Origin of the sequence: Vibrio lamellibrachiae, from assembly GCF_050337265.1 — a bacterium.
Taxonomy (GTDB): Bacteria; Pseudomonadota; Gammaproteobacteria; order Enterobacterales; family Vibrionaceae; genus Vibrio; species Vibrio kyushuensis.
The window spans coordinates 461,371-576,713 of the sequence record NZ_JAKJSU010000004.1 but is presented as its reverse complement, the minus strand read 5'-3'; the positions used below and the strand labels follow the sequence as shown (position 1 = coordinate 576,713).

Sequence of the window (115,343 nt, the reverse complement as noted above, 5' to 3'; positions counted from 1 at the left end):
AGCGATGATCATTACTTTATTGATCATCCAAACCATTGCGCCAACAATAGTGTTAACACCGTTGATGATTGGGTCGCGCTTTTCAGCAGCTTGCTGAGAAAGTGCTACACCAAAGAACAGGCAGAATACTAGGATTTGTAGGATGTTTTCTTCGTTCAGGGAGCTGAAAATGTTCGTTGGGATCATACCAGTTATGGTTGCCCAGAAAGTAGGAAGCTCACCTTTGTCTGCTAAGTCACCAACCGCAAACATGCCTTCAACGGCAGAAACATCGATACCTAGACCAGGCTTGAAGATTTCACCCATTACTAGAGCAAGTGCTACAGCAAGTGCTGAAGTAATACCGAAGTAACCTAATGTCGTTAGACCAACTTTACCTGCTGATTGACTGCTACCTAGACCAGCTGCACCTGAAATTAGTGCAACCGCTACTAAAGGGATCACCAGCATTTTAATCAATGCGATGAAGATTGCGCCCATCGGTGCAAACATCGTTGCACTTTCACCCATCAGGCCACCGATGACTGTACCAAGAATCATAGCGATGACTACTTGCACGCCAATGTTGCTTAGTAAATTCTTTTCTTTTAACACTTTTGTTACTCCTGTGCTGCTTAAATGTAAAATCCTAATATTACATACTAATAGTTACTAAATTATTAGATAAATATTTCGTCATGCTTTGTACACGTATCTATCGCTATTGGCAACCGAGCAGGGGGGCAATTGGAGTACTTAAATGGGTTTTTATGACTTTTGTTTGTTTTTTGTCATTTTTAGCAAACGTTTGCTATTTGTTTTGGTGATTTATTGCACGTATTTGATTGGGGTTGTGAATGAGATTTTGATGAGGCTTGAAGTAAGAGAATTGTTAAATGTTAAAAAAAAGACCTTCAAAATTTCTCTGAAGGTCTTTTAGACTAAAAGATCTAACTTTTAAACATTTAGCTACATTTGTGTAGCTTGTTTCATAGTAGAAACGAATTTATGAAGTGTTGAGAGCATCTGGGTTGGTGCTTCTAGGTTTGTTTCGATGATCTTAACGACAGCGGAACCTGAGATGGCTCCCGCAGCACCGGCGACTAAGGCTTGCTTAACTTGCTCAGGTTCGGAAATACCGAAGCCTAAAAGCGCGGGAGGAGCATCATACTGGTTAAGGCGATCTAATAGTGCATTAACGGGCATGTTTGCCTTGGTTTCTGCTCCTGTTACACCTGAACGAGAGAGTAGGTATGTATACCCGCTGCCTAGTTTAGCTACTGATGCTAATGTTTCGTCGCTCGCCGTTGGTGGAGCGATGAAGATTGGATGTACACCATGTTTTTCAGCAGCAGCGACAAACTCGGCACTTTCATTAGTAGGGACGTCTGCGATTAATACAGAATCAATGCCTGCTTCAGCGCAGCGTTGGTAGAAATTTTCAATGTCACGCGAATAGACTAAATTTGCATACATCAGTAACCCAATCGGTAGCTCTGGGTATTTAGCACGAATCTTAGCGATAAGATCAAAACAGATGTCAGGTGTTACTTTTGAATCTAAGGCACGAATGTTTGCACCTTGAATCGTTGGGCCGTCCGCGAGTGGATCAGAGAAAGGGATACCAAGCTCAAGAGCGTCAGCGCCAGCTTCAACCAATGTCTCCATTATTTTAAGTGACTGCTCAGGATTAGGATCACCAACAGTAACGAAAGGGACAAAAGCGCCTTGGTTTTTCTCACTTAGACGAGTGAATAGTGTTTGATAGCGATCCATTATAAGACTCCTTTCTCTTCTAAAATATCGTGGACAGTGAAAATGTCTTTATCACCACGCCCTGATAAGTTAACAACCAGTAGCTGCTCTTTTTCTGGTTCGTCATGTGCCATCTTAAGTGCATGCGCAAGAGCATGAGCTGATTCAAGCGCAGGAATAATACCTTCTTTACGAGCTAAGATTTGGAAAGCATCTAATGCTTCATCATCGGTCACGTTGTCGTACTCAGCTCGGCCAATAGCACTTAGGTGAGCATGTTGTGGACCGACTGATGGGAAGTCAAGACCTGCTGAAACTGAGTATGACTCTTCAACTTGTCCGTGTTCATCTTGCATTAATGGCGCTTTCATACCAAAGAAGATGCCCGTTTTACCGTGCTTAAGTGGCGCACCGTGTTGGTCAGTATCAATTCCTTTACCTGCTGGCTCTACACCAATCAGGCGTACATCTTTCTCTTCGATAAAGTCAGAGAACATACCTATTGCATTCGAACCACCACCGACACATGCGATAACCGCGTCAGGCAGGCGACCTTCACGAGCTAAGATTTGATGCTTAGTCTCTTCGCCAATCATATGTTGGAATTCACGAACAATGGTTGGGAATGGGTGAGGGCCAGCCGCTGTACCAAGTAGATAGTGAGCTTCTTCATACGTTGCAGACCAATCACGTAGTGCTTCGTTACATGCGTCTTTAAGCGTTGCTGAACCTGAATGAACTGGAATAACTTCCGCGCCCATTAGCTTCATGCGAAATACATTAGGGCTTTGGCGTTCAACGTCTTTTGCACCCATATAAACACGACATTTTAAATCAAGCAGTGCACACGCTAGAGCCGTTGCAACGCCATGCTGTCCCGCGCCAGTTTCCGCAATGATCTCTTTCTTGCCCATGCGCTTAGCAAGCAGTGCTTGGCCAAGAACTTGGTTGGTTTTATGTGCGCCACCATGAAGCAAGTCTTCACGTTTAAGGTAAAGCTTAGTTTTCGTGCCTTTGGTCAAGTTACGAGTCAAAGTTAACGCCGTAGGACGACCTGCGTATTCTTGCAGTAGCGTCATAAACTCAGCTTGAAACTCAGGGTCTTCTTGAGCGTCAATAAATGCTTGCTCAAGTTGGTCTAGTGCTGGGACTAAGATTTGTGGAACGTATTGTCCACCGTATTCACCAAAATAGGCGTCTAGTTTTGCCATGATAATAATCCTTAATAATCTCTGATTGCTGCAAACGCTCGTTGCAACTTATCGGTATCTTTTTTACCTGCTTGGTATTCAACGCCTGAGTTTAGGTCAAGGCCTAAGCAGCCAAGAAGTGACGCTTGCTGTGCGTTGTCTGCACTTAGCCCACCAGCTAGCATAATTTGTTGTGTCTGGTTAATGATGTCCCAGTCAAATACTTTCCCTGTTCCACCTGATTGTTCACCGACTTGGGTATCTAACAGATGGCGGTCAATATTGTGTTCCAATAGTGTCGGCATTGAATCTGTCACACCGTAAGCTTTCCAGATTTCAGTTGAATCGGAAAGACGTGCTTTTAGCTCATCTACGAACTCTTGATTTTCATCACCATGAAGTTGTATCGCTTTAAGTCCTAATTGAGAAGTAATTTCTACAATAGAATCAACGTGACTATTTTGAAATACGCCAACATATTTAAGCGGCGCACCACTCATGGTTAATCGGGCGGCTTCAAGATCAACATATCGTTTAGATTTTTCGACAAAGATAAGCCCGCCAAATACAGAGCCTGCTTGGTAGGCCTTGGCTGCATCATCAGGGTGGGTTAATCCACACACCTTGTTTTCGCCTAAGATGACGCTACGAGCTGCAAGCTCAATATCATCTTCTGCCATTAACGAGCTACCGATCAAAAATCCTTTAGCGTAAGGAATAAGGTCTTTTACTTGTTGATGAGTGTATATACCTGACTCTGAAATAATAATCGCATTTGGTGCTTTCGATTTTACTTGTGGAGCAAGCTCTTTAGTACGGTTAAGGTCGGTCGATAAGTCACGCAGGTTGCGATTGTTAATGCCGATAACCTTCGCGTTCAAGGCGACGGCACGGTTTAACTCCTCTTCATTACTTATCTCGGTCAGAACACCCATTCCTAATGAGTGAGCGACGTCCGCAAGCTCTTTGTACTGTTCATCGTTTAGCACTGAGAGCATAAGAAGAATGGCATCTGCGCTGTAGTGACGCGCTAGATATACTTGATACGTATCGACCATGAAGTCTTTACACAAGATAGGTTGCGTCGCGATAGAGCGAACCTTCGGCAAAAATTCAAAGTTACCTTGAAAGTACTTTTCATCGGTCAGAACAGAGATAGCGCTCGCATGGCGATTATAAACGGTAGCGATCTGCTCTAGGTTAAAGTCATCACGTATTAGCCCTTTAGAAGGAGACGCTTTCTTACACTCTAGAATAAAAGCAGTCTTTCCTGTTTCAAGTGCGTTGTAGAAATCACGATCAGATTGTGTAAGTGCTGCTTTAAACTCACCAAGAGGTTGCGATACTTTACGATCTTCGACCCACAAATATTTATCTTTGACAATTTTGGCTAACACCTCAGCCATTTCCGTTTCTTGTAGCGATACGTGTTCAGAAAGTTGCGTCATTGAATTAGCCTCTGCTCGCAAGTTGTTGAACAAGATCGAAAGCTTTTCCTGAATTCATCGCTTCGATGGCTTTTTGTGTATTTGCTTTCAAATCTTCCTGACCAAATAGACGCATTAGAAGCGCTACATTGACAGCCACTGCCCCAACTTGAGCGTCGGTACCTTTACCTGTCAAAATATTAGTAATAATGGCGCGGTTCTCTTCAGGAGCACCGCCCTTAATAGCCTCTAGAGGGTGACTGGTTATACCAAAATCTTCTGGCGACAAGATGTATTGTGTAATCTCACCATCTTTAATTTCGGCTACGGTAGTTGTGCCGTGGATCGCCACTTCGTCTAGCCCACTACCGTGAACAACGGCCGCGCGTTTCATGCCCATTTTCAACATTGTTTGGGCAATCGGTAATACTAATTCTTCGCTGTATACACCCATCAGCTCTATGTTCGGACGAGCGGGGTTGATCAGAGGGCCGAGAATATTGAAAATTGTACGCGTTTTCAGTGTTTGACGAACAGGCATCGCGTGGCGAACACCACCGTGATATTGAGGAGCGAAAAGAAAGGCTACACCCAGTTCATCAACTGCTTGTCGAGTATCTTCTGCGCTCATTGCAAGGTCGATACCAAAAGAGGCAAGCAGATCAGAAGAACCTGACTTGCTTGAAACACTACGGTTGCCATGTTTCGCGACTTTTAAACCACACGCTGCGGCAACAAAGGCGGCAGTAGTAGAGATGTTAATAGTGTCGTGTCCGTCGCCACCCGTACCAACGATATCGGCAAAATCATAATCTGGGCGAGGGAATGGACTTGCGTTGGCAAGTAATGCTTTCGCAGCTCCTGAGATTTCCTCAGGTGTTTCGCCTTTGATTTTAAGCGCAGTCAGTGCTGCGGTCATCAAAATGGGGTCTAATTCACCACGAATAATAACGTCAAACAGTTGCTGACTTTCTTCTTGGGTAAGAGAGTGCTGGTCATAAAGCTTATTAATAATATTTTCCATGATAACTTCCTTATTAAGCCGTTTTTTCGTGGTTAGATTGATTCTCAAGAGCCCACTCTATGGCATTGCTAAGAAGTGTCGCGCCATAAGTGGTCATGATTGATTCTGGGTGGAATTGGAACCCGCAAACTTTATCTTGTTCGTTGACAACGGACATAACGAGCCCATCAACTTCAGCTGTTATCGTTAGTTGCTCAGAGACATGAGTCGCGACCAAAGAGTGATAACGAGCAATGGCCAGAGGGGAAGGTAAGTTCTGATAAATCGCATGATTCTGGTGTGCCATCATCGACACTTTGCCATGAATGATTTCACCTGCGCCTGCCACGGTACCACCGTAAGCTTCAACAATCGCTTGATGCCCAAGGCAAATACCAATCATAGGCACTTTACCTTTTAAACGTTGAATCAGTTCCGGCATTGAGCCTGCTTCTGATGGTGCTCCCGGACCAGGCGATAACAGTACGACAGGATTGGTTAATTGCTCGATTGCGTTTTCAATGGCACTTGCTTCGATATTGTTACGATAAACCGTTACTGGGTAGCCAAGCGAACGAAATTGGTCAACAAGGTTATAAGTGAATGAATCGAAGTTATCGATAAATACGATGTTTGCGTTGTTTACTGATGTCGTCGTCATATCAATTATTCCTTATGCGCAGCTTGAATCGCTGAAATGACAGCTTGAGCTTTTCCGCGAGTCTCGTCCGCTTCGGCTTGCGGGTCTGAATCAAAAACGACACCAGCGCCTGCTTGAACTTGAGCGATACCATTTTCAACGTAGGCTGAACGGATAACAATACATGTATCGAGTGTACCTTCACCTGTTAGATAACCAACTGCGCCACCATAGCTTCCACGACGCGCTTTTTCGACATCACGAATCAGTTGCATGGCACGAATTTTAGGTGCTCCCGTGAGTGTTCCCATATTCATACACGCTTGGTACGCATGGAGAGCGTCTAAGTCTTCGCGCAATTGGCCTACAACACGAGAAACCAAATGCATAACATGGCTATAGCGATCAACTTTCAGTAAGTCAGCCACGTGGCGAGTGCCTGCTTGAGATATTCGAGCAACATCGTTTCGTGCTAAGTCGACGAGCATCATGTGTTCCGCGTTCTCTTTCGTGTCCGTTCGAAGTTCTAGTTCAATACGGCTATCAAGATCGAAATCAATCTCACCATTCGGGCGTTTACCTCGACGTCGAGTTCCCGCGATAGGGTAAATTTCGACTTGGTTAGTATCGGTTTCGTATTTCAGTGCACTTTCCGGTGAGGCGCCAAACAGAGTAAATAGTTCATCTTGCATGTAGAACATGTAAGGACTTGGGTTACTTTGTTTGAGTTCTTGATAAGCAGCAAGTGGAGAAGGGCATGGAAGAGTAAATCGACGAGAAGGTACAACTTGGAAAACGTCACCTTTAACCACGTATTGCTTTAAATCACGTACTGTCTGACAGAACACCTCATCAGAGATGCTAGGAACTACATCAACATTAGCGAGTTTGATTGCTTGCACGTTCGCAGGAGGTAGTTCGCACAGTGCTTTGATTTCAGCGAGTCGCTGTTCAAGTTGGTCTTTTACTTCTGAGTCTTGGCTAAAGTTACTAGCGTGCAAGTGACCTTCTTCCACTTGATGGTCAAAGCGTAATAAGGTTTCTGCAACATAAAAAACGTAATCAGGGCACTGGTTCGTGCTTTCAGCATCGCCTAGGGGCTCAAAATTTGCGACTAGGTCGTAAGCAAAAAGACCGGCCAAAAATAGCTCTAGCTTTTCATCTGGGTTGTTTTTGTAACTATGCTGGACAAGACGTAGGGCATCAAAAGAAGAAGGTTCGCGAAGGCGAGAGTCTTCATCGAGTGTGTCGCAAGCTTGAGTAAATGTGAGCACCAACTTTTCTGAGCTATACTCAGATTCGATATCAGATTTTACGTTAGCATGAATATGTTTAATGAGGCTTTGGCCGTTCGCTGTTAAAGCTTGGAATGTAACTTCGTGGCCATAACAGATAATCCGAACCGCAGAATCAATAAGCAGCAGGCTCTTTAGATTCTGTTTTGAGTCAATTTCGGCAGACTCTAGTAATAAACTGTCGCGTTTATTTTCACAAATAGTGTGAAAAAGTTGCGTCGGGTCTTGAGAGTAAGGGACGGTAGTATTGATGATCTCAATGTTACCTAGCTCTTTAATATCAATGGTCTTGTTCACAAGACTTCCTTCTAGTTTTTTGTATCTTCCTGTCGTACATACTCGCATAAAGTACATAGACTCCCAATGAACAATATTGCTTATTTGTTGAATTGTTAGTCAATTGAGTGTGAGTTAGTCGACAAAATAAAAAAGCCCGCTAATTTAGCGGGCTTAGTGAAATAATCTGGCTTGATTTGTTACACGCGTACCCACTTAGAACTTGTCCAAGTACGCCACCAACGAAGTTCGCTGCAAAGAGCAGAAACTTTATCTTTATTAGGTTGGTTTAATTCTTGTAACATAGTGAGCCTTATTGGAGATGCTTGCATTTGTGTACTAGTTAACTAGTTCAAAGAAAGAAAGTCAAACAAAATGAATAAAAAAGATGAAAATTGATCTACACAGTCACACGACAGCTTCGGATGGCAGATTAACCCCTCAAGAGTTGGTTGATAGAGCCGTAAGCTTTGATGTCAAAGTCCTAGCGATTACCGATCACGATACCCTTGATGGCCTTGATGTTGCCAGAGACCACATTGAACAGAATGAATTACCCATTCAGCTTATTAGTGGGATTGAATTTTCCACGGTATGGCAAAACAAAGACATTCATATCGTCGGCCTCAATATCGATCCAAATAATGCGTCGGTACTTGCACTCATCGAACAGCAGAAGTTACATCGTCACGAACGAGCTAAGCTTATCGCGCATCGATTACAAAAATCGACCCGAGAAGGTGTGTTTGAAGAAGTGCAGCAGATAGCGGGAGATGCGCCGATTACACGCGCTCACTTTGCAAAGTGGCTCGTTGATAATGGTTATGCCAAGACCATGCAGCAAGTATTCAAAAAATATTTAACTCGTAATAATCCAGGTTACGTGCCGCCGACTTGGTGTTCAATGAATGATGCTATTGACGCCATACACAGCGCTGGAGGGCTTGCTACGCTAGCTCATCCAGGACGCTATAATTTAACGGCGAAGTGGATTAAGCGATTAATTTTGGCCTTTAGTGAGGCGGGTGGGGACGCTATGGAAGTAGCTCTACCTCAACAAGCTCAACAAGAAAGACGCACCCTTGCTGATTATGCTATACAATACAAACTATTAGCCTCTCAAGGCAGTGACTTTCACTACCCATCTGCTTGGACTGAGCTTGGAAGAAATTTATGGTTACCTTCTGGCGTTGAACCCGTTTGGAAGGATTGGGCTATTATCTCGTCACCACCGGTGAACGAAGGTGAAGAACCAACTATATAGTTTCAATAATAATATAGAGTCGAGAGACTCGATAATGAGGAATTACAATGAGCCAGTTCTTTTACGTACACCCTGACAATCCACAGGCTCGCTTGATCACTCAAGCTGTAGCTATTATTCGAAATGGCGGTGTTGTCATTTACCCGACAGATTCAGGTTACGCACTAGGTTGTCAACTTGAAAACAAGCAAGCGTTAGAGCGAATTTGTCAAATCCGCCGATTGGATAGCAAACACAACTTTACGCTTCTATGTCGTGATCTTTCTGAGATCGCTTTATACGCGCGAGTAGATAATACCGCGTTTCGTTTACTGAAAACGAATACTCCTGGGCCTTATACCTTTATCTTTAAAGGCACTAAAGAGGTACCACGTCGTTTGATGAACGCTAAGCGTAAGACTATCGGAATTCGAATCCCTGATAATAAAATTGCTCTTGACCTACTGGAAGCATTAGGCGAGCCATTAATGTCGACGTCGTTGATATTACCGGGCAATGAAAATACAGAATCTGATCCTGAAGATATTCGCGATCAATTGGAGCATGCGGTTGATTGTATATTAAATGGTGGTTATTTAGGTGAACAGCCGACCACAGTGATCGACTTTAGCGATGACGAAGCCGTGGTAGCACGTGTTGGCTCTGGCGATCCTTCTCCGTTTGAGTAGTCAAAAAATGATGCTTTTTGATCGTTAATTTGAGATACTACGCGGCCGCGATTTTGGGTCGCAATAAATTTCATTCGACGTCTGTGAAGACGACAATTACTAGGTAAATAAATGAGCGAAAAACTACAGAAGGTTTTAGCACGCGCAGGGCATGGCTCACGTCGTGAACTGGAAACTTTAATTAAATCCGGTCGTGTTAGTGTGAACGGTGTGGTCGCTAAACTAGGCGAACGTCTAGAAGATGAAAGCGCCGTTATTCGTATTGATGGTCACAATGTAGCAGCTAAGGTTTCTGAAGAAGTTGTTTGTCGTGTACTTGCATACTACAAACCTGAAGGTGAGTTATGTACTCGTAGTGATCCTGAAGGACGTCGTACTGTTTTTGATCGCTTGCCTAAGATCCGTGGCTCACGTTGGATTTCTGTTGGTCGTCTTGATGCGAACACTTCTGGTTTACTTTTATTTACCACAGATGGTGAGCTTGCGAACCGTTTGATGCACCCAAGCCGTCAAGTTGAGCGTGAATATTTAGTTCGTGTTTTCGGTGAAGTAAACGAAGATAAAGTAAAAAACCTTGTTCGTGGCGTTAAGCTCGAAGATGGTATGGCTCGTTTTGAAGATATTGTTTACGCTGGTGGCGAAGGTATGAACCATACTTTCTATGTAGCGATAAACGAAGGTCGTAACCGTGAAGTTCGTCGTCTATGGGAATCTCAAGATACAACCGTTAGCCGATTAAAACGTGTTCGTTACGGTGATATCTACTTAGACAAGAAACTGCCACGTGGTGGTTGGAAAGAGCTCGAACTTAAAGATGTTAACTATCTTCGAGAGCTTGTTGAGCTAAGCCCAGAAAAAAGCACCATGCTTGATGAGTCTAAAGAGAATACATCACGTCAGCGTGAACGTTCTCGCAGCCAAAAAATTCGTCGCGCTGTTAAGCGTCATGAAGAACGTGTTAGCACGCCATCAAAAGGTCGTAGCAACAACCCATCACGTAGTAAAAAGCCGACTAAGAAGTCTGCAGGCGAACCGGGCGCACGTAACAAAACTCGTCGTTAAGCGAGTATTGCTTTAGGGCATATTGAATACAATAAAAAAGCTGATAGATTTCCTATCAGCTTTTTTTTCGACTAAATTTCGTCATTTAACTAATAGCAAGAGAGAAGTTTGTATCAATCACATCTGACCTTAAGTGCTTAATGGCTAAGTACTCTTGGGAACTCATACACTCCTTTAAGTGCTGCATCGAAGGAAACTGCACAAGTGACAACTTAGCATCTTGAGTTGACCAGTTACCTTCAAGAATTCCAACCTCTTGCTCAGAAGTACCTGTAATTAATACATTTGCTCCGTACGATTGAAAAATTGGCATTGCTGCTTTTGCGTAATCGACTAATGATGCATGCCCTTCTGGCAGGATTAGAGATGCGACAAGATAAGCGGGCTGTGAGTTATTCATATGAGCCACCGACCGCATTATATACTTGCCCGTTTTTCGAACCATGAATGCTGGCATCGTAATACGTGGCGACATCAGACGCCGCTACACCTGCACTACTATCAATTCCCCACGACTCCATGGTTTCTTTAACCATACTTGGGCTTACCACATTAATTCGCTTACCATCCTTTAGTTCGAGTGCTGCTGTTGCTACAAACGCGTTGATGGCAGCAACACCCATGGCAATAGCGGCAGTACCTGGCATAGGATGGTTTGATGCTTGACCGGATGTGAGCGTAATTGAGCCGTTATCATTGAGGTAATTTAAACCAATACGAACAAGGTTAACTTGTCCCATGATTTTATTGTTCATAACCATATCGAACCCTGAATCGGGCATTTCCTCGATATTACCCATCTCACCATTACCTACCATACTAACAATGGCGTCTACTTTTCCTACTTTTTCAAACAGAGAATGAATGGAAAGGCTGTCCTCTACGTCAACGGTATAATCTCCTTGGGTATGACCTACCGCTAGGACTTCGTTATCTTTTTGTAATTGATTAACGACTACTTTTCCGATGGTTCCATTTGAACCTATAGCTAAAATTCTCATGCTTACTCCTAGTTTAATATTCAGTTTTTTCTAACCAATGTATTAAGGTTGTCGCTAATTGTTCCGATTGATCTTCTTGTAAAAAGTGTGATGCGTTATTGATGGTTTTATGCGGTTGCCCGTATGCACCTGAAAAGTTATTTTGAAATTTTGTGTCATAACCACGATCGGCTAAGAATGGGTCTTGGTCGCTAAAAAGCGTCAGTACAGGTTTGTCCCACTGCTTTAATTTCTGCCAATCCTCATTGACGCTATCTAATTCAGAAGCGACAATTTGAGGCATCTTTCTTGGCCCCGCATAATATTTAGAGCTTGGAAACGGGGAGTCGTAAGCTCGTATTTCCTCTGGATTAAGATCTTTTGTTGTTAGTGTTTGAATGATCTTTCCTACTTCGAGTTGAGATGAGTGCTTAAAGTAGCCCGCCCAATTGCCGTAGTTAATTTTGTTTGAAAAGGTTTCGAGATTTGGCTTTCCTGCGAATGCAGCGAGCAATTTGAGCACTTTGGGAACCATGAACTTCTCAACACCATTCATTTCAGCAAGGGCAGTGTTAGCAACGACAAGTCGGTCTAACCATTCTGGCTCTTGAGCTAATGCGCGCAGGCCTATCATTCCTCCCCAATCTTGCATAAAGGCGACGGCGTTTTTTATCCCTATTTGTCGGACAAAACTGCTCATCCAACGAACGTGATTACCATAGGTATGAGCATCGATGCTTGTTGGTTTATCCGATTTACCAAATCCGATTAAGTCAGGGGCAATAACACGGTAGCCAGCTTTCGTTAGCACTGGGATCATATGGCGATACAGATAGCTCCATGACGGTTGCCCGTGCAGGAGAAAGATGGTTTTAGTGTTGTGACTTCCTTCGTCGAGGTAGTGAACTCGCATACCTTCTACATCTATATAGTTCGGCGAAAATGGGTAGTCCGCGAGATTATTGAAAGCACTATCTGGTGTTCTTAGGACTTGTTGGTTCATTGCTATTCCCTTACTGAGCTAATTATTTATTCATATCTGAGCTTTGCCGTGTTGAGCGTTATCAGGACAGAAGCGATTTGATAAGTTCACTTTAAGCAATAAGGTCATTCTAAAAAAGCATAGCTTTTCGACGGACATGGTCATATTATTAGTTCATGATTGCATTGGAACATTTGCACGTTATAAGCGTGATTCACCAAGAAGGTAGCTTTAGAAAGGCTAGTGAACGTCTTTTCAAGGCGCGTTCTGCCGTGTCTTATTCAGTAAAACAGGTCGAAGAGTACTATCAGGTAGAGATCTTCAATCGCGATACTTACCGGCCAGAGTTCACTCGTAATGGCAAAATCTTACTCAATAAAATTCAACATCTTCTTAATGAAGCGAATGAGTTCGATTTATTTGCTAAACAAATGAATAGTGAAGTCGAGGCTGAATTGCGTCTAAGCTTTAGCGCAATATTCCCGATGGAAAAAGTGTCGACTCTGTTGCTAGCCTTAAAACAGCAGTTTCCGAAAACGATTATTCATCTGAATATAGAGACAGCTTCCGGTGAAAGGATGTTGCTTGATGATCTCGTTGATATAGGCGTATATGCAGGGTTAGAAAAGGATGACAAAGTACAGTACCGCTGTATTGAGCATTGTAAATTACCTGTTTTTATTTCAAGCTCATTTCCATTGGCAGGCAATAGCGACATTACTCAGCTAGACCTTACTCAGTATCCTCAGATCGTCGTTAAATCTTCTTATAAAACCAATCCGGATTCAGGCATAGTCAAAGACGGTCTACAGTGGTATGTATCAGATCATAATACTAAAAGGTCGCTAATTCGCAGTGGGCTAGGTTGGGGGCGTTTGCCACTTCATGAAGCCAAACAAGATGTTTTGGACAACAAACTGATCCAATTAGATTCGTTGCAAGCGATGGAAGTGCCCGTTTTTACAGCGAAGCTCAAGACTAAAGCCTTAGGTCCTGTAGGTAAGATGGTATGGGAGTTTTTTGATGATTTTGAGTAGCGGCTAATTCTATACGAAGGTAGTTGAATTAGCATACGAAGCGCAACCAGAAAGCGATACATCGATTAGATATTCGCTTACTGGTTACACTTACTGATAGCTGGAAGTGTTACAGAGTTTGAGTTAATTGGAAGTAGCGACCTTTCTGACCCAGCAGCTCTTCATGGCTGCCCATCTCAACGATCTCTCCTTGTTCAATAAGACAAACCTTATCCATTTTATGTAGATTGACCAAACGGTGAGTAACGAATAGCACCGTCTTGTTGACGAAGTGTGACTCAAACAGTGCCATGATCTGCTGTTCTGTATGTTTATCTAATCCTTCGGTTGGCTCGTCTAGCAATAGGATAGGGGCGTCATGAAGAATGGCTCTTGCAATACCAATTCGACGTTTTTCACCACCGGACAAATGGCGTCCACCGTCTCCAAGCCATGTGTCTAGCCCTAGATCATCGAGCAGTTTACTTAAACCAACCTTGTTCAGTGACTCTGATAAAGCTTCATCATCTGCCGATGGTTTCGCCATTAGAAGGTTGTCTCTTAGCGTACCGTTAAGAATATCGACACGTTGGCTGACTACTGAAATTGAGGCACGTAATTGACTCTCGTTCCAATCAACAAGAGGGATACCACCTATCGATATTTTTCCTTGTTTAGGATCCCAATAACGATTGAGTAGTTGCAGTAAGGTTGATTTTCCTGAGCCTGTTTGACCAACAATCGCAATTTGCTCATTAGTCGTAACACTCAAGTCAATAGAGTTTAATACCGTTTGTTCGCTATCTGGATATTGAAAGGTAACATCGCTAAACTCAATCGAGTAAGAGTCAGAGCACTCTGATTTTTGTGGGTTAAAGACGACGTCCGGCTTCGCTAAGATGACTTCGTTGAGTCGTCTCGCAGACGTGAGAGTTTGACCTAAATGCTGGAATGCTCCTGCGATAGGCATGAGTAGTTCGAAGCTAGCCATTGTTGCAAAAGCTATCAAGGCAATCATCGGATCCGGAGGATTACCGCCTACACCGTCGGCAGATAGCCAGATAATTAGCACTAATGTCCAACCATTCGCAAGCATCAGGAGAGCCTGAGCTAAACCCGAATAATGGGCATTAATAAACTGATTTGAAACTAATTTGTTCTGTGCATCCAAGATAGCGTTACGGTATTTCTCTTCAGCGCCAAACAGAGTTAATTCACTATAGCCTTCCAACCAATCCAGCGTTGATATACGAAGTTGTGACTTATTCTCAGTAAGCTGCTGTCCATTTCGTTTGCCAAGTTTGTAGAAGACAATTGGCCAAGTAGCTAAAAGAATCAGCAATATGGAGCCTAGAGTAAGCCCAAGGGTTAAATCAAACCAACTCAAAAACAGAGTAAGAGTTGCGATACCAAAAAAGCTAACAATAACAGGGCTAATCAAGCGTAAATAGACGTGATCCATCGCATCAACATCGGCGACTAAGCGATTGAGTAAGTCACCATCTCGAAGCGTTGAAATTTTTCCCGGAATAAGAGGGGTTAACTTCTTGAAGAAGAAAATACGTAGGTCTGTAAGAAGCTTAAAGGTAGCATTATGACTTACAACGCGCTCACCCCATCGGCCTGCTGTTCTACCCATTGCAAATCCACGGACAAAAGCGCCGGGGAGCATATAGTTAAAGGTTTCGCGAGCTACTGTTAAACCAGCAATAGCTGCTGCTGATAAAAACCAGCCAGATAGTGTTAGCAAACCAATTGACGCGAATAGGGTGGCAAACGCTAGTAACATTCCAAGTGATAAGCCGAACCAATGCTTTTTATACAGTTTTAGATAAGGGAGTAAATCACGCATCTAAATTCCCCTTATTTGCTTGGTTAAAGGCTTGATTTGAAGAGAGCATGGTATGGAACAGTCCTTTCTTTGATGCTAACTCATCGTAGCTTCCAGATTCGGCAATTAAGCCGTCACTCATGACGAGTATTTGATCCATATTTTTGAGTGGCTCTAATTGGTGCGTCACCATTAACGTTGTTTTGTGCTTGGTTTGGCTGTTCAATCCTTGTGTTACAAGTTGTTCACTTCGTGCATCCAAACTTGCTGTTGGCTCATCTAGCAGCCAAAATTGCCCTTGTTGTAACATAGCGCGAGCAAGTGCAATACGTTGAGCTTGCCCTACGGAAAGTCCCCCAGAACGGTCTGAAACTAAATAGTCTAATCCATGTTGGTCAACAAATTCTGCTGAGTAAGAATCGCTCAGTACTTGAGTAATTGCCTGTTCGGTAACTGATTCATTACCCAAGGTGATATTGTCTCGAATGGTTCCATGAAGCAGAAGCGGATTTTGACCTACCCAACTGATGGTTTGACGCCAACTTGAATGGTCTATTTGATTTAACTCTATGCCATTAATACTCAAACTTCCCTGATAAGGCATAAAGCCTAAAATAGCGTTTACCAAGGTTGTTTTTCCCGCGCCACTAGGGCCAACAAGTGCCGTATTAGACGACGAGTTTATGTTAAATGAAACTGGGCCGACAAGTTTCGTTCCATCTGGGCTGAATATTTCCAAATTATTGGCGGAAATCGAGATGCTGTCATCATTGTTAATGGCTACATCGCCCGATTGAATCTGACTGACATCCGTTTCCAAAAATTCAACGATGCTTTCTGCTGCGCCAACAGCTTGCTGCTTAGCGTGGTAATAAGTGCCCAAATCACGAAGAGGCTGATAAAACTCAGGCGCGAGAATGAGTATAAATAAACCAGCGAATAGAGTGACTCCGATACCGTAGTGTCCGAAATTAAGCTCACCAATGAAACTGAACCCAAAGTAGACGGCGGTAATGGCGATAGAGAGAGAAGTGAAGAACTCTAAAACCGCCGATGATAAAAAGGCAACTTTAAGTACATCCATCGTGCGAACACGAAACACTTCGGATGCGCCTTTAAGTACATCAGCTTCAGCTTGAGTGCGATCAAACAGGCGAATGGTTGTCATCGCTTGCAAACGGTCATAGAAATGCCCAGAAAGTCGTTGCATGGCTTTAAAGTTTTTTCTATTCGCGTCGGCTGCTTTCATACCAACCATAGCCATAAATAAGGGTACTAGCGGTGCTGTGATCAGGAAGATAACACCGGCAGCCCAGTTGATAGGGAAAACAACGATGAGAATGATAAAAGGCACGAAAACAGACAGTGACATTTGAGGTAGGTAACGAGAGAAGAAGTCTTGCATATCTTCGACTTGCTCAAGTAATAATGTCGCCCATGCGCCTGCTGGCTTACCTTTAATATACGTTGGGCCTAGTGCGCGTAGTTTGTCTAGGATAAGTTGGCGGATGTAAATTCGTATCTGTTCACCACAGCGAAATCCTGCGATTTCTCTACCCCATGAGCAAGCAGCACGAACTGCAATGGTGGCAGCGAGTGCTATAAAGTAAGGAATGAGTTCACTTTTATCTACTTGTTCGATAATAAGCTGACTTAAAATTGAGGCGAGAAGTGCAGCTTGAGCCAATAAAAAAATACTTGAAAGCACGCCTAGGCCAACAGTTATCATAAGCCAGCGTTTGGCAAGCTTACTTTGCTGTTTGAGCCACATATTTAAGCTACGTTGTTTTTTCTTATCCATTTGAAAACTTAATGATAATTATTATGAATTTTATAGCGGCATTATACAAAAGAAAGCCCAAAGGGAATACCTTTGGGCTGTAGGGATTTGAACTAAATATTAAAACTAATATTTAATTAAAACTAAACGTTAAGCTTGATCAGCTAAAGCGTCTAAATAACGCTCAGCATCGAGTGCTGCCATACAACCAGTACCTGCGGATGTAATCGCTTGACGGTAGTTATGATCCATAACATCACCTGCTGCAAATACACCTTCAACACTCGTTTGGGTTGCGTTTCCATCTAGACCCGATTTAACGATGATGTAATCATCTTTCATTTCAAGCTGACCTTTGAAGATTGCTGTATTTGGTTGGTGACCAATCGCGATGAAAGCCCCCATAACTTCAAGATCTTCTGTCAAATCTGAACGAGTATCTTTGATGCGTACACCTGTCACCCCCATATCATCACCGAGCACTTCTTCTAACGTACGATCGGTATGAAGAACGATATTACCGTTTTCAACTTTGTCCATTAAGCGCTTCACTAATATCTTCTCAGAACGGAAAGTGTCACGGCGGTGAATAAGGTGAACCTCAGAAGCAATGTTAGACAGGTACAGAGCTTCTTCAACCGCGGTATTTCCGCCACCAACAACCGCTACTTTTTGGTTTCGATAAAAGAATCCATCACACGTTGCACATGCTGAAACACCACGGCCTTTAAACGCTTCTTCTGACTCTAGACCAAGGTATTTTGCTGATGCACCTGTTGAAATGATCAAAGCGTCACAAGTGTACTCTGCGCTATCACCTTTAAGGCGAAATGGACGTTGGCTTAAATCCACGTCGTTGATGTGATCGAAGATCATTTCGGTTTCGAATCGTTCGGCATGTTCTTTCATGCGGTCCATAAGTGCTGGGCCTGTTAATCCTTCAGGATCGCCGGGCCAGTTTTCGACTTCAGTCGTCGTTGTTAATTGGCCGCCTTGCTGCATGCCTGTAACTAAAACAGGATTTAGATTTGCACGAGCTGCATAGACTGCTGCTGTGTAGCCTGCTGGGCCTGATCCAAGAATTAGTAGATTACAATGTTTAACGTTGCTCATTCTGGCTCCAATACTGATATTTGAATGCTAATTGGGATGATTGTATGGAAGATATGGGGGCAAAGGAAGGACAAACAAGTGCTCTAGAGTGAATAAAAGGGAATAGATTAGAACCAATTATTAGTTCGTTTATAAGAGTATATTTGAATTAGTATCGCTCTGATTAGAACAATAACTTTTTGATATAGCAGATGATAAAGGGAGGTGAAGATTTGATGTTGATCTATGGTCTCTTCCATTCTCTCTGCTTGATACATTGGCTATAAAACCACTAGCACAAAAGGTGAGATATGGAAGAGTCCTAAGTCTTTGGTTACGCTTTCAACTCCACTTCATAAGAGCTGAACTTACGAATGTTAATTACGCCTGTATCCAAAATAAGGTATTGACCCTTTATCCCTTGAAGAGAGCCTGTTACTTCGGGATTCTTATCAAAATTATGTGAAACAATTTTAGTTGGGTGTTGAGTCACTGGGTAATGAATCGGAACGATATCTCCACTCAATATTTCAATCGAATCATCACCAAACTGCTGTTTAATCTCTTCAATTTTATCTTGAACTAACGGGAGCAGTTCTGCAAAACGCTCTTCTAGCGGTAGATCTTCACCATCTTGTTTCAGCAGCGTACGCCAGTTTGTTTTATCAGCAATGTGCTTAGCTAACTCAATTTCAATCAACCCTGAAATGTAGCGGGTCTTCACTTTGAAAATAGGTAAGCCTTGAGTGGCACCTTGATCAATCCATCTTGTTGGTATTTGAGTATGACGTGTAATGCCGACTTTTATGCTCGATGTGTTTGACAGGTAAACAAAATGGTCGACCATGCAGTTCTCTTCGCCCCATTGAGGCTCGCGGCAAGTTCCTTGTTCATAATGACAAGTTTCCGGCTTCATAATACACATATCGCAACTGGCGAGTTTTCTCATACACACATAACAGTGCCCCTGAGAGTAACTTTTTTTAGTTTTCTTTCCACAAGCGCTGCAAAAGATATTACCTGTATGGGTTAATGTGATTGTTTTGCCAATGAGCGGGTTAAGCTCAACCAGTTCGTTACCGACGGGTAATCGATAGCTTACTGTTCCCTCTAAAGAGGTTGACATTTTTTTTAGTGTACCTAGTACGGTTAATGACATGACTTTGCTCTATTTTTTATAATTATGACTGAGTTTAACAAACAAAATGTGTTGAAATAAAATGTGATTTATCAATAGTGCTTTATACTTGATTTACTAGTTGCATAAAACCAATACGTGAAGTGCACCGTAAATAATTACGCAATGATAGGTTGCGAGATGAAAAAGATTGAACCAAGCTCTCGCTCATCTCAAAATTGACTAGTGATAAATCAAACCGAGTGATGGATCAAATTTTTGACTGAGCGTATTAGCTTTGGAGCCAAGACAACTGCATGAAGTTTATACATAAATCTGTACTTTTCATGGTTGTTATTACCATCTTAACTGTCCAACTTTATCTTATGTACGGAGATGGACGAGTTAAAACAATCCCCCCACATTTATACACATTTTTTGCAACCACTGATACCTATAACGGTGGGCTATCTACCGCGAAAATTGATATTAATCGACAGAGTGTTGTTCTTACGTGTGAGCTAAAAGAGAGTGATTACCCTTGGCCATATTGTGGCGTCTCTATTCATCTTCATAAAGAGGCTGATAAGGGTTTTGATTTTTCCGGTTACCACACCGTTCGGCTTAATGTTGATTTAACCAACCTTGCTGATAATTCGCACCCACGAATGCGTTTCTATATGCGTAATTTTAATTCTGAATATTCTACACCTGATAATGAGTATACCCATAAGTACAACGGAATTGAGTACTCACCAGCTCAGGGACAAGGACTGCTTGAGATTCCTTTATATAGCCTTCAAGTGATGACTTGGTGGTTAGTCGACAATAATATTCCGATTAGACATTCTGCGCCTGAGTTTACCAATATCAATAAAATCGAGTTTGCGACGGGATCTAGTGCCGGGCCAGGGAACTATAAGATGGAAATTAATGAGGTATCTCTGGTGGGTAAATATATCCCCGGTGAGACATTATTCATGTCGTTACTTCTTATGTGGGTTGTGGGCGGAAGTCTACTTTTGCTCGGTGAAATTCGCCGTAATCATAAAGTGATTAATCAATCAGCAACAAGACAAGAGCACTTACGAAACATCAACCGCTCGTTGCGTGCACAGAATTTTCAATATGCTGAACTAGCACATCGTGATGCGTTAACCGGAGCGATGAATCGACATGCGATTCGTGACTGGTTGAAAGTACAAAAGGAGAAGTGTTTAGGTGGCGATAGCTCGGTAGCAATACTCTACTTGGATATTGATTACTTTAAGCAAGTTAATGATCAGTATGGGCATAAGATTGGCGATGACATACTGCGTGAGTTCGTTATGGTGGTATTCAGCGTGATTAAGCAAGATCATCGCTTAGTTCGCTGGGGCGGAGAAGAGTTTATAGTTTTTTGCTCAGGGATTGAACTTGATAGTGCGGTGGCATTGGCTGAACAGATTCGACACTGTGTAGAAAATCATATCTGGGTTCATGGCGATCCACTGACTTGTAGTATTGGTGTCTCAATGTTGACGAACGAACGTTCTACCGAAGCGATAGCAAGGGCTGATGAAGCGCTTTACGTAGCGAAGCACGAGGGTAGAAATAGAGTTCAAGTGAGTGAGGCTGGGTAGACGCTTTGTTTATTGCCCCGCTACTTAGTGAGCGTGCTCTCTTCGGGAGGGCCTTCCAAGATGCTGTTGTTAATAATGGGTTCTTTGGGACCTAAGAATTTTGGTTGAGTATTAATGATGTAGAGATCGAGGAATGCTTTTGCGCGAGCAAAAACCTCACGTAGTCGAACTTTGTAACCTGAATGATTCTTTGGCCCAGAGACGGCCAAACAATGAGCGTTGATATTGTGGTGTTTGGCAATAAATAGAGCACGTTCACAATGAAATCGCTGCGTAATTATTAAGAAGTCATCACTTTCAAAGATCTTTTGCGCTCTAATCACCGAATCTAGCGTTCGAAAACCTGCGTAGTCAAGGTAGATATTATTTTCTGGGACTCCCGCTTTAAGTAGGTCTCGCTTCATTGTCCACGGTTCATTGTACGAACGATGGGCATTATCGCCACTTAATAGGAAGTCATCCACCTTAGTTTGCTGGAAAAGATCAATTGCCGCATCTATACGATGTTGATAATACTCATTGAGTGTACGGCCTAGGTATTTGCTCGTCCCTAATACAACGGCAACATCGTAATGCTCGATCGATTGGGTGTCAGAGGTAATTGAATCGGATGTTCTCCAGCTAACCCAACGGTCAATCAACGCCAGCGTGAATATGGATAAAACCAGTAAAATGATGGCGTATCGAATCGCCTGGAAGCAGTACTTCCAAGTCCAACGTTTGTGAATTTTAATCTTATGAATCAATTGCACGATTAGATCTGTCGATTTCGTTGAGCCCATAATCCAATAATAATAAAGCTGACTAACACGATGGAAAACATCATACCAGAGTTGAGCCCGCTAAGTGTGCGAGAAAGGTAAGGTGTTGCTTTGACAATGATTAATCCGTAGCCAAATGCATTGATCAAAATAAACACTATAGTACGAATAAGAAAGTGCTGTGTGCGCAAAGTGTGTCTAACGATACGATTTATTTCGGCACCGAAAACAACAAGCATGCATGCTATTAATGCCGTTGAAATTTCAAACATGTAAGGGCTTAGATAGCTTCCAATAGGCGCTAAGAAATCAAACATAGAGACCTCAATAGAAAGGCCCTTACCTGCTGCTCAACAGTAGGCAAGGGCTCTTAATCAGAATACAGCAAGAATTGCCGCATGTTGGTTGATTAGAATGCAGTTCGTTTGTAACGGCGGTATACAGGTTGCCAGAAGTGTTGGTCAATAGCTGACTCAAGTGCTTCGTCTGTAATCTCTAACGCCACACCTTGTTCAATGGCTTTTTTCGCTACAGCAAAGGCGATTTTCTTCGATACTGAGTGGATAGACTCAAGCGGTGGAAGTAGAGCGCCTTGGCCATTAATGGCGAGCGGAGAGCATTCAGACAATGCGCGGCTTGATTCCATTAGCATCTCATCAGTCACACGATTTGCACTTACTGCTAGAACGCCTAAACCAATGCCAGGGAAAATGTAGCTGTTGTTACATTGAGCGATAGGGTATGTTTTTCCATCGTGGACAACTGGGTCAAATGGGCTACCAGTTGCGACTAAAGCTTCGCCATTAGTCCAACGGATAATATCGTTCGGTGTTGCTTCAACGCGGCTTGTCGGGTTTGAAAGAGGGAAGACAATAGGACGTTCACAGTGTTTGTGCATCTCTTGAATCACATCTTTACTGAACAAACCAGGAGCGCCAGATACACCAACAAGAACCGTTGGTTTTGCGTTGGTCATTACATCAAGTAGTGAGAACGCTCCGCCATCGTTTTTCCAATTTTTAGTGTCTGCATTTTTTTGTACAAGACGCTGTTGGAAATCTAGAAGGTTTGGCATGCCTTCTTGCAATAAGCCCCAGCGATCAACCATAAATACTTGAGCGCGCGCTTTCTTGTCACTTATTCCTTCAGAGACCATTTGCGCGATGATTGCTTCGGCGATACCACAACCAGCCGAACCTGCACCTAAGAAGGTGACACGTTGCTCTGAAAGTTTACTGCCTGCGGCTTTACATGCAGCAAGGAGTGAACCAACAGTTACAGCTGCTGTGCCTTGAATATCATCGTTAAAGCAACATAGACGATCTTTATAACGCTCAAGTAGCGGCATTGCGTTCTTTTGTGCGAAATCTTCAAACTGGATTAATGCATCAGGCCAACGGCGCTGAACGGCTTGCATAAAGTCTTCAACAAAAGCGTCGTAATCAGAGCCTGTGATTCGAGGGTGTCTCCAACCCATGTACATTGGGTCAGCCAATCTTTGAGGGTTGTTCGTCCCCACATCTAAAACAATAGGCAACGTATACGCTGGGCTGATTCCGCCACAAGCTGTGTAGAGTGCCAGCTTACCGATTGGAATTCCCATACCACCAATGCCTTGGTCACCAAGACCAAGAATACGCTCACCATCAGTCACAACGATGACTTTAACGTTGTGGTTGGTTGCGTTGTTTAGAAGGTCGTCAATGCGGTCACGGTTCGCGTAAGAGATGAATAGCCCACGTCCACGGCGATAAATATTAGAGAAGTTTTCACATGCAGCACCAACAGTTGGTGTGTAAATGATTGGCATCATCTCTGAAATGTGGTTCTGAACAAGTCGATAAAATAGGGTTTCATTAGTGTCTTGAATATTGCGCAGGTAGATATGTTTATCCATATCACTTTCAAAGCTGGTGTATTGCTGATACGCACGTTCGACTTGTTCTTGAATAGTTTCAGTACTTTCTGGAAGTAGTCCTTCTAAGTTGAAAGAACTACGTTCATTGGCAGTAAATGCGCTGCCTTTGTTTAGTAATGGAGTACTAAGGAGAGCTGGCCCAGCGTAGGTAATATAGAGGGGGCGTTTATCGTTTTTCATTTTTTGCCTATTGTAGGGTGGAGGGACCTTAAAATGATAGGGATAAGTTATCTTATTGTAAATAGAACACTTGCTGCTCAGTCGTGAATTAAATGGTGTTTATGAAGTTTATTGATTGAAATACGCTTCAGCGGGCAACATCGGTATACTAAGGCGATTAATACTTTAGTTTACGGCTTCTCATGTTATCGCTTCCCATCGACGCTATTCAAACCACTTTTCTCCATCAACTTTCTCAAAATCACCTTGTAGTAGAAGCTGAAACCGGCTCTGGGAAGTCAACTCGGTTGCCATTGTGGGCGAGTGAACAAGGGCGAGTATTGGTGATTGAGCCTCGAAGAATTGCGTGCACATCGTTAGCTCACTATTTGGCGGAGCAAAAAAATCAGCCGATTGGCGATTCGATTGGCTATGCGATCAAACTAGAGACACACTACAGCGAAGAGACGAAAGTTGTCTTTGTTACACCGGGCGTGGCACTTCGTTGGTTTGCTGAAGATAGACTCGCGACATTTGATATTATTCTGGTTGATGAGTTTCATGAGCGGCGCTGGGACACCGATTTGTTAGTATCAATGTTAAAAGAGACAAATCAGCATCGTTTGATCATTACTTCTGCAACCATTGAAGGAGAGCGTCTAGCTAATTATATTGGAGCAAAAAGGCTTGAAGCCAAAGGGCGCAGCTACTCTGTTTCAGTGTCTAATATCGCTCGTGACTCTGCGCACCTTCCTAGTGCTCAAAACCTAGAACGTGATGTTTGCTCTCAAGTGCTTACAGAGTTAGCGCAAGCAGAAGGCGATATTCTAGTTTTTCTGCCCGGGCGAAAAGAGATTGCCCAATGCCTGTCTCAACTTAAAGAGAAGACATCAGCGTTAGTTGTTCCACTGCACGCATCGGTCAGTGACGATCAACGTCGAATCGCGCTCACTCAGCAAGATCAAAAAAAGGTGGTACTTGCTACCAATGTTGCTGAAACCTCACTCACCATTCCTAATATATCAACGGTTGTGGATTCAGGGTTAGAACGGCGCACGGTGCAGCGTAATGGGCGTACAACATTAATGCTAACTCATATATCAAAGGCAAGTGCAAAGCAGCGAATGGGGCGAGCAGGGCGAGTGATGAATGGCCATTGCGTCCGTTTGTACGGGGCCCATGCTGCTTTAGAGTTAATGACGCCCCCCGAATTCCAACGGGAGTCATTAGTTGAACCTATGCTGACAGCGTCTATGTGTGGTTATCAGCTACAGAATCTCTCTTGGCTTGACGCTATTCCTAATAAATCACTCGAATTAGCACGACACGCACTATTGTCAATGGACGCTATCAATGATCATGGCGTGATTACTGACCATGGAAGAAAACTTTACCCGTTACCGATTGATGCTTTACATGCCAATCTGTTGACTCGAATCACCAAAAAATCACTTAAAGAAGCGATGATTGACCTAACTGCTGCGATATCTGTTCCCAGTTCGTTGTACTCACTAAGCCAAAGTAGTGAATTGATTGAGCAGCTTAACCAGTGTGAAACATTAGGTTGCGACGGAAATTTACTGATTAAGATTGTGAGAGGGGAGCCCATTTCCGGTATCAATCTTATTCTTGAAGCCGTCACTGAAGCTCAAGGGTTGGCGGATCAAATGCGAGATCTTTTTTCTCTCCCCATGCTAGAAGTAGCATCTCGATTTAATCAACGAGAATTGACGATAGAAATAGCTAAGTTACATCCCGAACTCGTATTTGTCAGACGTCAGAAGCGAAAAGAAGCATTAGGGAATGGGCTAATGGAAGTTCTGCCTGCGAGAAACAGTCGATTCTTTGAAAAATCAGAAGCGGCCATTGTCCTTGATTTGCATAGCCTACCTGGAAGGGGAGTAAAACAGACGTTGAATCTGGCGACCGTTATGATGCCCATCACCATTTCAGATGTGGTTGAGTGCGGTTTGGGTGAATGGAAACAAGGTAAAACCCAAGTTGAAGCAGGTATCGCCTACAGTCAAATGGCACTTCATTACGCTAATCGAGTAATTGCCCATAATCGAATAGAGGCTACGGGGGAATTGGCGAATAAAACAATTCTGGATGAAGTAACGTCCGGTAGAGTACTCCCCGGTTTTGCCATCAAGCGCACTGAAGAAATTGAGCTTTGGAAACTCTATGTGGAACTTGGCCTTGCTGACGTGACTGAGCATGGAGACATCACATTCGATTCATGGTTTTCTCAACAACTGGATGATTTGGAATTAGACTCAATTCAAGAATTGGCACTATTTGATTCAGATGATTTTGAATTTTCTGGGATCCCTTATTGGGAATACCAAGAATTTTCGACAAAATATCCATTCTCATTAGCGTTAGGAGATTTAAATCTGAGAGTGAGTTATGAGCAAAAAAAGAAGTTGGTTGTTGTGACTCATCAAAGTGGGCTACGAAAAGGTGACCCGAAACGATGGGAGCTACCACGTTGGGTTGGTTGGCGTGTCCGCTATAAAAAAGCGAGTCGTATAATCGACATTAAATAAACTCTGACTCAGAGTGCATATTAATTTTGGCTATGAAATATTAACTACTAATGCAGGAGATGATTATTTCTTGTGCTTCATTTGTTACATAACTGGTTTTTATATAGCTTTTAAACCTGCTTTTTGGCTATAAAAGACCGTTGTCTTATATCCTATTGATATATCCGTCGTATTGCATGATATTGGTTTCTTAAGACGAACAATACATCGAGAAAATGATGGATGAACAAAAAAAACAGTGCGTAGTTTTTGACTATACGTCTTTTCTTGGAGCTTCGTGTACCAAAAAATGGACCTTTCTAGAGGCTATGAGCTCGTTAGCTCCTGCGATGGCTCAATTGATGAGTAAAAGCCCTGAAAATCAGGTTCCTGTTGAAGAGCGCCTTTGGACATCTGCTCTACAATCTCTATCACCGAGCTACAGTGACGAGGTCAATTTACTTACTCTTGTTGAGCTGGCTAAGGAAGAGGGAATTGATCAGTTGAAGGTTGTCATGCCTTACTCATTAGAGCAAAAACAGATCGATGCGATTCAAAAAGAGTGCGATCTAGCGATTGAAAACAAGCAGCAGGAAGAGTTTGTAGTACATCTTTAATTCAGATGAATGCATAAGCGTTGATCTGGACTTTGTTTCATTTCTTTCATCAACGTCACATCTTTAATGATGCGACTTAGAAAATATCCAATTCTAGTTATTATTCCCCTTTGAACCAAACTATTTAGTCTATCATCAATATAGCAACTCTTTGTTTGTTATAGAGGTTAGACGATGATTGAGCGATGGATAGCTTTTACCCTTCTTTTCCCACTTGTGACTTTTAATGCTTTCGCTGAAGGTGATACTGAGCAGTACCAGCAAGGAAATATGGTCAATTATGATTATTTCTATGCTGATCTGAGCTCAGGCTCGTTTGATGAAAATATCGCAGAAAACAGTAATGTTACGGCTTTGGCTATTGGAGTGAGCTCTCAATATCGTGGTGATTGGTTGTTGGGTTTTGACTATTCAGCGCGCTTTGTTCACCACGATACTACAACTGATGAGTACTATACGATGCAACCTGCAATAGGTTATCGCTTTCCTCTAACGTCTAAGCTTGAATTAGCACCAAGAACAAAAGTCGGCTTTAAGCGTATGAATTCAGTTGTGAAAGACACGGAAGAGCGTTTTGATCGACACGATGACTTTATTTATGGATTTGATGTTAAAGCTGCTTACCAATTGAGCAAAAGACTTGAGCTTGCAGCGATAGGGGAACTTATTCGTAGTGAACATTTTGATGAGAATATTTTAACGTTGCGTGGGGACTATCGAATTTCCCAGAATTTCACTTTTGGTGGCTTCTATACGCATCGAGATATGATGGATCATACGACGAATGAGGGCGGGATTTCACTTCGTTACTACTACTAGCTGATATTCATAATACGGAAACCAAATAGTAAGTTAAAAAAGAAAGAGTCAGCATAGCGCTGACTCTTATTTTTAATTTATTCGTTTATTTTTTCTATGTGAATAAGTACTTAACAGCGATTAAAGAACCGCTGCAATCCCTTTACATAGAGGACCCATGTTAGATTTAGTCATACCAGCAACACTGATGCGACCTGAGCCTACAATATAGATTGCGAACTCATCTTTAAGGCGAGTTACCTGCTCTTTAGACAGGCCCGAGAATGAGAACATGCCGTTCTGGCGTTGAATAAAGCTAAAGTCAGCATCGACACCTTCGGATTTTAGAGTAGCGACAAACAGTTCACGCATCTCTTGAATGCGGTCTCTCATTTCAGCTACTTCCCCTTCCCACTCAGCGCGTAGAGCGGCATCGTTTAGAATGTGAGTAACAACGGCACTTCCGTGAGCGGGAGGGTTTGAGTAAATTGAGCGAATGATGGCTTTAACTTGAGAGAATGCAGTTGTAGCGATCTCTTCAGATTGTGCAACCAAAGTAAATGCACCAACACGTTCGCTGTATAGACCGAAGTTTTTAGAGAACGAGCTGGCCACTAAGATTGATTTGTTGTACTTCGCGAAGGCACGCAGCCCAGCAGCGTCTTCTTCAACGCCTTTAGCAAAACCTTGGTATGCAAAGTCAAACATTGGCAGAAGGCCTTTGTCAGCAACGAGCTTCGCTAATGTTTCCCACTCTTCAGCGGTTGGATCAATGCCTGTTGGGTTATGACAGCATCCGTGAAGAAGAACAACGTCACCTTCAGACGCTTTGCCTAAGTCAGCAATCATCGCAGTGAAATCTTTGTCTTTGCTTTCTGCGTTGTAGTAACCGTATTGAGCGGTTTCGATACCTGCCGCAGCAAATACACCATTGTGGTTAGCCCAAGTTGGGTTACTGATCCAGATTTTTACATCGCCAAGTTGGCGTTTAATGAATTCACCAGCAACACGAAGGGCACCTGTACCACCTGGTGCTTGTGCAGTTTTCGCAAGCTTTTGAGTAACAATCTCAGAATCAGCACCGAATAGTAGCTTTTGTACAGCCAAACCATACTCAGCTGTCCCCTCGATAGTTAGGTAAGATTTTGTTTTTTCACTTTCTAGCAGCGCTGCTTCTGCTTTTTTTACTGTTGCAAGAACAGGAGTTTCACCGCCCTCATTTTTGTAAATACCAACGCCTAGGTTGATTTTTTCAGCGCGAGAATCTTTTTTAAATTCTTCAGTAAGACCAAGGATAGGGTCTGCAGGTGCAGCAACAACTTTTTGAAACATAATCTTCATCCATGTTTAATTAAGAGGGAATTGTGAACTCCCTCATTTATACCTTTGTGCGCCTTTTGAAACAACCGAAACAAAACAGAAAACTGCAAAAAATTCTTACTGTCGAGTTATTCTTAATGAAATCGTTATTTATCGATACTTAAGTGATAAAAAATCACTATCTCTAAGCGAGTTTAATTATGCGTAGATGGAATAGTAATCAATCTTGATAATGAGAGGCGATCTCTAAAAATTGGTCTTCGACCGCTAAGAAGGTATCAACAATTAAAGGGTCGAAATGAATTCCTTTTCCTTCGAGAATTATAGAGCGCGCTTTCTCATGACTAAACGCCTCTTTATAGACGCGTTTTGAAATAAGCGCATCATAAACATCGGCAAGTGCCATGAGTCGACCAGACAACGGAATATCTTCTCCCGTTAGCTGGTTAGGGTAACCACTGCCATCCCACTTTTCATGATGAGACAGTGAGATCTCTTTGGCTATTTCTAAGAATGAACTACTGCCTAACTGCTGCTCTGCCATGGAGAGTGCTTTTGCCCCAATTTCTGGATGTTGTTTCATTATTTCGAACTCATCGTCGGTTAATTTGCCCGGTTTGAGTAGTACGCTATCAGGAACGCCCACTTTGCCAACATCGTGAAGCGGGGCAGATTTATGTAACAATTCAATGTAGCTAGGGGTTAAAAGGCTCTGGTAGCGTTCGCTCTTACTTAACTCAGTCGCAAGCGCACGCATATACTCTTGGGTTCGAAGAATGTGCGCACCGGTTTCGTTGTCTCGTGACTCAGCAAGGGCTGATAGACTCAATATGGCCACATCGCGAGTGGTTTTAACTTCATCTTGGGAGGATTGCAGGCTATCGAGCATTTTGTTGGTTAACGACGCCATTGATCCAAGTTCGTTATGTTCAAAAACCGGCAGACGCTTGTGGGTCTGGCCTTGAGTGACCTCCATTAAGGCAAATTCTTGGCTGAACAACACTTGTTTCATCAGTTTTGTCCAAAGCACTAAGATGGTTCCAGCATAGGCGGAAAGAACAATGGAAATAAATATGAACTCTTTAATGACGCTGACTGCACCCGTTCCGTCGATTACTCGTTCAGGGTTATGTTCTAGCCAGTAGATATCTTTGATGGCAACCATACTCAACATGATTGTTAAGGTAACGAGCAATAAGCTCATCATCATGATCATCTGTTTTACTAACGATTGGCGTTGGTTTGCTAATATCCCGTTAGTATATTCATCGCTTTGTGTATTTGAAAACTGAACGAGTTTCCCACTAAGTTGCAAAATGGTTCCGGTAAAAAATCCAAATAAGGCCATCCCAAACAGTACTTTAATATTACTTTCGAACGGAAAGGAATGAGCAACATTATAATACGCCGCAAGTGGAAGACTGAAAATAAAGAAAAGTGATGTATCAAGTATGACTAAATTTCCGTACGGCTTGAAAGTTTGATTCAGTGAAATGAAGTGGCGTGTAAGCCATAGTAGAGCGAAAGTGATTCCTACATGAAGAAATATCTCGGCGGTGGTGAGTACTTCAAGAAATGGGCATACACGCCCACCGTAAGCCGCAAAGACTAGCCCGGAGATTACATACATTTTAAGTGTTAATGACGTATTGTAATGATAATTTGTCATAGCCTAACCCTAGAACCTTTTTTAGTTATTTATTCTTAGTTTAATTCTTTACGTAAGTTTCGTATCCAAATAGACCGAGTAACCAAACAAATGATTTCAAATCTTCCTTTATCATAAGATAAACGGATTGATATGTTGTCTTAGTTATATAACAAAATCGAGGTATTACAATAAGATTGGTATATATAGTGTTGTTGGTTTGGTTAAATGCCTATATGTTGAAATAATTGTGAGTTGGTACTGCGTGCCGTACGGTTGAAAGTGTTATTATCCTCGCAACTATAGGTTCCGTCATTGATAATGAAGTAACTTATATGTGTGCGTGATCAAGAAGATTAATGCTTAAACCTAACGTAAAGAGACTGCAGCAGTGCCATCAAGAACTCATGATTTTATTGCAGAAAAACTCGTTGAAGTGGTGGAAGATAAGCATCGCCGCCAGCGCATGATGGTCAATACATTAACCATATTGGGTATAGCGTTTCTCTTTAGTTTCAGTCTTTTTAATTTCCAAAATCAATACAATACTCTCGGCAGTATCTTACTGTTTTTTACAATGGCTGCTTTGGTTAACATATATGTACTCAACCGTTGGAGAAATGCAGGACTTATAGGTTTAACCACAATTATCTATTCCTTAAGTATCATTCTCGTTATTTCGGGAGGGTATCAAAACACAGGAACATTGTGGATATACCCACTAGCTGTTATTGCTATCTTTATTAATCACTTTCGTCAGGGAGTAGTCCTGAATGCGCTATTTATGGTCGCGTTGTCTGCCATACTAGCAAATGATTGGGAACTGGCTGTTTACAGTGACGTTGTTAAAGTACGTTTTATCATCACGTTATTCGCATTAAGTGGTATGTGTCATATCTTGATATATTTTCAAAGTAAAGCAGATGACTACATCCTAAAAATGCATGAGGAAGATATTCATAAACTTGCTTATTTTGATGGCCTAACTCAGCTTGCTAATAGAGCAACGTTTCGCTCTATTTTGGAGCATACAATGCTACGGAGTGAGTCGATTCGTTCCGCTCTGATTTATATTGATTTGGATAATTTTAAGCAGATTAATGACGACTATGGGCATGATTATGGCGATCGCGTGTTGTCTGATTTTAGTTATCATCTTAAACAAAAAGCGAAATATCACATTGGGAGTAGGCTAGGGCAGTATGATGTTGCTCGTCTTGGTGGCGATGAATTTGCCGTTTTTATTGAGAGCGTACCGTGTGGCGATAGTCGAGCTCATGATCTGGCCAATGATGTGATCTCATTGTTTACTAATCATCATTTAGAAACGTTAGCCGATAAGGCTCATTCGATGTCGGCGAGTATTGGTATTGCCTTTACTTCCGAAAATACGACTAACCTATATGATAGTTTAAAGCTTGCCGATCAGGCTATGTATCAAGCGAAGCACGCCAATAAAGGGCAGGTTAGAGTTGTTGAATAAATAGTGCTTGAAGTAGCGCTCTTGAAAACAGAGAGATAAAAAAACGGGAACCCACTGAGTGAGTTCCCGTTTTCGTCTGTAAATTATCTAATCAAATGAACTAGATAATTAGCAATTAGAAATTAGCTGAACGCGGTGTACGTGGGAATGGAATCACGTCACGGACGTTACCCATACCTGTTACGTAAGAAACAAGGCGCTCGAAACCTAGACCGAAACCAGCGTGAGGCACAGTGCCGTACTTACGTAAGTCGCGGTACCAGCTCATGTGTTCAGGGTCGATACCCATTGCAATCATGCGCTCGTCAAGAACGTCTAAACGCTCTTCACGTTGTGCACCACCGATGATTTCACCGATGCCTGGTGCAAGTACGTCCATTGCAGCCACTGTCTTGCCGTCGTCGTTTAAGCGCATGTAGAAAGCTTTGATGTCTTTCGGGTAGTTCTTAACGATAACAGGTGCTTTGAAGTGTTCTTCAGCTAGGTAACGCTCATGCTCAGAAGACATGTCGATGCCCCACTCAACGTCAAATTCAAATTTCTTACCAGAGTCGATAAGAATTTGGATTGCGTCAGTGTAGTCAACTTGTGCAAAGTCAGCGTCAACAAACTGCTCTAGACGAGTGATTGCTTGCTTATCGATACGTTGCGCGAAGAACTCAAGATCATCACGGCGCTCTTCAAGAACAGCTGCGAAAACATACTTAAGCATATCTTCAGCAAGTTTTGCGGCGTCATCTAAATCAGCAAAAGCGATTTCAGGTTCAACCATCCAGAATTCAGCTAAGTGACGGCTGGTGTTTGAGTTTTCAGCACGGAACGTTGGGCCGAATGTGTAAACTTTGCTTAATGCACACGCATAAGCTTCAGCATTTAGCTGACCAGATACCGTTAGGAACGTCTCTTTACCGAAGAAATCTTCGTTGTAATCAACATTGCCTTTGTCATCTAGGGGAAGGTTGTTGTGATCCAGTGTTGATACACGGAACATTTCACCAGCACCTTCAGCATCAGAAGCTGTAATTAACGGCGCTGAAGTCCAGAAGAAACCTTGCTCATGATAGAAGCGGTGGATAGCTTGAGACAGACAGTTACGCACACGAGCTACTGCGCCAATCACGTTAGTACGTGGACGAAGGTGAGCAACTTCACGAAGGTACTCAATAGAGTGACGAGTTTTCGCCATTGGGTACGTATCAGCATCTTCAACCCAACCAACAACTTTTACATCAGTTGCAGCGAGTTCGAAATCTTGACCTTTAGCAGGAGATTCAACAATCTTACCTGTTACTTCAACAGAGCAGCCAGTGGTTAGCTTTAATACTTCGTCGTTATAATTATTAAGATTATTAGGAACCACGGCCTGAATCGGGTCGAAACAAGAACCATCGTAAATGGCAAGGAAAGAGATTCCAGCTTTGGAATCACGACGTGAACGGATCCAGCCGCGAACAGTTACTTCACTGTCTACCGCTAGCTTGCCGCCAAGTACGTCTGTTACAGGCGCGTAAGTCATGTTGGTTATATTCTCCATTGAGGGACAAAACACCTAGTGCATATTTTTGCATATCCCTAGATTAAGTAACAACTTAATGAGATAAGCCTCTGCACTAGGCTAGTTAAAATTTTCAATCAATAGGACATATTACCTGTCATATCGTTAGCTTCAACCTTTATTGCCCTCTATTTGGCGAATATTCATCCAATCATGAGGATTTCTTTACCGAAAGGGTAAACTGATTTAACAACGCCTCTAAGCGCTCTGATAATTGCTCAAGATTTACACTGATTTCTCTAGTTTGAGTCGCTGAGCTTGACGTGTCATCTGAGTGTCGAGTGATGACCTCAATTTTACTTTGTATCTCTTGGTTTATCTGAGTCGTAACTTGGCTCTGTTGTTGAATATTGTTCGCGTGATTAAGTGCCTGCTCCATTTCCGAGACAACATCTGTCATTGCTGCGGAAAGGGCTTCAATAACAGTTGAGCGTTGATGGGCCTGACTGCAAACATTATCAACGGAGTGTAATGAGCTTTCACTGTTTGTTTGTAGCTGAGCAATGATACTTTCTATGCTCCCTGTCGCGTCGGATGTACGACTTGCTAGTTGTCTCACTTCATCGGCAACGACGGCAAAACCACGACCTTGTTCGCCTGCTCGAGCGGCTTCAATAGCGGCATTTAACGCGAGAAGGTTAGTTTGATCGGCAATACCTTTAATCACTGCTAAAATACTCGAAACCTCATTAGTTTGATTATTAAGTTGCAAGATATTGTCTTTCACACTCTCGATATCCCCGACAAGGTCTTTCACGCCTTGACTGGCTTGATGTGCTTGCGCAGCACTCTCTTGGGCAATGGTTGTTGTGTGTTTTATTAAGCCAGACGCATCAATAGTGGCCTGTTCGACCTGATTTTGCTGTACTTGCATCTGTTCAATATTGGCTTGTACATCTGATGTTTCTTGCTGCTGATTATTAGCGGCATGATCAGTGATTTTAGCGACACCAATTAGCGTAGAAGCAGAGTCCGCTAGATGATGAGAGGTGTCTTGTACCTTGCTAAGGCTATCACTTACGGTACACATGAAAGAGTCGATAGCGTTAGATAGGTGACCTATCTCATCTTGGCTAGTGGTGTTCATTCGCTGTGAGAGATCTTTCGTTTGGCTGACCGATTGCATGAACTGTGAAGTACGCTGAATAGGGCGAACTATGATTTTTCTGATGACAACGAGCGTGAGAATAAACCCTACAAAGGAAATGAGAGCGGTAATGCCGAGTGCAAAGATAGTTTGGTTATTAATCATCTTATTGACACTGCTGAGGTTGTACTCTAAACGAATTGCACCCAGCACTTCGCCTTCAGCGGCTAGGTGGCAAGAGACACAATTGGTTCCTCTATAGTTTTCACTCGATTTCATCGGAAGTGCAACCACAATTCCTTTGCCCCAACTGCCTTCAAAAGGTTCTATGACGGTTTCGCCGGCGAGGGCTCTTCGATCAATATCATCGCTTGGTTTCTGATTGGCGTGCCCTTCACCATAGATCTTGCTTACAGCGTCTGCACGTAGGACTTTGACGTTCTCAATACCATCTTGAGCCAATGCTTTGTCGCGCAGTGTCTCTTTTTGAGCCATGGTACCAGTGATCATCATCATGTTGAGGCTATCGAAGTAATTACTGGCTTTATCGTGTAATTGTTCGCTTAGGACTGAATTAATGAGGTTCCGTTGCTGTACGTATTGGTAGCCAGTTGACACTGATAATACTAGAGCTGAAACGGAAATTAGGGTGACAAGTAGTTTGAAGCTGACGGTTAATTTCATGATTTTTTTATTGTTTTGGGACGGACGCCGCCAATATACCTTGTTTATAATAAGGGTAATATACGATATACCTCGTTAGTGTGATGTCTGGCAGGTTGTTGCTTTGTATCTGTGATGTGAATACTTTATTGCTGGCTTGTTGATGTTTGGCGTTGTCCTGACTTTTTACTTTCGTTTAGTACTTCGTATTTGCATCACCCTTTGAATAAATGCTTTCTGGATTAGTTGAGAAGATATTATTTCTATCAACTAAACTTGTCACAATGCAGGATATTCCTTACTATTGCGCGTCCTTAAAAACCTTGAGATTGAAAATGAAAGCCGAATTGTATAAAGAGTTTATGTTTGAAGCCGCACACCACCTTCCACATGTCCCAGAAGGGCATAAGTGTGGTCGCCTTCATGGACACTCTTTTTTAGTTCGTCTGTTTGTTGAAGGTGAAGTGGATCCACATACTGGTTGGGTCATCGATTTTTCGGAAATTAAAGCAGCCTTTAAGCCAATCTATGATCGCCTTGATCACTATTACTTAAATGACATTAAAGGGTTAGAGAATCCGACAAGTGAAGTACTTGCTAAATGGATCTGGCAAGAACTGAAGCCAAGTTTGCCTTTATTAAGTAAAGTCGAGATTAAAGAAACCTGTACGGCAGGTTGTATCTATGTCGGCGAATAATAGCCATATAGAGAGTTGATTGTGAGAAGCGAAGTTGAACTTCGCTTTTTTTATGCCTAAAAAACAGGTTAGTATGAGTTAGGTCATTTGATCGAACAAGGAGAGTGGATTTTATGATGGCACGCATTTCAGTAGTCGTTCAGTGCATCTTAGCGATTTCTATTTTTTATTTGGGGTACAGCATCTATGCCTTTACGGCGAAAGTAGGGGAGGTCGTAGATAAATATCCGCAAATGATCTCAGATATTAGCGATATGACAGAGCAACTGGAAATAAAAGAGTGGCTCCTGTTCGCTGATCATGTAGAAGCTATGGTCCCACAAGTATTGGCCACAGTGAATGATGTGAATCAGACGATGGTCGAGGTCAACAGCACCGTTGATTCTATTGATAAAAAAATCCCAACTATCGTGTCTGAAATTGCAGCGTATCGTGAAAACACCATTCCATCAGCGCTTGCTGAAATGAAGCAGTATCGAGTTGGTGTTATTCCAACGACGGTGAAAGAGCTAGAGAATTACCGTGTTGATGTCATTCCGCCGGTACTCGTTGAAAGTAAAGCGTATAGAACTTCGGTTATACCCAGTGTAATCACGGAATCGACAAATTTGCGTAACGATATTCCTCCAATGCTGGTGAAAGCGGATGTGATTATTGATAAGACGCAGCAAATTGCAGCAGAAGCAACACAAGGTGCAGTGAAGGGCGTGGTTCTTTCTCCAATAAACCTGCTTCGCGATGCAGGGACCGAGTTGAAGTCGAAAGTCCAAGAGTAGTCACGCTAGGACATTGTCGTTAAAGACGAGTTAGGGATTGCAATACTAATATTAATCGATAAGATAAATCCATCTCTATACAGAGGTGGATTAGCGTAAGGATTGCTAGTCATAAAAAACAACGGATGTCACTTATTGGTTAAATAAATGAAATTCAAGATTACTACCCCGATCATTGAACCAACTGAAGGTTCACCACACGCTTTAAATACGCATCTAACTCAGCTTCACTCTTCTATTCAAAATACTCTATTCGCTCGCCTTTATCGCTATACCTCGCCTCTGCGTTTTCTCTTTATTCAAGTTCGTTATTGTTATTGATTCCTACAGTCAAATCTTTCGCCTATTAGGCAAACTAAAAATTACGAATTAAATATAAGTGCTTGAAAATATGAATACTAAATTATTAGGTAGCTCCCTAATTATCTCTGGTACCGCTCTTGGTGCTGGAATGCTTGCAATCCCAATGGTGTTGGCTCAGTTTGGACTGCTATACGGATCTCTGCTGATGTTGTTTATCTGTGCGGGTACTACTTACGCAGCATTATTGTTACTTGAAGCGACCATTAAAACAGGCGATGGCCTTGGTTTAAACTCTATCGCTCGTATGGTCTTAGGTAAAAGTGGTCAGATAGTCTCCAATGGGCTTTTATACGCACTGCTCATCTGCCTTCTTATGGCTTATATATTAGGTGGGGCTGACTTTGTCGGTCAGATGTTATCTAGTGTTGGAATAACATTGAGCCCGACACAAAGCCAAATCGCTTTTACTGTTATAGCAGGCGCAGTCGTTGCCGGTGGGACACAGTTGATTGACAGGCTTAATCGAGGCTTTTTCCTCGTGATGCTCGGAAGCCTGGCTTTGTCATTAATATTGTTAGCTCCGAATCTGTCGTTTGATAACTTATTTCAGGTAAGTAATAACGATCACGTAGAACTGATAAAAACAAGTGCGATACTGTTTACAAGTTTTGGCTTTATGGTGGTCATTCCAAGCCTCGTAGCTTATAACCATGAAGCAACAGATAACCAGCTGAGAAACATGGTGATTTTGGGTTCTGTTATCCCATTGGTCTGCTACTTGTGCTGGCTATTTGCCGTAGTTGGTAATCTTCAACTTGATCAATTAGATCGTTTTCATCATGTCTCTGATTTAATGCGAGCTTTCGAGTCTCATTCACCTTGGATTAGTGGTATTTTATCAGTCTTTACAGGGCTTGCTTTGCTGACGTCTTTCTTTGGTGTAGCGATGGCATTATTTCATCAAAATACGGACACGTTTCAAAAGAATAGATTCGTGACGTACTTGATCACCTTTATTGCTCCCTTGATTGGAGCGTTATTGGCTGCTGAGCAGTTCTTATCCATACTTAGCTATGCTGGGATTATCTTGGTATTTCTTGCCGTATTTGTACCGTTGTTACTGGTATACAAGCTGAGAAAGAATGGAACGAACGCTGAACGCTATACCGCTGAAGGTGGGCGTAATATGTTGGTTATTACGTTACTGTTTGGTGTGTTCTTACTGAGCTCTCAAATGATCTAAAATAGCCCGTCAATTGAGCGGTTATTATGTGGCTAATAATCGCTCAATTTTATGTTAACGCTAAAGCCTTAAAAAGCGGCCTGAAGTTGTTCTTACTTATCTCTATTCAATAACCTATTATGGACGTATGTTGGTAAGCCAGTAACGATGTAGCCCTTCAATATCGCCAGAGCACAGTAGTTTCATCGCCCCTTTCAGTTCACTGTCAGTCCATTGCCACCACTCCATTTCTATTAGCATTGTAATTTGCTCAGTTGAGAAACGGTATTTGATGTGCTTTGCAGGGTTTGAACCCACGACTTCATAAGGTGCCACGTCTTTCGTTACAACAGCTCGACTAGCGATGATTGCTCCATCGCCAATAGTGATACCAGACATAATCATGGCTTCTGAACCAATCCAAACATCATTTCCTATAACGGTATTTCCAGCCCGTGCAAAACCATCTTCTGCACCGATAAAGTTCTCGTTGTCTTGATAGAAAAATGGAAAGGTACTCGCCCAATCATTCCTATGACCTTGATTGCCCGCCATCATAAAGACTGCCCCCGAACCGATTGAGCAGAAACTGCCGATGATCAGCTTATCGACATCAGTTCGGTCCGGCATTAAATAACGAGCGCAATCATCAAAACTATGCCCATGATAGTAGCCGGAGTAGTAGCTATGACGGCCAGCAATAATATTGGGATTTGTAATCTGCTCTTGTAGAGAGATTCCAGAAAACGGGGATTCAAAATAGTTCATGAGTTCATCTACTCTAGGTCTTTTCTACAATGAGATAAGTGTGTACTTCTGGGTATTGATCAAATTCTAGGTGTTTAATTATACATCCTAGATCCATAAATAACTTTAGAAAACCATGTGTACCAAGCGATGAGTAGTAGACTTCCGGGCCCATAAAGTCATCGGTGTGAGAGCCTTGTTCGTTAACGCCACCAAATGAAAATATAAATATGCCACCACTATTTAGGTTCGCAATGATCTTTGAAATAACGTGATGTTGCTGCTCTAAAGGGATATGCCAAATACTGTCCCATGCGGTGATAAAATCGTATTTTTCTTGAAGAGGGAACTCGCATATATCAGCTTGGATAAAATTGATGTTAGGGTGACTTTTCCTAGCTATTTTCAACATCTCTGATGAGATATCCATACCTGATGGCGTAAACCCTTTGCTTAGCAATAAATTGATGAAGCGACCTGTGCAACCACAGCCAATATCGAGAGCATTTCCACGATTTTTTGTATAATCAATCGCTTTGTTGTGTTGTTCAATACCATTATTCATATTGAACTCATTGCGTTCCCAAAGATGGGTGATTTGGTTATACGCTTTTCCTATATCGACGGGTTTCATTTGGATGCCTTTTAATCTTATCTCTAGATTAAATTGCCCGTGGACATTACGCCACGGGCTTAGTTAGAGTTGGTGATTTTTACTGTAGCAACTACTTATTACTCGTAGATAGGTGCGTCGAAATCCTGACCTTCGTCTGTATATGCAGTAACGACAGCATCTTCGACAAAACCAGTTTCCGCTTTTACTTGAGTTTCAAAAAAGTGTTGTATTTGCTTTCGGCGACCGTGTGCAGACCAAGACTCGGCATCTTCCCAAACTTCATTGAATACGATCGGATATTCGTTTCTAGAGGCACTTGGATGATCAATTTGGCGGGTAAGCATGTATTGAATACAGCCCTGCTCACGATAAGCGTCAGGCTCTAGAGCTTTCAGTACTTCAAACAGCTCAGCTTCTTTCCCTTCTTTTGGCTTAAACTGAGCTAAAACATATACGCGACTAGTCATTGGATTTCCTTTAATTTCTGAGGTTTACAAAGGTAGTAGCTGAGTATAGAAGAAAATGGAGTGTGAAACTAGAAACTAACGGTATGACTAAATACGACTAATGGTTAACTTAGAAAAAGTGCCCTAGATAAGGGCACTATATGTTAACTATTAACCATTAGCGATTGATTCGACCGTGAAGCCCAAACATAGAGAAGTTCCAGTGCAATAGTGGCTCCCGCAAGTGCCGTGACCTCGCTTTGATCGTAAGCCGGAGAGACCTCAACCACATCCATGCCAACAACGTTGATACCAGCAAGTGCACGAAGAATTCTTAACGCCTTGTCCGTTGTTATCCCGCCGCATACGGGTGTTCCTGTTCCCGGAGCAAACGCAGGGTCAAGGCAGTCAATATCAAAAGTGATGTAGACTGGTTTATTCCCGATAATGTTTCGAATGTCAGCCGCTATCTCTTCTGCACTCATATCGTTGGCTTGCATTGCGTTTATCACATTAAAGGCATGCTCATCATCGTTATACTCGGTGCGAATTCCTACCTGTACAGAATGCTCTGGCGAAATTAAACCTTCTTTTGGTGCATGATAGAACATTGTTCCATGATCATATCGACTGCCACTTGCGTAGGTATCGGTATGTGCGTCAAAATGAATCAGTGCCATTTCACCATAATGTTTAGCGTGTGCCCTTAGTATCGGTAGAGTGACGAAGTGATCGCCACCCAATGCCAACATTGTTTTCCCACTGCTTAGTATCTCGCTTGCTGCAGACTCTAGCCGGCGACTCAAGTCTTCCGCATCACCACAATCAAAGACAATATCACCGGAGTCGATAACATTATGATTATCAAAAATGTTAAAGGCCCATGGGAATTTTTTTCCTTCCCAAGCAAGATTCACTGATGCTCGACGAATGGCATCGGGCCCCATTCTAGCTCCAGGTCTACCAGACGTTGCCAAATCTAGTGGAACACCGAGAACCACGACGTCGGCTTCACTGTTAGCTGGGTTATTAACCAACGGACGACGCAGAAACGTCATGGCATTTGAATACAGTGAGTAGTCTGTTTTCGTAAACAGATCATTCATTTAAAAATCCTCCAAATAGGTGTACCCCGTCAAGCCTTGCTCTAACTCTTGTAAGACAAGTCCTTGCTCATTCTTCGTCACATAACGCTCGACGAGTTGACGATAGTTGCTTCGAATGTCGTCAACATCAATATGAACATAGCGCATCATATCTTCGACAGAATCGCCTTCATCGATTGACTCAAAGGTGGTTTCGCCGTGCTCATCTATTGTGACGACTGCGCTGTGTGTATCGCCAAACAAATTGTGCATATCGCCTAAGATCTCTTGGTAGGCACCCACTAAGAAAAACCCCATCAAGTAGGGCTGCTCTTTATCCCAAGCGGGTACTGCAAGTGTCTTTTCAATGCCTTGGCCTTCAACATAGTGATCAATTACGCCATCGGAATCACAGGTGATGTCGAGAATTACCGCTCGCTTATCATCAACTTCCTGTAATCCAGAAAGAGGTAACACTGGGAAGACTTGATCAATTCCCCATGCGTCTGGCAATGATTGAAACAATGAGAAATTGACAAAGAACTTATCGGCTAAACGACTGTTTAATTCGTCTAAAATCGGTCTGTGAAAGCGATTTTTATTACTCATCAGTTTCCGTAATTCAGCGTAAATACGCAGTGATAACTGCTCTGCCCATGCGCGTTGCTCTAGGTTAATAACACCGGTTGAGAATGACGCATGCGCTTCGCCTAAGTCACTTTGTGTATCGTTGTAAATTTCTATCAGTGCACGGTCATCGCTGCCTTTAGTTAAGTTTTGCCAGTTACACCAAAGGTTCTGTAGAAGAACTGGCGCGTCAACTTCTGGTGCTTCTATATGCTCAACCGCGTAGCTCTCTGTTCCGATAACATTGGTTATGAGTACTGCGTGATGCGCGGTTAATGAACGCCCTGATTCTGAAATAATAACTGGGTTTGGCTGCCAATACTCATTACATACATCTCCAACGGTATTTACCACATTTCGCGCGTATTCAGCTAAGCCATAGTTCATTGAGTTAGATGACTGACTTCTCGTGCCGTCATAATCCACCGCCAAGCCGCCGCCAATATCGAAGTATTCTAATGGCGTGCCCAGCTTGCGCAGTTCACAATAAAAACGCGCTGCTTCATTCACTCCACTGCGAACATCACGAATGTTGGCCATCTGCGAGCCTAAGTGAAAGTGCACCAGCTGCATTGCTTCTAATTGGTCTTCATTCTTCAAGCGGTCGATGACACTAAGTACTTGTGATGCAGACAAACCGAATTTTGATTTTTCTCCACCACTAGCTTGCCATTTCCCAGCGCCTTGAGAAGCAAGACGAATACGTAAGCCCATACGAGGTTTTACGCCTAGTGCCTTAGCTTCACGAAGAACAATATCGAGCTCAGACAGTTTTTCTAAAACAATAAAGACCTTATGACCTAGCTTTTCCCCAATAAGCGCAAGACGAATATATTCGCGATCTTTATAGCCGTTGCAGACAATCACAGAACTAGCTTGTTGGGCTAGTGCGAGTACGGCTAGTAATTCCGGCTTGCTTCCCGCTTCAAGTCCCAATTGTTTTGTCTCTAATTGAGCTTGGCTAGCAAGTATTTGATCAACGACCTCTTTTTGCTGATTCACTTTAATTGGGTAAACCAATAAGTACTGATTGTCGTATTGGTACTCTTCTATTGCTTGATTAAAGGCATTACAAATATTGTGCACGCGCTGATGAATAATCTGCGGAAAACGCAGCAAAGCGGGCAGGGTTAACCCTTTTTTCTCTAGTTTTTTTGCGATTGTAGTCAGCGGTGTTGCATGTTGCTTATCACTTCTCGGCGAGACAACGATCTCTCCATCATCATTAATGCCAAAGAAGTCTTGGCTCCAATACTGCACGTTGTAGTCAGCGCGGATGTTGTCTAGTTTAGATTTACCGGTCACGGCTTTTGTCTCATATTCTGATGCACAAGCATCGTTATTAACCTATTAATTCGTGATTCTCTTCCTTGAAAATTACGCCAAATTTCTCGCAGATTTCAATTATTATTTTGGGTGCGAATTGGAGCGTATTAACGGATAAATTTGGGGCTCTGTCTAACAAAAGGATTTTGTCGTCATGATTAAAAATACAAGGAAAGGTGTCGGATATAGTCGAAAGGGGGGGGCTTTTGTATTACTTAACATATGCAGAAAACAAAAAGCCCGAGCAGTTGCTCAGGCTTCATTATTCTAGTGGTTCTTACTTAGTAAGAAACTAATGGTATTTGCTTGTTTAGCAAACCACTTTAATCGCCAGTCCACCTTGAGAGGTTTCACGGTATTTAGCGTTCATGTCTTTGCCTGTTTCTAGCATTGTTTCGATAACTTTATCTAGAGAAACACGAGGGTCAGATGAACGACGTAGAGCCATACGAGTAGAGTTGATAGCTTTAACCGCAGCAATACCATTACGCTCGATACATGGAACTTGAACTTGTCCTGCAACTGGGTCACAAGTCAGCCCTAAGTTATGCTCCATTCCAATCTCTGCCGCCATACAAACTTGCTCTGGGCTTCCACCCATTAGCTCAGCAAGACCAGCAGCAGCCATAGAACACGCCACACCGACTTCACCTTGGCAGCCAACTTCAGCGCCAGAGATAGAAGCGTTACGTTTGTATAGGCCACCAATTGCGCCGGAAGCTGCAAAATAACGAATGTAGTCTTTTTCAGTAACGGTTTGAATGAACTTATCGTAGTAAGCCAGAACTGCAGGGATAATGCCACAAGCACCGTTCGTTGGAGCCGTCACAACACGCCCACCCGCTGCATTCTCTTCATTGACAGCAAATGCAAACATGTTTACCCAGTCAACAACCGCCATTGGGTCATTAGAGGTTTTCTCTGAAGTCAGCAGTTGTTGGCGAAGTGCAGAAGCACGGCGAGGTACACGCAATGGTCCAGGAAGAATGCCTTCAGTATTCATACCGCGATCCATACATTCGCGCATGGTTTTCCAGATTTTTGCGTAGTACGTACGAGACTCTTCGTCTGAACGTAGTGACTTTTCATTCTCAATCACTAGCGTACTAATAGATAAACCGCTCTCTTTACATTGGTTAATTAGCTCTTCAGCTGATGTAAATTCGTAAGGGGCTTTAATTGGATTTTCGTCTTCTTTACCAAAGTTCTCTTCGTCGACGATGAAACCGCCACCAATAGAGTAATAAGTTTTCGAATAAGCCACTTCATTATCAATCCACGCATGAATTTGCATGCCATTTTCGTGAAGTGATAAGTTAGAAGTGTGAAAGTTCATGCCGCCATCTTTTGGAAAAGAGACAGTATGACAGTGCATACCAACTGGAAGACGTTCCGTCTCCTCTACGCGAGCGATGAAGCCTGGAATAGAATCGATATCAACTTTTTCTGGCGTGTTGCCAGCAAGACCCATGATGATAGCGATATCTGTGTGGTGACCTTTCCCTGTCAGTGATAATGATCCATATACGTCCACGGTGATTTTAGTGATATCGCGCAATTTTCCCATTGAGCGTAAATCATCAATAAACTCTTTACCCGCTTTCATTGGTCCAACTGTGTGTGAGCTCGATGGACCAACACCGATTTTATAGATGTCGAATACACTGATCATATTTGAAACCTCATTAGAAAAGGCCCCTAAAATGGAGCCTTATTTTAGTTATTATGTCTAACCTAGATTAGATTCGGCTTAGAATATACCGTTAATTGCAGAAGTTACAGCAGCAAGGCCACAAATTGCAGTGAAGATTTGAACTGGCTTAGAAGTTTTGTACTTAGCCATCGCTGGTACTTTGTTCATTGCAAAGATAGGAAGTAGGAACAAGATAGCCGCGATCATTGGAGCACCAAGGTCTTCAATCATACCTAGGATATCTGGGTTGATGATAGCAACAGCCCAAGTAGTTAGTACGATGAAAGCTAGTGAGCCTTTTTCAATTTTAGATTCTGAAGCATTAGTACGTGACTTAGCTAGACCCATTAGGCCTTCTTGAGCACCTAGGAAGTGACCGAAGTAGCTTGAACAGATTGCAGCAAACGCAACAACAGGGCCTAGGATAGAGATAAACGGTGATTCATGAATGTTAGCAAGGTAAGACAGAACACTGATGTTTTGTGCTTGTGCTTCAGATAGTTGCTCTGGAGATAGAGATAGTACTACAGAGAATACGAAGAACATTACAAAGCCCATCAGCATCATTGCCGCGCCGCCAGTGATAGCGTCAGTTTTCTTAACTGCGTTCTCACCGTGCTCTAAACGTTGTTGTTTAGCGAATTGGCTGATGATTGGGCTATGGTTGAATGAGAATACAATCATTGGAAGTGCTAACCAAATCAGAACTGGCATTGCGCTCCAGTCTGGGCTAACTGCAATCATTGATGTGTTCCACTCAGGGATAAGGTAGAACGATAGAGCTAGAAGAATAGCTACAAGTGGGTAAACCAGTGCAGACGTTATTTTCAGCATTAGCTCTTTACCAAACAAGATACCTGCCGTCATCATCGCAATCAATGAACCAGACAGTAACCAGCGAGGAATTGATTCCATGCCTACTTGGTTTACTAGAAAAGAGTCAACAGTGTTAGTGATACCAACGCCGTAGATAAGAACAATAGGGTAAATAGCGAAGAAGTATGCGAACGTAATAAGGTTTGCGCCAGTTTTACCGAAGTGTTCTTCAACTGTTTCACTGATATCTGCGTTAGGATTTTTAGCAGAAAGAACGAAACGAGCCAAAGATTTGTGTGCGAACCAAGTCATTGGGAACGCGATCATTGCGAGAATAGCTAGAGTCCAGAAACCGCCCGCACCAGCACGGATTGGAAGGAATAGTACACCAGCACCAACAGCAGTACCGAAAAGTGATAGACACCAAGTGAAATCTTTATAAGTCCACTTAGAAGAAGTTTGCGTAGCCGAAGCTGTAGAAGTTTGTGTGTTCATTAATAGTACTCATTTTGGGAACAGGAAATAAGTTGAGCGCATTGTGCATAGATTTGTTGCACAAATATTAGATCTAGATCATGTATTTGCCTAGATTATAAAACCATCAATAAAAACATGTTCTGGGTCACGTAATTTACGTGCTACGCATTATCTGGATTGTTGTTTTGGATTACTTTTTCTAATGATGGTGTGCGTTGGCTGTTTTGTGTGCGCTTTGTAGCGTAAGGTGCCAAGGCAAACGGTTGCGGAGTTTTGAGTGTTACTTTATCTAATAGTTAATGAACTGTAGTGTCATTGAAACTATTAAGTTTTTTAATTGATGGTCATGATATGTTGCTGCATTGCTTGAATAATTTGTGCTGTCATTCCCCAGATGAAATGATTTTTGTATGGCAGACCAAAAACACGGTGATCATGCTGATTAATGGTAAATAAGTGGCTATAGAGCTGACGTTTATCGAGCATAAAACTAACCGGAATCTCAAAAGCTTCATCGACTTCATTTGGGTCAATCGACATAGAGTAGTTTGGGTTAATAAAAGCAAGGACAGGGGTTACAGAGAAGTGGCTAACGGTAATCAGTTCTGGCATCTGACCAAAAACTTGTATGTGGCTAGGGTCGATACCGACTTCTTCATGTGTTTCTCTAATTGCGGTGAATAATAGCGAGGAGTCGCTCTCTTCATACTTACCACCTGGGAAGCTAATTTGCCCTGGATGGTGTCTTAAGTGTTTTGCCCGCCGTGTTAGCACAACCGATAGTCCATGAGGTCTTTCGATAAATCCAACTAATACGGAAGCTTTTCTAAGAGGGCGATTTGTTAAGTGGGAGACGCGTTTCATTGATTCTGCGTGATAACTGACAGGCTGTTGAAACTGAAATTTTTGAATTAAATTGCTTTTATTAAGTTCAAACAACGTAAATGACCTCAAGTATTGATTGATGAAGGTGAGTTAATGAACGCATATTCTTTAAAAGCCAAAACGGACATAAGTAATGGGTGACCTTATATCGTAAGTGTTGCTTTACTCATTTAAGAATAGTTCATAATAAGCAAAGTGATTATTTTTACAGGACTTTTATGCAAATTTTTGATGGTTACGACGTGCTTTAGCTCAACGACATGCTAAATTAATAAGTGTGAGAACTACGCAAACTTGGTTGTCGCATTATTATATTCTGTTAGGTTTCTCCCTTCGTCAATTATGTAGAGGAAATACATGAAGTATCCTTCACCACCGTTACAAGATTCCGATATGAATACCGAAGCCTTTGCCTCTTTATCGGTACTGGTTGCTGAAGATATTCGAATGAATCAGATTATAATCAGCCAGATACTGAAGAAATTTAATCTAGTGCCAGATATTAGTAATAATGGAATAGAAGCGATATCAGCGATAGAGACGTTGGAAGGCAGCGACAGTCATCAATATGATATTGTCTTTATGGACTATCGAATGCCAGAAATGGATGGTCTAGAAGCCACTAAAGTTCTAAGACAACGTGGCTTTGATAAACCCATTATAGCGCTAACGGCGGCTGTTACAGCGGAAGAGCGTGAGAAGTGTATTAACAGCGGTATGAATGATGTATTAACCAAACCGTATACCGCTTCATGTTTATATAAAATAATGACTAAGTGGATCAAGCCTGATTTAAATTAGCTCTCTAACACTGGCAGAATTCGGCTTAGTTTATCAAGTGTCTCTTGATACTCTGAATCACACTCGCTGTCTGCGACCACGCCACCGCCAGCCCACGCGTAGATATTAGAATCTTTTGCCACAAGAGTGCGAATGGTAATACTGGTATCCATTGTTCCGTCACGGCTGATATAACCAATACTGCCACAGTAAGCACTTCGTCTGTGAGGTTCGAGCTCTTCAATGATCTCCATTGCTCTCACTTTCGGGGCGCCTGTAATGGAGCCGCCCGGAAAACATGCCTTAAGTAAGTCAGCATTACTGTAGTTGTCATCAAGCTTAGCTCTAATCGTACTGACAAGGTGGTGCACAGCCGGGAAGCTTTCTATATCAAACAACTTTGGCACATGAACACTACCAGGCTTCGCTACTCGGCCAATATCATTACGAAGCAAATCAACAATCATTAAGTTTTCAGCTTGATCTTTTTCAGCGCAAGCCAGTTCATGAGCGTTGGCATCATCAATTTTTTTATCGTCAGATCGCGGCCTTGTACCTTTGATAGGTTTGGTTTCAATGAAGCGGCCTTTTATTTGCAAAAAACGCTCAGGTGAGACGCTTAAAATTGCGCTCTCGTCGGTTCGAATGAAAGCAGAGAAAGGCGCAAGATTATGAGACTCAAGCTTCAGGTATGCTTGCCATTCGCTGCCTATATAATTGGCATGAAAGCGTTGCGCCAAGTTAATTTGATAGCAGTCACCAGAAAGAAGGTACTGCTGTACTTTGTCAAACTTGGTGGAGTAGCTCTGCTTAGTCATATTTGAAGCCCAAGGAGAACTCAACTGAAATGGAACATGTTGGTTTTGGTCGCTTGACTTGGCTTGTGACTGTAGCCATTGCCAGTGAGCATCCACATGAAGGCCAACGATATACGCAGAGCGTTTATGATGATCAATCACCAATGCCCACTCATAAAGACCGACCGCCATCTCCGGTAAGCCAATGTCATCTTCTGCTAAATTTGGTAAGGCTTCGACTCGACGCCCCAAATCATAGGAAAAGTAGCCTACAGCTCCTCCTATAAAAGGAAGCTCAGTACAATGCTCTTCGTCTGGAAGGTACTGATTCTGGAGGCTAGCAAGCAGTTCAAATGGGTCACTATGGCTATCAAAATTGCCGTTAGGGCTTGTCACATGAGTCGCTAACTGCCGAGTGGTTAATGTCACTATTGGATTCGCAACTAAAATATCAAAGCGACTATCAATGTGCTCTTCGGAGGCTGAGCGCAAAAGCATAGCCCAAGGTTGATGCTGGATAGGTGCGAATAGCTGATTGGCTAAGTCCGGTTGGTAGTCAATAGATGTCGTTTGGACAGACTCTTGCTCTTTAATTTTCATACGATTAAGTGTTCATGCAGATAGGGTTCATGCGGGGGAAGTGTTCATTTGTATAAATTGTGACGAAGAAAACGATCACTTCATAGCGCCTAAAGGAAAGCAAGAGTATCATAAAAACCAAATAAAAAGTCGCTACTTGATTGTAATGTCGATAGAAGTTGTTAAAGGCTGCCATACGGTGCTTTCTATAGCTCTCGACTCTTTCTATGATTAAAGGTAGTGATAAAGGAAGCATAACTATAATGAGGAAAGCAATGACAGCCATTCGTAAGCAAGATGTCATCAGTAGCGTTGCTGATGCACTCCAATATATCTCTTTCTATCACCCGCTCGATTTTATTCAAGCGCTTGATGCTGCTTACCAGCGTGAAGAGAGTAAAGCCGCCAAAGACGCAATTGCTCAAATCCTAATAAATTCTAGAATGTCTGCGGAAGGGCACCGCCCACTTTGTCAAGATACGGGCATTGTGACCTGTTTTGTTAACATCGGAATGGATGTTAAATGGGAAACAGACCTAACGGTTCAGCAGATGATCGATGAAGGGGTTCGTCAAGCGTATAACAACCCAGATAACCCACTGCGAGCTTCTATTCTAAAAGACCCTGCAGGCAAGCGAATTAATACCAAAGATAATACGCCAGCGGTTGTGCACATTAATATGGTGCCGGGTGATAAAGTTGATATTCAAATTGCAGCCAAGGGCGGCGGTTCTGAAAACAAAACTAAGATGGTGATGCTAAACCCGTCAGATGACATTGCAGAGTGGGTAGAAAAAACACTACCAACGATGGGCGCGGGTTGGTGTCCACCAGGCATGTTAGGCATAGGCATTGGCGGTACGGCTGAAAAATCAGCGGTACTGGCGAAGGAATCATTGATGGGGCATATCGACATTCAAGAATTGATCGATCGCGGCCCTGAGAATGCTGAAGAAGAACTTCGTCTAGATATCTTCAATCGAGTGAACAAATTAGGTATTGGTGCGCAAGGCCTTGGCGGTTTAACAACCGTGGTTGATGTGAAAATTATGACTGCGCCAACGCATGCGGCGTCAAAACCAGTGACCATGATCCCTAACTGTGCGGCTACTCGTCACGTACACTTCACGCTTGATGGCAGTGGTCCTGCGGAATTAACGCCGCCTAAACTTGAAGACTGGCCTGATATTACTTGGGAAGCAGGCGAAAACACACGTCGAGTAAACCTAGATGAAGTTACACAGGAAGATGTTCAATCGTGGAAAACGGGTGAAACGGTTCTGCTTTCTGGCAAGATCTTAACTGGCCGTGATGCGATGCATAAACGCCTACAAGGCATGATTGAAAGTGGTGAAGGCCTGCCTGAAGGGTTAGACCTTAAAGGTAAGTTTATTTACTACGTTGGCCCTGTTGATGCAGTAGGTGATGAAGTTGTAGGACCTGCAGGCCCGACAACAGCAACACGTATGGATAAGTTCACAGACATGATGCTAGAAGATGTTGGCATTATGGGCATGATTGGTAAAGCCGAGCGTGGTCCTGCAACGGTTGAGTCAATTAAGAAGCATAAGGCTGTTTACTTAATGGCTGTTGGTGGCGCAGCTTACCTAGTGTCGAAAGCGATTAAGAAATCACGTGTTGTCGCGTTTGAAGATTTGGGTATGGAAGCGATTTACGAATTTGAAGTTGAAGATATGCCTGTGACAGTTGCGGTAGATTCAACGGGTGCAAACGCTCACCAAATTGGTCCTGATACGTGGAAAGTTAAGATTGCAGAAGCGAATTCGTAAGCACGATTTACTTCTTAATAATGAGACTCTTTAAAAATGTTGGTGGCAACAGCGTAAATCTAACATTGCGGTGGCGAAAGCCACTGTGAGTCTCGTTATACTTTCTCAAAGTAAAAATATCAATAAGTTAGATTTGCATTATGGTATTACTCTATGTAGCGAATCTAGTTAAAAGCTTAACTTACAAACACGATCTCAGGAGAGTAGAGTGCCTCGATTTATTCAAATTTTACAAATTGCCATTGCGATTGTAGTTGGTAGTTTCCTTGGTTATGACTTGATTTTGCATGGTATTAGCATTTTTGATGTTAAGTACGTCACCATCACTTGTGTTTTGTTTGTGATGTTAGAGCTTGCTCTGTTTGTTATCTACAAGTTGATAGAAGACGACTAAAGATTATCGGACTTCTCCAATCTCTAAGCCCTTGATATTAATCAGGGGCTTTTTTGTTCATCTAAGATTAAGATTAACTCAATTAGATTAGGGTCTGTTGACCTTTCGAGCAAAATTAACCGCGAAAGATCAATAGACCCTAGTCTCACAGGTTTAGTAAGAGAGCATTAATGAAAAGACTGAAACAAGAAGTGAACGACTTTCTTTATCGAAGTACCGACTCTCATGTTCGCATTGCGGTCACGGGGTTATCCCGTGCTGGAAAAACCGCTTTCATTACCTCTATGGTTAATCAGCTGTTGCACACGTCTACTCATGACAACTTACCGCTGCTAAAAGCGGCAAGAGGCAAGCGGATTGTTGGAGCAAAACGTGTTCCTCAACATAATATGATGGTCCCTAGATTCGCCTATGACGAAGCGATTGAACAGCTAGGTTCAACACCGCCTCAGTGGCCGATACCAACACGTGATGTTAGTGAAATTCGCTTGGCGATTAAGTACAAGCCAGAAAAACGACATAAAAAAATCCTGAGCTCTACCTCTACACTTTATCTCGACATTATAGATTACCCCGGTGAGTGGTTGCTTGATCTTCCTCTGCTTGATATGGATTTTCACCAATGGTCGGAGAGCCAATTTGACGCGCTTAAAGGACAAAGAAAAGTTCTGGCTGAAAACTGGTTAAAACAACTGGAAGCGTTAGATCTCAACGCGGAAGCGGATGAGAAGACGTTAGAGTCAATTTCTTTGGCTTACACAGAGTATTTGCATAGCTGTAAAGAGGCTGGCCTTCATTGGGTTCAGCCTGGGCGTTTTGTTCTACCTGGCGATCTTTCGGGAGCGCCCGTATTACAGTTTTTTCCTTGCCGAATTAAGTCAGGCAGTAAACCAGAAAAAAACACTAATCTTGAGATGCTGACTAAGCGATATCAGCAGTATCAACAAAAAGTGGTGAAAGCTTTTTATAAGCAATACTTCTCGACGTTCGATCGACAAGTGGTTCTGGTTGATTGCTTGTCGCCGTTAAACGCCAGCCATGAATCATTCAATGATATGAGTACGGCTTTAGAGCAAATTATGCACAGCTTCCGATACGGTCGCAGCGGTATCCTTAAACGCCTTTTCTCTCCCAAAATTGACAAGATTCTATTTGCGGCCACTAAAGCTGATCACGTTACTCCTGAACAGCACCCTAATTTGGTTTCATTATTACAGCAACTGGTACACCCCGCATGGCAAAATGCTGCTTTTGAAAACATAGATATGAATTGCATTGCGATGGCCTCTATACAGGCAACAACCGCGGGGTTTATCAACTCTGGTGACAGTACTATGGCCGCGATTCAAGGTCATACTTTACAAGGCGATGCTCTGACGGTTTTCCCTGGAGACGTACCTAGTAAATTACCTCGCGCTGAGTATTGGAGTGAAACAGGTTTTGAGTTTAATTCTTTCGCGCCAAAACAAAAGCCAGAATACGGTCCGAGTGAGCATATTCGAATGGATAAGGCTCTAGAATATATTATTGGAGACAAGCTTGTATGACAGATTTAAAGACAAAGCATATTTTTACTCAGCCTTTAGATAGCACAAGCTCAGATGGTCGCAAAAACGCGACAGATGCAAATTCTAACGTGAGTGGGGAAAGTGAATTAAACGCTCAACAAATATTAGATACGCAGCAAGCTGAAATGTTTGTTCCAAGTGTTGCCATTGAAGAAAGCCCCGAAGTCGAGTTAGATCAATTAATTCGCCCAAAGAAAGGTAGCAAGAGGCTGTTCGCAGCATTATTTACCGTTTTTAGTGGTTTATTGAGTTGGCAAGCGATTGATTCAATTTTGACGGCCATTACAACCGCCGATTGGCTATCTCTCGGTTGGTCAGGGCTCATCGCAACTATTTCCGCGTTAGGCGTTGGCGCAATCGGTAAAGAACTCTGGAAACTAAGAAAGCTCCGTCATCATTTTACCGCACAAGAGCAAAGTGAAGCGTTAATCAAACAAGGAGGCGTCGGAAAAGCTCGCTCCTTTTGTATCGATATAGCGAAGCAAAGCGGATTAACCGATGAGAACCCAAGTTTTGATCGGTGGAAGAATAGTATTACCGATTCACACAGTGATGCTGAAGTTATTGAGCTTTATGAGTCGCTCGTTGTAAGCCAATTTGATGAGAAAGCCGCTCAAATAGTGACAAAGCATGCGACCGAATCTGCCATTTTGGTTGCTGTTAGCCCACTAGCACTGGCCGATATGGCACTTGTAGCGTGGCGAAATTTAAAAATGATCGACTCATTAGCTACCTTGTATGGCGTCGAACTTGGTTATTGGTCACGAGTATCATTATTCAAATTAGTGTTAGTTAATATGGCAGCGGCGGGAGCCAGTGAACTTGCGATAGACGCCAGTATGGATTTGCTCTCGATGGATGTCGCGGGGAAGCTGTCCGCTAGAGCAGGGCAGGGGATTGGCGTTGGAATTCTATCTGCAAGGATTGGAATTAAGGCCATTGCACTGTTAAGGCCTATGGCTTGGCAAAAAGAGAATGCATTAACCTTGTCGACGATTCGCAAGCAGATCGTCTCCAAAGTCGCTGCTATTTCAATCAAATAGTCGTAAGCATCGTCGTATTCAAGTTAGAATTCTTGACGCATTACAGGGCATGAGCGAAACTAGTGTCAACTTTTTCTGACACCGTTCAATTAGGATTTCTTAGTGCGTCTAGAAGTATTTTGTGAAGATAGATTAGGTCTAACTCGAGAGTTGCTTGATATATTAGCCTCAAAGAATATTGACCTGCGCGGCATCGAAATTGATGTCAGCGGTATTATTTACCTCAATTGTCCCGATATTGATTTTGACACTTTCAGTGAGTTGATGACTGAGATACGTCGAATTTCTGGGGTGAAAGACGTTCGAAAAATCCAATTCATGCCAATTGAACGGCACAATACAGAGCTAATATCTCTACTTAATAACCTTCCAGATCCTGTACTAGCGATTGATCTTAAAGGTCATATCGATTTAGCTAACCACGCAGCCGTTGACCTCTTTAAGCAAGCTGATTCCGATATTATTGGCCAGCAAATATCCTCTTTGTTGCCAAGCTTTGATTTTTCTCATTGGTTTGAAGGCAGTATTATCCGTCAACGTGAAAATCTCGTCATTGACGGGCTTGATTACGCGATGGAAATTATGCCGGTTTATATTACGGGTGAGTCAAACGAATCAACCTTAGCTAGTGCGGTTATGATCATTCGTTCTGGCAGTAACAAGCTTCAGTTTGATGATAACCTACCTCTTAATAACAACTTGGGTTTCGAGTACTTTGTTGGGGTATCCAATCGTCATAAAGCATTAATTAGCCAAGCCAAGAAACTATCAATGCTTGATCAACCCTTACTGATTGAAGGCGAAACCGGAACAGGCAAAGAGATGTTGGCACGTGCTTGCCACAATCGTTCTAATAGAGCAGCTTCTTCATTCTTGATTTTAAGTTGTGCCTCTATGCCTGATGACGTTGCTGAGACCGAACTGTTTGGTCACGCACCGGGATCATTTAATCATGAACAAGGTCATAAAGGGATTTTTGAGCAGGCGAATGGCGGTACCGTATTTCTCGATGAAATTGGTGAGATGAGTGCTCACTTGCAAATAAAGTTATTGAGGTTTTTACAAGACGGCACATTTAGACGAGTAGGCGAAGAGCATGAAGTGCATGTTGATGTCCGTGTTATTGCATCGACAAGACACAACCTTGCGGAACTTGCAGACTCAGGCGCGTTTAGAGAAGATCTGTTTTATCGACTTAATGTACTGACTCTGCGTATTCCTGCATTGCGTGAGCGAACTAATGACATTGCACCGTTGTTGGAGTTGTTCGCAGCAAAATACGCGACTCAACTTGGTATGGCGAAACCTGAAATGGCAGACGATCTGGTTGATGGGCTTTCGAATTATCAATGGCCGGGCAATATGCGCCAACTCGATAATATGGTGCTGCGAGCACTGACCGAGTGGCAAGAAGGCCGCCTTGATGTGTCACTATTCCATTTACCGCAATTAGAAGCGGTATCGACAGGCATTCCGAGTGTAAACTTAGATGGCTCCCTTGATGAAATCATGAAAGAGTACGAATCACAGGTGCTTGAAAGGTTGTATCAGTCATTCCCATCAAGTCGAAAGTTAGCAAAACGATTGAATGTTTCTCATACATCGATTGCTAATAAGTTACGTGATTATTCAATTCGAAAAAATCAGTAAAAAATGAAATCGATGCACGACTATTACCGATAAACCGCTCATGAATGATAGAGGCGAATGAATAGAACTAACTCACACCGTAGCGTCTATGAAGTTGATGATAGCTTCGTGCTGCGCACTGCAGAAATCGACGACGCTCAAAGAATTACTGATTACTTTAACCGTAATCGCTCGCATCTGAAGGCATGGGAGCCTAAACGGGAAGACGCATTCTTTAGCTATACAGGCTGGGCTCAGAAACTTGTAAAGCTTCACGAACTTCATTCGCTCGGGCTTGGCTTTTATTTGATCATCATTGACCCCAATGAAGATAAAGTGATTGGTACGGTTTCATTCAGTAATTTATCTAGATTTCCTTGCTATACCTGCACCGTCGGTTATTCTCTTGATGAAAATGCCCAAGGTAAAGGGGTCATGTCCCGTGCACTCAAGCTTGCGGTAAATTACATGTTTACCTATCAGTCAATGCACCGAATTAACGCGGCTTATATGCCAAGTAATGAACGAAGTGCTGCGGTACTAAAGAATAATGGTTTTGAAAAAGAAGGTTTTGCTAAACAGTTCTTACTTATTAACGGTCAGTGGCAAGATCATATTTTGACCAGTTGTATTAATTTCGATTGGAAGGCGGTGAATCGGTGAACGAACGGCTAGTTAAACAGCTTTCACTTATTATAGAACTCGATCAGCTCAAGTCTGTTTTACGCCGCACACGAGTGAAAAGTGCTGATGGGCGTTTGGAAAATAGCGCAGAACACAGTTGGCATGTCGCGCTTATGGCGATATTAATGGAAGAGCATGCCAATGAGCCTGTTGATATTTCACGAGTAGTAAAAATGTTGCTATTGCACGACATTGTCGAAATAGATGCTGGCGACACCTTTGTTTATGATATGGCGGCTTCACTTGAGCAGGAAGAGAAAGAGTTGGCGGCAGCTGAACGTTTGTTCTCAATGCTGCCAAGTGATCAAGGCAATGAACTAAAAACAATTTGGCTTGAGTTTGAATCCGCTTTAACGGCAGATGCCAAGTTTGCCAAAGCGCTTGATCGTATCATCCCCATGTTGCTTAACTTTCATAATGATGGACAAAGTTGGCAAGAACATGGCGTCACTCAAGAGCAAGTGCTAAACGTCAACAGTAAGATTGCGCTTGGATCGCAGACGCTGTGGGATGAAGCAAAACGAATGATAGATCTAGCTGTTGATAACGGCTGGTTAAAAAAATAACGAGGAATTTGAATGTCGTATTTGCCTTTGGATCAATACCAAAGAAAATGGATCTTTACACACCAATCAATGCCAGTCCCAGAAGAGGATCTTGCACTGATAAAACCAATGGATGCCGCAAGAGCTTCACAGCTTTGGAAAGAGAACATCAGCCCTCAGAGCCCTGATGTCGATCGTTTAAGCAGCCAAGATTGGCCGCGTAAAGAGAGCAACTGGACGACGGAAGTTGACTGGATGGCTAACTGGGAAGATGACGAACTTGGCTTACCTGAAGAGTTGATTGAAAAGCTAGGCTGGCAAGACGATGTAACGGTCTATTTCTGCTACGAAAAATATAATATTTTAGAAACTAAATGGTCTGTTTTTAAAAAGCATTGGAAGAATTTCTTGTTCTACGATGATGGTCCAATATTGCTTGGGCGTCGCCGCAAAGAAGCACTGTGGTTTAACTCAAAAGGTACGGTTAAGTTTGGTATTCGTAGCTGACCTTTAAACGAGAGTAATATGAAAAGCAGCGAATATCGCTGCTTTTTTGTGATTTAGTTCAAATTAAATGCCTATACTTAGCTGAGCATCACCCACTTACAAGGTGAAAGATGAGTGTAGAGCAGAAAATACTTCAAATGGTTGTTGAGATCACGGAGCAGACGAACTCTATTTCGTTAGCGCACTGTGTGACCGCAACTTTAGCCGAAATGGTGCCGATTCAAAGTGTCCACCTAGTTCATTATTCTGGTGAGACTTCTCATCTAATCGCTGCTATAACTCGGGAAGAGAATAACCATGGGCAAGCCTCGTATCACTGGTTGCCGACAGAAGAAAAGCCTATCTCTGCTGACTTTGACCATAATATGAGTTCTAGTATGATCAAAGATTCCGGTACTGGTCTCTTTCATTGTATTTTCCCTATCTGTATTGATGAACACACATCTGCTCGCTTTATTGTGGTCATGGCTCAGCGCCCAAATGAGTTTCAGCTTCTTATCGAAGGCTTCAGCCAAATTTATAAGAACTACTTAATCGTTTTAAGGGATAGTGAACGCGACGAACTGACTGGGCTTATGAACCGAAAAGTGATGGAGCAAAAACTAACACAAAGCTTTGAGTCTTCTGTCGAAGGGCAGTTTGACGACGAATACTCTCCAAGAGTTGCACTCGTCGATATTGATAAGTTCAAGGCGGTCAATGACACATTTGGGCATTTGATTGGCGATGAAGTGTTGTTGATTTTCTCTCAGCAAATGCAGCAGTTTTTTAATCACGAAGAACAACTGTTTCGCTTTGGTGGTGAGGAGTTTGTCGTGCTGTTTCCTCGAACCAAACTGGATGACGCAGAAAAGAGAATGGAGGACTTTCGTCAACATATAGAACAATACCGTTTCCCTCAAGTATCCCAAGTTACTTTTAGCGGTGGCATCTGCTCAATTCAATCGACAGATTTTGTTCCTAGTATTTTAGATCATGCAGATAAAGCGCTTTACTACGCAAAAGATAATGGCCGTAATAGAGTCTGTAGCTATCAACGATTGAAAGATGAAGGCGTATTTGCCGATGATGATATAAGTGATAGTGACGCCGAATTATTTTAACTTACTGTAACGTCAACTATTTATGTGTGATTATTATTCCATATTTTGTGGTTAAAAAAGACTCTGCAACGTTGTGTGGTATTCTTCATCGATATATTGATATCACTATTAATTGAGTGTTTGCATGCAAGGAAGCGCAGTAGAAAACCTAATTTTACAGTTGAAAAAGGACTTTTACGTAAAGCTTGGTTTTATGCATTCCGATACTGTATGCCAATGTGATCCAACCTTATCAATGCTGACGGAAGAAGAGCTGAAAGTTATAGAATCGGCTTGGGTTGAACTGTCGTTGTGGCAGCAGAACCAAAGTCATTAATACTTTACCTTTTCTATATTTAAGTCTTAAAACGCCATCTTGAAAAATCACGGCTTCGTTTAATTCGTTTCAATTTAAGTTTCTGCTCGGTCAGTCGTTTAGCTTCTATATGGCTCATTCGTTATACTCTTTTCATTCAGATACGTTTCATTTTAAATGAACTATTGAAAAACTTATTAACAATCCCCATAGTTACTCTCAGTAGGCGTGTGACACGTTATTGTCATTAGTACTAAAGCAAACATTAAGTGAGTAGTAATATGGCGGAAGTTCGAGCCAGAGTTGGTCTTAAAGTCGGTTCCCAAAGTAATATTGATGCGGAACTTCTCTCTTTTCATGGTTTAAATTCAGAAAAAGAGCATGTCGCGCTTATATTCAAGCAGGCAGATAAGCAAACAGATACACCATTAGTTCGCATGCACTCAGAGTGCTTAACTGGCGACGTATTTCATTCGTCACGTTGTGACTGTGGCGAGCAGCTAGAAGAAACCATTGTAAAAATGGGCGATGAAGGTGGAATTATTTTGTATCTTCGTCAAGAAGGACGCGGCATTGGTCTTTATAATAAAATTGATGCTTATCGTTTGCAAAGCGAAGGTATGAATACGTATGAAGCCAATAACCATCTAGGGTTTGGTGATGATCTGCGTGATTTTACAGAAGCAGCTCAGATGTTAAAGGCGTTAGAAGTCGACAAAATTCGTCTCGTAACGAATAACCCGAAGAAGATTAAAGAACTGCAAGACAATGGCATTAAGATAGCTGAAGTAGTAAACACCTCTGCTCACGTCAAGTCAGGTAACGAAAGTTATTTACAAGCGAAAGTTTCTCATGGCAAACACAATTTAAAGCTTTAGTTTTATTGAGTTTGTTATAGAAAGCCTCACTTAGTTGAGGCTTTTTTGCTTTTTAGTGCTCATACAGTTGCTTAATTTTCTGCCATACTTTTAGATATCGTCAACAGGGAGTGTATGAGAATGAAAAAAAGAGTTCTGTTCGTGTTATCAGTGATGTTGCTATCGCTCCCTACGTTAGCGCTAGATCTAGAGCGCTTTGAGGCGCTAACATGGTTAGAGCCTCACTCATCTACTGTGCAGTTGATACAGTACCCAGACTTACTAGATCAAATCTATCGAGAGAATGACGATCAATTGATCTGGTTTGATGTCGATGAAAGTCAAAAATTAGAACTGCAGCTTGAGATGATAGAAAAAGCGGGGTTTAGTCCGCTCTTCACTAATCAACTAACGCAATTAGAACTCTTTCGCAACGAAAACCGTTGGTTTGAATATGATTTGTTGGCGACTGACACACTGCTTCTGTATATGAGTTACGCGGAGCAAGCTCCATTAGTTGGTGAATCGTGGTTTTTTAATCAGCCCCTGAAAAGCACTTTACCTGCGCCAAGTAGAAAATCGATAAACTCGCTGCTTATCGCTGTCGAGCTTCATCAACTTGAAGAGCTCATTGATGAGTATACGCCGAGCAACGCTGACTATCGTGAGATCAGCGCGTCATATAAGCGTTTAAAGCAATTTGAACAGACAAGTTTACCCACATATCACCAGAAAAAATTAACCAAAGTGGGCGATAAGCTCACTCATCGTAATGAACTGATTCAACGTCTTAAGGTTGTTAACGTTAATACCGATGGTGTCCGAGATGATGTTAATTGGTATGACGCTTCTCTAATAGAACCAGTCAAAGAATTTCAACGCATTCATGGGCTGAAGGAAGATGGCATCATTGGCGCGCAAACATTGAAATGGTTAAACACACCGCCTTCTCAGCGACTAGCAATGCTTGCTCTTAATGCTGAACGCTCAAGACTGTGGCCGATGCAAAGGGACACTCTGATCTTAGTGAATGTTCCTAGCTTTGATATGACTTACTGGTATTTAGGTGAGGAAGTGTTTCAGTCTAAAGTTGTCGTAGGGCGGACCTCAAGAAAAACACCGGTTATGCATACAAAGTTGGACTCATTAATTCTTAACCCTAGTTGGAATGTGCCAAGAAAGATTATGGTGGAAGATATCTTGCCTCAGGTAAAGCGGGACGAGAATTATCTTATGAACAATCGATTTGAGATTGTGAAACGCTGGAATACGCCAGCCACTGTGAACCCAGAAGAGATAGATTGGGCTCAAGTTAACCCTAAGACATTCCCTTATAAAATGCGTCAACTTTCAGGGGATAGTAATGCGCTAGGCTTATACAAATTTAATACGCCTAACCGTCGAGCTATTTATCTGCATGACACACCGAGTAAGCATTTATTCGCGAAAGATATTAGAGCCTTTAGCTCCGGTTGTGTACGGGTTGAAAATGCTGATCTGTTTGCCAATACGCTATTAGAAACGCAAGGACTTGATGTTGTCGATTCGGAAAGCAATGATCACCTGACGACTCAGTCGATTGCGTTAAAAAAGAGAATCCCAGTTCATATTATTTATCAAACCGTCTGGGTTGAGTCTGGGCAAGTTCAGTATCGAGATGATATTTACCAATACGATACCTATCATCACGATGCTAATTATAACGAAACCTACGGCAAAGCGCGGCAAATTCAGGGTAAAGGATAACTCTGACGAATTTCTGACAATTCAATCATTAGTAAAACTTTTTCTTGTCGGTCAAATAGTAAACGGATAATTTCGTCTGTTTGACCGTTTCTTGCACGATTTATGCATTTGAACTTCACATTCTAGTTAGGTAATGTCCACATTCTTATAATTGGGCAGTGTGTGTGAAGGGTAATATTTTGGTTTTGTCTCGACGTCATTTTTTAAAGTTAGCGGGTGGTAGTATTGTAGTTGCAAGCGGTGTTCCCTCTATTGCTCGTGCATCTTATCCAGATAAACCACGTCACTTGGTGATGAATAATCTGCATACTGGTGAAAGTGTTGAAACGAGTTACTTCAATGGTGTGGATTATATCGAAGGTGAACTCAATCGACTTAACCATTTATGCCGAGATTTCCGCCGAAATGAAGTCCACCCAATGGATCGACGCTTGTTTGATCAAATCTCTAATATTCAGTCGCTAATAGGCTCGAATGCTGAAGTTCAAATTATCTCTGGTTATCGCTCTCCAATCACGAACGAATCACTACGTACAAAATCAAACGGTGTTGCTAAGAAAAGCTTCCACATGCTCGGCCAAGCCATGGACTTTCGACTTGATGGTGTTGACTTGAAAAGCGTGCGAGAAGCCGCTATTGGTCTAAAAGCGGGTGGTGTTGGTTATTATCCTCGAAGTAACTTCATCCATATTGATACTGGACCAGTAAGAAACTGGGCATAGTCTAATATGTGCTCATTTGCCTTGTACAAGCATTGAAAAACAAAATTGGTAGTGTCATAGTTCGGGCAGTTTCGATTGTGTTCAAGGTAGATATATGTCTCTTCAGTACCAAGTAGTTCCGGTTACCTCTTTTGCTCAAAACTGTTCCATTGTCTGGTGTGATGAAACCATGGAAGCCGTGGTTGTCGATCCTGGGGGTGATGTTAAACAGTTAGTGATGATGATCAATGAGTTAGGCGTTAAAGTTGTACAGCTTGTACTTACTCACGGCCATCTCGATCATGTTGGTGGAACCGAGCCTCTAGCTCAAGAACTTGGTGGTCTTGACGTTATTGGACCTCATATTGGTGATAAGTTCTGGTTAGACGGATTACCAAACCAAAGCCAAATGTTTGGTTTTGCGCATACTGACTCATTTGAACCCAACAAATGGCTGGAAGAGGGAGATACGGTCTCTTTTGGTAATCAGTCTCTAAATGTTGTTCATACTCCAGGTCATACGCCAGGGCATGTCATTTTGTTTAACGAAGCGGCCAAGTTGGCGTTTGTGGGTGATGTGCTTTTTGCTGGTGGAATTGGTCGTACCGATTTCCCTCAAGGAAATCATGCAACGCTTATCTCTTCGATTAAAGAGAAGCTATGGCCATTAGGTAATGATGTAACCTTCATTCCAGGTCATGGTCCTTCTTCAACATTTGGTAAAGAGCGAGTTTCAAACCCATTTGTAGCTGATGAAATGCCATTGTATTAGTTAGGTATAAGTTTTTCACCTCGCTTTAGCTTGATTGCCTAGTCTTAATACATTAACGAGTGAATCTATTGCTCATGCTCGGCGGCTGCCAAATACCGCCGAGTTAATCCAACAAAACTCTCTTCATCTCTATCTAAGTCACTGGTTGAAATAAAGATATCAAAGCCAAAGAACTCTCGTTGATAGGCCATTCGGTTTGCGAGTGCTGCCCGAAGCCCCTGATAGCAGACGCCAGAATGGCTTCTATATTCCTTTGAATCCAACACGATATCTTCAAAATCCGCTTTGTTGTTACCGTTATTGCGTTGGCCAATATAGAGAAGGGCACGCTGGCTTAGTAGTATGTCTGTCCCAACTCTTGGGCAGATGCTATTTAGGTATGGAGAGTATCGACGCAGTTTAATTCCTATCCATGGAAGTGGTAACTCCTCACCCTCTTGCTCAATATGACAGATACCAATTCTCTCGATATCTGTCCATTTAACGACCCACCCACCTCGGTATAAATGTTGCTGGAAGTGGCTAGGTGTTAGTGTATAGGAGACTTTAGACCTTTCGATGACTACGTAGATGATTGCAATGACCACAAGCGTCAATAATAGAGTGATGGTTGCAGGTACTGCATCTAGAAAGTTATAGATCGCGGCAATAAACGTTAGAGCTGCCATGACTAAAGCAGGTTTAAACTGGGTTAAAATGGCACCCATATCGAAATTAGATAATTGTAGGCTTTGCATCTTGATTAGTAACCATTGGCATATGTACAAATACTCAGTTCATACTTGAAGTGAAATATTATCTCTGTATGAATTATAGTCAGCATTGGAGGGCAAGCTCATTTTTGATGACCAAAATAGCTAATTCCCTACAAATCAGAGCGTTTTTTTGGTATAAATCGCGCTTCAAATTTTCACCACTGCAACATGCAGTGAAATGGAGAGATACTCGATGAGACTTGCTCATAAGCGTAAAGTGCAGATGAAATTGCAAAAGCACATTAAAGCGACTGTTGCGAATGCTAAAGCAACACCTAAAGCGAAACCTGTTGCTAAAAAAGAAGCAGCACCAGCAGCTGTGAAAACAGTAGCCGCTAAGAAAGTGGACGTTGCATTAACACCTAAGCAGCAACAAGTTTTAGACATCGTAGTTAGTAATGCCGAAGGTATTAACCCTAAAGGTATCGGCCTTGCCGCTGGCCAAGAAGAAGCAAAAGCAGCTTCTTGGGCGACAGGTGCACTGAAAAAGCTACTTGAAGAAAACCTAGTTGAAAAAGAACAGTTAGCAGGTAACAAAGTTATCTACAAATCAGCTTAATTTGCTGTCTTTTTAAAGGTTTAAGCCTCGCGAATGCGGGGCTTTTTTTTGTCTTAAATTTTGCCTATTTGTCTAGATTTACGCTTTATGAAGACGAAGTGCATATCGTTGCTTCACAATATAAGAACAATTACGCAACTACCTAGCTCGGTACTTACTTAGGTAGTTGTTACGATAAATTCGTGTTGAATCTAGTGCTAACCCTTGGTTTTACTATTATTTCTAATTATAGCCTACGTAGTTCTACGTACGGCTAAAGTTTAACGGCTGCTTTTCGAAATATTTTCATTGCGTGTTCTCGCGGATTCTATTTTTCTTTCTTTGTTCAATGATTGATAACGAAACAAGCCTAGATGGCTACCATCAAACAAAGGACGTAGATATGAGTCTTATTAATTGCTCCCTAAAGAGAGTATTGAAAAACACCACAGTGATTGCAGCCACATGCCTAGCTATGATGGCTACATCGGTGACTGCTGCAGAAAAAGTATATCGATTAAAGCTTGCTGAAACTTGGGGACCAAACTTCCCTGTATTTGGTGATGCGACTAAAAATATGGCCGCTATGGCAGAGAAGATGTCGAATGGGCGATTACAAATCCGCATTGACTCTTCTAACAAGCATAAAGCGCCATTAGGTGTGTTTGATATGGTGAAGTCTGGTCAGTACGATATGGGCCACTCAGGCTCTTATTACTGGAAAGGCAAAGTACCAAACACTCTGTACTTCACTTCAATGCCTTTTGGTATGACGCCGGCTGAGCAATACGCATGGTTCTATCATGGCGGTGGTATGGAGCTAATGGAGCAGGTTTACTCTCCACATAACCTAATGTCATTCCCAGGTGGTAACACTGATATTCAAATGGGTGGCTGGTTTCAAAAAGAGATCAACTCTGTTGAAGACCTTAAAGGGTTAAAAATGCGTATTCCAGGCTTTGCTGGGGAAATATTGGCAGAACTTGGTGCTAAACCAACAAATATTGCACCGGGTGAGTTATATACCTCGCTAGAACGCCGCACAATTGACGCATTGGAGTGGGTAGGGCCTTCGCTTGATCTTCGTATGGGTTTCCACAAAATCGCGCCATATTACTACACAGGTTGGCACGAGCCGGGATCGGAACTTCAGTTCCTAGTCAACAAGCGTAAATGGAATAGCCTTCCAGAAGACTTACAAGAAATTCTTCGCGTAGCAATGCGTACTGCGGCTTATGACATGTATACACAAGCAACGCATGAAAGTGGTAAGAACTGGTCTACGATGAAGGCTGAGTACCCAGATGTAAAAGTCAAAGACTTCCCACAAGAAGTGATGGTAGCGCTTAAAGAGGCGAATGATCGCTTGTTAGCTCAACATGCTGAAAAAGATGAATTAGCAAAAGAGATCCAAAAATCTCAAGCGGATTATCTTAAGCAAGTTCGCTCGTGGACCGATATATCTCACAGAGCTTACTTGAACAGCCAAGCACAGTAGTTAAAAAAAGAATTACTTAAAAACGAAATAGTTAAAAACGAGATGGCCAACAGACAAATAATAATTGGCCACTCGTATTCACTTTAATGATTTTATAATAAGAGAGCCGTCCCCATGGCTCTCTATGCCTAAGAAACTTATTAATAAACTTCGATAGCTGTCCCCTATGCGGTTATGCGGAGCACCTTTAAAGTTCCATGGAGTCGGGAATGAGAAGTCTTATTTATGTTGAGCGTTTCTTTAATCGAATCGGAGATATCTTCGGTTGGTTGTCTAGTATTCTGTTCATTTTACTGCTGCTGAATGTAGTCTACGACGTAGTCATGCGCTATGTCTTCAATGATGTATCTATTGGTTTTCAAGAGATGGAATGGCATCTATTTTCAACAGTATTTTTACTTGGTGTGCCATACGCAATTAAAGCGGGTGGGCATGTTCGAGTGGATATTTTCTACGAACGACTCTCATTTAAAGCTCAAGCCATTATTGATTTAATTGGCACGTTTGTTTTTCTACTGCCGTTTTGCTTGTTGGTAGCCTGGTTTGGCGTCGACTTTGCAAAAGAGAGCTACTTACTTGGTGAGACATCAGGCGATCCCGGCGGCTTGCCTTATCGATGGGCGATCAAAGCCATGATCCCATTGTCATTTTTCTTCATGGCAGTAAGTGGGATTGGCCTTGTGTTGCACTCGCTAAATAAAATTTTCAATCCGCATTTGATGCACGAAAACCCACTGAATAACAAGTAAAGGATGTTGTCATGATTGGTATAGTAATGTTCTTTGTTGCGTTATTCGCACTGTTATTAGGTTTTCCTGTAGCATTTACGTTTGGTGGTATTGCACTGATATTTGGGGTCTGGGCTGAAGGCGTAGATATGTTTGCGTTCATGCCTTACCGAATTCAGTCGATTATGGAAAATACCGTTTTAATGGCGGTGCCTTTATTTGTCTTCATGGGGTTAGTGCTCCAAAAAACGCGTCTGGCGGAGCAGCTTCTTGAGTCGATGGGCAAACTGTTTGGGGGAGTGCGAGGTGGTATCGCTATATCGACAGTTTTAGTTGGTGCGCTACTTGCTGCCTCGACTGGTGTTGTTGGTGCTTCGGTTGTGGCAATGGGGCTTATCTCACTGCCTGTTATGCTCAAGTACAATTACGATAAAGGGCTTGCGTGTGGAACTATCTGTGCGTCAGGTACGTTGGGGCAAATCATTCCACCTTCGATTGTATTAATACTATTGGGCGACGTTTTAGGCGTACCCGTTGGTGATCTTTTTGGCGCGGCTATTGGGCCGGGCCTGATGTTGGTTGGTGCCTATGTCGTTTATATCTTAATTTATGCAAAACTGAACCCTGAAGCTGCACAATCCATTGAACGTGATGAATCAATTAGCCGAAAGCAGGAAGTTATCACAGCTCTCAAAGCCGTTGTACCGCCCCTTGCGCTAATCATTGTGGTGCTTGGCTCTATATTTGCGGGTGTGGCCACACCAACTGAATCGGCAGCTTTAGGTGGAGCAGGCGCGATAGTTCTGGCAATTATCTATGGTCAGTTTAGTTTCTCTATGGTTTATGCCGCGGCAAAAGAGACGGTAAAAGTCACGGCTATGGTATTTGCTATCTTGCTAGGTGCAACGGCATTTTCTATGGCGTTTACCTATACAGGTGGTGATTACTTAGTAGAAGAGTGGATGCTACAACTTCCAGGTGAAAAGTGGGGTTTCTTACTTATTACCATGTTAGTCATTTTGATACTGGGCTTCTTTATCGATTTTGTTGAAATCTGTTTCATTATTGTACCGATTATTGCACCTGTTGCTGAGTTAATGGGCATCAATATGACGTGGTTTGCCATCCTAGTTGCAATGAATTTGCAGACTTCGTTTTTGACCCCACCGTTTGGTTTTAGCTTGTTTTACCTAAAAGGTGTTGCACCAAAGGGCGTTACAACGATGGATATTTATCGAGGTGTCATGCCATTCATCGCTATTCAAATAGTGGTACTCATGTCTTTACTCATATTCCCGGGTTTTTACGGTATGTCTTAACTCGCTTAGTTAATAATAAAGTGTCAGATATTAATAAAGAGTGTGACCGATAAAATTTCACCGATGGTAGTGAACTGATACAGTAGAACGGCTTGTCGATATTGGACAAGCCGTTGTTGTTTGTGGGGAAGGGAATGCCTCTAAAAGTTAAATTAATACTGTTAACACTCATACCACTGTTGCTTGTTACAGCGAGCATTAGTTGGATCTCTATTTACCAAGCACAAAAGCTTGGTGAAAAAGAAGTTGAAATCTTTTATGACCGTTTAATTGCGGCAAAAGAGAGCGCGCTAAAGGACAGCTTAGATTTGGCGTTTGATGCGATTTCGTATGTGTATAACGATCCAGATATTCGCGAGGCAGAAGCGAAAGCCGAAGTAAAAGCGATCCTCACTCGTTTAAGATATGGGTCTGATGGGTATTTTTTTGCCTATGATGAAAATGGAGTCAACCTCGTTCACCCAATTCAGCCGGGCTTAATTGGCAAAAATTTGCTGCATATACAAGATAGTGATGGAGATTACCTGATTGAGTCATTGCTGTATCAAGCTAAGTCGGGCGGTGGCTTTCATCAATATTTATGGCAGAAACCGTCTACCGGAGACATTGTCCCAAAACTAAGTTATGCGCAATGGCTAGACAAATGGGACTGGATGATTGGTACAGGGCTATACATTGAAGATATTACCGTTGAAGTTGCCAACATGCAGTTAGCGGTGAATAATAATATTGAAACGACATTTTTCTCCGTCATGGTTATTTTGGCTGTGACGGTTTCCGTTATCATTGTTTTAACGCTTGCGATTAATTTACATGAACATCGCTTAGCGGATAAAAACCTAAAAGAACTCGCTTATCAAACCGTTATGTTTCAGGAAGATGAGAAAAAACACCTTGCACGAGAACTTCATGACGGGATCAATCAGTTACTCGTATCAAGTAAGTGCCATTTAGAACTATTAGGACACCGATTGGAAGATGACTCACTCAAAGTGCATGTAGAGAAATCACAGCAGTCGTTAGTTTCAGCCATTAATGAAGTTAGACATATCTCCCACCAGCTAAGGCCAAGTGCACTGGATGACATAGGCTTAGAAGCGGCACTTTCAACTTTACTGCAAGACTTTCAATCTCACTCTGGTATCGAGATTGAGACAATTTTTGATACACAAAAAGGTAAGCTTAAATCCGAAGTCGCGACAACGCTTTACCGAGTTACACAAGAGTCTCTCAATAATATTCAAAAGCATGCTCATGCTACGAAAGTGACGGTGGTATTACAGCAAATGGGCAATATGCTTCAACTCATGGTCAGGGATGATGGCGTGGGATTTTTAGTAAATAATGCACTTAAAACGCGGGGCATTGGTTTAAGGAATATGCGAGAGCGAGTTGAGTTTATGGGTGGGGATTTTGAACTAATGAGTGAGCCTGGCTTAGGAACTGAAACTATTGTACTGCTTAATTTAGATGGACTAGTTTATGGATAAATTAATTAGTGTTGTAATCGTTGATGACCACCAAGTTGTGTTAGATGGATTCATGGCAAGATTGGAGCTGGAAAGTGATATTAAGGTCATCGGAACGGCGAGTAATGGGCTTGAAGCGATTGAAAAAGTGAGGGAGCTAAATCCAGATGTAACTCTCATGGATGTGAGTATGCCACTGATGAATGGTATTGATGCAACTCGTTTGATTAGAGAAGAGTTTCCGCATGCAAAAGTTCTGATGCTGACGATGCATGACCATCGAGAGTATATTATGAAAGTCATGCAAGCAGGTGCGGTTGGATACATGCTGAAAGAGATCACCGCGGAAAAAATGGTTCAAGCCATTAAAACCGTAGATCAAGGGTCTACGTACTTTTGCGAAACAACAACTCAAACGTTGTTTTCTCAAGAAGTCATACCTTCCAATAGCAATAATGTTAGCCCGCTAAGTCGCCGTGAAGAGTCCGTTCTTAAACTGGTTGCACAGGGAAGTAGCAGTAAAAAAATTGCTAGCTTGCTTGATATAAGCTGCCGTACGGTAGAAACACATAGGCAAAACATCAAGCATAAGCTCCATTTAAGTTCGACGGCAGAGCTTGCTAAGTATGCGTATGAGAAAGGAATTATTGAATAATTAAACAGGTGCCCATGCGGCTAAAAGTGTGAGGCACATCGATTATTATTGGTTTTAACGATGTAAACTGTTACCCTTCTCGCGAAAACTCATAAGTATATCCGTGCAAATTGTTTAGGCCACTAAGGAAGTAGTGGCTTTTTTATAGCACCAAATTTGGATGTACGCCGTAACTTGAGAGGGAAAATGTCACACGTTAAAGATAAATATAGTATTGAGAATACCGACTATACCGTTGGTCAAGATAACGTACAAAAATGGGGCTTCGATATTCATACGCCTGTTTTTGTCATTAGTGCAGGTCTAATCCTTTTATTCCTTTCTGTACTTTTAGTCGTCGAACCGTCCACTGCAAAATCCTCACTAGACAGCATCAAATGGGCCATCATTGATAAGTTTGATAACCTTTTCATGTGGTCAGCCAATATATTCGTCATCTTTTGTGTCGGTCTAATCTTTACACCCTTTGGAAAAATTCGCCTTGGTGGAGAAGATGCTAAAGCAGAACACTCTAACCTGTCTTGGATAGCCATGCTTTTTTCAGCGGGTATCGGCATTGGTTTAATGTTCTACGGAGTTGCAGAGCCAGCTGCATATTTCACAGATTGGTATGGCACCCCGCTTGGTGTTGAAGCGTATACCGAAGAAGCTGCTAAGCTCGCTTTAGGTGCAAGTATTTTTCACTGGGGTATCCATGGCTGGGCAATCTACGGTATCGTAGGTTTGTCACTGGCACTGTTTGCGTACAATAAAGGTCTTCCTTTGTCGATGCGCTCAGTATTTTACCCGCTACTAGGTGACCGTACTTGGGGCTGGTTTGGCCATGTGATTGATATCATGGCCGTGCTTGCAACTTTATTTGGTTTAGCAACCTCTTTGGGCCTAGGTGCTCAACAAGTAACAAGTGGTATAAATCACGTATTTGGAACTGACGGTAGTCTCGGTTTGCAAATGGCAGTGATCGCGTTCGTTACTATGTTTGCAATTCTTTCGGTTGTTCGTGGTATCCATGGCGGCGTTAAAGTTCTGAGTAACCTGAATATGATCCTTGCATTCGGCTTACTGATTTTTGTTGCTCTGATTACACTGTCTGTGACCCTTTCAACTCTGCCTGTCGCGTTGATGGGTTATGTAGAAAATATCATTACAATGAGCAATCCTATCGGGCGTGAAGATCAATCATGGATGCACGGTTGGACCGTATTCTACTGGGCTTGGTGGATCTCATGGTCACCATGTGTCGGTATGTTTATTGCCCGTGTTTCTAAGGGTAGAACGGTAAGAGAGTTCTTAACGGCTGTGATAATTATTCCAACAGCAATTACTTGGGTATGGATGTCAGTGTTTGGTGGCGTAGCGCTTGATCAAATCGCGAATCAAGTGGGTGAGCTAGGTGCTAATGGGTTGACGGATATTTCGTTGGCTTTATACAGCACATTTGATGCACTTCCTATGGCTAATGTTTTGTCTATATTCTCAATTGTATTGATCATGGTATTTTTCATTACATCATCTGACTCTGCGTCACTAGTTATTGATAGCATTACTTCAGGTGGTAAAGTTGATGCGCCGGTTCCACAACGAATCTTCTGGGCAGTTATTGAAGGTTCAATTGCTGCAGTACTGCTGTGGGTTGGTGGAACAGAAGCCATTCAGGCTCTACAAGCCGGTACCATTTCTACAGCGTTGCCATTTACCTTTATTCTGCTAGTGATGTGTGTAAGCTTAGTGCTTGGCCTTCGTTCAGAAATGACCCACTATAAATTTGCAACAGCATAATATATAGAAAGTTAAACAGAGAATAAAAGGAGTACGTTGTACTCCTTTTTTAATGCGTAAAAACAAATGCTAATGGCTAAAAGTAATCAGTTTTTAAATGACATGCTGATTTCACCATTAGAAAGCATGGTGTCTATTGTGATTTGTAAGGCGTTTACATCACGAAGCGTGATTGATTTATTGCAGGCAAGATACTTGATATCGGTAAGAAAAATGAACGGTGAAGATGATATGGGAATATCTAATTCATTAGAGAGTGTGGTAGCAGAACGAATGTCAGAGAGCCAAAAATCTACTCCCTCTCTTCGTAACATCCGAATGCCATCTTCTAGATCCTTCGTCAGCATAAGGTTGAACCCTTGCTTTTTCATCTCCTGTGTTATGGCGTAACCTTCATAGGCAACGATTTTATCGTAGACAGCATCTCGGATTGTAAACAGTGTGTGATCAGTAGAGTCCTTACTGTACAGTGCGTATTGGCTGATGGCGACAGGGCCAATCCAAACAAAATCTGCTTCAATCAGCTGTGAGCGAGCAACAGGAAATGAGCAGGTGTTTCGTCTTAGTTTTGAAGACTTCAGCGCCCTTGGTTTTGGAATATATTCAATATTGTAATCTATATTCGCGCGGTGGAAAATTTCCGTAATTGTGTGATAAGTGATTCCACTATTAGGGTTTCCCTCCTTGTTCACCATTGGAGGTGAATAAAAAGTATTCAGAAGAAGAGGTTCCGCATGGCTCAGTGTACTAGCGATGAGCAAAGTAAAGATTAGCGAACATCGATATTCCATAGTTTATAAACCTCTGAAAGTGGAAGCGTCACACCTTGCTGTTTTTCAACTATTTCTTTCCACGGAGCTCCGGGTTTATTAAGCCAAACAGTTGGATCTGAGATCATATTTAATTTTGGTGAACATTGGCGCATGGGAATAGCAGATAAAGACTGCATGTGTTGGTCAAACTTACTGGCTAGCTTGAATAGGGTCTCTTTTGCAGTAATATCCCCATAAAGATACTCACCGATGTGTTGCCACCACATTGCGGCCATTGTTGAGTAATCTGGAATATTAACTCCAGAAGGCGTCCATACATTTTTAGCATCACTTTGATAAAATTCGACGAGGCCACCTAAACCCTTTTGCATTGCAGTGAAAGCGGGTGATTGAATATCTGAGTGCCGTATAGGTGTAAATCCGTTCAATAGCTTATCAAAAGTTACTGTTTTCGAAACAGTGAATTGTGCATATAACCACGCCGCCTCTTTTTGTCGATCGGGTGTTGAATGAAGAAACGTCCAGGAACCAGCGTCTTGGTAACCAGATTTCATTCCTTGTTTCCAATATTTACCACGAGGAGAAGGGGCTAATCGCCATAAAGGGTCGCCATTTTCATCAATGACTTTGGAGTCTTCATCAAGCAATATTGGCACAAACGCGCTATACCAAAAGATTTGCTGCGCCACCCTTCCTTGTGAAAGAAATTGAGCGGCTGTTCGAAAAGTAAGTGATTTTGATTCTGGAGGAGCATAGTTTTCTAGCCAAAATTTATATTTTTCTAGAGCATAAATAGCAGCAGGGCTATTTAATGCACCGCCACGAGTAACACTAGCGCCTACAGGAATGCATTCTTCAGCACGGATTCCCCAGTCTCCGACGGGAAGACCACTTGGTAAACCTAAATCATTAACACCTGCAAGACTTAGCCACGAGTCTGAGATTCTCCATCCCAATGAAGGCTCGTACTTAGCGTAATCAAAGTGTCCCCAAATACGTTCACCGTCGATTTCTTGAATGTCATAAGTGAAGAACTGTGCAATATCTTCATAAGCTTGCCAGTTCTGAGGCACAGCTAATTCATAGCCATATTTAGCGTGAAATTTTTTTTGAAAGTCGGGGTTAGAAAACCAATCATGTCGATACCAATATAAATTAGCAAACTGCTGGTCTGGGAGCTGGTAGATAGTGCCCTGAGCATTTTTAGTAAATTCGATACCTATAAAATCGTCAATATCGAGTGTTGGTAACGTAATATCTCGCCATTCATTTTCTATAAAATCAGACAGTGGAACGACTTTTCCGGTTCGAATATGCGTACCAATAAAATCACTGTCATTTATGTAACCATCATAAATATGTAACCCAGAGTTCATTTGAAGTTGAAGGCGCTTAACGAGATCATCTTCACCAGTAATTTCGTGGCTGACTTGAATTCCAGTAAGTTGAGTAAATATTTTCGCCAAATACTGAGATTCATATCGATGCGTTGGAATATCTTCAGATATCACTGTGACTTTAGTTCCTTTATACGCTTTGGCTGCCTCCTTAAACCATTCGAGTTCGGCGTTTCTCTCGGTAACGTTGAGAGATGAGTTAATAAAATGTTTAGTAACGTCGTTGACAGTAAGTGGAGCATCGGAATTTGAAGACGAAACAGGGGTAGGTACGAACAGAACCAACGAGAAGCCTAAAGCAAAGATTCTCCCTTTGGTTGAGCAGAATTGGGTTAAGCCATGTATAGGTACAGACCGACGTAGTTTCATGCTCGTGTAAACCTTTATATAACCCAATTGTTAGTTTTGAGTTTAGTACAGATTAATTAGAGGTGATGCCGAGTTAGTAATTATAGCTGTACTGTTTTTTTATACAGTTATTTCTTGTGTATTTTCATACAGTATCTATACTGGTTATAGGTACAGTGTTATTTGAGGTGAAATATGTTGTGGGAAACCTTAGAGCGAGTAAATCGCTTACGACAAGAAGCTTTAAGCAACCAAGCATTTGTCGACTCAGCAAAAGAGCATGAACAAGCTTTGCAAACTGAAGAGTGCATAGAAAATAGAAAGTCACTGCGTAAAAAGGGGAGGGTGAAAGCTCTTTCCCAAGTGTACCAGCAAACAGAGTTTGGCTTTAACCCATCTGATATAGAGCACTAATTAAACTGAAACTAAAGGCCTCTCAGAGTATCTACTGAGAGGCTGCTATTGTCTATTTTGCTCGTTATCTTAGAACTACTCTGGTGTTTCCGGTTATTGTCTGTATGGTATCCTCTTTCCCTAAAGTTCAATTGATAATGGGTCCACCCTTTATCTGAAATAGCCTAAAGAGTACCAATATGAGAGCATTCGTTGTTCGAGCTAGAGCCGCTTCAACAGACAAAAATACATTCCTAGCCTCAGTAGGAGAAGAAGCACATACAGAGATTCTGGCCCATGTGTTAATGAATGCTATTTTTACTGCTCAGTCTCACCGTGATGACGTAGAGGTGTTTTTGGTAATAGAGAGTACTCAAGATTTTTCTAGAACCGTTCGTTTTCAATCCAGTGAGCTTCGCAATATTGGTGGCTTTCATGAACAAGCACTGATTAATAAAATTGCTAATGCTCTAGGAGCATCCGTAGGCATGGATAAAGAGCAACTGCGCGAGGTCGAACCGGGTATTACTGTTGAAACAGTAAGTTTTGAGCGTTTAGTGCAAAGGCTTGCTGAAACATATCAGCTCTACCTTTTAGATAAAAAGGGAGATTCAGTTCGTGAGATTGAACTATCCCATGATGCTTGTTTTTTATTAACAGACCACATCCCGATGCCAAAGAAGTCTTGGAATAGTTTGAAAAGATTAAATACACAAAAAATAAGCTTAGGGCCAAAAATGCTCTTTGCATCTCAGTGTATTGTATTGATTCAGAATGAACTGGATATCCAATTAGGTTAATCAATTTATCCTAAATAATTCTATTGAAGGGCTGTGTCTGGGTAATCCAGAGCAGCCTTTTTTATTGAGTAACCTGTTAATATATTAAATATTATCCATTAAAGGTTTTTGCTTTGTAGATTGGACTATAGTTAATTTACTATTTACCGAATGGACATAGGTATAGTTCGAATGAAAACTAAAATGGGGTTGGCAATCGTCTGTGTTTTAGTATCAGTTTACGCACTGTTTTATCAAATTTATCCTTCTAATAAATCGTCAAATACAGCCGATAGGGAGGTTGTGAAAATTGCGGTTTCTCAAACACCGTTATCCTCTCCTTTTATCGTCGCACAACACCTAAATCTGTTCGATAAATCTAATTTTAACATCGAACTCATTCCTTGTTCTGGTGGTGTTGCGTGTGCCCAGGCGTTATTCAACAGTGAAGTTAACTTTGCTACTGCGTCTGAATCTGTGGTTATGTTCGAAAGCTTTAATTATGACGATATCTCTCTGGTTACCTGCTTTGTGGATTCAGGCAACGATATCAAGTTACTGGCTCTAGAACATAGTAATATTAGTAAAGTCAGTGAATTAGAAGGGAAAAAAGTCGGTATTGTTAAAGCAAGCGCAAGTGAGTTTTACTTTGATTCATTATTGATTGCTAACAATCTAAAAGCGATGCCGGTAGAGCGTGTCTATTTGCCTCCGCAAGACCTCAACCAAGCTCTTACTACAGGGGAGGTTGATGCTATCTCTGTTTGGGAGCCATATGGCTATCTATTGATGTCCTCTTCTGAAAATGTTGTTGATCTAAGTTTGGAGGGGATTTATCACTTAACCTTTAATCTATTAACTAGAGAGTCAGCAGAGCTGCATCATTTGGAAAGCTCGATCCATATTTTGACAGTATTGGAAGACGCGATTCAGTGGATGAACTCGAATCCTCAAAAGTCCCGGGAAATTGTAGCAGGGGCGCTCGATATACCCCAATCCCAATTGGAGTGGTCTTGGCAAGATTACACATTTCGTTTATCAATTGGTAATGCACTATTATCGAACCTTCAGTTGCAGGCTAGGTGGGCTTTGGAGGCAAATCTTGTTCAGGGAAAGGTACCCAATTATCGAAATGTACTCGATTCCCAAGCCTTGGAGTTTGTACTTCGTAACCCATTGAGTGTGAAGTAATGAAATCGATATTAAGTAAATTAAATTTGCTCGTATTTTGTTCTGTTTTACTTGTCGGTATTGTTTCGACTTCTCTATGGAGTATAAAAGAGGAGCAACAAAGTAACGATCAGCGTTTAGCTAATATCCTACAGATACAGTTAGGCATTGATATGCTGCGCAGCCAACTATGGGTATTTTTGCAGTATGAGGATAAGGCGAGCCTAGAGCAGGTATATATCGCCCAACAAAGCCTGTCTGAAAATTTGAGTAATCAGAATGATTTTATTGCTTACATCAAAAACCTACAACGGATGAATCACAGCTTAGCGATTTTGTTACGGCAAGAAAGGTCACAGGATTTAAATCGAACTAGTCCCCTAGATAATGCCTTTTCTAACTCTCCCCTAGTTGACTGGGAGTCTCGGGAGTTGCTCCATTCTCGTTATAATATGATTGCACAGAGTATGGGAGAAGAGCTATTTCATTTACAGCAAGAGGTACATGTTAGCAATCGTCTTCAGCAAGAAAAAGCGCTAGCAACTACTGCATTAATATTGCTTTTCTTTTCTGGGTTAGTCAGTTTAATCGCGATACTTATATTCAAACAATTTAAAGTCGGTCAGGGTGTTATTAGAGAGGGGATACATAAATTATCTATCGGTGACTTGGATAGTTTGATTACACAACCAAAATTGGCAGAAGAGTATTCGATATTGGTGAAGTTCTTTAATGAAATGAAAGTCTCTTTGCAGAGGCATATAGTAACTAAGGATGAACTGGAGCAAGAGGTGAAACTAAAAACATCCGCTCTTGTACATCAAACGGATCAATTACGTTATTTATCGGAAAGAGATCCTTTAACTGGTGTATTGAACCGAAGAGCCTTCCATCAACAGTTAGAGCAAGAAGTAGAGAATGCCAATAAGGCGAGTACGGTATTTGCTCTCCTATTTATTGATTTGGACAAATTTAAGGTCATTAATGATACCAAGGGGCACCATATCGGAGATGAAGTGCTCGTGACATTTTCTGCTCGATTAAGATCGAATATTAGGCCCTCCGACATTATCGGAAGGTTAGGTGGAGATGAGTTTGTCATATGTTTAAGTGGTCTACATGATGAGAAAAATATAGAGCGGAAAATAACCAGTATATTGGAAGCGTTAGATCAACCGATGGAGATAGAAGGAGAATCTATCTCTATGAAGTGCAGTATTGGAGTAAGTTATTATCCAATTCAATCGAAAGACATAAATGAAGTATTGGATTTAGCGGATCAAGCTATGTATGAGGCTAAAAAGCAGGTGGAAAGTAGCTTCTATAGTTCCTACTTAAGGCATGCAACACAAAACAAAGTAGGCTAATTACTTTGCACCTATCAGTATAACTAAAATCATTATGTGAAATAAAATGAGACTTAGCTAAGCTATTAAGAACGATAATAAAAATAAAGCTAGGAGTATTTATGGATCAAAAGTCATTTATTAAGGACTTACCAAAAATTGAATTACACCTGCATATCGAGGGCTCGTTGGAGCCTGAAATGATGTTTGAATTGGCAAAAAAAAATAGTATTCCCCTTCCGTTTAGTACTCCAAAAGCTGTCAAAGAAGCCTACGAGTTTGATGACCTACAATCATTTTTAGATATCTATTACCAAGGTGCTAATGTACTTATCCATGAACAGGACTTTTATGACCTAACATGGGCGTATTTGTTGCGTTGTAAGGAAGATAATGTGATTCATACTGAGCTGTTCTTCGATCCACAAACCCATACGGAACGCGGCATTGAGTTTGGTGTCGTGGTGAATGGGATAGATCGAGCATTAAAAGATGGGCAATCTCAATTAGGGATCAGCAGCCAATTAATAATGTGTTTTTTACGCCACTTGGATGAGGCTTCTGCGTTTGAAACCCTAGAACAGTCTCTTCCTTATAAAGATAAAATCATTGCAGTAGGGCTTGATTCGTCAGAAGCTGGGCACCCACCAGAAAAGTTTAAACGAGTATTTGAGCAGTCATTGCAACATGGTTATAAAACAGTCGCTCACGCGGGAGAAGAAGGGCCTGCTAGCAATATTATCGATGCACTAGTCTTATTGAATATTTCTCGGATAGATCATGGTGTTCGCTGTGTGGATGACAAAGTACTCGTAGATCAACTGATTAAGTCAAGAGTTCCGCTTACGGTATGCCCTTTATCAAATATTAAGTTGAAAGTATTCGAGTCAATGAAACATCATAATATCGTGGAGCTATTGGAAAAGGGGCTATGTGTTACGGTGAACTCAGATGATCCAGCTTACTTTGGTGGTTACATGAATGACAACTTTTTTGCGATAGCAGAGAGTATTTACGTCACTAATCAACAGCTCGCTCAGTTTTCATATAATGCAGCGGAAGCCAGTTTTGTCGACGACACTCAAAAAACAGAGATGAAAGCTTTAATTACAACTTACGTAGAAAAGTGTTCGTTACTATAAGAAAAGAGAATAATAAACAAAAAAGCGGTGAGATAACTCACCGCTTTTGAACTAAAACTAGTTAATTACGACCTAGCTAGGTTTGTTACTCTGTTGTGGTTTTTTAAACTGGCGACGTTTTGGTTTGTTCGCAGCACCACTTTCAGATTTATTGCCACCTACATGACGCTTATTTTTTCCTGCTGGTTTATGGCCTCGAGCGTTATCACCAGAGCGTTGCCCATCTGCGTGGTTGCTTTTTGGCTTCTTAGGCTTTTTAGCTTTAATTGGTCGAGTATCTAATCTCGATTCCGGCAGAGTATTTTGTGGCTTGAAACCTTCCAGTTCATGACGAGTCAGTAGCTGCTTAATGAGACGCTCAATACCAAACAGATCGGCTGCTTCATCAGCACATACTAAAGATATCGCTTTGCCCACTTCACCCGCGCGGCCAGTACGACCAATTCGGTGAACATAATCTTCAGAGATATTAGGTAGATCAAAGTTAACAACTTGAGGTAGTTGTGGGATATCGATGCCTCGAGCTGCAATATCTGTTGCAACCAATACTCGGATCTCACCTGATTTAAAGTTTGCTAAAGCCTTGGTTCTTGCCCCTTGGCTCTTATTGCCATGGATAGGAGCAGAAGTAATACCCTGATCATTTAGGTAGTGAGACAGTTTGTTTGCCCCATGTTTAGTTCGGCTAAAGACTAAAACTTGTTTCCAATCTCCATCTTTAATTAGCTTCACAAGCATTGGTGCTTTTTGCTTTTTATCTGCAGGGTAGATGCACTGCTCGACAGTTCTTGCCGTTGAGTTTGCAGGGCTAACTGAAATCTCAACTGGATTATTTACTAAGCCCTTTGCCAACTCTTTTATTTCGTCAGAGAATGTCGCTGAGAACAGTAGGTTTTGACGCTGTTTTGGTAACACATTTAGGATTTTACGGATATCGCGAATAAAGCCCATATCAAGCATGCGGTCAGCTTCATCAAGAACAAGAACTTCAAGTTGAGAGAATCGCACTGCTTTTTGATTGAACAGGTCTAGTAGGCGGCCTGGTGTTGCAACAAGCACGTCACAGCCTTGGCGCAGTCTCATCATTTGTGGGTTAATCTTAACACCACCAAATACAACCGATGAACTTAAAGGAAGATGCGCGCTATAGCGCTCTACATTTTCATTGATCTGCGCAGCAAGTTCACGTGTTGGCGTAAGAATAAGAGCACGAACGTGATTGCTTTTCACTTTAGGGCCGTTAGTTAAGCCTTCTAAAATTGGAAGAGTAAAGCCGGCTGTTTTACCTGTCCCGGTTTGCGCTGCTGCCATAACATCTTTACCTTGAAGCACAGCCGGAATTGCTTGTGCTTGGATAGGGGAAGGTGTGTCGTAACCTTGTTCTTTAATAGCTTTTAAAATTGGAGCAGATAGACCGAGTGAGGTAAAACCCATAAATATGATTCTCAATTAACAATGAAAGTAGCTTACCAGCCGCATATGATGATCAATGTAACTAACAGCTATTAATAGAATAGGGCAGTTAGCGCCAATTTGAACAAAAAGCAAAAAACAGTTTTGCTTGAGGCGACAAAAAGTGCGCCATTTTGAGGCTTTTGGTCTTGAACATCAACCGATATTTACCGAACTCACAAAACAGTCGCTATAGATATGAAGAGGAAATTTATTTTGGGAGTCGTTGACGAAAGAAGAAATTATCAAACTATTACGATTTCAAATCATTAATGGTTATAATGGTGTTTTAGTCTTTAGAAATTATAGTAATGTTTGAAAATCTACGCCTTGTTCTGTTTGTTTTACTGGTCACTATTAATACCGCTATTACCGCATTAGTTGTCGGCTTATTGGCCCTAGTAAAAATTATATTGCCATTTCCAATTGTTAAAGTAACTTTTACGCGTTTAGCTAATAGCCAATTTTGGTTATGGGCCACGTTTAATCTGTGGATGCTTAACACGAATAATAAAATCGAGTGGACAATAGAAGGGCAAGAGGCGTTGTCTAAGCAACATTGGTATTTAATGATGTCGAATCATATCAGTTGGGCTGATATCGTCATTGTTTCATCTGTATTGAAAAATAGAATACCGATGACTAAATTCTTTTTAAAGCACGACTTACTTTATGTTCCTTTTGTTGGACTGGCATGCTGGGGGCTCGACATGCCATTTATGAAGCGCCACTCTAGAGAATATCTATTGCGACACCCCGAGCGTCGCAATGACGACTTTAATGCGATCAATAAAGCGTGTGAAAAATTCAGCTATGTTCCAACAACATTAGTAAACTTTGTTGAAGGCACTCGTGCGAATCAAGAAAAACTTGAAACGGTTAAGACCCCTTATCAGCATCTATTACGACCAAAAACAGGTGGAGTTGCATTTGCTTTGAACGCAATGGGCAATCTTTTAGATGGTATTGTTGATGTCACATTGGCTTACCCTGAGAATCAAAGCTCTCCGTTTATTGACCTACTAAAAGGTCGACTAACCAGTGTCGTTGTTCATGTGAAGGTTCACCCTATGAACGAAGATGTTTCAGGCGATTACTTTAATGATAAAGCGTTTAAGCGCCGCTTCCACAAATGGCTTGATACACAGTGGAAAGAAAAAGATGAATACTTAAAAACAGTATATGGGACAAAGAAAGACTCTTAATAATACTGCTCCTAGGGTTATAGTTTTCAAACAGTTGTATTAAATGGTCGATTTGCTATCAGGCAATTCGGCCTTTTTTATTGTCAGAACACAGCAGAACTAATAAGTATAAATATGACAGGGTAGAGTGATGTATTTTACTGGCGACTTATTCTATCAGGGAAGTTAAACGATAAAGCGGGTTGTTTTTTATAGCGAATTGAAAGGTTAGAGAGCGTTGAGATACAGTGGTTATGGAGGAGCTGTAGTGATCAGCTACCAAAACTAGATTAGATAAAGAAGTGTTGGTAATAACTTATTAAAGTAAATAGCTGCTATTTAAAACAAAAAAATGCAGGCCTAGGCCTGCATTTTTAATATTCTGTCAAAATCGACAAGCTTATAGACAAACAACGTTTGCAGCTTGAGGACCTTTTTGACCTTGTTCAACGTCAAAAGAAACCTTTTGACCTTCAGCAAGAGTCTTGAAACCGTCAGAAACGATTGCACGGAAGTGAACGAATACGTCAGCGCCGCCGTCGTCTTGAGAAATAAAACCGAAACCTTTAGTTTCGTTGAACCATTTTACGTTACCAGTTGCTTTAGACATGATGTCTCCTTAATTTTCAAAATAATTCGCAAAAATGCAGTTGTAGCCAATAGAATCATTTATGTGGTGTAGCGATATATTACAGGAAAGACTCCATGAACAAGCTGGTAAGCCGATGCTCGAGGATTTTCAAATACATAACACGTCATTCATATAAATAGGTCTGATATCAGGCCGAAACGAATACTAGCACACTCAAAGGGAATGTGGAGTGTTTCTCAAAAAATAATTAGAAAAAAGCACTCCGAGGGTAATGAATATGGTCACTTGGTTAATATTTAACTAGTTATTAATCGAAGACCATGAGGTAGCGCATCGCCAAATATTCGCTTGGTTTCGCTATCCGATAATTCGGTTATTTCTTGAACTAATTTAATCCAAGATTCGGGTACTTTACTCTTATTTAATTTCATTAATACGTCAGCTCTAAAGTCGTCTGAAATATCAAATAAGCGGTCGCCTGTTTTACGACAAATCATCACCGCCGCAAAAGCGATCATTGGCTCTTTTTGCCAGTTTTGTTCAAGCAGCGTTGGCAGCCATTGTTCAGCTTGCTCGCGAGGAATAACTGTATGTTGACTACCATACAAAGGTGTTCTTGACGCTAAACGGCCAAATGCCCACCAGTGTGCTTGTTCAAATTGATTATGATTAACTGCTTTACTAACAAACCAACTTGCCAATAACACCTTATCTTCCACCTCTAGATGCTCTAATGATGCAGCAAGGCGTACCATCGACTCATAACCGTGCTCTTGCGCCATCTGAGCTGTTTTTGGATTCTTCATCGCCCCAGGGTGTAGATATTTGGCAATGTCGGCTAAGATTGTTTCTTGTTGCTCTTGGTTTAGTCCACCCGCGACGCGACGCCAGAACACCCACCAATCGGTCCAACCTTGATGGTTTTGAAATTGAATATTTTGTTGATACAAAGGCCAGATCTGGTCCATACGCCAGCTATCGGTTGCTTCACCGAAACCAGGTCTCATTGCAAACCCAGCAAGACGTAGCCAATTCTTTTCATGGGACTCAGAGCGACGTCGACGCTTACGTCCTTGTGCCAAGCTATCAAATAGATGACGTAAAGTCGCGAAATCCCACTGGTCACGCTTTCCCAATGACTTTTCGAGTGTCTTTGTGAGTGTTTTTATCTCTTTATTATCAGCACTTTTCTTATTACCACTATAAAGACGAGTAATGAGTTCTTTGCACTCAATAAGTTTCGGGCTCAGTTTATGCTCTTCACTCTCTTCTGATGATTGGTTACGAACTTCAAATTCTAAGTTCCATCGTTGATCATTATTAACGCCTACACACTCAAGTTGCAGTGTGCCGACTTCAGTCAGTTGGCAGGCTAATTGAACCTCGACACGCTCTTTTTGATTTTCATGCAACTCTTTGTCTACTACATCAGGGGACGTTTGCTTACTTTCTAGCGTTGTAATGTAAGGAGGCAAAGGCGAAAATAGATCAGCATCCACATCCGTTAACAGACCATTCTGAGCGGTTGTATTATTAGAAAGCGTATCGTGAGTAGAGGTGAGCAAATTAAAGCGTACAGGTTCACCAAGTGTGAGTGAGAACTTGCGGCCAGTTAGGCGAATTTCTTGACCTTCTTCTGTCCCTTTAGCCAATAAACATAGAGCTTGGTTCTTCTTGTTTTTTTGCTCCAAATGCAAAAAATAAGAGCGAGCTGAACCGCCACCAATTTTAAGTTGCGCGCCACGTCTTGCTTTGGCAAAAGCAACAGCCCCTAAAGCGACTGATAAGTCAGGATGAGGGTTATCAAGTAAAGTTATGGAGGAGCCTCGCCATTGTTCTAACAGTGACGTCATGCGATTGGTGACCAGTTCACTGTTAAACACACCACCGTTAAGAAGTAACGCTACAGGAATTGCGGGTTCTGACGTCGATTCTTGGCTGTAACTTTCTTCTGCGTAAGAAAGAGCAGAGTGAGAGACTTGTTGATGCTGAGACAAAAATTGCGCCAAATGTTTACTAACCGCTGGGTCTGAGACATAAGGTAATCCAAACTCGACCACCGCACTTCGTCGCTTGTCGGGTATTTGATTGAAGTCACTGAGCGGAAAAAATCCATCAAGTGCGATTTGGTGAACTTCTTGCTTGGTTAGGTTAACGCTTTTTGTGCCGCCTAATAGCTTAGAACCACTGCCGAGCATGGTGATCTTCATTTCGTCAGGCGCATTCGCTGATAACAAATTCTCTTTTGCTCTACGCGTTTGTTGAATGAGTTTAGTAAGGCCCGCAGCGGTCAGCTTTTTTGATTGATTAAAACGCTGCTCAGCAAGATGTGCCAAAGCTAAATCAAGGTTATCGCCACCTAGCATTAGATGATCGCCTACACCTATGCGATTGAGCTCTAGTGGGCTATCGTCATGAACTTTGGCTTCAATTAAGCTCAAATCAGTCGTACCGCCACCAACATCGCAGACAAGAATAAGAGGTAACTCTTTAAGCTCTTCATCAGCGGTATCTTTATGTCGAGAATGCCAGTCATAACAAACGGCTTGTGGCTCTTCGAGTAAAATAATAGCGTTGAGGCCAGCCAGTTTAGCCGCTTCTATGGTGAGTTTTCTTGCTGACTCATCAAACGAGGCAGGGACGGTGACAACAACATCTTGTTTTTCGAGCGGATTACTTGGGTTACGGTGATTCCATGCAAGACGAATGTGATTGAGATAACTTGCACTGGCAACAATTGGAGAGACTTTATCTACATCCGTCGCACCAGCCCAAGGAAGGATCTCTGAGCTTCTGTCTACCGCTTGATGTGAAAGCCAACTCTTTGCACTGGCAACTTGTCTACCTTCTACTTTCGCACCAAGCTCTCTTGCCCATTCACCGATGATGACCTGTTCAATATCGCCTTGTACTAGGCTATCTTGCCAAGGTAGGGTGATGTCTGACGGTGATATCTGCCCCACAGCGGGGTGATAGCGAAAAGATGGAAGAAGAGGTTTTCGAACCACTTCTCCGGGGCCAACAAGTTGATCAATGTCGAAAAGAGACACGGGGGCTTGTTCTAATTGATCAGTATTCTCACAATAGGCGACAACCGTATTGGTTGTACCAAGATCAATACCAACAAGAAAACGCGATGATGCCATGTGCAGACCTTAGATAGAGAAACGGCACCTTTGTAGATGCCGTTTTAGATTACTGTGTTAGCTCGTTGGATGTTGAGTCTTCTCGAACATCAAATTCGACGTGCCACTTTTGCCCATTGTCGGTTGCAATAGCTTCTAGGTATAGAGTACCGAGCTCAGTTACTCGAGAAACCAATGTCACGGGAACGACTTCACCTTCACGGCGACCATCAGATGCAGGTAGTGTCACCTGTATTTCTGGTAGCTCGTCCAGTTCGCTTGGTGCCCAATGATCTAAGTGAGTTCCAGCAACGTCTTCACGTCGTGTCGTCGAACCAAAGAATTGGAAGTGGACAGGTTGACCAATCACAAGACCAAATTCTTGGCTTGGTACTTGAGCCACTGAACCTTCTTCCATGCCAAAAGGAGCAATACACAATGCTTCCATTGGGGGAGCCATTCCTGGGATTGCAGGCATAGCGCTTTCAATGCCCACATAATAGCTAGAGGCGATGCCACCACGAATACGCACACCTTGTCCGTTACGAACGCTGGCGTAGTATGCAGCACCACTTGCAACGGCGAGATCCAAATCAAGACCGGAGAGTGATTTTGCTTGTGGTTGATCTGCTTTTGATAGCCATGCATTAATGGTATCGCGCAGTCGGTTTGCTAGCAGCTTCGATTTCAACACACCGCCATTAAATAAAATAGCGGTCGGTTTAATAAAGTTTTGTGCGACAGGCTCGTTTAGCATACCTGGCATTCCAGCCATGTTAGCAAACGGGTCAAAGCTTTGTTCAGCCGCTTGGTTCTCTAAACCTTTATTTTGGGCGTTAGCTTGCTTAGTCAAAAACGCAGCAATATGGCGAGTGATACCGGCATCTTGTGCATACGGCAAGCCCATTTGTGTTAGTGCACCGCGAGGCTTTTGAACCGGATGCTCAGAGACGTCAATGCTAGGGAAGAAACCGTCAACCAGTGTTTGCTGAACTTCTTGTTGAGTGAGCTCTGTTTTTAGCGTTGCGCCTAGAAGTTTTGAACCTCGGCTTGGTACTACGATAGGAACTGATTGCAGCTCACCATCATTAAGAAGGGCTTCTTTCGCGTCACGGCATGCGTGCGTCATCGCTTGAACCTGCCAAGGCGCGAGCTCTTTGCCTTCTTGAGCCAACTTCATTTTCAAACGATAGGCGAGGGCAAGATCCATATTGTCGCCACCAAGCAAAATATGCTCACCAACGGCAATACGGTTCAATGATAAGTTACCATCATCTTCAGTCACTTCAACTAACGATAAGTCAGTGGTACCACCGCCAACATCGATAACGAGAACTATGTCGCCAACATTCACTTCATCACGCCATGCATCACCGTTATTGTTGATCCATGAGTAGAGGGCAGCTTGTGGTTCTTCAAGAAGAGTCAGCTGTTCAAAACCTACATTACGTGCAGCTTCTGCGGTTAAATCTCTAGCAGCTGGGTCAAAAGAGGCTGGAACCGTGATCGTTACATCTTGTTGTGAGAGCGGTGACTCTGGATGGCTATGATCCCACGCTTGTTTCAGATGCTCTAAATAAAGCTCTGTTGCTCGAAGCGGAGATACTTTTTCAACATCTTCAGGGCTTCCTGCGGGAAGAAACGCACTACGTCGGTTCACACCACCATGGCACAACCATGATTTTGCACTCGCAATCAGACGGATAGGGGTTTTTGCGCCAAGATTACGGGCAATAGCACCAACGAGCGCTGTTGGTTCAGTCGACCAAGGCAGAACACGTGATGATGGGTTCATTTCGTGCTCATGAGGTTGGTATAAAAATGAACCAAGCTGATTTCTGTTTTCAACCGTTCCCGGCGCTGTAAGCTGCGGAATGGCAAGAACGTGAACTTCAGGCTGAGTACTTGCGTCTGATTGGTCTTGGTTTTCAGTATAAGAAAGCACGCAGTGGGTAGTACCTAAATCGATACCGACGCTAAATATTGCGGCTTGATCATGTGACTGTTGGTTTTCCATTACAGCTCTACCTCAGCAGGGGCAATAATTGAAGCATCGTAATTTTTAGCAAGCTTTGGCAGGGTCATATCAGTTGCTTTCCAACCTTTATGAACCAGTGTGCCCGTAAATGGCGCAGAACCAGTCACGTTGCCCGTTAAGCGAACTTGCTGAGCATTGAAGCCTTCTTCAATGGTTATACGAGTTTCTTCTTCTTCCGTGCGTATCGACGTTAGTGATACGTAGTCATTCAATACCTTCTGGCCGCCAGTATGAATAACTCGAGCAGCCGCCCCTACTTCTTCATCAGAGAATGAGGTTAGGTCTTCTTTTAGGAAATCAATCAAGCGAGCTTCTTGCTGCATGATAGATAAAAGCTGCATTGCTGAGTCAGTTGAAGCGGTGGCAAGTTTGGATTCTACTTCAACCACTTTCTCGATGATTTTTTCTACTTCAACGATCTTTTCAACTTCAATGATCTTTTCTACTGGTTTTTCAACTTCGACGATTTTCTCAACTGGCTTCTCAACCACTTTTTCGACCACTGTCGATTTACGAGAAACCGCAATCAGTAGTAACAGAACGCTCGATGCTGCTAAACCTGTATGAAGCATATCGATTGTTTGAGGAATCATATTAATATCAAAGTTCATAACGAATTCTCTTTGGTGGTTATATTTAAGGTGAGCTATTCACCTTTGGCACGGTTACTAGTTCATCTTTAGCTCTAATACGTTAAGCATAACTGTATTTCTAACGTATGACGTGAGGGCTAGATCATGCCGAATGTATGTAGTTAATGGTGGCGGATATTATCACATTCAAGCTTTATGGCTCGACAAAACGCAGGATTGACCAGTGATTCAGACCTAATTGATGAGTTTTTAAACACTTCTGAGTGTGAAGATCCGTTTGGCAGTAGATTTCATTGTCTAGTTGTTAAGATCTATAGCCGAATTACATTCAAGACTGAAGTCAGATAACAAAACGAGAGGATTGTTGTATGAAAGCGGATGGTTATAGTGGTTGATTTGGTATAACGGTATCTAGCATCAAACCTCAGTAGCAGGGATATAACAATAATAAGGAATCATATGTTGAAACAAACTTTAATAGCGTTAAGTGTGATGTTAGCTTCATCTTCGACTTATGCCACGTCTCCGGTCGCGGATGTAGCAGACAGCGTGGCTCCCGAGTTTACCAGTGCCGTGTCTGAAAAGCAGAGTGTAATTGCTAATAAGTACATGGTGGCAGCGGCGCACCCTCTCGCTGTAGAGGCGGGGTATGAAGTTCTTAAAAACGGTGGCTCAGCGGCGGATGCATTGGTTGCTGTTCAAACCGTATTGGGTTTGGTAGAACCTCAATCATCTGGCTTAGGTGGTGGGGCGTTCTTAGTCTATTACGATGCGAAAAATGAAAAAATCACAACGTTTGATGGCCGTGAAACAGCGCCTTTAGCTTCAAAACCAGAGCTGTTTCAGGATGAAAATGGCAAACCGCTCAAATTTTTTGATGCCGTCGTCGGGGGACGCTCCGTCGGAACTCCCGGTACGGTAAAACTACTTTCAACAATGCATGAGAAATACGGTCGCAAAGAGTGGTCCGAATTATTGCTGCCTGCAAAAACATTGGCGATGGATGGCTTTTCTGTTTCTGAAAGAATGGCTTCTTCCATTGCCAGAGATAAGGAGAGGTTGAGTCGTTACCCAGATACGAAAGCGTATTTCTTTACGCCGGATGGTCAGCCCCTGCAGGAAGGGCATCTTCTCGTTAACAAGCCTTATGCGAAAACGTTAGATACTATTGGGAAAGAGGGTGAGGCTGCGTTCTATTCTGGGCAGATTGCGAAAGATATCGTCGACAAAGTGACGGGTATTAAAAACAACCCTGGTTATCTAGCGCAGGAAGATTTCACTACGTACAAAATTAAGGAACGAGACGCAACATGTGTTGCTTATAGGCAATACGATGTTTGCGGTATGGGACCACCGAGTTCAGGCGCACTCACTGTTGGGCAAATATTGGGCATCGCCAGTCATTTTGATTTGAAAGGGATGGGGCCGAATGATCCACAGTCTTGGCAAATCATAGGTGATGCGTCTAGGTTAGCGTTTGCTGATAGAGGCCGGTACATCGCAGACACCGATTTTGTGCCAATGCCAGAAGGTTTACTTGACCCTGCGTACCTAAAAGCTCGGGCAGGACTTATTACTAAAGGTAAGGCTCTGACAGAAGTTACTCCGGGGAATCCACCATGGCAAAGTAAATTGGCGTTAGCTGATGATCAATCGATCGAACTTCCGTCAACCACCCATATTGTGATTGCAGATGCCGAAGGTAATATTATTTCTATGACCAGTACCGTAGAGAACGGTTTTGGCTCGCGAGTCATGAGTAACGGCTTTATTTTGAATAATGAGTTAACAGACTTCTCTTTTGCCTCGCACAGTAATGGCCTTCCAATTGCTAACCGAGTAGAGCCGGGGAAGCGCCCAAGGTCGTCCATGGCGCCAACCATCGTGTTTGAAAATGGTAAACCGTACATGGCAGTCGGGTCACCGGGTGGATCTCGTATTATCGGCTATGTAGCAAAAACGCTGATTGCTCACTTTGATTGGGGTATGGACATTCAAGACGCTATCAATATGCCAAATATGGTTAATCGTTTTGGCACCTTTGATGTAGAAGAAGGAACAGATGCCGTACGCTTCAAAGAGCCACTGGAAAAGATGGGATTTAAAGTCGATGTCCGCGATTTAAACTCGGGGCTACACGGTATCGTCTTCAGTGATGGAACACTCATTGGCGGCGCAGACCCAAGACGAGAAGGCGTTGCAATGGGGGATTAACTTCACATTGCATACTATTGTACCAAACCGCCTATGAGCCGAGTGCTTTAATATGTCTGAAGGTAATGGTGTTAAAGCACACGGTGGTTTTAGCTTGTGGCGGGATGAATTATCCCGTCACAATAGCCGACAGTTTTTCATTACTTGGCAGTTTTTTACCTATGCGCTCACCTGTTACACAATGATAAGCCAAGCCGCTGAGTAGTTTTTGGAAAACACCTTTCATCACTGGGCGCATGATAAAGTGTCCCATAAACTGACCTAGTGGGCCGCCTTTCACCACAAAGTCTGATGACATGAATATTTCACTTGTGTTCGCATCAATGGCTTTAACCCCCATTTCAGCTTGCATGCTTTTTAAAGGCAGAGAATACTCTGAGAGTACCATTGTGAAACTCTGGCCTTCTTTGTACTCAATGATCTCTTCAATAAGGCTTGAACCATCATGAAAAGTACACAGTCGTTTTGTACCAAGTCCTGACTTTATGTTACCAATAATTTGGGATGATTCGATTGTCGTTGCGAATCGCTCAACGCTGCTATAATCCGCCAGTACTTGCCATATATCTTCCGCAGGGATATTTACTTTAATTGATTTTTCCGTGTGATGCGCCATTACAATATTCCTTCATTTTCGGTTATCAGTGTTATTCGAATTTTAGATTTACAGTTTGATTATTTGCTCGGTCTTAGATGCTTATGTTGCTTTTAATCCAAGCAAGATGACTTCAATAGAGTCTGTGAGATCTTTATCAAAATCAGGTCTCATCATCATGAATTCCTCTTGCTGATATATCTTGATCAGCGCGTCATTATGAGAGTTCGCAGCCCACGCGTTTGTCATTGCTGCGAAACTGAGATTTAAGAACTTAAAGGACTTCTCTTCCTGAAACTCTGGGTAAACATTGCTTATTTCCATTGATAATCGATACAGAAGATCTTTGGACAGTGTTTTAAATTCATGTAGTTGTTCGTATGAACTATTCTTCTCAAGCGAGATAAATAGGATTGGGGTTAAATCCATAAATTGTGGGTGAGACTTTACGGTTTTGACCCAGCTTCTTGAGAATTCGCTTATGTCTGGATTCATCCCTAAACTCTGGAGTTGTTTACAGCAATCGGTAAACCAACCTTCAAACAATTCAGCAAAGATATTCAAAAAGATCTCTTCTCTAGAACTGAAGTATCGGTACATGTTTGATTTAGTGAATCCCGCTTCAGTTGCAATGCCGTTAAAGCTGACGTTGTCGTATCCCTTTTGTTTAAAAAGGGTAAAAGCGGCATTAAAAATTGCTTCTTTACGCTCGTTCTTCTTGTCGTCAGTTCTTGCTCGTTTCCAGTTCATGCCGGTTTCCAGTTTATACTCGTTATTAGCTAAAATAGCTTAAGTGTCCAGTGGTCTCTTATTTGAAATGTAAAAGACCACTGGTCTCTTGTCAATGTCTATTTTGTATACTGCGTGCATTGCTTCCTCATTCGGTGCTCTACATTTAGGTGTAAATAAGGTAATATCTTGCGCCTTCAGGAAATTGGATTAGTAGTAAAGGCTGGTAATGAACTATAACCGTGTCGTGTGTTTCGATTTAGAAATGTGTTGTTGGAACGTAGATGGTGTAGGTACTACGGGTGAGATCATAGAAGTTGGTTTAGCTGAAATTGATGTCGCTTCGGGTGAGATCGTTAAACGAGCTCAGTATTATGTTAAGCCTGAGCATGATGAAGTGTCACTGTTCTGTGTTGAGCTTACCGGCATTACTCCTCGAAAAATCGAAAAACAAGGTCGTCCTCTCAAATCGGTAATGAAGTCCGTGCTCAAGAACTTCGGTGGTCCAAATAAAATATACGCTTCTTGGGGGCGTGATGATCAGATCCTATTTAACGAGTGTCGCGAAAAAGGGGTAGATTTACCCTTTAAAGAGTTCATTAATCTAGCAACCTTGTACCGTATTCAAAATCGACTCAAAGACAAACGTATTGGGCACAGAGCAGCTCAAGAAGCGAAAGAAATTGAGTGGGAAGGACGCCAGCATTCTGGGTATGTTGATGCGTACAATCTGGCGAAACTTGCTCTGACAATGCTCTAAGTATCCTTCTGTAAACCATAAATAGAGCAAGAAAATAACGGATAGCAGTAAGAATATTAGGCTCGCCCTGAGCCTAGTTCAGATTAACGGGTTACTTTTCTAAAACAGAAAGCTTTGCTCGAATGAATTCACTATGGTCAACGTATAAAAGCTCGGATGTTTTACGAATGACTGCATCTTCAAGCGGGTCTATCTCTCCGTCAGCGTGTGCAATTTGCCACATTGCTTTGATGAGTTCGAAGCGAGTCTCCTGAGATAGCTCTCTAAGCTGGGAAGTAAACTCGTAAAGTGAAGCTGCTTGCTTTGTTTGCTCTTCCGCTTGTACAAGGAGTTGGTTCGCTTCCGCTTCATTGAGTTCAAGTAACCGCTCAATCAAATGATGCTTTGCTTCTCTTTCAACTTGGTTGATCTGGTGATCCGCGCCTGCAACTTCACATAACAAACATGCGATCGCAAGATTAGGGTTCTGCTTTTGACTACCGCTTAGGTCTTCACCTTCAAGTAGTTGTTTAAATAGGGACGTGATCGCATTGAACATAGTGATTCCTCTGTTATTCGCTTGTTACTCAATAGCGTATTGCTTAAGTAATAGGGGCGAAGGCTTGAAATCACAAGTCAAAATTGTGTCAGCACTGTTCAATTGGTGAAGATTCGGCGAAAAAGACCGATATTAAGACTACGATGTTGGCGCGTCTGGAACTTCAGGGTCTTCCAGAATTTCGATGATTTCTGAGCTTGAGTGTTCATGTCCCATTAAAAACAGTGAGACCATCGCATCCGCTTTGGTTTTAGTATCCGATGCATCGTCTATGATCTGTTCAAATCGATGGCGGATCATGGCGACTTCATGCTCAACAAATCCTCGGCCTTCTTCGTCACCTTGAGTTTCTTCAGGTGCGTTATCAAACTCCAAAAACAGAAGCTTTCCATCAATCGTGGCTTTGGTCAGTCGTTCTGGTAACCACTCTTCGCCCATGACGATATCGAGATCGCTATCTTTAGGAAGTCCGTCTAGAATTATTTTTAAATCAGATACTTTCACATTTCTGTCATTTCGGAAAACATATATACTATTGTAACGGTGAATTCCCATGAAACATAAGAGTTCCTAATGAAATTGATGTCATTTTGGTGATGTTGAGCAAGGAACGCGAGAAAATAAGACCATGATAAAAAACAAAACGGGTGTGGTTCACATCGTTTATTCGACGTTAGCCGCAAGCATGTTCGCAGTGAGTATGCCATCACTCGCCGAGACAGAGACTAATTCACGGCCCTCTACTGAAGTAGAGGAAGCTAGTGTCTTTGCGCCGGTCGCTGAGCAAGAGTGGGGGCTAGCCGCCATGACGCGCCTATCTTCTATCCCTTATTATAACGATGTGGGTGACCGCTCCGTAGGTTCCTTTGTACCTATGATGTTCTTCAAAAACGATTACGTGTTTATTGAAGGTACGGAATTTGGTGCGTACCTCTATCAACCTGAAGATGAAAGGGTCGAGGTCAATGCACTTCTTAGGATGCGTTTTGTGGATATACCGGCGACGTATCAAAATGGCTACGAGGGTGATACCGCGGATCTTGGTGCTCAAGTCTCTTATCAACTTGATGATATTTGGGCGATGGACTTTGAGTTCATGACGGATAGCCGTTTTAATTGGCACAGTAATGCGACCATTCATGGCGTGTTTGAATCGGGTGACTGGGAAATAAAACCTAAGGCAACCGTTCGTTATAAAAGTAAAGACTTTAACAGCGTCTATTACGGGTTTTCGAATTACGAGTTTGGGAACGATGTAAGTGCAGGTGTCGATGCACAGGTTGGTATTGGTGCTCGTTACCATGTGATTTCTAACTTGTACTTACTCGGCTCTACAGCCGTAACAAGGTTAGATGATAATGCCTATGAAAGTGCCGCAGTAAAAGACCGTTACCAAGGTGAGCTCTATCTAGGCTTTGGGTTTTTTAACGATAAAGCCAAAGCACCGAAATCTGAGTTGACTAACAAGCGCTACATCCGTGTTGCTCACGGTTGGGCTACCCCATCGAATATTGGCGATATTATCAAGTTTAATTCTGAAAAGGATGAACACAACAATCAACTAAGCTCGGTCTTCTATGGTCACCCTTTAACCGATGAGCTGTTTGGTATTCCTCTTGATGTCTACCTGACCCCTGGACTTGTACATCACTGGTCATCAGATGTTCAATCATCCAGCACTGAATACGTCGCAGCGATTAAGGCCTATTACACAGTGAGCTGGCCAACCAAGTGGCGTTTTGGTGTCGCTGAAGGCTTGTCTTACATTGATAACGTTACCTATATCGAAGGAACTGAGATGGTTGAAAAAGACAAAGTGCCGAGTAAATTATTAAACTACTTGGACTTCTCTTTCGATGTGAATATTGGTGATTTATTCAATCAAAATGATCTGAACAATATGTGGCTTGGTTATTCTATTCACCACCGCTCGGCGATTTTTGAAAAATCCTCTCAATATGGACGTATCAAAGGTGGTAGTAACTACAACACAATCTACGTTCAATTCGATTTTTAATCTCTAGCATCTCGTTATAGATAAACGATTAAAAACGCCCATGAGCTTCAATGCCTGTGGGCGTTTTTTATTGTTTTGTTTTTTTTCGAAACCAGAAAAGTGCTACAATCCGCGCAGTTTTTTCTGCTTAGTTAAATAGGAATTGCTTTGACCTCGTCTCAGCCAAATAAAGAATCTCAAACTCAGCCTGCCAGCCATAAGTCTGCAAACACGGCTCAATCACTGCGTAAAGCGTTAAGTGAGTGCATGCTGCGTGATAGATTTCGTCTTAGTAAACGTATTAGCGGCGCAAGCAAAATAAAAAAAGAAGTGTCTCGCAATACCGTATTTGACGAAATCGCACTAGACATCGCAAAATCGATGATGACTGCACAGCAGCGTTTCGGCTATAAAACAACAATTGAATACCCAGATATTTTACCGGTCAGCCAACGACGCGATGATATCGCTGAGGCAATTGAAAACAATCAAGTTGTGATTGTTGCGGGTGAGACCGGTTCAGGTAAAACCACTCAGATACCTAAAATATGCGCTGAATTAGGTCGTGGTAAATATGGCTTGATTGGCCATACCCAGCCAAGACGTCTAGCTGCACGCTCGGTAGCGAATCGTATTGCGGAAGAGATGAAAACCCCGCTCGGCGAATTTGTTGGTTATAAGGTTCGATTCAACGACCAAATTTCTGATAATACCCAAATAAAACTGATGACGGACGGTATCTTGCTGGCTGAAATTAGCCATGACCGTTTTCTAAATCAATACGACACCATTATTATCGATGAGGCGCACGAACGCAGCCTTAACATCGATTTCATCTTGGGTTATCTAAAAGAGCTGTTGCCACGTCGTCCTGATCTTAAGATCATTATTACCTCAGCAACGATTGATCCCGAGCGATTTTCAAAACACTTTAGTGATGCGCCAATCATTGAAGTGTCGGGTCGTACGTACCCCGTTGATACTCGTTACCGCCCATTAAGTGGTGAAGATGATACTGATCGTGATCAGCTTGAAGGGATTTTTGAAGCCGTCGATGAGCTTTGTGATGAAGGCCTTGGCGATATTCTAATCTTCATGAACGGTGAGCGTGAAATTCGCGATACCGCTGACGCTTTGAGCAAGAGAAACCTGCGTGATACTGAAATTGTTCCGCTCTATGCGCGGCTATCCTCTAGTGAACAGAATAAAATATTTCAGTCGCACTCTGGCCGAAGAATCGTTCTTGCAACCAACGTGGCTGAAACATCGCTGACGGTTCCGGGTATTGAATACGTTATTGATCCGGGCACAGCGCGCATCAGTCGTTATAGCTATCGAACCAAAGTACAACGTCTGCCTATAGAGGCGATCTCGCAAGCAAGCGCGAATCAGCGTAAAGGTCGTTGTGGTCGTGTCAGTGACGGTATTTGTATTCGACTTTATTCAGAAGAAGATTTTGAATCTCGCCCTGAGTTTACCGATCCTGAAATTCTTCGTACTAACTTAGCCTCTGTTATTTTGCAGATGACCTCGCTTGGTCTTGGTGATATTCAAGCATTCCCATTTGTAGAAGCGCCTGATCAACGTAATATCCAAGATGGTGTTCGCTTACTTGAAGAGCTTGGAGCGATTGCTGCGGATAAAAAAGCTGGAAAGCAGGTTGGCAGTAATAAAAAACAGCTAACACCAATGGGTAAAAAGCTAGCTCGTTTACCGATCGATCCGCGTTTGGCTCGAATGGTATTAGAAGCGAGTCGCAATGGATGTCTGAAAGAGTTGATGGTTATCGCTTCTGCACTTTCAATTCAAGATCCACGTGAACGTCCGTCAGAGAAGAAACAAGCATCGGATGAAAAACATAAACGATTCTTCCACGAAGAGTCTGATTTCCTTACGTTTGTGAATCTTTGGAACTACATCAAAGAGCAACAAAAAGAACTCAACGGCAACCAATTCCGTAAGCAGTGTAAGAAAGACTACCTGAACTATTTACGCGTACGTGAGTGGCAAGATGTTTACTTCCAGATTCATCAATCAATGCGTGAAATGGACTTTAAACTCAATGATGAAGAGGCCTCTTACGAGAAGGTTCACACCTCTATTTTGGCGGGCCTGCTTTCTCATATAGGTATCAAAGACCCTGAAAAGAGTGAGTATCAAGGTGCTCGTAATGCTCGTTTCAGTATCTTCCCTGCGTCAGGGCTGTTTAAGAAACAACCTAAGTGGATTATGTCTGCTGAGCTGGTGGAAACCTCAAAGTTGTGGGGACGCATCATTGCTAAGATTCAACCTGAGTGGATTGAACCGTTAGCGGGCCATTTAATAAAACGTAGCTACAGCGAACCTCACTGGTCGAAAAAACGTGCTGCGGTAATGGCTGATGAAAAAGTGATGCTGTACGGAATTGCCATTGTTCCAAAACGCTTGGTTAACTACAGCCAAATAGATCCGACAATCAGTCGAGAGATTTTCATTCGCAGCGCGTTAGTTGAAGGTGAGTGGGAAAATAAACATCCGTTTTTCAAACAAAACCGGAAGTTACTTGCGGAAGTAGAAGAGCTAGAGCACAAGTCTCGTCGTCGTGACATCTTAGTCGATGATGATGAACTGTTTGATTTCTATGATCAGCGTGTCGCGACCGATGTCGTTTCTGGTCGCCACTTTGATACGTGGTGGAAGAAAGCAAGTAAAGAGAACAAAGAGCTACTGAACTTCGAAAAAGAGATGCTGTTCAGAGGCGACGCTAGCCATGTTACTGATTTGGATTATCCTAATTTCTGGCATCAAAACGGCATTAAGCTAAAGCTGAGCTACCAGTTTGAACCGGGTGAAGACAGTGACGGTGTCACGGTGCATGTCCCGATTCCGATTCTTAACCAAATTGAACAGGCTGGCTTTGATTGGCAAATCCCGGGGCTTCGCCATGAGCTTATTGTCAGCATGATTAAAGCTCTGCCTAAAACCATTCGTAAGAACTTCGTCCCAGCGCCAAATTACGCAGACGCCTTCTTAGGGCGAGTGACGGCAATGGAGGCGCCGTTGCTTGATTCGCTTGAAAAAGAGTTGCGCCGAATGACGGGTGTGGAAGTTCTGCGTGATGACTGGAACCTAACTCAAATACCAGAGCATCTTAAAGTGACATTTAGAGCTGTGGATCATCGCCACCGTAAGCTGAAAGAAAACAAAGATCTTCATGAGCTAAAAGAGAGCCTTAAAGATAAAGTTCAAGAGACGCTCTCGAAAGTCGCAGATGATGATATTGAGCAACAAGGTCTTCATACTTGGAGCTTTGGTGAACTACCAAAAGTTTATAAGCAAAAGCGTGGCGGGTTTGAAGTTAAGGCTTACCCAGCATTAGTTGACACCAAAGACAGCGTAGAAATTAAGTTGTTTGAAACAGAGCAAGAGCAACAACTTGCGATGCGCGCCGGCCAACGTCGTTTAGTTCTGCTTAACGTTCCATCGCCTGTTAAGTATCTGCACTCAAACTTACCTAATAAGTCGAAGCTTGGACTCTATTTCAACCCATACGGACGTGTTCTGGATCTGATTGACGATTGTATCGCGTGTGGAATAGATAAGTTGATTGAAGAGCAGGGCGGGTTAGTTTGGGGTTCAGATAACTTCGAAGCACTAAAAGAGCATGTTCGTGCTGAACTAGGCGATACCGTTGTTGATGTAGCGAAACAAGTTGAGACAATTTTGACGACTGCGTTTGCGATTAACAAAAAGCTTAAGGGCAAGGTCGACTTTACTATGGCGTTTGCGTTGTCAGATATTAAAGCTCAGGTCGAAAGCTTAATCTTTAAAGGATTTGCTACCGAATGTGGTTGGAAGCGTTTGCCAGACATCTTGCGCTATATGAAAGCGATAGAAAAACGGATGGAAAAACTTCCAATCGACCCAAATAAAGATCGCTTACACATGCTAAAAGTGGAATCAGCAACGAATGATTACAAAGAGTTACTGAATAAGATACCGAAAGGCGTTACGATTCCGGACAATGTAAAAGAGGTTCGCTGGATGCTTGAAGAGTTACGTGTGAGTTACTTTGCACAGCAGCTTGGAACACCTTATCCGGTATCCGATAAACGTATTAAAAATGCCATTAATGAATGTTAAGTTTCGGTATAGACCTTGCATACTGTAAACGTAACACTATAATTCGCCAACATTACGGCAATGGTCTGCCACAAAGGGCCATTGCTGATGACTATAAATATTAGCTACAGCAATGATTAGCTATAACGAAAAAGGTTTCACATGAAAAAGACTCTTTTAGCACTTGCTCTTATTGGTGCATCAACGACTGCGATGGCTGACTCATTTATTTACGGTGGCGCTTCTGTAGGTTCATCTAGCTTGGGCAGCGAAGATGCGACGTCTTACAACATCCACGCTGGTACTGGTCTGTTGCCATTCATCGGTTTAGAGGCCGGTTATACGGATCACGGTAAATTTGAGTTTACTGGTGGTGATGTAAAAGCGTCTTCAGTTTACTTTGCAGTGAAGCCAAGCATTAACTTTGGTCCGCTACAAGTTTATGCAAAAGGCGGTCTTCACTCTTGGGATATGACGGGTAATGGTGCTGAGTTCAGCAACGATGATGACTACGATCTAATGTACGGTGTTGGTGCAGACTACGCAGTGTTCGGACCGATTTCGTTAGGTGCTAACTACATGAACTACGTTGTTGGTGATGAAGACATCGGCACATTCTCACTAACGGCATCTTTTAACTTTTTATAATAAGTCGTTGTTAATAGGTCGATTATAAATTGGTCTATGAACTGTAGATAGATAAACGCCAGCTTTGATGCTGGCGTTTTTGTTTACGCTATCGGTTTCTGCAATTAATTAAATGATCTGCGAAGTGCGTTTACAATCGCATCGCTGACCACTTTCAACCGTTTAGAGTGAATCGTTGATAGCGGAGAAACTAACGATACCGGCACATCCATATACTTCCAATCTTCTAATATTCTGACTAAGCGCCCTGAAGCAAGGTCGCTATTGCACAAAAATGTGGGTAACGCAGATACTCCAACCCCAGAAATAGTCAGCTTATGCACACTGGTTATCTGGTTCGTTTCTACCACAAGCGGCGTTTTTACGACTTCAGTAAGGTCTCTTTTGGTTAGCCTCCAAGTTTGGTAGGGCTTATTGGTACTCAGGCCAATACACCGAACGTTAGTTAGATCGCTTGGATGGTTTACATCAATTTCCTTAAAGTACTGTTTAGAAACGACCGTTATCGGTTGAATATAGCCAATATTCCTCACTCTAAGATTGCTCTCTTCTAAAGGACCGATGCGGATTGCAAAGTCGTAACCTTCACCGATCAAATCGATATTATCGTTGGTACTGTTAATGATGATTTTGAGATCAGGATATTGATCACATAGAGAGTGCACGCATGAAGAGAGTAAAAATAATTCAAAATCTTCAGGAACGGTGATCTTGATAGTTCCCGAGAGGACGTTATCCATTCCATAAAGTGATTTCTCTGCTTCTTCAATATTTTCTAAAGGCCCTAAACAGGATTCATAAAAATGACGTCCAGCTTCAGTTAGGCTTTGCTTTCGAGTGGAGCGAACGAGCAGCTTGGTTCCGGTGCTCTCTTCAAGTTTCGTGACTGCTTTACTCAGGCTCGACTTTGGTACTTTGAGCGCATCTGCGGCTTTAGTGAAGCTCCCAAACTTTACAATATTAACGAAATAATAGATTAACTGGATGTCCATTGTTTCTCCTAGGAAACAGTGAAATTCAAAAAAGGTGGATTATCAACAATGTAATATCAGTTAATAATGTTCTCAACCAATAGAGGCCCAAGAGTTGAAGTCACGAAGGATTTCGACGCCTTAGAAAGGAAGATATACATTATGACGACTGATACGAAGAAAGTTCTTATTATTAAATCGAGCCCAATGGCAGATAATTCAGTATCTGGATCAATGGCTGATTACCTTGTTGAACAGTTAGATCTGAAACCCCAGCAATACGATTTTACTGTACGTGATTTATCGGTTACCCCTGCACCTGTTTATGATTCTGCAATTTTGAATGCCTTTTACACGCCTGCGGAAAATCTGACTGAGGAGCAGGTTAAAATTGTTAGTCCATCTCTTGAGTATATTGAAGAGTTAAAGACGGCGGATATCATCGTGTTTGCGTCCCCTATGCATAACTTCAGTATTACAACGCTACTCAAATCGTATCTTGACCAAATTTGCCGTATTGGATTGACGTTCAATTACCATGAGAACGGGCCCGAAGGGCTTATCAAAGGCAAGCAAGCCGTCATCATCAGTAGCGCAGGTGGTAATTTCCTCGAAGAGTCTGAGAAACGTAAGGACTTCCAAACACCTTACTTAACCCATGTTTTGAACTTCATCGGAATTGATGATGTAAGTACTGTCTACGCCCACGGCATGGGGCTAGGGGAAGAGTACTCTGCTCAATCCATACAACAAGCAAAACTTAGCCTAGCCAATATTTCGGTTAATACACTTTGAAAAGTGACGAATCTACCCATTACAACTAAAGCTAAAAACAAGGATAAGTTATGTCTAAATTAATGAAAGCAGCCGTCATCAACAATTGGGGATCACGTGAGCAGTTTGAAATTGCTGAGCTAGCAGCCCCATTCATTGGGCCGGAAGACGTGCTAGTGAAAGTCGCTTACTCGGGATTAAATCCAGCAGACTGGAAGATTCGAGCCGGTCATTTGAAAGCGCATATGGAAGAGAAAACTTTTCCGCTAGCGTTAGGGTTAGAGGCGTCGGGTACTGTTGAGTCTATTGGGGAGTTGGTGACGGGCATTTCAGTTGGGGATCGCGTTGTGTGCGGTTCCAATCTGTTTGAACAAGGAAAGCATGGAACCTATGCTCAATACTTATCTGTACGTCAAAGTCATGTGGCTAAATTACCGGACTCTATAAGTTTTAAAACCGCTGCTTCACTGCCCATTGCAGCGCTTACAGCTTGGCAAGCCTTGTTTAGTGAAGATAAAGGTCATTTGTCATCTGACGAAGGAAAAAGGGTGCTTATAAATGGAGCATCTGGTGGCGTTGGCAGTTTCGCTGTTCAATTCGCGAAGTTAAGAGGAGCGATGGTTGCCACAACGTGCAGTGGACGAAACATCGAATATGTGAAAGAGCTAGGTTCCGATCTCTCGATTGATTACCAGAGTGACAGTATTGATAAATCAGTATCGGATTGGGCTCCTGAAGGGGTCGATTTGATCATTGATGCTGTTGGTGGAAATTCGATCATTGACCCGGTTAGTCTGTTGAAGCAGGGAGGAAAACTAGTGAGCATTGCCACCATCACTGAAGATGGAGACATTCAAGCCAGTATTTTAGATGCTCAAAGTCGTGGTAGAGAAAAAATATTTGCTTACTTGAGTGACGATTCATTTACTAAAGATTTAAGTGAAGTAGTGGAGTTATTAGAGAATGAAAAAATTGCCCCCCCGCAGATCAAAAGCTTTCCAATGGCGGAGGTTTCCTGCGCGCATCAGCAGTTAGAAAGTGGTAGAACTAAAGGGAAATTGGTATTAGAGATACCTTAGGTGCATAAAAAGGACCAGCTATCCTCTAGTGTTATCATCGATATGGATAATATCTTTATGCTCATCATTGGTTTTGGACCATATTTTAGCGGAATTAGTGATCTGAATTACACAATTAGATTCGTTAGCTGAAACGAGTTAAATACATGCTATTTTTAGTGGAATAGTAACGACTTATAGGTGATTCATGTATTCAAGGATGAAAGTGTTTCTAGCGTGGATATTGCTGGTTTTTGTTCCGCTCACAGCCCATGCCTCTGTAGATAAACTCGTATCAAATCAAGCTCGACTCTCTAGCGATCTTATTGCCCTAACTCAAGCACATGATAACGAACGTTCATTTTTGGAAGATGTTCTACGTAGAAAAAATGAGGCATTAAGAGAGCAACTTGCTCATGAAATATCTCTAAATACTGATGATGAGCGTATTAATCAGGTTATCTCTGATCAAATCTTGCTACTTGATTCATTGATTGATTTAAGTAATGGCAGTGTTGCGACCATAGTTAAGCAGGCGAGGGATAGTAAAGGAGATGAAAAGGTTCAGTTTGAACTAGAAGTACAGAAACGTATTGGCGTAATGGACACCTATTACGAGCAGCTTTTTGCTACTTTTCAGTTGGCGACACAGCGAAGTATTGATGTTTCTAAGCCAGTAGACGAGCTAAAAATTGCGTTAACGGATAGAGCAGAGTTTTTGTCTAATGCAGTACTTTATGTCGATTCTACAAAAAAAGAAGTCGAGCGTCGTATTAGCTATGTCAGCGAAGAGGAAAAAGCGACCTTAACTCAAGAGATCATTCGATTTAATGAACGAATCGCAATGATGGTGATCAGTTTGCAGTCGTCAGTCTCGTTGATGGAATCGATGGGAGTGGAAGCCACAGACTATAAACAGTTGTTGCTAGCAACGACTGGCGATATAAATGCAGACGTTCTTGATGTCGATGTAGCATTAGGTTTATTTGAAGAGTGGCTAGATTCATTTAAAGTTTGGGCCTTTGAAAATACGCCTTCGATGTTTCTAAAATTATGTCTATTTTTGGCAATTTTGTATGGGACAAAAGCGCTCGCTAAAATCGTTAGCAAAGGCGTTAAGAAAAGCGTAAAACATTCCAAAATGGATTTCAGTGTATTGATGCAGGAGTTTTTTGTTTCTGTGGCGTCTAAGGCTGTCATCTTTATTGGTCTGCTCGTGGCGCTTTCTCAAGTTGGTATTGAACTCGCACCGCTATTAACTGGTTTTGGTGTGGCCGGTGTCATTATTGGTTTTGCACTGCAAGATACGTTATCTAATTTTGCATCAGGTTTAATGATCCTGATTTATCGTCCGTATGATGTCGGCGACATGGTCAAAGTTGCTGGAATTCAAGGCACAGTAAAGAACATGAGCTTGGTTTCTACGACAATTCAAACGATTGATAACCAGAGGCTTGTCATTCCAAATAATAAAATTTGGGGAGATGTCATCAATAACATTACTGCCGAACGCACGCGTCGTGTTGATATGGTGTTTGGTATTGGCTATGCCGATGATATTGATAAAGCAAAAGCTGTTTTAAATGAGGTATTACTAAGCGATGCTCGAGTGCTCAAAGATCCAGAGCCGATGGTAAAGTTACATACGCTTAATGAGTCGTCAGTGGATTTTGTTGTACGTCCTTGGGTGAAAACCGATGACTATTGGGATGTGTACTGGGATGTGACAGAGAATGTTAAGAAGCGTTTTGATGAAGAGAGCATTACGATTCCGTTTCCACAGCGAGACGTTCATATCTATCAGCATCAAGAAAGTCGGCTAAAAGAGTAGGTCTAAACACTCGAATATGGGTTATTACGATTGAAGCGATCTATTCGCTTGATTGTAATAACCTTACTTCCGGCACGAATCCCAATTGTTCAGTAACATGCACGCCTAGATACACCGATTTAAGTACTTTACTTTGCACATAAGTAAAGCGGTCAAGTATGACAGATAGAAAGTTAATAGAGCCACAAACGGTATATATAGATAGATATCAATCCACTTTATTAACCACTCCTCAGCAAACGACGATATTGTTTTAATATAGAGGGGATGGATAAGGTAAATACCAAAGCTGAGGTTTGCGAATCGGCTTAATTTTAGGTCGATGTTAGTAAGGCATTTGATTAACAGAAATAGCGCAATGGATACCGCGACAACGTTGATGCTTAAGTATGAATAAAAGTAGAGATAGGTTATATAGTAGCTGCCAATAATCGTAATCGACAAAGCAAATATACATACCAATAAACAGTGTATTACGTTTGTTTTTACACCATATCGAGCGAAATACCCGCCCAAGCAAAAATACCCTAAGTAACTTAAGAAATCATTGGTGAATAAGCTCACTTTGGCGTTTAAATCAAAATATATAAGAGCGACATTCGAAAGAGCAGCTAGCATGGCCAGCCCAAAGCATAGGCAAATAAATACAAACAATTCAATTTTTGTGAGAGAGTTTTGAATTGCCCTTAAAACAGGAGTTACGAGGTAAAGAAACGGAATCATGAAGAGATACCATAGATGATAATATGGCTCACCTAGAGCCCAACCCTTCGCTACTGTAAAATAAGCTGCAGAGATATCATCATTTATGAAGTACTTGAGAATTACCCACAGAGAGTAAAACAAAGACCAAAACAGCAGAGGGACTAGAACTTTATTGATTCTCTTCTTGAAAAATACAATATTAGATTCAGTTTTACTGAGTAAGAAGTATCCGCTAATCATGACGAACAGAGGGATGCACCACATAGTGACAGATGCGTATATATTCCCTGCCCACCAACTACGATTACCATACAACGGGTCAGCTATATCAATGTCACTAACAAAACTAGACGCTACATGTAATAGAACCACTGCAAAAACAGCAAATACTCGCAAGTTATCTGCCCACAAGTAATTCGTGTTGTTAACTTTGTTCAAAGTTTATCTCCAACGAATGATGATACTAATTTCATCTACGTGTAATTTTCTTCAAAGTACAATTTTTATCTAAGTCCCATTTTCAGCTAAATACCATCTTCTTCTATATCCAATCTTCACCTATCTACAATTTTCATTGACTCATTAAGCCTAGTTAATCTTTTCTTTGAAGAGATCGATCAGTGCTCTCGTTTTTTTCGAGAGGAATTGTGCAGATGGGTAGATCAACGTCAAATTCAATTTGGGATAAACGACTTCAGGTAATACTTCAACGAGTAGGCCACTTTCTCGTGATTTTTTTGAGTGGATCTTGGGTAAAAAAGCTATGCCTTGATTATTGAGTGCGAGAGTATGTAGCAAGTTTAAATCATCCGATTTTAACGAGACATGTAGGTCACTGTCTAACAAATCAGCATTGTATCTATTGGTGAAGATTCGATGTGATTTTAGATCATTTAACGTAGACAGCGGAGGATGTGAGGCCAAGTAATCTTTTGATGCGACAAGGTGGCATGCGTAAGGAATTAAGCTGAATTGAACGTAACTGTCATCCGCCACGCTAACGACGTTAGGTAATACCTGTAAGTCGAATGATTGCCGTTTAAGGTCAACACTGTCTTGATGGTTTTCGACCTCAATCCGAACATTTGGGAATCGAGAAGAATATTCCGTGATGATTGCTGGAAATGCCTGCGAGGTCATTAACGCTGATGGGATAGCAAGACGCACTATACCTGAGAAATCTTGTTGAGATTCCTGCATTGCGATTAAACTTTGATCGATAAGGTAAACCTGCTTCGACACCTGTTCATAAAGATGTTTACCGTGTTCGGTAAGTTCAATGGTTCGAGTTGTTCGAATAAGAAGCTCACAGCCCAATGAGCTTTCTAATACCTGTAATCGACGGCTGATCTTCGAGCGTTGCATGTTATTTGCTTTCGCTGCCGCGCTGATTCCGCCATGAAGAACCGTTTGGGTAAACAATCTTATATCATCAAAACTCGTTGTCATTGTCCTATTTTTAGCTCAGTTGTGTCTGTTTTTCTATTCTACCAGACTCACATAGAAATCCCTATAATCTAGGCACACAGATTAGCTATGGGGTTAACAACATGACTGAAACTACCAAATTTAAGCAATGGATGAAGGCCTTGAGTCTTATATTCGTTGTCTCATTTATTTACATAATCATTGCAGATAGGCATGCACCTTTGACAACTGAAGGGCGAGTACACGGTCACGTTGTTCAGGTTGCTCCTGAAGTGACCAGTCGTGTTACCAATGTGAAGGTAAGAAACAACGATGTTGTTGAAAAAGGGGATATCCTATTTTCATTGGATCCTCGTCAATTTGAAATTGCGCTAGAACAAGCCATTTTATCGTTGCAATCAGCAAAGGAAAAATCGGTTGCGCTTCATGCGCAAAAAGAAGCCGCCGTCGCTAATATTACTCGCGCTAAAGCCTCTCACGATAACGCCTATGCAGAGTACAAACGTACTCAAAAACTATCAAAGCAGCAGGCCATCTCTCAATCGAACCTTGATAGTGTCACCAAACAGTATCAAATGGCGGTTGCTGGGCTAGAGATAGAGCGTCAGAACCTCAAAGTATTGGAAGCTCAACTTGGTAACGGAGTAACAACAGAGGTTCGTATTGCTCGAAACAGGGTAGAAAAAGCGATGTTAGATTTAGACAACACTGACGTTCGATCTCCGAGTGATGGTGTCGTGACCAACGTACGCTTAGAAGTAGGAACCATGGCTAATGCAAACATGCCTCTACTAACGTTCGTACCTGCAGGGTCAATGTGGGTAGCTGCTGATTTTCGAGAAAAGTCAGTGACTCGAGTGAACGACGATTTTCAAGCTATGGTCTCTTTCGATGCATACCCGGGTAGAGTATTTCATTACAGCGTTGATAGCCGAGATCATGGTGTTTCATCTGGACAACAAACGCCGAATGGCACATTGACAGAGATACAAGTAAATAACCGCTGGGTACGTGATGCGCAACGAACCAGAATTAACTTAGAAAATGATGAATCGTTACCTAGTTCGCTATTTGTTGGCTCGCGCGCAACCATGGTACTGCACTCAGGAAATAGCTTTTTTTGGCAGACGGTGGCAAAAGTCAGAATTCGCATGATTAGTTTGTTTCACTTTATCTACTAGTTCGTCTATTTCATTCAGCATATTAGGTAGCCGCTATGAAAATACTTCGTATATGGTTTGGTTGTTCTTTAGGGTTAGCGACAAGCATGGTATTGGGTTGGGACTTTGGTTTCATAGCGATACTCATTCCCTTGTTCGTACTTGGTAAGGTCGATCAATTTCATCTTCCGTTAATGATAATGATTTTGGCAGCTGCGATATGGACGACCATTCAGATGACTTTGCTGTGGGAGTTTTTCCATGTCTACCCTATTATTTTGTTTATTTTGGTGGGTATTGTCTTTTTGATTAATAGCATTGCCATGACCAACAAGAAAACATTCTTAATCGGATATATGGGGTTGTTGCTTGGTTCTGTTTTATTGAATTTCTCTAGTTATACCTTTATGGATATCGAAGAGCTCTCTATTACGATTATTGTCGCGTGTTTTGCCAATATCATTATTTGCGGCATCGCTCATTGGCTATTTCCTGAGCCAGAAACAGAATCTATAGAAGCGGCTCCAACAGAGCAGATGGCTGTCAATAGTATTGACCGTGTAAGTCAGGTTGCCATGGTATGGGTTATCGCCATGTGCGCATTTGTGGTTTTTCAAGTGTTTGACTTGTTTGATTCAGGGGCTGCGAACGCTTCAATACTGATTATATTAGCGCCTATGACGTGTGTTGGGATCATTCAGATGGCGAAAATACGCATATTGGGGACGGCTCTTGGGTGTTTGGCTGGGTTAGGCGTTCAACTGACGCTAGGGTTATGGTTTGAAAATGCCTTTTTATATTGGTTGTTATTTACGATTGCTATGGGGCCATTCTGCTACTGGCAAACGCAAGGGGACGCTAAAGCGGCAATCTCACTCGCGGGTATGGCAGCATTGTGTGTGCCATTAACTTCAGCATTAGCGCCGGGTGAATCAGATGCGATCTTTGCCATTTTATATCGTTTTAGCTCCATCTTTGTCGCCGTTGTACTTAGTGTTTTAGTAACACTCTTTGTTCAATACCTGTTCGACAGAACATCAATAAAGGCATCACGAATACCACATAACCAAGCATAGAAGAATGATATTCGAAATAGAGTCATTAGAAGAGGTGATGAATGCCAATGGAAAAAGTAGGTACTAAGATGATTCGAATAATTGTGCGTAGATATTACAGTCTTATTTTTCTCGTATTGTTAACGGCGTGCAGTACGGCGCCAGAAAGAAATGCATCTTCAGATTCTGAGTTAATCAACCCTTTGAATGTTCCAGGGCTGAGGTTTTGGGACGAGCATATTTCAGATGTTGAGAACTACGATATGCATTTCGAACGTGAGTCGTTATATCGATATAAAGCCGATAATAAAGAAATCAATCACCTAGCATTGTCTGGCGGAGGTGTTAATGGTGCATTTTCAGCCGGTATTCTCAACGCGTGGACAGAACAAGGAACACGACCGACATTCGACGTTGTTACTGGCGTTTCGACAGGTGCGATTGTATCGGTATTTGCTTTTCTAGGCAGTGATTACGATGAAGATCTTAAGCACTATTATACTGAAACATCTATGGATGAGATGTTTAAGCGCAACTATCTATTTCAGCTAAACTCGCGTAAGTCGATTGTGAACACATCAGGGTTTGAAAAAAAAGTTCGTAGTGCAATTAACAAAGATATGATGGAGAAAATAGCCCACGAACGTAGCAAAGGGCGCATCTTAATTATCGCGACCACTAATCTTGATAACGAAAAAATGGCGTTATGGGATATTGGAAGAATCGCACAAGTTGGTAGCTTGGACGCGCAGGTTTTAATTCAAGATATCGTTATTGCGAGCAGTTCGATACCCGGTGCTTTTCCCGCAAAGCTGATTCAACTTACCTCTGACGGAATTCATTATGATGAGCTGCACGTTGATGGGGGCGTCTCAAGACAGGTGTTTTTGATTCCGCAATGGATGCAAAATTCCTCGGTGATTTCAGGCTTTTCTCAAAATGTTTATGTCATTAGAAACGGTAGTTTAAAGCCAAACTTTAGTGAAGTGAGCAATAGCATCTCGTCGGTCTCATCTCGATCTTTAGCAACGTTGACCCGTAGACAAGGGGTAGGGGATGTAGAGTATATTTTCCGATATAGCCAAAATCATGAAATGGAATTTAACCTTGCCCATATTGATGATGATTTCCTAGGTAGCGATCTTGATCCTCTAGAACTGGAATACATGAACTCGGTATATGAATACGGTTTTGACAATATGATAAACCAAACGCTTTGGCTACAAAGACCGCCGAGTTTAGATGAGCAGATCCATTTTGAACCCATGCGAGAATTGTAACGTCTAGGGAATAAAAAACGCCAGTAGGACAGACACTGGCGTTTTTGCTATCTATTTGATAATTGGGTGGTTAGCTCTGCTCTGAGTTGATACTTGCGTAAGTATGCAAAAGGTCCGTAAGAGTTTTTACCCAGCCAAAAGCATCGACTGGCGCGTTAACCAGTAATTTTTCAACGTGCTCACAATGAGTTTCGAGCGTAATCGCTTCTTCCAAGTTAAAGGAAATAGCGTAGAAGTGCCATAGAACCAATCGCGTCATTCTGATGCTGTTCTGTTTGGCATTTTCAGAATCATCAAATGCTTGTTGGATTTCGCTAAGTGCAATAGCCGTCATGCGAAGAGTGGCATCAAGGCGGGCTGACATCATACGTTCTTCGCTATCTACTTCTTCTTGTTCAAACGTGAACAGTTCACTCATTACATCTTCTGGTACCATTTTACTGATCATTCGAACGCTGAACTCTTCCAGTTCATGTCGTGGCATAGTGACAAGGCAGTTAAATGTGTAATCACGAAGCATAGGAAATCGCTCTAGTTAAGTTTTTATTTTAGGTACTGGAGATTATCTTTCCAGTCCCCATATTTTATTAAATAGTTCTATTATTGTGCGCCAAATGCTTGTTTAGCAACGTGCTCTAGCGTTTGGTAATCATCACTACCAATATCATTCGGTTGGCAAACGCTCAGCAGATCTTCAATGAAGAAGCTCAGTGCTCTTGATTCGATCGCTTTGACTTTTTTTTGTTGGTGAATCGGAAGGTAGTCGTATGTCGATGCTGCGCCAAAATCACCAAAAATCATATGGTTGTCACTGTTTATTAGCACGTTGTGCGCGTATAGGTCACCGTGACAGACCTTGTTATTGTGCAGGTGATGAAAGACATCAACCATTTGATCTACGATCTTTTTAATCTCTGTAATACCTAAGTTGAATTCAGGTTTGAACGTATCGCGAGTACAAGATTGCAGGCTAGGTGCCAGACCCAAATTAAAATAGCTGTCTGGGATCAGTTCCATCACTAACGCTAGGTAGTTGTCTTCGCTCACTTGAGCAATCGACTTAACAAGGTTCGCGTGAAAGCCTGTCTGTAAGCAAGCGTGCAGTTCATCTTGCGGGTAACCATCACTGGTTACGGCGCCTTTGAAAACTTTTACAGCGACATGATCTGGGAAATCATAATCACCATTTAGCCAATTAGCATGAGAAATAATACCTGAAGCACCTTGACCTAACACTTGGTTCAATTGATAGCTATCAGAGCTCACTTGCGGAACTTGGGTTTCTAATTCTTGGTTCTCACAGAAAGGGTTGCCAGCAAACGCAAGCCATGCAAGGCGAGGTAGGTCGAGTAATTGTTTAGGGAACTCTGTTAATTGGTTCGCAGATAATCGAATGAGCTCTAGATTATGTAGTTGGCTAACTGAATCTGGAAGCTGCTTAATCTGATTCCCTGCGAGCGCTAGTTTTTGCATTCTTGGGCGCTCACCCAGTGAATTAGGAAGTGCCTTAATCTCGTTGTCCGTAAGGATCAACCAACGTAACGGTTGAGGTAACGAGTTTTCAGGTACCGCTGAGATTTGATTATCTTTAAAGCCTATCATTTCAAGCTTTGGACATTCACCAAGTACCTCGGGCAAGTGAGTAAACTGGTTTTGTGAGGCGAACAGAATCTTAAGATTAACCAGTTGTGAGAGCTCACTAGGTAACTCACTTAATTGGTTGTTAGAAAGGTCCAGTATTTCTAGGGTGTCGGCAAGCTGTAGTATTTCTAATGGAAATTCAGTTAATTGCTGTGAAATCTTTAGACGAGTAATGCCTTTTAGCTGACCATTTTTTAGCTGTTCTAATGTGTGCAAACTTAAACCCTAATAACGCGAACCAATTTGAGAGCGCGTAGTTTACGTTGAGTTCGTAAGAAACGCGAGTATCTAAGAAGATTAATGAAACTCGAAAATGAGCACGCCCGTGTTTAAAAATGAGTTTTGAAACCCGTTAAAGTATTTCTAAAGCAAGAGAGGGATGACCCAACCAACAATATGAAGGCAAGAGCGAAAGCTTAAACCGATGGGATGTTGGATAACGTGTAACGAAAACTATAACGGGTATTTCAAATGAAAAAATCAATCTTAGCAGTATCACTTCTAATCACACTTTCTGGTAGCGCACTTGCACAAGAGAAATTCGCGACGTTGGGTGAGCATCTTCCAGAAAAAGGTGAGCCGACTGAATTCCAAATGCAATACAGCGGCCCAATTGAAGTCAGCAGCGACAATTTCATTCTGGCGGAATCGGATAAGTATTTCTTCGAGCAGCAAGGTGAAAGTGAGATGAATACTTTTAAGCACGCTGATACGTTAATTACACCAGATAACCAAACCGTAGTTCGCCAAAATAGAGATACGCTTTACTCGAAAGGGATTTTTGATACCAATGGTGGTGTAAAGTTTGAATTGCCAAAAATAGACACTTACCAAAGCCTTCAAATTATTGATGAACAACATCGAACCATCGGTGTTATCTACTCAGAAGAAGGAAAAAATAGCCTAACAGTGACACCAGATATGCTCTCTTCAGGTGAACACGTATGGGTAGTAATGAGAACGCAAGTTAAATCAATGGCGGAGCAAGACCTTGCGCTTGGCCGTGAACAACAGCGTATGGTGAAAGTGTCGGCTAATTCTTCAAATTCTTATATTGCAAAAGGCTTTGAACAGAAAAGTCGCGAGACAACGAGACTCGATCAAGAGAAGAGCATTCTAAAAATTGACTTGGCACGTTCATTTGGCGCACCTGGATCAGAAGTTGTGCGCGAGTTCGATGCAAAAGTAGCGACAGCAATGGGCTTTGGTGGTTTACCTTCGAAACACGCCTACTACAAAGTGTTAATCGCCGAAGACCGTACAGGGTCTTGTCAAAGCATGACATTTGAAAAGCCACCAATCCAAGAAAAAGGCTTTTTCTCAGTAACGACTTATGGTCCAGACGGCTATATCCATACATACAACTACGCAACGTCTAGCCGCGAAATCACGCCAAACCAAGATGGCTCAATTACGGTTAACTTTAATTGTGAGGGGGCGAAGAATAACCTCGACGTAGCATCAGGTTGGACAGGTATTTTGCGTATGTACATGCCACATAGTGTTGAAGAAATTGTCGAGTACGGTAAAACCGTAGAGATGCCACATACTGTCGAGACCTACGCAAAAAAGTAACCCAGTTGTTAGATCTTTAACGAGACAAATAGCTCGCCCTAAATAGGGAAGAGTAACTAAAGGCTCATTACGTTCACTCTGATGAGCCTTCATTTTTCATATCTAAACTCTCTTGGAGCGAAGTTATGACAACCGAATATTCTACAAGCCCAGATGCCTGGTCAGTGACGCAAGATAAACCTAACTCGTTACCGAAAGATTGGGGGAATGAGTCATTAACCGGTTTTGTAGAGGTAAGTTTTCCAAATGATATTAGTTGGCTACCTCAGACCATAGGCTGGTACCTAGTGGCGTTGTTCATCGTATTGTGGCTTTTATACCAGTTAGCAATGAACATCATTCAGTATCGAGAAAATCACTATCGCCGTGTTGCACTTCAAAGGCTAGATGCTTTACACGAGGCACAGGATGGCCTGGTAAACATGCCCTCATTACTTAAAGAGACCGCGATTTTTGCTTTTCCGCGCTCAGAGGTTGCTTCGTTATCGGGTTTAAAGTGGGAGCGGTGGCTAGATGAAAAGTGCGCCAACAGTGAATTTTCAACCACATACCAAAACCAACTTATGCGCATTGCTTATTGCAAGACAAGTGATGTGGAGCGAGAAACCAAAGAGGGAATTTACTTAGCGATACGACAATGGATACGTAACCATGAGAGACAAGTATGCTAGATATTACCTATCCTTGGGCGTTTGTATTAACCATTGCCCCTCTTATCGTCTTCGCACTAACGCCCGCTAAAAACGCGCGCCAAACTGCTACGCAAATCCCTCACTTTAAGATGTTGGTTGAAGTATCAGGAAAGCAGCCACAGCAAGGTGTTGTGAGTGTTAATCGAACCCGAACTCAGCGTTCGATGCTCATTCTTGGCTGGTTGTGCTTGGTTATTGCGATGGCTAAACCGGTATGGATTTCAGATCCGATAGAACGTCAGAAATCCGCTCGAGACATTATGGTTGCATTGGATCTATCAGGCTCGATGATCAAGAAAGATTTTCAATCTCCTGATGGTAAGAACGTTACTCGGCTTCAAGCGGCCAAGTCTGTGCTTGCTGATTTTGCTAAGCACCGAACTTCAGATCGTTTAGGGCTGATTTTGTTTGGTGATAAGCCTTACCTTCAAGCGCCCATGACCGATCAGATTGATGTATGGACTCAGCTTCTAGAAGAAACTGCGCTTGGTGTTGCGGGTTGGCAGACTGCGATTGGTGATGCCATTGGGCTTTCAATCAAGGTTTTTGAGCAAGAGCAGACGAGCAATCCAGTACTGGTTTTAATCAGCGATGGAAATGACACGGTTTCTAGATTATCGCCAACCGAAGCCGCAACAGTGGCGAGTAAATACGGCATAAAAATACATACCGTTGCCATGGGTAACCCCAAGGCAGAGGGGGACTACCGAGTTGATGTTGAAGCACTACGACAGGTTGCAAAAATAACAGGTGGTGAGAGTTTTCAGGCGCAAAATCGAGTAGAGCTTGAACGTATTTATGAGGCGATTAATCAATTAGAGCCGACCAAATATGAAGGTAAAAGCTATCGGCCGAAAATAAGTCTGCACTATATACCGTTAGCCTTTTATCTACTGACCAACCTAATTATGTTTTTTCCGCTGTTACTGCGCAAATACCATCAGCTATCTGCTGGAAAGCCAGTAGATACTGCTTCTTAAGGGGGCGTTATGAGTGTTATTTTGAATGAAATATCGGACGTTATCTCGATATTGAGTAAATACCTTGGTGCGTTCCACTTTATACGCCCTTGGTGGTTGCTGATGCTCATTCCTTGTTTGGGGTTGGCATGGATAGTAAAGCAAGAGACAAAACAGCAATCTCGATGGAAGCATAAGCTTTCGCCAACCGTATTAAAGCATTTAACGTTAGAGTCGAGCATCAATAGACGGTTTTCACCTCAATCAATGATGGTTCTGTTTTTTGTACTTTCGACACTGGTGTTAGCAGGGCCGAGCTGGCAAAGGCAAGCCTCTCCGTTTTTGAAAGACGACTCCGCGATCATTGTCGCTCTGGATTTATCCAAATCAATGAAGACCAGTGATTTGAAACCGTCAAGGCTACACAGTGCGAAAGCAAAAGCGGCTGAGCTTATTGAAGCGCGAGGAAACTCGAACACGGCACTGATTGCGTTTGCAGGTAGCGCCCATATCGCGATGCCACTGACGCAAGACAGT

The 115,343-nt window shown here is 42.2% G+C and carries 103 protein-coding genes, 1 pseudogene and 1 other annotated feature (2 of these 105 only partly in view); of the genes and pseudogenes, 56 read left to right on the top strand and 48 right to left on the bottom strand.

Translation table 11 applies throughout. The annotated features are described in order from the left end of the window. From L4C54_RS02850 to trpL2, 8 genes are all read right to left on the bottom strand, one after another. Positions 1 to 627 carry the 5' portion of a dicarboxylate/amino acid:cation symporter gene (locus tag L4C54_RS02850; RefSeq protein WP_428807392.1) on the bottom strand. The gene continues 663 nt to the left of window position 1, outside the view, so only the first 627 of its 1,290 coding nucleotides appear in the window; its start codon is at positions 625 to 627; its stop codon lies off the left edge, out of view. A gap of 321 nt (positions 628 to 948) precedes the next feature. After that, positions 949 to 1,755: a tryptophan synthase subunit alpha gene (trpA, locus tag L4C54_RS02845; RefSeq protein WP_428807015.1), complete on the bottom strand. Its 807-nt coding sequence runs from the start codon at positions 1,753 to 1,755 to the stop codon at positions 949 to 951. Further along, a complete protein-coding gene (trpB, locus tag L4C54_RS02840) occupies positions 1,755 to 2,945 on the bottom strand; it encodes a tryptophan synthase subunit beta (RefSeq protein ID WP_428807014.1) in 1,191 nt (396 codons plus the stop codon). The genes trpA and trpB overlap by 1 nt, the downstream gene beginning before the upstream one ends. Before the next feature lie 11 nt (positions 2,946 to 2,956). Continuing rightward, positions 2,957 to 4,372, bottom strand: a complete 1,416-nt coding sequence (gene trpCF, locus L4C54_RS02835; protein ID WP_428807013.1) for a bifunctional indole-3-glycerol-phosphate synthase TrpC/phosphoribosylanthranilate isomerase TrpF — start codon at positions 4,370 to 4,372, stop codon at positions 2,957 to 2,959. Between the two features lie 4 nt (positions 4,373 to 4,376). Then, a complete protein-coding gene (gene trpD / locus L4C54_RS02830) occupies positions 4,377 to 5,375 on the bottom strand; it encodes an anthranilate phosphoribosyltransferase (RefSeq protein ID WP_428807012.1) in 999 nt (332 codons plus the stop codon). 13 nt (positions 5,376 to 5,388) lie between these two features. After that, positions 5,389 to 6,015: an aminodeoxychorismate/anthranilate synthase component II gene (locus L4C54_RS02825; protein ID WP_428807011.1), complete on the bottom strand. Its 627-nt coding sequence runs from the start codon at positions 6,013 to 6,015 to the stop codon at positions 5,389 to 5,391. A 5-nt stretch (positions 6,016 to 6,020) separates the two neighbouring features. After that, positions 6,021 to 7,586 (bottom strand): anthranilate synthase component 1, encoded by a 1,566-nt coding sequence (locus tag L4C54_RS02820; RefSeq protein ID WP_428807010.1) that lies wholly within the window; start codon positions 7,584 to 7,586, stop codon positions 6,021 to 6,023. Between the two features lie 126 nt (positions 7,587 to 7,712). After that, positions 7,713 to 7,813, bottom strand: a sequence feature (Trp leader region). After that, positions 7,766 to 7,870 (bottom strand): tryptophan operon leader peptide, encoded by a 105-nt coding sequence (trpL2, locus tag L4C54_RS02815; protein ID WP_428807009.1) that lies wholly within the window; start codon positions 7,868 to 7,870, stop codon positions 7,766 to 7,768. (Overlaps the previous feature by 48 nt.) Before the next feature lie 83 nt (positions 7,871 to 7,953). Between trpL2 and rnm the strand changes: the two genes are divergently transcribed. The 3 genes from rnm (at position 7,954) to rluB (ending at position 10,559) form a co-directional block, all read left to right on the top strand. Next, the gene (gene rnm / locus L4C54_RS02810) at positions 7,954 to 8,829 is read left to right on the top strand and encodes an RNase RNM (protein ID WP_428807008.1); all 876 of its coding nucleotides are present in this window, start codon (positions 7,954 to 7,956) and stop codon (positions 8,827 to 8,829) included. Between the two features lie 47 nt (positions 8,830 to 8,876). Then, positions 8,877 to 9,497, top strand: a complete 621-nt coding sequence (locus L4C54_RS02805) for an L-threonylcarbamoyladenylate synthase (protein WP_428801617.1) — start codon at positions 8,877 to 8,879, stop codon at positions 9,495 to 9,497. 111 nt (positions 9,498 to 9,608) lie between these two features. Then, positions 9,609 to 10,559, top strand: coding sequence for a 23S rRNA pseudouridine(2605) synthase RluB (gene rluB / locus L4C54_RS02800; protein WP_428801618.1), 951 nt, complete (start codon positions 9,609 to 9,611; stop codon positions 10,557 to 10,559). Positions 10,560 to 10,644: 85 nt separating this feature from the next. Here rluB and L4C54_RS02795 read toward each other — a convergent pair whose 3' ends face one another. From L4C54_RS02795 to L4C54_RS02785, 3 genes are read right to left on the bottom strand one after another with little or no spacing between them, the layout of a single operon-like run. Then, the gene (locus tag L4C54_RS02795) at positions 10,645 to 10,959 is read right to left on the bottom strand and encodes a DUF1330 domain-containing protein (RefSeq protein WP_428807007.1); all 315 of its coding nucleotides are present in this window, start codon (positions 10,957 to 10,959) and stop codon (positions 10,645 to 10,647) included. Continuing rightward, positions 10,952 to 11,560, bottom strand: coding sequence for a short chain dehydrogenase (locus L4C54_RS02790; RefSeq protein ID WP_428807006.1), 609 nt, complete (start codon positions 11,558 to 11,560; stop codon positions 10,952 to 10,954). Before L4C54_RS02790 ends, L4C54_RS02795 begins: the two co-directional genes overlap by 8 nt. A gap of 13 nt (positions 11,561 to 11,573) precedes the next feature. Continuing rightward, positions 11,574 to 12,542, bottom strand: a complete 969-nt coding sequence (locus L4C54_RS02785) for a haloalkane dehalogenase (RefSeq protein WP_428807005.1) — start codon at positions 12,540 to 12,542, stop codon at positions 11,574 to 11,576. Between the two features lie 155 nt (positions 12,543 to 12,697). Between L4C54_RS02785 and L4C54_RS02780 the strand changes: the two genes are divergently transcribed. Then, complete coding sequence (locus L4C54_RS02780) at positions 12,698 to 13,558, top strand: LysR family transcriptional regulator (RefSeq protein ID WP_428807004.1); 861 nt, start codon at positions 12,698 to 12,700, stop codon at positions 13,556 to 13,558. A gap of 109 nt (positions 13,559 to 13,667) precedes the next feature. Here the strand turns inward: L4C54_RS02780 and cydC are convergent, their stop codons facing one another. From cydC to L4C54_RS02760, 4 genes are all read right to left on the bottom strand, one after another. Next, positions 13,668 to 15,389: a heme ABC transporter ATP-binding protein/permease CydC gene (gene cydC / locus L4C54_RS02775; RefSeq protein ID WP_428807003.1), complete on the bottom strand. Its 1,722-nt coding sequence runs from the start codon at positions 15,387 to 15,389 to the stop codon at positions 13,668 to 13,670. After that, entirely contained in the window at positions 15,382 to 17,169 is a 1,788-nt protein-coding gene (cydD, locus tag L4C54_RS02770; RefSeq protein ID WP_428807002.1) for a heme ABC transporter permease/ATP-binding protein CydD, read from the bottom strand. The genes cydC and cydD overlap by 8 nt, the downstream gene beginning before the upstream one ends. Before the next feature lie 129 nt (positions 17,170 to 17,298). Further along, the gene (gene trxB, locus L4C54_RS02765; protein ID WP_428801625.1) at positions 17,299 to 18,261 is read right to left on the bottom strand and encodes a thioredoxin-disulfide reductase; all 963 of its coding nucleotides are present in this window, start codon (positions 18,259 to 18,261) and stop codon (positions 17,299 to 17,301) included. Between the two features lie 313 nt (positions 18,262 to 18,574). After that, the gene (locus L4C54_RS02760; protein WP_428807001.1) at positions 18,575 to 19,399 is read right to left on the bottom strand and encodes a DUF2797 domain-containing protein; all 825 of its coding nucleotides are present in this window, start codon (positions 19,397 to 19,399) and stop codon (positions 18,575 to 18,577) included. A gap of 275 nt (positions 19,400 to 19,674) precedes the next feature. On the opposite strand from L4C54_RS02760, the gene L4C54_RS02755 reads away from it, so the two are divergent. Further along, a complete protein-coding gene (locus tag L4C54_RS02755) occupies positions 19,675 to 20,979 on the top strand; it encodes a GGDEF domain-containing protein (RefSeq protein ID WP_428807000.1) in 1,305 nt (434 codons plus the stop codon). Positions 20,980 to 20,999: 20 nt separating this feature from the next. Here L4C54_RS02755 and L4C54_RS02750 read toward each other — a convergent pair whose 3' ends face one another. From L4C54_RS02750 to L4C54_RS02740, 3 genes are all read right to left on the bottom strand, one after another. Next, on the bottom strand, positions 21,000 to 21,761 hold the full coding sequence (locus L4C54_RS02750) for a SanA/YdcF family protein (protein ID WP_428806999.1): 762 nt from the start codon (positions 21,759 to 21,761) through the stop codon (positions 21,000 to 21,002). Beyond that, positions 21,734 to 22,057 (bottom strand): DUF3392 domain-containing protein, encoded by a 324-nt coding sequence (locus tag L4C54_RS02745; protein WP_428801629.1) that lies wholly within the window; start codon positions 22,055 to 22,057, stop codon positions 21,734 to 21,736. The genes L4C54_RS02750 and L4C54_RS02745 overlap by 28 nt, the downstream gene beginning before the upstream one ends. A 92-nt stretch (positions 22,058 to 22,149) precedes the next feature. Then, on the bottom strand, positions 22,150 to 23,838 hold the full coding sequence (locus L4C54_RS02740) for an NAD-dependent malic enzyme (protein WP_428801630.1): 1,689 nt from the start codon (positions 23,836 to 23,838) through the stop codon (positions 22,150 to 22,152). Positions 23,839 to 24,020: 182 nt separating this feature from the next. On the opposite strand from L4C54_RS02740, the gene L4C54_RS02735 reads away from it, so the two are divergent. The 3 genes from L4C54_RS02735 (at position 24,021) to L4C54_RS02725 (ending at position 27,781) form a co-directional block, all read left to right on the top strand. Then, positions 24,021 to 26,366, top strand: coding sequence for a helicase-related protein (locus L4C54_RS02735; protein ID WP_428806998.1), 2,346 nt, complete (start codon positions 24,021 to 24,023; stop codon positions 26,364 to 26,366). Between the two features lie 218 nt (positions 26,367 to 26,584). Further along, positions 26,585 to 26,962: a transporter gene (locus tag L4C54_RS02730; protein ID WP_428807391.1), complete on the top strand. Its 378-nt coding sequence runs from the start codon at positions 26,585 to 26,587 to the stop codon at positions 26,960 to 26,962. Positions 26,963 to 27,136: 174 nt separating this feature from the next. After that, positions 27,137 to 27,781: an outer membrane beta-barrel protein gene (locus L4C54_RS02725; RefSeq protein WP_428806997.1), complete on the top strand. Its 645-nt coding sequence runs from the start codon at positions 27,137 to 27,139 to the stop codon at positions 27,779 to 27,781. 120 nt (positions 27,782 to 27,901) lie between these two features. Here L4C54_RS02725 and L4C54_RS02720 read toward each other — a convergent pair whose 3' ends face one another. Next, positions 27,902 to 29,092 (bottom strand): amino acid aminotransferase, encoded by a 1,191-nt coding sequence (locus tag L4C54_RS02720; protein WP_428806996.1) that lies wholly within the window; start codon positions 29,090 to 29,092, stop codon positions 27,902 to 27,904. A 208-nt stretch (positions 29,093 to 29,300) separates the two neighbouring features. Continuing rightward, entirely contained in the window at positions 29,301 to 30,749 is a 1,449-nt protein-coding gene (locus L4C54_RS02715) for an HD-GYP domain-containing protein (protein ID WP_428806995.1), read from the bottom strand. A 370-nt stretch (positions 30,750 to 31,119) separates the two neighbouring features. Here L4C54_RS02715 and L4C54_RS02710 point away from each other — a divergent pair, with 370 nt between their 5' ends. Next, complete coding sequence (locus L4C54_RS02710) at positions 31,120 to 32,211, top strand: GGDEF domain-containing protein (protein ID WP_428806994.1); 1,092 nt, start codon at positions 31,120 to 31,122, stop codon at positions 32,209 to 32,211. A gap of 115 nt (positions 32,212 to 32,326) precedes the next feature. On the opposite strand, the gene asnS is transcribed toward L4C54_RS02710, so the two are convergent. Both asnS and L4C54_RS02700 read right to left on the bottom strand, forming a co-directional pair. Further along, a complete protein-coding gene (asnS, locus tag L4C54_RS02705) occupies positions 32,327 to 33,727 on the bottom strand; it encodes an asparagine--tRNA ligase (RefSeq protein ID WP_428807390.1) in 1,401 nt (466 codons plus the stop codon). Between the two features lie 190 nt (positions 33,728 to 33,917). Then, positions 33,918 to 35,537, bottom strand: a complete 1,620-nt coding sequence (locus tag L4C54_RS02700) for a methyl-accepting chemotaxis protein (protein WP_428806993.1) — start codon at positions 35,535 to 35,537, stop codon at positions 33,918 to 33,920. A gap of 314 nt (positions 35,538 to 35,851) precedes the next feature. On the opposite strand from L4C54_RS02700, the gene queD reads away from it, so the two are divergent. From queD to L4C54_RS02680, 4 genes are all read left to right on the top strand, one after another. Continuing rightward, entirely contained in the window at positions 35,852 to 36,214 is a 363-nt protein-coding gene (gene queD / locus L4C54_RS02695; protein WP_428801638.1) for a 6-carboxytetrahydropterin synthase QueD, read from the top strand. 113 nt (positions 36,215 to 36,327) lie between these two features. Next, positions 36,328 to 36,990 carry a hypothetical protein gene (locus L4C54_RS02690; RefSeq protein ID WP_428806992.1) on the top strand — a complete coding sequence of 221 codons (663 nt, stop codon included), beginning with the start codon at positions 36,328 to 36,330 and terminating at the stop codon, positions 36,988 to 36,990. A gap of 147 nt (positions 36,991 to 37,137) precedes the next feature. Beyond that, positions 37,138 to 37,311 carry a hypothetical protein gene (locus L4C54_RS02685; RefSeq protein ID WP_428806991.1) on the top strand — a complete coding sequence of 58 codons (174 nt, stop codon included), beginning with the start codon at positions 37,138 to 37,140 and terminating at the stop codon, positions 37,309 to 37,311. Positions 37,312 to 37,381: 70 nt separating this feature from the next. Next, positions 37,382 to 38,536 (top strand): amino acid permease, encoded by a 1,155-nt coding sequence (locus tag L4C54_RS02680; protein WP_428806990.1) that lies wholly within the window; start codon positions 37,382 to 37,384, stop codon positions 38,534 to 38,536. Positions 38,537 to 38,653: 117 nt separating this feature from the next. Here L4C54_RS02680 and catB read toward each other — a convergent pair whose 3' ends face one another. From catB to L4C54_RS02640, 8 genes are all read right to left on the bottom strand, one after another. Then, positions 38,654 to 39,283: a type B chloramphenicol O-acetyltransferase gene (gene catB, locus L4C54_RS02675; protein WP_428806989.1), complete on the bottom strand. Its 630-nt coding sequence runs from the start codon at positions 39,281 to 39,283 to the stop codon at positions 38,654 to 38,656. Positions 39,284 to 39,296: 13 nt separating this feature from the next. Further along, positions 39,297 to 39,896: a class I SAM-dependent methyltransferase gene (locus tag L4C54_RS02670; protein ID WP_428806988.1), complete on the bottom strand. Its 600-nt coding sequence runs from the start codon at positions 39,894 to 39,896 to the stop codon at positions 39,297 to 39,299. A 98-nt stretch (positions 39,897 to 39,994) separates the two neighbouring features. Then, the gene (locus tag L4C54_RS02665; protein ID WP_428801644.1) at positions 39,995 to 40,345 is read right to left on the bottom strand and encodes a putative quinol monooxygenase; all 351 of its coding nucleotides are present in this window, start codon (positions 40,343 to 40,345) and stop codon (positions 39,995 to 39,997) included. 143 nt (positions 40,346 to 40,488) lie between these two features. Continuing rightward, positions 40,489 to 41,430, bottom strand: coding sequence for an agmatinase (gene speB, locus L4C54_RS02660; protein WP_428806987.1), 942 nt, complete (start codon positions 41,428 to 41,430; stop codon positions 40,489 to 40,491). Next, complete coding sequence (gene speA, locus L4C54_RS02655) at positions 41,431 to 43,341, bottom strand: arginine decarboxylase (RefSeq protein WP_428806986.1); 1,911 nt, start codon at positions 43,339 to 43,341, stop codon at positions 41,431 to 41,433. 331 nt (positions 43,342 to 43,672) lie between these two features. After that, the gene (locus tag L4C54_RS02650; protein ID WP_428806985.1) at positions 43,673 to 45,034 is read right to left on the bottom strand and encodes an L-serine ammonia-lyase; all 1,362 of its coding nucleotides are present in this window, start codon (positions 45,032 to 45,034) and stop codon (positions 43,673 to 43,675) included. A gap of 78 nt (positions 45,035 to 45,112) precedes the next feature. Further along, positions 45,113 to 46,366: an aromatic amino acid transport family protein gene (locus L4C54_RS02645; RefSeq protein ID WP_428801648.1), complete on the bottom strand. Its 1,254-nt coding sequence runs from the start codon at positions 46,364 to 46,366 to the stop codon at positions 45,113 to 45,115. 315 nt (positions 46,367 to 46,681) lie between these two features. Continuing rightward, positions 46,682 to 47,287, bottom strand: a complete 606-nt coding sequence (locus L4C54_RS02640) for a CoA pyrophosphatase (RefSeq protein WP_428806984.1) — start codon at positions 47,285 to 47,287, stop codon at positions 46,682 to 46,684. A 357-nt stretch (positions 47,288 to 47,644) separates the two neighbouring features. Between L4C54_RS02640 and L4C54_RS02635 the strand changes: the two are divergent. Further along, positions 47,645 to 48,034, top strand: a pseudogene (locus tag L4C54_RS02635) (response regulator); the annotation flags it as partial. Here L4C54_RS02635 and pabB read toward each other — a convergent pair. Beyond that, entirely contained in the window at positions 48,031 to 49,410 is a 1,380-nt protein-coding gene (gene pabB, locus L4C54_RS02630) for an aminodeoxychorismate synthase component I (RefSeq protein ID WP_428806983.1), read from the bottom strand. The pseudogene L4C54_RS02635 and the gene pabB overlap by 4 nt on opposite strands. Before the next feature lie 254 nt (positions 49,411 to 49,664). Here pabB and L4C54_RS02625 point away from each other — a divergent pair, with 254 nt between their 5' ends. The 14 genes from L4C54_RS02625 to L4C54_RS02560 all read left to right on the top strand — a co-directional run bounded on the left by L4C54_RS02625 (position 49,665) and on the right by L4C54_RS02560 (position 63,023). Next, a complete protein-coding gene (locus L4C54_RS02625) occupies positions 49,665 to 51,179 on the top strand; it encodes a fumarate hydratase (protein WP_428806982.1) in 1,515 nt (504 codons plus the stop codon). A gap of 208 nt (positions 51,180 to 51,387) precedes the next feature. Continuing rightward, positions 51,388 to 51,573: a hypothetical protein gene (locus L4C54_RS02620; protein WP_102404892.1), complete on the top strand. Its 186-nt coding sequence runs from the start codon at positions 51,388 to 51,390 to the stop codon at positions 51,571 to 51,573. A gap of 170 nt (positions 51,574 to 51,743) precedes the next feature. Continuing rightward, positions 51,744 to 53,120: a YcjX family GTP-binding protein gene (locus L4C54_RS02615; RefSeq protein ID WP_428806981.1), complete on the top strand. Its 1,377-nt coding sequence runs from the start codon at positions 51,744 to 51,746 to the stop codon at positions 53,118 to 53,120. Then, positions 53,117 to 54,184 (top strand): YcjF family protein, encoded by a 1,068-nt coding sequence (locus tag L4C54_RS02610; protein ID WP_428806980.1) that lies wholly within the window; start codon positions 53,117 to 53,119, stop codon positions 54,182 to 54,184. The genes L4C54_RS02615 and L4C54_RS02610 overlap by 4 nt, the downstream gene beginning before the upstream one ends. Positions 54,185 to 54,286: 102 nt before the next feature. Further along, positions 54,287 to 55,834, top strand: coding sequence for a transcriptional regulator TyrR (gene tyrR, locus L4C54_RS02605; RefSeq protein ID WP_428806979.1), 1,548 nt, complete (start codon positions 54,287 to 54,289; stop codon positions 55,832 to 55,834). A 57-nt stretch (positions 55,835 to 55,891) separates the two neighbouring features. Next, positions 55,892 to 56,476, top strand: a complete 585-nt coding sequence (gene rimJ / locus L4C54_RS02600) for a ribosomal protein S5-alanine N-acetyltransferase (protein WP_428806978.1) — start codon at positions 55,892 to 55,894, stop codon at positions 56,474 to 56,476. Next, the gene (locus L4C54_RS02595; protein ID WP_428801656.1) at positions 56,473 to 57,063 is read left to right on the top strand and encodes an HD domain-containing protein; all 591 of its coding nucleotides are present in this window, start codon (positions 56,473 to 56,475) and stop codon (positions 57,061 to 57,063) included. The genes rimJ and L4C54_RS02595 overlap by 4 nt, the downstream gene beginning before the upstream one ends. 12 nt (positions 57,064 to 57,075) lie before the next feature. Then, positions 57,076 to 57,549 (top strand): DUF2947 domain-containing protein, encoded by a 474-nt coding sequence (locus L4C54_RS02590; protein ID WP_428801657.1) that lies wholly within the window; start codon positions 57,076 to 57,078, stop codon positions 57,547 to 57,549. A 110-nt stretch (positions 57,550 to 57,659) separates the two neighbouring features. Next, positions 57,660 to 58,652, top strand: a complete 993-nt coding sequence (locus tag L4C54_RS02585) for a GGDEF domain-containing protein (RefSeq protein ID WP_428806977.1) — start codon at positions 57,660 to 57,662, stop codon at positions 58,650 to 58,652. Positions 58,653 to 58,776: 124 nt separating this feature from the next. Continuing rightward, positions 58,777 to 58,968 (top strand): hypothetical protein, encoded by a 192-nt coding sequence (locus tag L4C54_RS02580; protein ID WP_428801659.1) that lies wholly within the window; start codon positions 58,777 to 58,779, stop codon positions 58,966 to 58,968. 260 nt (positions 58,969 to 59,228) lie between these two features. Further along, positions 59,229 to 59,825, top strand: a complete 597-nt coding sequence (locus L4C54_RS02575) for a GTP cyclohydrolase II (protein ID WP_428806976.1) — start codon at positions 59,229 to 59,231, stop codon at positions 59,823 to 59,825. A 120-nt stretch (positions 59,826 to 59,945) separates the two neighbouring features. Continuing rightward, positions 59,946 to 61,550 (top strand): L,D-transpeptidase family protein, encoded by a 1,605-nt coding sequence (locus tag L4C54_RS02570; RefSeq protein ID WP_428806975.1) that lies wholly within the window; start codon positions 59,946 to 59,948, stop codon positions 61,548 to 61,550. A gap of 179 nt (positions 61,551 to 61,729) precedes the next feature. Further along, positions 61,730 to 62,272, top strand: coding sequence for a peptidoglycan L,D-endopeptidase MepK (gene mepK / locus L4C54_RS02565; RefSeq protein WP_428801745.1), 543 nt, complete (start codon positions 61,730 to 61,732; stop codon positions 62,270 to 62,272). Between the two features lie 94 nt (positions 62,273 to 62,366). Beyond that, entirely contained in the window at positions 62,367 to 63,023 is a 657-nt protein-coding gene (locus L4C54_RS02560) for an MBL fold metallo-hydrolase (protein WP_428806974.1), read from the top strand. A gap of 65 nt (positions 63,024 to 63,088) precedes the next feature. Here the strand turns inward: L4C54_RS02560 and L4C54_RS02555 are convergent, their stop codons facing one another. After that, a complete protein-coding gene (locus tag L4C54_RS02555; protein ID WP_428806973.1) occupies positions 63,089 to 63,760 on the bottom strand; it encodes a DUF2982 domain-containing protein in 672 nt (223 codons plus the stop codon). A 211-nt stretch (positions 63,761 to 63,971) separates the two neighbouring features. Here L4C54_RS02555 and L4C54_RS02550 point away from each other — a divergent pair, with 211 nt between their 5' ends. The 7 genes from L4C54_RS02550 (at position 63,972) to L4C54_RS02520 (ending at position 71,764) form a co-directional block, all read left to right on the top strand. Beyond that, on the top strand, positions 63,972 to 64,337 hold the full coding sequence (locus L4C54_RS02550) for a MarR family transcriptional regulator (RefSeq protein WP_428801664.1): 366 nt from the start codon (positions 63,972 to 63,974) through the stop codon (positions 64,335 to 64,337). Between the two features lie 382 nt (positions 64,338 to 64,719). Beyond that, complete coding sequence (locus L4C54_RS02545) at positions 64,720 to 65,814, top strand: TRAP transporter substrate-binding protein (RefSeq protein ID WP_428801665.1); 1,095 nt, start codon at positions 64,720 to 64,722, stop codon at positions 65,812 to 65,814. Between the two features lie 209 nt (positions 65,815 to 66,023). Then, positions 66,024 to 66,563, top strand: a complete 540-nt coding sequence (locus L4C54_RS02540) for a TRAP transporter small permease subunit (protein WP_428806972.1) — start codon at positions 66,024 to 66,026, stop codon at positions 66,561 to 66,563. A gap of 11 nt (positions 66,564 to 66,574) precedes the next feature. After that, entirely contained in the window at positions 66,575 to 67,861 is a 1,287-nt protein-coding gene (locus tag L4C54_RS02535; RefSeq protein WP_428806971.1) for a TRAP transporter large permease, read from the top strand. Positions 67,862 to 67,995: 134 nt separating this feature from the next. Continuing rightward, positions 67,996 to 69,351 carry a cache domain-containing protein gene (locus tag L4C54_RS02530; RefSeq protein WP_428801668.1) on the top strand — a complete coding sequence of 452 codons (1,356 nt, stop codon included), beginning with the start codon at positions 67,996 to 67,998 and terminating at the stop codon, positions 69,349 to 69,351. Beyond that, positions 69,344 to 69,985, top strand: a complete 642-nt coding sequence (locus tag L4C54_RS02525) for a response regulator (protein WP_428801669.1) — start codon at positions 69,344 to 69,346, stop codon at positions 69,983 to 69,985. Before L4C54_RS02530 ends, L4C54_RS02525 begins: the two co-directional genes overlap by 8 nt. A 186-nt stretch (positions 69,986 to 70,171) precedes the next feature. Next, positions 70,172 to 71,764 carry a BCCT family transporter gene (locus L4C54_RS02520; protein WP_428801670.1) on the top strand — a complete coding sequence of 531 codons (1,593 nt, stop codon included), beginning with the start codon at positions 70,172 to 70,174 and terminating at the stop codon, positions 71,762 to 71,764. A gap of 86 nt (positions 71,765 to 71,850) precedes the next feature. Here L4C54_RS02520 and L4C54_RS02515 read toward each other — a convergent pair whose 3' ends face one another. Further along, complete coding sequence (locus L4C54_RS02515) at positions 71,851 to 72,555, bottom strand: hypothetical protein (RefSeq protein ID WP_428806970.1); 705 nt, start codon at positions 72,553 to 72,555, stop codon at positions 71,851 to 71,853. Beyond that, on the bottom strand, positions 72,534 to 74,303 hold the full coding sequence (locus tag L4C54_RS02510) for an ABC transporter substrate-binding protein (protein WP_428806969.1): 1,770 nt from the start codon (positions 74,301 to 74,303) through the stop codon (positions 72,534 to 72,536). The genes L4C54_RS02515 and L4C54_RS02510 overlap by 22 nt, the downstream gene beginning before the upstream one ends. Before the next feature lie 174 nt (positions 74,304 to 74,477). On the opposite strand from L4C54_RS02510, the gene L4C54_RS02505 reads away from it, so the two are divergent. From L4C54_RS02505 to L4C54_RS02485, 5 genes are all read left to right on the top strand, one after another. Next, the gene (locus L4C54_RS02505) at positions 74,478 to 74,696 is read left to right on the top strand and encodes a hypothetical protein (RefSeq protein ID WP_428801673.1); all 219 of its coding nucleotides are present in this window, start codon (positions 74,478 to 74,480) and stop codon (positions 74,694 to 74,696) included. Positions 74,697 to 74,875: 179 nt separating this feature from the next. Beyond that, positions 74,876 to 75,475, top strand: a complete 600-nt coding sequence (trmY, locus tag L4C54_RS02500; protein WP_428806968.1) for a tRNA (pseudouridine(54)-N(1))-methyltransferase TrmY — start codon at positions 74,876 to 74,878, stop codon at positions 75,473 to 75,475. A 171-nt stretch (positions 75,476 to 75,646) separates the two neighbouring features. Further along, entirely contained in the window at positions 75,647 to 76,645 is a 999-nt protein-coding gene (locus L4C54_RS02495; protein ID WP_428806967.1) for an ABC transporter substrate-binding protein, read from the top strand. Beyond that, on the top strand, positions 76,645 to 77,991 hold the full coding sequence (locus L4C54_RS02490; RefSeq protein WP_428806966.1) for a GGDEF domain-containing protein: 1,347 nt from the start codon (positions 76,645 to 76,647) through the stop codon (positions 77,989 to 77,991). The genes L4C54_RS02495 and L4C54_RS02490 overlap by 1 nt, the downstream gene beginning before the upstream one ends. 101 nt (positions 77,992 to 78,092) lie before the next feature. Further along, on the top strand, positions 78,093 to 79,112 hold the full coding sequence (locus L4C54_RS02485) for an adenosine deaminase (RefSeq protein WP_428806965.1): 1,020 nt from the start codon (positions 78,093 to 78,095) through the stop codon (positions 79,110 to 79,112). Positions 79,113 to 79,184: 72 nt separating this feature from the next. On the opposite strand, the gene L4C54_RS02480 is transcribed toward L4C54_RS02485, so the two are convergent. Further along, entirely contained in the window at positions 79,185 to 80,546 is a 1,362-nt protein-coding gene (locus tag L4C54_RS02480; protein WP_428801678.1) for a DEAD/DEAH box helicase, read from the bottom strand. A 329-nt stretch (positions 80,547 to 80,875) separates the two neighbouring features. On the opposite strand from L4C54_RS02480, the gene yihG reads away from it, so the two are divergent. Next, entirely contained in the window at positions 80,876 to 81,769 is an 894-nt protein-coding gene (gene yihG, locus L4C54_RS02475) for a 1-acylglycerol-3-phosphate O-acyltransferase, YihG family (RefSeq protein ID WP_428806964.1), read from the top strand. A gap of 379 nt (positions 81,770 to 82,148) precedes the next feature. Here yihG and cspE read toward each other — a convergent pair whose 3' ends face one another. The 4 genes from cspE to L4C54_RS02455 form a co-directional block, all read right to left on the bottom strand. Next, positions 82,149 to 82,358: a transcription antiterminator/RNA stability regulator CspE gene (gene cspE / locus L4C54_RS02470; RefSeq protein ID WP_017033441.1), complete on the bottom strand. Its 210-nt coding sequence runs from the start codon at positions 82,356 to 82,358 to the stop codon at positions 82,149 to 82,151. 278 nt (positions 82,359 to 82,636) lie between these two features. Further along, positions 82,637 to 85,486 carry an Hsp70 family protein gene (locus L4C54_RS02465; protein WP_428806963.1) on the bottom strand — a complete coding sequence of 950 codons (2,850 nt, stop codon included), beginning with the start codon at positions 85,484 to 85,486 and terminating at the stop codon, positions 82,637 to 82,639. 49 nt (positions 85,487 to 85,535) lie between these two features. Next, entirely contained in the window at positions 85,536 to 87,482 is a 1,947-nt protein-coding gene (locus L4C54_RS02460; protein ID WP_428806962.1) for an Hsp70 family protein, read from the bottom strand. Further along, a complete protein-coding gene (locus L4C54_RS02455) occupies positions 87,482 to 88,114 on the bottom strand; it encodes a DUF2760 domain-containing protein (RefSeq protein ID WP_428801682.1) in 633 nt (210 codons plus the stop codon). The genes L4C54_RS02460 and L4C54_RS02455 overlap by 1 nt, the downstream gene beginning before the upstream one ends. A gap of 441 nt (positions 88,115 to 88,555) precedes the next feature. On the opposite strand from L4C54_RS02455, the gene ggt reads away from it, so the two are divergent. Continuing rightward, complete coding sequence (gene ggt / locus L4C54_RS02450; protein WP_428806961.1) at positions 88,556 to 90,310, top strand: gamma-glutamyltransferase; 1,755 nt, start codon at positions 88,556 to 88,558, stop codon at positions 90,308 to 90,310. A gap of 109 nt (positions 90,311 to 90,419) precedes the next feature. Here the strand turns inward: ggt and L4C54_RS02445 are convergent, their stop codons facing one another. After that, positions 90,420 to 90,926: an SRPBCC family protein gene (locus L4C54_RS02445; RefSeq protein WP_428806960.1), complete on the bottom strand. Its 507-nt coding sequence runs from the start codon at positions 90,924 to 90,926 to the stop codon at positions 90,420 to 90,422. A gap of 81 nt (positions 90,927 to 91,007) precedes the next feature. Continuing rightward, on the bottom strand, positions 91,008 to 91,655 hold the full coding sequence (locus L4C54_RS02440; protein ID WP_428806959.1) for a TetR/AcrR family transcriptional regulator: 648 nt from the start codon (positions 91,653 to 91,655) through the stop codon (positions 91,008 to 91,010). A 208-nt stretch (positions 91,656 to 91,863) separates the two neighbouring features. On the opposite strand from L4C54_RS02440, the gene L4C54_RS02435 reads away from it, so the two are divergent. Beyond that, positions 91,864 to 92,394, top strand: coding sequence for a 3'-5' exonuclease (locus L4C54_RS02435; protein WP_428806958.1), 531 nt, complete (start codon positions 91,864 to 91,866; stop codon positions 92,392 to 92,394). Between the two features lie 91 nt (positions 92,395 to 92,485). On the opposite strand, the gene L4C54_RS02430 is transcribed toward L4C54_RS02435, so the two are convergent. Next, complete coding sequence (locus L4C54_RS02430) at positions 92,486 to 92,932, bottom strand: tellurite resistance TerB family protein (protein ID WP_428801687.1); 447 nt, start codon at positions 92,930 to 92,932, stop codon at positions 92,486 to 92,488. 138 nt (positions 92,933 to 93,070) lie between these two features. Further along, on the bottom strand, positions 93,071 to 93,436 hold the full coding sequence (locus tag L4C54_RS02425; RefSeq protein WP_428806957.1) for a VC1380 family protein: 366 nt from the start codon (positions 93,434 to 93,436) through the stop codon (positions 93,071 to 93,073). A 196-nt stretch (positions 93,437 to 93,632) separates the two neighbouring features. Here L4C54_RS02425 and L4C54_RS02420 point away from each other — a divergent pair, with 196 nt between their 5' ends. From L4C54_RS02420 to L4C54_RS02410, 3 genes are all read left to right on the top strand, one after another. After that, positions 93,633 to 94,949: a MipA/OmpV family protein gene (locus L4C54_RS02420; RefSeq protein WP_428807389.1), complete on the top strand. Its 1,317-nt coding sequence runs from the start codon at positions 93,633 to 93,635 to the stop codon at positions 94,947 to 94,949. Positions 94,950 to 95,096: 147 nt separating this feature from the next. After that, a complete protein-coding gene (gene hrpA / locus L4C54_RS02415) occupies positions 95,097 to 99,050 on the top strand; it encodes an ATP-dependent RNA helicase HrpA (protein ID WP_428806956.1) in 3,954 nt (1,317 codons plus the stop codon). A gap of 141 nt (positions 99,051 to 99,191) precedes the next feature. After that, positions 99,192 to 99,677 (top strand): outer membrane beta-barrel protein, encoded by a 486-nt coding sequence (locus tag L4C54_RS02410; protein ID WP_428806955.1) that lies wholly within the window; start codon positions 99,192 to 99,194, stop codon positions 99,675 to 99,677. A 104-nt stretch (positions 99,678 to 99,781) separates the two neighbouring features. On the opposite strand, the gene L4C54_RS02405 is transcribed toward L4C54_RS02410, so the two are convergent. Then, positions 99,782 to 100,669 (bottom strand): LysR family transcriptional regulator, encoded by an 888-nt coding sequence (locus L4C54_RS02405; protein ID WP_428806954.1) that lies wholly within the window; start codon positions 100,667 to 100,669, stop codon positions 99,782 to 99,784. Between the two features lie 141 nt (positions 100,670 to 100,810). On the opposite strand from L4C54_RS02405, the gene L4C54_RS02400 reads away from it, so the two are divergent. From L4C54_RS02400 to L4C54_RS02390, 3 genes are all read left to right on the top strand, one after another. After that, on the top strand, positions 100,811 to 101,443 hold the full coding sequence (locus tag L4C54_RS02400) for an FMN-dependent NADH-azoreductase (RefSeq protein WP_428806953.1): 633 nt from the start codon (positions 100,811 to 100,813) through the stop codon (positions 101,441 to 101,443). Positions 101,444 to 101,493: 50 nt separating this feature from the next. Further along, positions 101,494 to 102,501 carry an NADP-dependent oxidoreductase gene (locus L4C54_RS02395; protein ID WP_428806952.1) on the top strand — a complete coding sequence of 336 codons (1,008 nt, stop codon included), beginning with the start codon at positions 101,494 to 101,496 and terminating at the stop codon, positions 102,499 to 102,501. Positions 102,502 to 102,700: 199 nt separating this feature from the next. Beyond that, positions 102,701 to 104,311, top strand: coding sequence for a mechanosensitive ion channel family protein (locus L4C54_RS02390; RefSeq protein ID WP_428807388.1), 1,611 nt, complete (start codon positions 102,701 to 102,703; stop codon positions 104,309 to 104,311). Between the two features lie 105 nt (positions 104,312 to 104,416). Here the strand turns inward: L4C54_RS02390 and L4C54_RS02385 are convergent, their stop codons facing one another. Both L4C54_RS02385 and L4C54_RS02380 read right to left on the bottom strand, forming a co-directional pair. Further along, on the bottom strand, positions 104,417 to 105,427 hold the full coding sequence (locus tag L4C54_RS02385; protein WP_428807387.1) for an acyltransferase: 1,011 nt from the start codon (positions 105,425 to 105,427) through the stop codon (positions 104,417 to 104,419). A gap of 177 nt (positions 105,428 to 105,604) precedes the next feature. Beyond that, positions 105,605 to 106,465, bottom strand: a complete 861-nt coding sequence (locus tag L4C54_RS02380; protein WP_428806951.1) for a LysR family transcriptional regulator — start codon at positions 106,463 to 106,465, stop codon at positions 105,605 to 105,607. Positions 106,466 to 106,566: 101 nt separating this feature from the next. Between L4C54_RS02380 and L4C54_RS02375 the strand changes: the two genes are divergently transcribed. From L4C54_RS02375 to L4C54_RS02365, 3 genes are read left to right on the top strand one after another with little or no spacing between them, the layout of a single operon-like run. Further along, the gene (locus tag L4C54_RS02375; RefSeq protein ID WP_428806950.1) at positions 106,567 to 107,625 is read left to right on the top strand and encodes an HlyD family secretion protein; all 1,059 of its coding nucleotides are present in this window, start codon (positions 106,567 to 106,569) and stop codon (positions 107,623 to 107,625) included. 35 nt (positions 107,626 to 107,660) lie between these two features. Then, positions 107,661 to 108,680 (top strand): DUF2955 domain-containing protein, encoded by a 1,020-nt coding sequence (locus tag L4C54_RS02370; RefSeq protein ID WP_428806949.1) that lies wholly within the window; start codon positions 107,661 to 107,663, stop codon positions 108,678 to 108,680. A 41-nt stretch (positions 108,681 to 108,721) separates the two neighbouring features. Next, positions 108,722 to 109,939 carry a patatin-like phospholipase family protein gene (locus tag L4C54_RS02365; RefSeq protein WP_428806948.1) on the top strand — a complete coding sequence of 406 codons (1,218 nt, stop codon included), beginning with the start codon at positions 108,722 to 108,724 and terminating at the stop codon, positions 109,937 to 109,939. 70 nt (positions 109,940 to 110,009) lie between these two features. On the opposite strand, the gene L4C54_RS02360 is transcribed toward L4C54_RS02365, so the two are convergent. Next, on the bottom strand, positions 110,010 to 110,459 hold the full coding sequence (locus tag L4C54_RS02360; RefSeq protein WP_428806947.1) for an exoribonuclease R: 450 nt from the start codon (positions 110,457 to 110,459) through the stop codon (positions 110,010 to 110,012). A gap of 80 nt (positions 110,460 to 110,539) precedes the next feature. Then, positions 110,540 to 111,796 (bottom strand): leucine-rich repeat-containing protein kinase family protein, encoded by a 1,257-nt coding sequence (locus L4C54_RS02355; protein ID WP_428806946.1) that lies wholly within the window; start codon positions 111,794 to 111,796, stop codon positions 110,540 to 110,542. Between the two features lie 255 nt (positions 111,797 to 112,051). On the opposite strand from L4C54_RS02355, the gene L4C54_RS02350 reads away from it, so the two are divergent. The 4 genes from L4C54_RS02350 to L4C54_RS02335 form a co-directional block, all read left to right on the top strand. Further along, positions 112,052 to 113,155 carry a DUF1254 domain-containing protein gene (locus L4C54_RS02350; protein WP_428806945.1) on the top strand — a complete coding sequence of 368 codons (1,104 nt, stop codon included), beginning with the start codon at positions 112,052 to 112,054 and terminating at the stop codon, positions 113,153 to 113,155. A 125-nt stretch (positions 113,156 to 113,280) separates the two neighbouring features. Beyond that, a complete protein-coding gene (locus L4C54_RS02345; RefSeq protein WP_428806944.1) occupies positions 113,281 to 113,826 on the top strand; it encodes a DUF4381 domain-containing protein in 546 nt (181 codons plus the stop codon). After that, positions 113,820 to 114,827 (top strand): VWA domain-containing protein, encoded by a 1,008-nt coding sequence (locus tag L4C54_RS02340; protein WP_428806943.1) that lies wholly within the window; start codon positions 113,820 to 113,822, stop codon positions 114,825 to 114,827. Before L4C54_RS02345 ends, L4C54_RS02340 begins: the two co-directional genes overlap by 7 nt. Before the next feature lie 9 nt (positions 114,828 to 114,836). Then, positions 114,837 to 115,343: the 5' portion of a vWA domain-containing protein gene (locus tag L4C54_RS02335; protein WP_428806942.1), read on the top strand. It continues 477 nt past the right edge of the window; the window shows 507 of its 984 coding nt (coding positions 1–507); it begins with the start codon at positions 114,837 to 114,839; the stop codon falls past the right edge of the window.

Excerpts from the sequence above, each read along its gene's own strand:
- L4C54_RS02370 (WP_428806949.1), top strand. The coding sequence starts at position 107,661 with ATGAAAATACTTCGTATATGGTTTGGTTGTTCTTTAGGGTTAGCGACA.
- trpA (WP_428807015.1), bottom strand. The coding sequence starts at position 1,755 with ATGGATCGCTATCAAACACTATTCACTCGTCTAAGTGAGAAAAACCAA.
- ggt (WP_428806961.1), top strand. The coding sequence starts at position 88,556 with ATGTTGAAACAAACTTTAATAGCGTTAAGTGTGATGTTAGCTTCATCT.
- cydD (WP_428807002.1), bottom strand. The coding sequence starts at position 17,169 with ATGGATAAGAAAAAACAACGTAGCTTAAATATGTGGCTCAAACAGCAA.
- L4C54_RS02760 (WP_428807001.1), bottom strand. The coding sequence starts at position 19,399 with ATGTCATTAACCGTACTAGGTACACTAAAAAAAATGTCAACCTCTTTA.
- pabB (WP_428806983.1), bottom strand. The coding sequence starts at position 49,410 with ATGAAAATTAAAGAGCAAGAGTCTGTCCAAACGACATCTATTGACTAC.
- L4C54_RS02700 (WP_428806993.1), bottom strand. The coding sequence starts at position 35,537 with ATGAAATTAACCGTCAGCTTCAAACTACTTGTCACCCTAATTTCCGTT.
- L4C54_RS02515 (WP_428806970.1), bottom strand. The coding sequence starts at position 72,555 with ATGGAATATCGATGTTCGCTAATCTTTACTTTGCTCATCGCTAGTACA.
- L4C54_RS02580 (WP_428801659.1), top strand. The coding sequence starts at position 58,777 with ATGCAAGGAAGCGCAGTAGAAAACCTAATTTTACAGTTGAAAAAGGAC.
- L4C54_RS02610 (WP_428806980.1), top strand. The coding sequence starts at position 53,117 with ATGACAGATTTAAAGACAAAGCATATTTTTACTCAGCCTTTAGATAGC.
- catB (WP_428806989.1), bottom strand. The coding sequence starts at position 39,283 with ATGAACTATTTTGAATCCCCGTTTTCTGGAATCTCTCTACAAGAGCAG.
- L4C54_RS02505 (WP_428801673.1), top strand. The coding sequence starts at position 74,478 with ATGTTGTGGGAAACCTTAGAGCGAGTAAATCGCTTACGACAAGAAGCT.
- trmY (WP_428806968.1), top strand. The coding sequence starts at position 74,876 with ATGAGAGCATTCGTTGTTCGAGCTAGAGCCGCTTCAACAGACAAAAAT.
- L4C54_RS02490 (WP_428806966.1), top strand. The coding sequence starts at position 76,645 with ATGAAATCGATATTAAGTAAATTAAATTTGCTCGTATTTTGTTCTGTT.
- L4C54_RS02670 (WP_428806988.1), bottom strand. The coding sequence starts at position 39,896 with ATGAAACCCGTCGATATAGGAAAAGCGTATAACCAAATCACCCATCTT.
- L4C54_RS02750 (WP_428806999.1), bottom strand. The coding sequence starts at position 21,761 with ATGGGCTCAACGAAATCGACAGATCTAATCGTGCAATTGATTCATAAG.
- L4C54_RS02570 (WP_428806975.1), top strand. The coding sequence starts at position 59,946 with ATGAAAAAAAGAGTTCTGTTCGTGTTATCAGTGATGTTGCTATCGCTC.
- yihG (WP_428806964.1), top strand. The coding sequence starts at position 80,876 with ATGTTTGAAAATCTACGCCTTGTTCTGTTTGTTTTACTGGTCACTATT.
- L4C54_RS02790 (WP_428807006.1), bottom strand. The coding sequence starts at position 11,560 with ATGAGAATTTTAGCTATAGGTTCAAATGGAACCATCGGAAAAGTAGTC.
- L4C54_RS02540 (WP_428806972.1), top strand. The coding sequence starts at position 66,024 with ATGAGAAGTCTTATTTATGTTGAGCGTTTCTTTAATCGAATCGGAGAT.
- L4C54_RS02735 (WP_428806998.1), top strand. The coding sequence starts at position 24,021 with ATGTTATCGCTTCCCATCGACGCTATTCAAACCACTTTTCTCCATCAA.
- L4C54_RS02715 (WP_428806995.1), bottom strand. The coding sequence starts at position 30,749 with ATGACAAATTATCATTACAATACGTCATTAACACTTAAAATGTATGTA.
- L4C54_RS02395 (WP_428806952.1), top strand. The coding sequence starts at position 101,494 with ATGTCTAAATTAATGAAAGCAGCCGTCATCAACAATTGGGGATCACGT.
- cydC (WP_428807003.1), bottom strand. The coding sequence starts at position 15,389 with ATGCGTGATTTACTCCCTTATCTAAAACTGTATAAAAAGCATTGGTTC.
- L4C54_RS02420 (WP_428807389.1), top strand. The coding sequence starts at position 93,633 with ATGCCATCACTCGCCGAGACAGAGACTAATTCACGGCCCTCTACTGAA.
- L4C54_RS02550 (WP_428801664.1), top strand. The coding sequence starts at position 63,972 with ATGAGACTTGCTCATAAGCGTAAAGTGCAGATGAAATTGCAAAAGCAC.
- L4C54_RS02645 (WP_428801648.1), bottom strand. The coding sequence starts at position 46,366 with ATGAACACACAAACTTCTACAGCTTCGGCTACGCAAACTTCTTCTAAG.
- L4C54_RS02480 (WP_428801678.1), bottom strand. The coding sequence starts at position 80,546 with ATGGGTTTTACCTCACTCGGTCTATCTGCTCCAATTTTAAAAGCTATT.
- L4C54_RS02465 (WP_428806963.1), bottom strand. The coding sequence starts at position 85,486 with ATGGCATCATCGCGTTTTCTTGTTGGTATTGATCTTGGTACAACCAAT.
- L4C54_RS02530 (WP_428801668.1), top strand. The coding sequence starts at position 67,996 with ATGCCTCTAAAAGTTAAATTAATACTGTTAACACTCATACCACTGTTG.
- L4C54_RS02615 (WP_428806981.1), top strand. The coding sequence starts at position 51,744 with ATGAAAAGACTGAAACAAGAAGTGAACGACTTTCTTTATCGAAGTACC.
- L4C54_RS02380 (WP_428806951.1), bottom strand. The coding sequence starts at position 106,465 with ATGACAACGAGTTTTGATGATATAAGATTGTTTACCCAAACGGTTCTT.
- L4C54_RS02435 (WP_428806958.1), top strand. The coding sequence starts at position 91,864 with ATGAACTATAACCGTGTCGTGTGTTTCGATTTAGAAATGTGTTGTTGG.
- L4C54_RS02650 (WP_428806985.1), bottom strand. The coding sequence starts at position 45,034 with ATGATCAGTGTATTCGACATCTATAAAATCGGTGTTGGTCCATCGAGC.
- cspE (WP_017033441.1), bottom strand. The coding sequence starts at position 82,358 with ATGTCTAAAGCAACTGGTAACGTAAAATGGTTCAACGAAACTAAAGGT.
- L4C54_RS02535 (WP_428806971.1), top strand. The coding sequence starts at position 66,575 with ATGATTGGTATAGTAATGTTCTTTGTTGCGTTATTCGCACTGTTATTA.
- L4C54_RS02575 (WP_428806976.1), top strand. The coding sequence starts at position 59,229 with ATGGCGGAAGTTCGAGCCAGAGTTGGTCTTAAAGTCGGTTCCCAAAGT.
- L4C54_RS02345 (WP_428806944.1), top strand. The coding sequence starts at position 113,281 with ATGACAACCGAATATTCTACAAGCCCAGATGCCTGGTCAGTGACGCAA.
- queD (WP_428801638.1), top strand. The coding sequence starts at position 35,852 with ATGAAAGCCGAATTGTATAAAGAGTTTATGTTTGAAGCCGCACACCAC.
- L4C54_RS02545 (WP_428801665.1), top strand. The coding sequence starts at position 64,720 with ATGAGTCTTATTAATTGCTCCCTAAAGAGAGTATTGAAAAACACCACA.
- L4C54_RS02740 (WP_428801630.1), bottom strand. The coding sequence starts at position 23,838 with ATGAAAAACGATAAACGCCCCCTCTATATTACCTACGCTGGGCCAGCT.
- L4C54_RS02460 (WP_428806962.1), bottom strand. The coding sequence starts at position 87,482 with ATGGAAAACCAACAGTCACATGATCAAGCCGCAATATTTAGCGTCGGT.
- L4C54_RS02625 (WP_428806982.1), top strand. The coding sequence starts at position 49,665 with ATGACAGCCATTCGTAAGCAAGATGTCATCAGTAGCGTTGCTGATGCA.
- L4C54_RS02375 (WP_428806950.1), top strand. The coding sequence starts at position 106,567 with ATGACTGAAACTACCAAATTTAAGCAATGGATGAAGGCCTTGAGTCTT.
- L4C54_RS02745 (WP_428801629.1), bottom strand. The coding sequence starts at position 22,057 with ATGTTTGATTTCTTAGCGCCTATTGGAAGCTATCTAAGCCCTTACATG.
- L4C54_RS02365 (WP_428806948.1), top strand. The coding sequence starts at position 108,722 with ATGCCAATGGAAAAAGTAGGTACTAAGATGATTCGAATAATTGTGCGT.
- L4C54_RS02360 (WP_428806947.1), bottom strand. The coding sequence starts at position 110,459 with ATGCTTCGTGATTACACATTTAACTGCCTTGTCACTATGCCACGACAT.
- L4C54_RS02665 (WP_428801644.1), bottom strand. The coding sequence starts at position 40,345 with ATGACTAGTCGCGTATATGTTTTAGCTCAGTTTAAGCCAAAAGAAGGG.
- L4C54_RS02400 (WP_428806953.1), top strand. The coding sequence starts at position 100,811 with ATGACGACTGATACGAAGAAAGTTCTTATTATTAAATCGAGCCCAATG.
- L4C54_RS02785 (WP_428807005.1), bottom strand. The coding sequence starts at position 12,542 with ATGAACCAACAAGTCCTAAGAACACCAGATAGTGCTTTCAATAATCTC.
- L4C54_RS02560 (WP_428806974.1), top strand. The coding sequence starts at position 62,367 with ATGTCTCTTCAGTACCAAGTAGTTCCGGTTACCTCTTTTGCTCAAAAC.
- L4C54_RS02585 (WP_428806977.1), top strand. The coding sequence starts at position 57,660 with ATGAGTGTAGAGCAGAAAATACTTCAAATGGTTGTTGAGATCACGGAG.
- L4C54_RS02690 (WP_428806992.1), top strand. The coding sequence starts at position 36,328 with ATGATGGCACGCATTTCAGTAGTCGTTCAGTGCATCTTAGCGATTTCT.
- L4C54_RS02805 (WP_428801617.1), top strand. The coding sequence starts at position 8,877 with ATGAGCCAGTTCTTTTACGTACACCCTGACAATCCACAGGCTCGCTTG.
- L4C54_RS02725 (WP_428806997.1), top strand. The coding sequence starts at position 27,137 with ATGATTGAGCGATGGATAGCTTTTACCCTTCTTTTCCCACTTGTGACT.
- L4C54_RS02590 (WP_428801657.1), top strand. The coding sequence starts at position 57,076 with ATGTCGTATTTGCCTTTGGATCAATACCAAAGAAAATGGATCTTTACA.
- L4C54_RS02555 (WP_428806973.1), bottom strand. The coding sequence starts at position 63,760 with ATGCAAAGCCTACAATTATCTAATTTCGATATGGGTGCCATTTTAACC.
- trpCF (WP_428807013.1), bottom strand. The coding sequence starts at position 4,372 with ATGACGCAACTTTCTGAACACGTATCGCTACAAGAAACGGAAATGGCT.
- L4C54_RS02455 (WP_428801682.1), bottom strand. The coding sequence starts at position 88,114 with ATGAACTTTGATATTAATATGATTCCTCAAACAATCGATATGCTTCAT.
- L4C54_RS02390 (WP_428807388.1), top strand. The coding sequence starts at position 102,701 with ATGAAAGTGTTTCTAGCGTGGATATTGCTGGTTTTTGTTCCGCTCACA.
- L4C54_RS02730 (WP_428807391.1), top strand. The coding sequence starts at position 26,585 with ATGGATGAACAAAAAAAACAGTGCGTAGTTTTTGACTATACGTCTTTT.
- L4C54_RS02795 (WP_428807007.1), bottom strand. The coding sequence starts at position 10,959 with ATGAATAACTCACAGCCCGCTTATCTTGTCGCATCTCTAATCCTGCCA.
- L4C54_RS02445 (WP_428806960.1), bottom strand. The coding sequence starts at position 90,926 with ATGGCGCATCACACGGAAAAATCAATTAAAGTAAATATCCCTGCGGAA.
- rluB (WP_428801618.1), top strand. The coding sequence starts at position 9,609 with ATGAGCGAAAAACTACAGAAGGTTTTAGCACGCGCAGGGCATGGCTCA.
- L4C54_RS02825 (WP_428807011.1), bottom strand. The coding sequence starts at position 6,015 with ATGACGACGACATCAGTAAACAACGCAAACATCGTATTTATCGATAAC.
- trpL2 (WP_428807009.1), bottom strand. The coding sequence starts at position 7,870 with ATGTTACAAGAATTAAACCAACCTAATAAAGATAAAGTTTCTGCTCTT.
- L4C54_RS02720 (WP_428806996.1), bottom strand. The coding sequence starts at position 29,092 with ATGTTTCAAAAAGTTGTTGCTGCACCTGCAGACCCTATCCTTGGTCTT.
- L4C54_RS02485 (WP_428806965.1), top strand. The coding sequence starts at position 78,093 with ATGGATCAAAAGTCATTTATTAAGGACTTACCAAAAATTGAATTACAC.
- L4C54_RS02340 (WP_428806943.1), top strand. The coding sequence starts at position 113,820 with ATGCTAGATATTACCTATCCTTGGGCGTTTGTATTAACCATTGCCCCT.
- rnm (WP_428807008.1), top strand. The coding sequence starts at position 7,954 with ATGAAAATTGATCTACACAGTCACACGACAGCTTCGGATGGCAGATTA.
- L4C54_RS02440 (WP_428806959.1), bottom strand. The coding sequence starts at position 91,655 with ATGAACTGGAAACGAGCAAGAACTGACGACAAGAAGAACGAGCGTAAA.
- L4C54_RS02525 (WP_428801669.1), top strand. The coding sequence starts at position 69,344 with ATGGATAAATTAATTAGTGTTGTAATCGTTGATGACCACCAAGTTGTG.
- trpB (WP_428807014.1), bottom strand. The coding sequence starts at position 2,945 with ATGGCAAAACTAGACGCCTATTTTGGTGAATACGGTGGACAATACGTT.
- L4C54_RS02680 (WP_428806990.1), top strand. The coding sequence starts at position 37,382 with ATGAATACTAAATTATTAGGTAGCTCCCTAATTATCTCTGGTACCGCT.
- L4C54_RS02510 (WP_428806969.1), bottom strand. The coding sequence starts at position 74,303 with ATGAAACTACGTCGGTCTGTACCTATACATGGCTTAACCCAATTCTGC.
- L4C54_RS02520 (WP_428801670.1), top strand. The coding sequence starts at position 70,172 with ATGTCACACGTTAAAGATAAATATAGTATTGAGAATACCGACTATACC.
- L4C54_RS02350 (WP_428806945.1), top strand. The coding sequence starts at position 112,052 with ATGAAAAAATCAATCTTAGCAGTATCACTTCTAATCACACTTTCTGGT.
- L4C54_RS02495 (WP_428806967.1), top strand. The coding sequence starts at position 75,647 with ATGAAAACTAAAATGGGGTTGGCAATCGTCTGTGTTTTAGTATCAGTT.
- trpD (WP_428807012.1), bottom strand. The coding sequence starts at position 5,375 with ATGGAAAATATTATTAATAAGCTTTATGACCAGCACTCTCTTACCCAA.
- L4C54_RS02405 (WP_428806954.1), bottom strand. The coding sequence starts at position 100,669 with ATGGACATCCAGTTAATCTATTATTTCGTTAATATTGTAAAGTTTGGG.
- L4C54_RS02410 (WP_428806955.1), top strand. The coding sequence starts at position 99,192 with ATGAAAAAGACTCTTTTAGCACTTGCTCTTATTGGTGCATCAACGACT.
- L4C54_RS02755 (WP_428807000.1), top strand. The coding sequence starts at position 19,675 with ATGAAGTTTATACATAAATCTGTACTTTTCATGGTTGTTATTACCATC.
- L4C54_RS02685 (WP_428806991.1), top strand. The coding sequence starts at position 37,138 with ATGAAATTCAAGATTACTACCCCGATCATTGAACCAACTGAAGGTTCA.
- L4C54_RS02430 (WP_428801687.1), bottom strand. The coding sequence starts at position 92,932 with ATGTTCAATGCGATCACGTCCCTATTTAAACAACTACTTGAAGGTGAA.
- asnS (WP_428807390.1), bottom strand. The coding sequence starts at position 33,727 with ATGACTTACGCGCCTGTAACAGACGTACTTGGCGGCAAGCTAGCGGTA.
- speB (WP_428806987.1), bottom strand. The coding sequence starts at position 41,430 with ATGAATGATCTGTTTACGAAAACAGACTACTCACTGTATTCAAATGCC.
- L4C54_RS02780 (WP_428807004.1), top strand. The coding sequence starts at position 12,698 with ATGATTGCATTGGAACATTTGCACGTTATAAGCGTGATTCACCAAGAA.
- rimJ (WP_428806978.1), top strand. The coding sequence starts at position 55,892 with ATGAATAGAACTAACTCACACCGTAGCGTCTATGAAGTTGATGATAGC.
- trxB (WP_428801625.1), bottom strand. The coding sequence starts at position 18,261 with ATGAGCAACGTTAAACATTGTAATCTACTAATTCTTGGATCAGGCCCA.